General features: G+C 74.6%; 104 protein-coding genes and 1 pseudogene (2 of these 105 running past the window's edge). 48 read left to right on the top strand and 57 right to left on the bottom strand.

Annotated features, from left to right (window positions below):
* Both BLR33_RS26710 and bioD read left to right on the top strand, forming a co-directional pair.
* A protein-coding gene (locus BLR33_RS26710; RefSeq protein ID WP_093787164.1) for an adenosylmethionine--8-amino-7-oxononanoate transaminase crosses the window boundary here: on the top strand, positions 1-112 show its final stretch. The gene continues 1193 nt to the left of window position 1, outside the view; only the last 112 of its 1305 coding nucleotides appear in the window; its start codon lies off the left edge, out of view; it ends in the stop codon at positions 110-112.
* A 65-nt stretch (positions 113-177) separates the two neighbouring features.
* Positions 178-873 (top strand): annotated as a pseudogene (gene bioD / locus BLR33_RS34475) (dethiobiotin synthase); the annotation flags it as partial.
* Positions 874-1192: 319 nt separating this feature from the next.
* Here the strand turns inward: bioD and BLR33_RS26700 are convergent.
* Both BLR33_RS26700 and BLR33_RS26695 read right to left on the bottom strand, forming a co-directional pair.
* The gene (locus tag BLR33_RS26700) at positions 1193-1564 is read right to left on the bottom strand and encodes a fic family toxin-antitoxin system, toxin component (RefSeq protein ID WP_093787163.1); all 372 of its coding nucleotides are present in this window, start codon (positions 1562-1564) and stop codon (positions 1193-1195) included.
* Positions 1561-1797 carry an antitoxin gene (locus BLR33_RS26695; protein WP_093787162.1) on the bottom strand — a complete coding sequence of 79 codons (237 nt, stop codon included), beginning with the start codon at positions 1795-1797 and terminating at the stop codon, positions 1561-1563. Before BLR33_RS26695 ends, BLR33_RS26700 begins: the two co-directional genes overlap by 4 nt.
* Before the next feature lie 122 nt (positions 1798-1919).
* Between BLR33_RS26695 and BLR33_RS26690 the strand changes: the two genes are divergently transcribed.
* The 7 genes from BLR33_RS26690 (at position 1920) to BLR33_RS26660 (ending at position 9147) form a co-directional block, all read left to right on the top strand.
* Positions 1920-2342: a GNAT family N-acetyltransferase gene (locus BLR33_RS26690; RefSeq protein ID WP_093787161.1), complete on the top strand. Its 423-nt coding sequence runs from the start codon at positions 1920-1922 to the stop codon at positions 2340-2342.
* Between the two features lie 93 nt (positions 2343-2435).
* Entirely contained in the window at positions 2436-3851 is a 1416-nt protein-coding gene (locus tag BLR33_RS26685; protein WP_093787160.1) for a hemolysin family protein, read from the top strand.
* Complete coding sequence (locus BLR33_RS26680) at positions 3848-4864, top strand: hemolysin family protein (protein WP_093787159.1); 1017 nt, start codon at positions 3848-3850, stop codon at positions 4862-4864. Before BLR33_RS26685 ends, BLR33_RS26680 begins: the two co-directional genes overlap by 4 nt.
* A gap of 36 nt (positions 4865-4900) precedes the next feature.
* Positions 4901-5713: an SGNH/GDSL hydrolase family protein gene (locus tag BLR33_RS26675; protein ID WP_093787158.1), complete on the top strand. Its 813-nt coding sequence runs from the start codon at positions 4901-4903 to the stop codon at positions 5711-5713.
* 43 nt (positions 5714-5756) lie between these two features.
* Complete coding sequence (purB, locus tag BLR33_RS26670; RefSeq protein WP_093787157.1) at positions 5757-7190, top strand: adenylosuccinate lyase; 1434 nt, start codon at positions 5757-5759, stop codon at positions 7188-7190.
* A gap of 5 nt (positions 7191-7195) precedes the next feature.
* Complete coding sequence (gene mug, locus BLR33_RS26665; protein WP_176930507.1) at positions 7196-7789, top strand: G/U mismatch-specific DNA glycosylase; 594 nt, start codon at positions 7196-7198, stop codon at positions 7787-7789.
* Positions 7790-7989: 200 nt separating this feature from the next.
* Entirely contained in the window at positions 7990-9147 is a 1158-nt protein-coding gene (locus BLR33_RS26660) for an ROK family transcriptional regulator (protein WP_093787155.1), read from the top strand.
* 127 nt (positions 9148-9274) lie between these two features.
* On the opposite strand, the gene BLR33_RS26655 is transcribed toward BLR33_RS26660, so the two are convergent.
* Complete coding sequence (locus BLR33_RS26655) at positions 9275-10036, bottom strand: GntR family transcriptional regulator (RefSeq protein ID WP_093787154.1); 762 nt, start codon at positions 10034-10036, stop codon at positions 9275-9277.
* Positions 10037-10311: 275 nt separating this feature from the next.
* On the opposite strand from BLR33_RS26655, the gene BLR33_RS26650 reads away from it, so the two are divergent.
* From BLR33_RS26650 to BLR33_RS26630, 5 genes are all read left to right on the top strand, one after another.
* Complete coding sequence (locus BLR33_RS26650) at positions 10312-11064, top strand: SDR family oxidoreductase (RefSeq protein WP_093787153.1); 753 nt, start codon at positions 10312-10314, stop codon at positions 11062-11064.
* A gap of 214 nt (positions 11065-11278) precedes the next feature.
* Positions 11279-12739, top strand: a complete 1461-nt coding sequence (locus tag BLR33_RS26645; RefSeq protein WP_093787152.1) for an NCS2 family permease — start codon at positions 11279-11281, stop codon at positions 12737-12739.
* A gap of 495 nt (positions 12740-13234) precedes the next feature.
* Positions 13235-14635 carry a GNAT family N-acetyltransferase gene (locus BLR33_RS26640; RefSeq protein WP_093787151.1) on the top strand — a complete coding sequence of 467 codons (1401 nt, stop codon included), beginning with the start codon at positions 13235-13237 and terminating at the stop codon, positions 14633-14635.
* A 189-nt stretch (positions 14636-14824) separates the two neighbouring features.
* Positions 14825-16519, top strand: coding sequence for a DUF885 domain-containing protein (locus tag BLR33_RS26635; protein WP_093787150.1), 1695 nt, complete (start codon positions 14825-14827; stop codon positions 16517-16519).
* 266 nt (positions 16520-16785) lie between these two features.
* Positions 16786-17310 carry a GNAT family N-acetyltransferase gene (locus tag BLR33_RS26630; protein ID WP_093787149.1) on the top strand — a complete coding sequence of 175 codons (525 nt, stop codon included), beginning with the start codon at positions 16786-16788 and terminating at the stop codon, positions 17308-17310.
* 232 nt (positions 17311-17542) lie between these two features.
* Here BLR33_RS26630 and BLR33_RS26625 read toward each other — a convergent pair whose 3' ends face one another.
* Complete coding sequence (locus tag BLR33_RS26625; protein ID WP_093787148.1) at positions 17543-18136, bottom strand: rhodanese-like domain-containing protein; 594 nt, start codon at positions 18134-18136, stop codon at positions 17543-17545.
* A gap of 94 nt (positions 18137-18230) precedes the next feature.
* On the opposite strand from BLR33_RS26625, the gene BLR33_RS26620 reads away from it, so the two are divergent.
* Entirely contained in the window at positions 18231-18677 is a 447-nt protein-coding gene (locus BLR33_RS26620) for an Lrp/AsnC family transcriptional regulator (RefSeq protein ID WP_093787147.1), read from the top strand.
* 36 nt (positions 18678-18713) lie between these two features.
* Here BLR33_RS26620 and BLR33_RS26615 read toward each other — a convergent pair whose 3' ends face one another.
* The 3 genes from BLR33_RS26615 to BLR33_RS26605 form a co-directional block, all read right to left on the bottom strand.
* Positions 18714-22268, bottom strand: a complete 3555-nt coding sequence (locus tag BLR33_RS26615; RefSeq protein WP_093787146.1) for an AAA family ATPase — start codon at positions 22266-22268, stop codon at positions 18714-18716.
* Entirely contained in the window at positions 22268-23428 is a 1161-nt protein-coding gene (locus BLR33_RS26610; protein WP_093787145.1) for an exonuclease SbcCD subunit D, read from the bottom strand. The genes BLR33_RS26615 and BLR33_RS26610 overlap by 1 nt, the downstream gene beginning before the upstream one ends.
* Positions 23429-24212: 784 nt before the next feature.
* Positions 24213-24704, bottom strand: coding sequence for an inorganic diphosphatase (locus BLR33_RS26605; protein WP_093787144.1), 492 nt, complete (start codon positions 24702-24704; stop codon positions 24213-24215).
* Positions 24705-24942: 238 nt separating this feature from the next.
* Here BLR33_RS26605 and BLR33_RS26600 point away from each other — a divergent pair, with 238 nt between their 5' ends.
* The gene (locus tag BLR33_RS26600) at positions 24943-25506 is read left to right on the top strand and encodes a CGNR zinc finger domain-containing protein (protein ID WP_093787143.1); all 564 of its coding nucleotides are present in this window, start codon (positions 24943-24945) and stop codon (positions 25504-25506) included.
* A gap of 214 nt (positions 25507-25720) precedes the next feature.
* Here the strand turns inward: BLR33_RS26600 and BLR33_RS26595 are convergent, their stop codons facing one another.
* Positions 25721-26353: a YigZ family protein gene (locus BLR33_RS26595; protein ID WP_093787142.1), complete on the bottom strand. Its 633-nt coding sequence runs from the start codon at positions 26351-26353 to the stop codon at positions 25721-25723.
* Positions 26354-26469: 116 nt separating this feature from the next.
* On the opposite strand from BLR33_RS26595, the gene BLR33_RS26590 reads away from it, so the two are divergent.
* Entirely contained in the window at positions 26470-26874 is a 405-nt protein-coding gene (locus BLR33_RS26590; RefSeq protein WP_093787141.1) for a CoA-binding protein, read from the top strand.
* 147 nt (positions 26875-27021) lie between these two features.
* On the opposite strand, the gene BLR33_RS26585 is transcribed toward BLR33_RS26590, so the two are convergent.
* Together BLR33_RS26585 and BLR33_RS26580 are read right to left on the bottom strand one after the other, a co-directional pair.
* Positions 27022-27561, bottom strand: coding sequence for a YbaK/EbsC family protein (locus BLR33_RS26585; protein ID WP_093787140.1), 540 nt, complete (start codon positions 27559-27561; stop codon positions 27022-27024).
* Positions 27562-27697: 136 nt separating this feature from the next.
* Positions 27698-28489 (bottom strand): acyltransferase, encoded by a 792-nt coding sequence (locus tag BLR33_RS26580; RefSeq protein WP_407639727.1) that lies wholly within the window; start codon positions 28487-28489, stop codon positions 27698-27700.
* Positions 28490-28702: 213 nt separating this feature from the next.
* On the opposite strand from BLR33_RS26580, the gene BLR33_RS26575 reads away from it, so the two are divergent.
* Complete coding sequence (locus tag BLR33_RS26575; RefSeq protein WP_245771688.1) at positions 28703-29284, top strand: gamma carbonic anhydrase family protein; 582 nt, start codon at positions 28703-28705, stop codon at positions 29282-29284.
* Positions 29285-29365: 81 nt separating this feature from the next.
* Here the strand turns inward: BLR33_RS26575 and BLR33_RS26570 are convergent, their stop codons facing one another.
* Together BLR33_RS26570 and BLR33_RS26565 are read right to left on the bottom strand one after the other, a co-directional pair.
* Positions 29366-30025 carry a DedA family protein gene (locus tag BLR33_RS26570; protein WP_093787138.1) on the bottom strand — a complete coding sequence of 220 codons (660 nt, stop codon included), beginning with the start codon at positions 30023-30025 and terminating at the stop codon, positions 29366-29368.
* 182 nt (positions 30026-30207) lie between these two features.
* Positions 30208-30669: a DUF4442 domain-containing protein gene (locus BLR33_RS26565; protein ID WP_093787137.1), complete on the bottom strand. Its 462-nt coding sequence runs from the start codon at positions 30667-30669 to the stop codon at positions 30208-30210.
* Positions 30670-30741: 72 nt separating this feature from the next.
* On the opposite strand from BLR33_RS26565, the gene BLR33_RS26560 reads away from it, so the two are divergent.
* Positions 30742-31959, top strand: coding sequence for a hypothetical protein (locus BLR33_RS26560; protein ID WP_093787136.1), 1218 nt, complete (start codon positions 30742-30744; stop codon positions 31957-31959).
* Between the two features lie 66 nt (positions 31960-32025).
* Positions 32026-33363 (top strand): MFS transporter, encoded by a 1338-nt coding sequence (locus BLR33_RS26555; RefSeq protein WP_093787135.1) that lies wholly within the window; start codon positions 32026-32028, stop codon positions 33361-33363.
* Between the two features lie 8 nt (positions 33364-33371).
* Here BLR33_RS26555 and BLR33_RS26550 read toward each other — a convergent pair whose 3' ends face one another.
* Complete coding sequence (locus BLR33_RS26550; protein ID WP_093787134.1) at positions 33372-34217, bottom strand: spermidine synthase; 846 nt, start codon at positions 34215-34217, stop codon at positions 33372-33374.
* Between the two features lie 160 nt (positions 34218-34377).
* Positions 34378-35556, bottom strand: a complete 1179-nt coding sequence (gene tuf / locus BLR33_RS26545) for an elongation factor Tu (protein ID WP_093787133.1) — start codon at positions 35554-35556, stop codon at positions 34378-34380.
* 681 nt (positions 35557-36237) lie between these two features.
* Here tuf and BLR33_RS26540 point away from each other — a divergent pair.
* Entirely contained in the window at positions 36238-37191 is a 954-nt protein-coding gene (locus BLR33_RS26540; RefSeq protein WP_093787132.1) for an NAD-dependent epimerase/dehydratase family protein, read from the top strand.
* A 452-nt stretch (positions 37192-37643) separates the two neighbouring features.
* Here the strand turns inward: BLR33_RS26540 and BLR33_RS26535 are convergent, their stop codons facing one another.
* Both BLR33_RS26535 and BLR33_RS26530 read right to left on the bottom strand, forming a co-directional pair.
* A complete protein-coding gene (locus tag BLR33_RS26535) occupies positions 37644-38645 on the bottom strand; it encodes a cytochrome d ubiquinol oxidase subunit II (protein WP_093787131.1) in 1002 nt (333 codons plus the stop codon).
* Positions 38642-40060: a cytochrome ubiquinol oxidase subunit I gene (locus BLR33_RS26530; protein WP_245771679.1), complete on the bottom strand. Its 1419-nt coding sequence runs from the start codon at positions 40058-40060 to the stop codon at positions 38642-38644. The genes BLR33_RS26535 and BLR33_RS26530 overlap by 4 nt, the downstream gene beginning before the upstream one ends.
* A gap of 308 nt (positions 40061-40368) precedes the next feature.
* Here BLR33_RS26530 and BLR33_RS26525 point away from each other — a divergent pair, with 308 nt between their 5' ends.
* The 9 genes from BLR33_RS26525 to BLR33_RS26485 all read left to right on the top strand — a co-directional run bounded on the left by BLR33_RS26525 (position 40369) and on the right by BLR33_RS26485 (position 48548).
* Entirely contained in the window at positions 40369-40968 is a 600-nt protein-coding gene (locus BLR33_RS26525) for a sulfite oxidase-like oxidoreductase (RefSeq protein WP_093787129.1), read from the top strand.
* Positions 40969-40970: 2 nt separating this feature from the next.
* A complete protein-coding gene (locus BLR33_RS26520) occupies positions 40971-41693 on the top strand; it encodes a ferredoxin reductase (RefSeq protein ID WP_218136706.1) in 723 nt (240 codons plus the stop codon).
* A gap of 1 nt (position 41694) precedes the next feature.
* The gene (locus tag BLR33_RS26515; RefSeq protein ID WP_245771678.1) at positions 41695-42021 is read left to right on the top strand and encodes a DUF6510 family protein; all 327 of its coding nucleotides are present in this window, start codon (positions 41695-41697) and stop codon (positions 42019-42021) included.
* Positions 42022-42250: 229 nt separating this feature from the next.
* Complete coding sequence (locus BLR33_RS36345) at positions 42251-44512, top strand: serine/threonine-protein kinase (protein WP_322987196.1); 2262 nt, start codon at positions 42251-42253, stop codon at positions 44510-44512.
* A 26-nt stretch (positions 44513-44538) separates the two neighbouring features.
* Complete coding sequence (locus tag BLR33_RS26505; RefSeq protein WP_093787127.1) at positions 44539-45012, top strand: DinB family protein; 474 nt, start codon at positions 44539-44541, stop codon at positions 45010-45012.
* 125 nt (positions 45013-45137) lie between these two features.
* Complete coding sequence (locus BLR33_RS26500; RefSeq protein WP_176930489.1) at positions 45138-45608, top strand: hypothetical protein; 471 nt, start codon at positions 45138-45140, stop codon at positions 45606-45608.
* A 215-nt stretch (positions 45609-45823) separates the two neighbouring features.
* A complete protein-coding gene (locus tag BLR33_RS26495) occupies positions 45824-46756 on the top strand; it encodes an aldo/keto reductase (RefSeq protein WP_245771677.1) in 933 nt (310 codons plus the stop codon).
* 214 nt (positions 46757-46970) lie between these two features.
* The gene (locus tag BLR33_RS26490; protein WP_093787126.1) at positions 46971-47552 is read left to right on the top strand and encodes a hypothetical protein; all 582 of its coding nucleotides are present in this window, start codon (positions 46971-46973) and stop codon (positions 47550-47552) included.
* Positions 47553-47819: 267 nt separating this feature from the next.
* Positions 47820-48548, top strand: a complete 729-nt coding sequence (locus BLR33_RS26485; protein ID WP_093787125.1) for an SOS response-associated peptidase — start codon at positions 47820-47822, stop codon at positions 48546-48548.
* Between the two features lie 232 nt (positions 48549-48780).
* Here the strand turns inward: BLR33_RS26485 and BLR33_RS26480 are convergent, their stop codons facing one another.
* Positions 48781-49485 (bottom strand): aspartate/glutamate racemase family protein, encoded by a 705-nt coding sequence (locus BLR33_RS26480; RefSeq protein WP_407639726.1) that lies wholly within the window; start codon positions 49483-49485, stop codon positions 48781-48783.
* 180 nt (positions 49486-49665) lie between these two features.
* Between BLR33_RS26480 and BLR33_RS26475 the strand changes: the two genes are divergently transcribed.
* The 4 genes from BLR33_RS26475 (at position 49666) to BLR33_RS26460 (ending at position 53555) form a co-directional block, all read left to right on the top strand.
* The gene (locus BLR33_RS26475) at positions 49666-50163 is read left to right on the top strand and encodes a SigE family RNA polymerase sigma factor (protein ID WP_093787123.1); all 498 of its coding nucleotides are present in this window, start codon (positions 49666-49668) and stop codon (positions 50161-50163) included.
* Complete coding sequence (locus BLR33_RS26470) at positions 50156-50650, top strand: hypothetical protein (RefSeq protein WP_093787122.1); 495 nt, start codon at positions 50156-50158, stop codon at positions 50648-50650. The genes BLR33_RS26475 and BLR33_RS26470 overlap by 8 nt, the downstream gene beginning before the upstream one ends.
* Before the next feature lie 630 nt (positions 50651-51280).
* Positions 51281-52594, top strand: a complete 1314-nt coding sequence (locus tag BLR33_RS26465; protein WP_107408919.1) for a mannosyltransferase family protein — start codon at positions 51281-51283, stop codon at positions 52592-52594.
* Between the two features lie 94 nt (positions 52595-52688).
* Positions 52689-53555 carry an endo alpha-1,4 polygalactosaminidase gene (locus tag BLR33_RS26460; protein ID WP_093787121.1) on the top strand — a complete coding sequence of 289 codons (867 nt, stop codon included), beginning with the start codon at positions 52689-52691 and terminating at the stop codon, positions 53553-53555.
* Between the two features lie 84 nt (positions 53556-53639).
* Here the strand turns inward: BLR33_RS26460 and BLR33_RS26455 are convergent, their stop codons facing one another.
* Positions 53640-54452: an alpha/beta fold hydrolase gene (locus tag BLR33_RS26455; RefSeq protein ID WP_093787120.1), complete on the bottom strand. Its 813-nt coding sequence runs from the start codon at positions 54450-54452 to the stop codon at positions 53640-53642.
* A 95-nt stretch (positions 54453-54547) separates the two neighbouring features.
* On the opposite strand from BLR33_RS26455, the gene BLR33_RS26450 reads away from it, so the two are divergent.
* Positions 54548-55393, top strand: coding sequence for a helix-turn-helix domain-containing protein (locus tag BLR33_RS26450; protein WP_176930505.1), 846 nt, complete (start codon positions 54548-54550; stop codon positions 55391-55393).
* 139 nt (positions 55394-55532) lie between these two features.
* Here BLR33_RS26450 and BLR33_RS26445 read toward each other — a convergent pair whose 3' ends face one another.
* From BLR33_RS26445 to BLR33_RS26425, 5 genes are all read right to left on the bottom strand, one after another.
* Positions 55533-56402, bottom strand: a complete 870-nt coding sequence (locus BLR33_RS26445) for a DUF4184 family protein (RefSeq protein ID WP_265737050.1) — start codon at positions 56400-56402, stop codon at positions 55533-55535.
* Between the two features lie 155 nt (positions 56403-56557).
* Positions 56558-57115 (bottom strand): GNAT family N-acetyltransferase, encoded by a 558-nt coding sequence (locus tag BLR33_RS26440; RefSeq protein ID WP_093787117.1) that lies wholly within the window; start codon positions 57113-57115, stop codon positions 56558-56560.
* A 341-nt stretch (positions 57116-57456) separates the two neighbouring features.
* The gene (locus BLR33_RS26435; RefSeq protein ID WP_245771676.1) at positions 57457-57840 is read right to left on the bottom strand and encodes a hypothetical protein; all 384 of its coding nucleotides are present in this window, start codon (positions 57838-57840) and stop codon (positions 57457-57459) included.
* 644 nt (positions 57841-58484) lie between these two features.
* Entirely contained in the window at positions 58485-58937 is a 453-nt protein-coding gene (locus BLR33_RS26430; protein WP_093787116.1) for a MarR family transcriptional regulator, read from the bottom strand.
* A 419-nt stretch (positions 58938-59356) separates the two neighbouring features.
* Complete coding sequence (locus BLR33_RS26425; RefSeq protein ID WP_093787115.1) at positions 59357-59941, bottom strand: TetR family transcriptional regulator; 585 nt, start codon at positions 59939-59941, stop codon at positions 59357-59359.
* A 107-nt stretch (positions 59942-60048) separates the two neighbouring features.
* On the opposite strand from BLR33_RS26425, the gene BLR33_RS26420 reads away from it, so the two are divergent.
* The 3 genes from BLR33_RS26420 to BLR33_RS26410 all read left to right on the top strand — a co-directional run bounded on the left by BLR33_RS26420 (position 60049) and on the right by BLR33_RS26410 (position 64278).
* Positions 60049-60939: an SDR family oxidoreductase gene (locus BLR33_RS26420; RefSeq protein ID WP_093787114.1), complete on the top strand. Its 891-nt coding sequence runs from the start codon at positions 60049-60051 to the stop codon at positions 60937-60939.
* 259 nt (positions 60940-61198) lie between these two features.
* A complete protein-coding gene (locus tag BLR33_RS26415; protein ID WP_093787113.1) occupies positions 61199-63283 on the top strand; it encodes a cellulose binding domain-containing protein in 2085 nt (694 codons plus the stop codon).
* A gap of 242 nt (positions 63284-63525) precedes the next feature.
* A complete protein-coding gene (locus tag BLR33_RS26410) occupies positions 63526-64278 on the top strand; it encodes a 3-keto-5-aminohexanoate cleavage protein (RefSeq protein ID WP_093787112.1) in 753 nt (250 codons plus the stop codon).
* A 26-nt stretch (positions 64279-64304) separates the two neighbouring features.
* Here the strand turns inward: BLR33_RS26410 and BLR33_RS26405 are convergent, their stop codons facing one another.
* The 8 genes from BLR33_RS26405 to BLR33_RS26375 form a co-directional block, all read right to left on the bottom strand.
* A complete protein-coding gene (locus BLR33_RS26405) occupies positions 64305-65333 on the bottom strand; it encodes a PHP domain-containing protein (protein ID WP_093787111.1) in 1029 nt (342 codons plus the stop codon).
* A gap of 128 nt (positions 65334-65461) precedes the next feature.
* Positions 65462-66298, bottom strand: a complete 837-nt coding sequence (locus BLR33_RS26400) for a GH25 family lysozyme (RefSeq protein WP_093787110.1) — start codon at positions 66296-66298, stop codon at positions 65462-65464.
* 174 nt (positions 66299-66472) lie between these two features.
* Positions 66473-67255, bottom strand: coding sequence for a DedA family protein (locus BLR33_RS26395; RefSeq protein WP_093787109.1), 783 nt, complete (start codon positions 67253-67255; stop codon positions 66473-66475).
* Between the two features lie 16 nt (positions 67256-67271).
* A complete protein-coding gene (locus BLR33_RS35330; protein ID WP_176930485.1) occupies positions 67272-67436 on the bottom strand; it encodes a hypothetical protein in 165 nt (54 codons plus the stop codon).
* A 73-nt stretch (positions 67437-67509) separates the two neighbouring features.
* On the bottom strand, positions 67510-67866 hold the full coding sequence (locus BLR33_RS26390) for a PRC-barrel domain-containing protein (RefSeq protein WP_093787108.1): 357 nt from the start codon (positions 67864-67866) through the stop codon (positions 67510-67512).
* Positions 67867-67951: 85 nt separating this feature from the next.
* Positions 67952-69394, bottom strand: a complete 1443-nt coding sequence (gene gndA, locus BLR33_RS26385; protein ID WP_093787107.1) for an NADP-dependent phosphogluconate dehydrogenase — start codon at positions 69392-69394, stop codon at positions 67952-67954.
* Between the two features lie 202 nt (positions 69395-69596).
* A complete protein-coding gene (locus tag BLR33_RS26380) occupies positions 69597-69869 on the bottom strand; it encodes a GlsB/YeaQ/YmgE family stress response membrane protein (protein WP_093787106.1) in 273 nt (90 codons plus the stop codon).
* 163 nt (positions 69870-70032) lie between these two features.
* Positions 70033-71004: an aldo/keto reductase gene (locus tag BLR33_RS26375; protein WP_093787105.1), complete on the bottom strand. Its 972-nt coding sequence runs from the start codon at positions 71002-71004 to the stop codon at positions 70033-70035.
* A 216-nt stretch (positions 71005-71220) separates the two neighbouring features.
* On the opposite strand from BLR33_RS26375, the gene BLR33_RS26370 reads away from it, so the two are divergent.
* Complete coding sequence (locus tag BLR33_RS26370) at positions 71221-72090, top strand: aldo/keto reductase (protein ID WP_093787104.1); 870 nt, start codon at positions 71221-71223, stop codon at positions 72088-72090.
* Between the two features lie 228 nt (positions 72091-72318).
* Entirely contained in the window at positions 72319-74433 is a 2115-nt protein-coding gene (gene glgX, locus BLR33_RS26365) for a glycogen debranching protein GlgX (protein ID WP_093787103.1), read from the top strand.
* 29 nt (positions 74434-74462) lie between these two features.
* On the opposite strand, the gene BLR33_RS26360 is transcribed toward glgX, so the two are convergent.
* From BLR33_RS26360 to BLR33_RS26345, 4 genes are all read right to left on the bottom strand, one after another.
* Positions 74463-75548: an LLM class flavin-dependent oxidoreductase gene (locus BLR33_RS26360; RefSeq protein ID WP_093787102.1), complete on the bottom strand. Its 1086-nt coding sequence runs from the start codon at positions 75546-75548 to the stop codon at positions 74463-74465.
* 182 nt (positions 75549-75730) lie between these two features.
* On the bottom strand, positions 75731-77005 hold the full coding sequence (locus BLR33_RS26355) for an AI-2E family transporter (RefSeq protein ID WP_245771675.1): 1275 nt from the start codon (positions 77003-77005) through the stop codon (positions 75731-75733).
* Between the two features lie 409 nt (positions 77006-77414).
* The gene (locus BLR33_RS26350; protein ID WP_093787101.1) at positions 77415-78614 is read right to left on the bottom strand and encodes a P1 family peptidase; all 1200 of its coding nucleotides are present in this window, start codon (positions 78612-78614) and stop codon (positions 77415-77417) included.
* An 81-nt stretch (positions 78615-78695) separates the two neighbouring features.
* On the bottom strand, positions 78696-79061 hold the full coding sequence (locus tag BLR33_RS26345; protein WP_093787100.1) for a hypothetical protein: 366 nt from the start codon (positions 79059-79061) through the stop codon (positions 78696-78698).
* A 294-nt stretch (positions 79062-79355) separates the two neighbouring features.
* Here BLR33_RS26345 and BLR33_RS26340 point away from each other — a divergent pair, with 294 nt between their 5' ends.
* Genes BLR33_RS26340 through BLR33_RS26330 form a run of 3 tightly spaced genes read left to right on the top strand, consistent with a single transcriptional unit; the run spans position 79356 to position 83481 of the window.
* Positions 79356-80837: an FGGY family carbohydrate kinase gene (locus BLR33_RS26340; RefSeq protein ID WP_093787099.1), complete on the top strand. Its 1482-nt coding sequence runs from the start codon at positions 79356-79358 to the stop codon at positions 80835-80837.
* Positions 80837-82240, top strand: coding sequence for an NAD(P)/FAD-dependent oxidoreductase (locus BLR33_RS26335; RefSeq protein ID WP_093787098.1), 1404 nt, complete (start codon positions 80837-80839; stop codon positions 82238-82240). Before BLR33_RS26340 ends, BLR33_RS26335 begins: the two co-directional genes overlap by 1 nt.
* Positions 82237-83481, top strand: a complete 1245-nt coding sequence (locus BLR33_RS26330) for an NAD(P)/FAD-dependent oxidoreductase (RefSeq protein WP_093787097.1) — start codon at positions 82237-82239, stop codon at positions 83479-83481. The genes BLR33_RS26335 and BLR33_RS26330 overlap by 4 nt, the downstream gene beginning before the upstream one ends.
* 36 nt (positions 83482-83517) lie before the next feature.
* On the opposite strand, the gene BLR33_RS26325 is transcribed toward BLR33_RS26330, so the two are convergent.
* On the bottom strand, positions 83518-84315 hold the full coding sequence (locus BLR33_RS26325; protein ID WP_093787096.1) for a hypothetical protein: 798 nt from the start codon (positions 84313-84315) through the stop codon (positions 83518-83520).
* A 272-nt stretch (positions 84316-84587) separates the two neighbouring features.
* Between BLR33_RS26325 and BLR33_RS26320 the strand changes: the two genes are divergently transcribed.
* On the top strand, positions 84588-87962 hold the full coding sequence (locus tag BLR33_RS26320) for a discoidin domain-containing protein (RefSeq protein WP_218136704.1): 3375 nt from the start codon (positions 84588-84590) through the stop codon (positions 87960-87962).
* Positions 87963-88071: 109 nt separating this feature from the next.
* Here the strand turns inward: BLR33_RS26320 and BLR33_RS26315 are convergent, their stop codons facing one another.
* The 6 genes from BLR33_RS26315 to BLR33_RS26290 all read right to left on the bottom strand — a co-directional run bounded on the left by BLR33_RS26315 (position 88072) and on the right by BLR33_RS26290 (position 94812).
* Positions 88072-89127, bottom strand: a complete 1056-nt coding sequence (locus tag BLR33_RS26315; RefSeq protein ID WP_093787094.1) for an NAD(+)/NADH kinase — start codon at positions 89125-89127, stop codon at positions 88072-88074.
* 122 nt (positions 89128-89249) lie between these two features.
* Positions 89250-90164, bottom strand: coding sequence for a carbohydrate ABC transporter permease (locus BLR33_RS26310; protein ID WP_093787093.1), 915 nt, complete (start codon positions 90162-90164; stop codon positions 89250-89252).
* Positions 90161-91093, bottom strand: a complete 933-nt coding sequence (locus BLR33_RS26305; RefSeq protein ID WP_093787092.1) for a carbohydrate ABC transporter permease — start codon at positions 91091-91093, stop codon at positions 90161-90163. Before BLR33_RS26305 ends, BLR33_RS26310 begins: the two co-directional genes overlap by 4 nt.
* Positions 91090-92484: an ABC transporter substrate-binding protein gene (locus BLR33_RS26300; RefSeq protein WP_093787091.1), complete on the bottom strand. Its 1395-nt coding sequence runs from the start codon at positions 92482-92484 to the stop codon at positions 91090-91092. The genes BLR33_RS26305 and BLR33_RS26300 overlap by 4 nt, the downstream gene beginning before the upstream one ends.
* A 46-nt stretch (positions 92485-92530) precedes the next feature.
* Entirely contained in the window at positions 92531-93628 is a 1098-nt protein-coding gene (locus BLR33_RS26295; RefSeq protein ID WP_093787090.1) for an enolase C-terminal domain-like protein, read from the bottom strand.
* 302 nt (positions 93629-93930) lie between these two features.
* Complete coding sequence (locus BLR33_RS26290) at positions 93931-94812, bottom strand: FadR/GntR family transcriptional regulator (RefSeq protein WP_093787089.1); 882 nt, start codon at positions 94810-94812, stop codon at positions 93931-93933.
* Between the two features lie 308 nt (positions 94813-95120).
* Between BLR33_RS26290 and BLR33_RS26285 the strand changes: the two genes are divergently transcribed.
* The gene (locus BLR33_RS26285) at positions 95121-95444 is read left to right on the top strand and encodes an L-rhamnose mutarotase (RefSeq protein ID WP_093787088.1); all 324 of its coding nucleotides are present in this window, start codon (positions 95121-95123) and stop codon (positions 95442-95444) included.
* A gap of 95 nt (positions 95445-95539) precedes the next feature.
* Here the strand turns inward: BLR33_RS26285 and ppk2 are convergent, their stop codons facing one another.
* The 14 genes from ppk2 to BLR33_RS26210 form a co-directional block, all read right to left on the bottom strand.
* Positions 95540-96418 (bottom strand): polyphosphate kinase 2, encoded by an 879-nt coding sequence (gene ppk2, locus BLR33_RS26280; RefSeq protein WP_093787195.1) that lies wholly within the window; start codon positions 96416-96418, stop codon positions 95540-95542.
* Between the two features lie 42 nt (positions 96419-96460).
* A complete protein-coding gene (locus BLR33_RS26275; RefSeq protein WP_093787087.1) occupies positions 96461-96691 on the bottom strand; it encodes a hypothetical protein in 231 nt (76 codons plus the stop codon).
* A gap of 46 nt (positions 96692-96737) precedes the next feature.
* Positions 96738-97886 carry an inorganic phosphate transporter gene (locus BLR33_RS26270; protein ID WP_093787086.1) on the bottom strand — a complete coding sequence of 383 codons (1149 nt, stop codon included), beginning with the start codon at positions 97884-97886 and terminating at the stop codon, positions 96738-96740.
* A gap of 170 nt (positions 97887-98056) precedes the next feature.
* A complete protein-coding gene (locus tag BLR33_RS26265; protein ID WP_265737049.1) occupies positions 98057-99082 on the bottom strand; it encodes a sugar kinase in 1026 nt (341 codons plus the stop codon).
* A complete protein-coding gene (locus tag BLR33_RS26260) occupies positions 99079-99720 on the bottom strand; it encodes a bifunctional 4-hydroxy-2-oxoglutarate aldolase/2-dehydro-3-deoxy-phosphogluconate aldolase (protein WP_093787085.1) in 642 nt (213 codons plus the stop codon). The genes BLR33_RS26265 and BLR33_RS26260 overlap by 4 nt, the downstream gene beginning before the upstream one ends.
* Before the next feature lie 39 nt (positions 99721-99759).
* Entirely contained in the window at positions 99760-100821 is a 1062-nt protein-coding gene (locus BLR33_RS36340) for a hypothetical protein (RefSeq protein ID WP_245771674.1), read from the bottom strand.
* Complete coding sequence (gene dgoD, locus BLR33_RS26245; RefSeq protein ID WP_093787084.1) at positions 100815-101960, bottom strand: galactonate dehydratase; 1146 nt, start codon at positions 101958-101960, stop codon at positions 100815-100817. Before dgoD ends, BLR33_RS36340 begins: the two co-directional genes overlap by 7 nt.
* A complete protein-coding gene (locus BLR33_RS26240) occupies positions 101957-102769 on the bottom strand; it encodes a FadR/GntR family transcriptional regulator (protein ID WP_093787083.1) in 813 nt (270 codons plus the stop codon). Before BLR33_RS26240 ends, dgoD begins: the two co-directional genes overlap by 4 nt.
* Positions 102770-102812: 43 nt before the next feature.
* Positions 102813-103574 carry an SDR family NAD(P)-dependent oxidoreductase gene (locus BLR33_RS26235; protein ID WP_093787082.1) on the bottom strand — a complete coding sequence of 254 codons (762 nt, stop codon included), beginning with the start codon at positions 103572-103574 and terminating at the stop codon, positions 102813-102815.
* Positions 103575-103676: 102 nt separating this feature from the next.
* Positions 103677-105776, bottom strand: coding sequence for an alpha-galactosidase (locus tag BLR33_RS26230; protein WP_093787081.1), 2100 nt, complete (start codon positions 105774-105776; stop codon positions 103677-103679).
* On the bottom strand, positions 105773-106696 hold the full coding sequence (locus BLR33_RS26225) for a carbohydrate ABC transporter permease (protein WP_093787080.1): 924 nt from the start codon (positions 106694-106696) through the stop codon (positions 105773-105775). The genes BLR33_RS26230 and BLR33_RS26225 overlap by 4 nt, the downstream gene beginning before the upstream one ends.
* A complete protein-coding gene (locus BLR33_RS26220) occupies positions 106696-107637 on the bottom strand; it encodes a carbohydrate ABC transporter permease (RefSeq protein ID WP_093787079.1) in 942 nt (313 codons plus the stop codon). The genes BLR33_RS26225 and BLR33_RS26220 overlap by 1 nt, the downstream gene beginning before the upstream one ends.
* A gap of 1 nt (position 107638) precedes the next feature.
* Positions 107639-108943 carry an ABC transporter substrate-binding protein gene (locus tag BLR33_RS26215; protein ID WP_093787078.1) on the bottom strand — a complete coding sequence of 435 codons (1305 nt, stop codon included), beginning with the start codon at positions 108941-108943 and terminating at the stop codon, positions 107639-107641.
* A gap of 161 nt (positions 108944-109104) precedes the next feature.
* Positions 109105-111276, bottom strand: coding sequence for a glycoside hydrolase family 27 protein (locus tag BLR33_RS26210; RefSeq protein WP_093787077.1), 2172 nt, complete (start codon positions 111274-111276; stop codon positions 109105-109107).
* A 265-nt stretch (positions 111277-111541) separates the two neighbouring features.
* Here BLR33_RS26210 and BLR33_RS26205 point away from each other — a divergent pair, with 265 nt between their 5' ends.
* Together BLR33_RS26205 and BLR33_RS26200 are read left to right on the top strand one after the other, a co-directional pair.
* Entirely contained in the window at positions 111542-112846 is a 1305-nt protein-coding gene (locus BLR33_RS26205; protein ID WP_093787076.1) for a geranylgeranyl reductase family protein, read from the top strand.
* A gap of 100 nt (positions 112847-112946) precedes the next feature.
* Positions 112947-113378: a DUF3592 domain-containing protein gene (locus BLR33_RS26200; protein WP_093787075.1), complete on the top strand. Its 432-nt coding sequence runs from the start codon at positions 112947-112949 to the stop codon at positions 113376-113378.
* 29 nt (positions 113379-113407) lie between these two features.
* Here the strand turns inward: BLR33_RS26200 and BLR33_RS26195 are convergent, their stop codons facing one another.
* Complete coding sequence (locus BLR33_RS26195) at positions 113408-114349, bottom strand: LysR family transcriptional regulator (protein ID WP_093787074.1); 942 nt, start codon at positions 114347-114349, stop codon at positions 113408-113410.
* Positions 114350-115095: 746 nt separating this feature from the next.
* On the opposite strand from BLR33_RS26195, the gene BLR33_RS26190 reads away from it, so the two are divergent.
* Positions 115096-115343: the 5' portion of a YbfB/YjiJ family MFS transporter gene (locus BLR33_RS26190; protein ID WP_093787193.1), read on the top strand. The gene runs 871 nt beyond the window's last position; the window shows 248 of its 1119 coding nt (coding positions 1-248); the start codon lies at positions 115096-115098; its stop codon lies beyond the right edge, outside the window.

The raw sequence follows: 115343 nt of genomic DNA, 5'->3' as shown, positions 1-115343 counted from the left end.
GTGGCTGCGCCCGTTCCGCGACCTGGTCTACACGATGCCGCCCTACGTGACCGGTGACGAGGACGTGGCGCGTATCTGCGCCGCGATGGGAAAGGCGGCCCTGGCGGGCTGAGCCCCGCAAGGCAGGCCCGGGCGTCTCGGCGCTTCGGGGACGGACGAGGAAAGGCGCTCGACAGCATGGCGATCGTGGTGGTGACCGGAACCGGCACCGAGGTGGGCAAGACGGTGGCGACGGCGGCGGTGGCGGCCGCCTCGCTCGCGCAGGGGCTCAGCGTGGCGGTGCTCAAGCCCGCGCAGACCGGCGTGGCCGAGGGCGAGCCGGGCGACGCCGCCGAGGTGGCGCGGCTGGCGGGCGAGGTGACGGCGGTGGAGCTGGCCCGCTACCCCGAGCCCCTGGCGCCGGCCACGGCCGCCGCCCGCTCCGGGCGCCCGCCGGTGACGCCCCAGGACATCGCGGAGGCGGCCGCCAAGCTGTCCGCCGTCCACGACGTGGTCCTGGTCGAGGGCGCCGGCGGGCTGCTGGTGCGTTACGACGAGCAGGGCTCGACGCTCGCCGACGCGGCGGCCCTCATGCACGCCGGGGTGCTGCTGGTGGCCTCCCCGGCGCTGGGCACCTTGAACACCACGGCGCTGACCGCAGAGGCGATGCGCTCGCGCGGGATCACCTGCCTCGGCCTGATCCTGGGCCGCTGGTCCGGCGCCGCCGGCCTGGCCGAGCGCTGCAACCTCACCGACCTGCCGGCCGTCGCCGGGGTGCCCCTGCTCGGCGCCCTGCCCGAGGCGGCCGCGGCCCGGCCCCCGGCGGAGTTCCGCGCCCGGGCGCCGCAGTGGCTGGCCCCGCAGCTGGGCGGGGTGTGGGACGCGGCCGCCTTCGTCCGGGCGTACGGGCTGCCGGCGGACCGTGCGGCCGGCGGAGCCGCGGGCGGGCCCGGCGCCGCACCGGCGGGGGTCCCGGACGGCGTACCGGCAGGTGGTGCGGACGGCGTACCGGGGGTCGCGGACGCGGCGCCGGCAGGCGGTGCGGACGGCGCGCCGGCGGGGTTCGCGGGCGCGCCGGCCGAGGCTGCCGCGCCGGGGGTGCCCGACCTGCCGCAGGCCCCGGTCGAGCAGGCGGCGTCCGCCGTGGACGCTCCGGCCGCCGGCGACCCCGGCGTCTCCCAGCAGCCGCCCGTGGCCGGTTGAGGGCGCGGCCTCAGGCCGACCAGGCGCGCAGTTCGTCGGCGATCCGGGAGAGGTCCGCGTGGTCCTGCCGGATCAGCCGGGCCAGGTCGCGCACCTGGGCGGCCGAAGGGTTCACCTTGCAGCCGTCGGCGACCAGGTACGCGTAGGCCACGGCCGTGGCGAACAGCGCGTTGGAGCGCTCCAGCGCGGGGACGTGGAGCAGCAGTTGCAGCAGGGCGGCGGCGCGGGTGTGGGCGTCGGCGTAGACGGGCCGGCCGAAGATCTCGGCGCGGTGCCGTTCCACCGCGGCCACCAGCGCGCCCCAGTCGGTGACCTGGGGGTCGCCGGGGGTGTTGCGCTCGGCGACCATGAGCAGCCAGGCGAGGTCGATCCTCAGGGTCAACGGGCGCTCTCGCCCGGGCCGGCCGGTGTGTCGGACTCCTCGTCGAAGACCGCCTCGTACCGCTGCATGAAGTCGGCGGCGGCCTCGACGAACGCCCGCCCGTTCTCCCCCTCGTCCTGGCGGACGAGCTCTTCGATGTAGCGGTTCACGCTGATGCCGCGCTGCGAGGCGCGCTCCCGTGCGGTCTCCGCGGTGGCCTGGTCCACCCGCACGTTCAACTGGGTCTTCGCCATGACACCACGCTAGCGCTGGGGCGCTAGTAGCGGCAAGGGCGCCTGCTGCTGCCGCGCCCGCCCCCGTCTCGCTGCGCGGAATCCCGCCCGCCGCCGCGTGCCTGCCTGCTTGGCTGGCCGGTATGAGCGATCTTCGGATACGGCCCGCGGGGGCCGGCGACACTGCGGCGGTGCTGGACTTCTGGCGGGTGGCGGCGGAGGGCACGAGCATCTCCGACGACGAGGAGGGCGTGGCGGCCCTGCTCGTACGCGACCCCGAGGCGCTGCTGCTGGCCGAGCGGGACGGGCGCCTGGTCGGCTCGGTGATCGCCGGGTTCGACGGCTGGCGCTGCCACCTGTACCGGCTGGCCGTGCACCCGGACGCCAGGCGGCAGGGTGTGGCGCGGGCGCTGCTGGAGGCGGCCGAGGAGCGGTTCCTGGCGCACGGCGGGCGGCGCGCCGACGCGATGGTGCTCACCGCCAACGAGCGGGCGCAGCACGCCTGGCGGGCATCGGGGTACGCCCCGCAGGAGCAGTGGCGGCGTTGGACGAAGCCGCTGGGGTAGGCGGCTCCGCGAGGCCCGCGCGGTGACCTGGTGGAGGGTTCGTGCCGTGCGGCGCCGGTGCCCGTGACCGACGATGGGGAGCGAGGTGGTGCGATGATCGAGACGCTCCTCGTGCTGGTGGCCGTGCTGCTCTGCTTCGCCTGCGGCGTCTTCGTCGCGGCGGAGTTCTCGCTGACCACGGTGGAGCGCGGCGATCTGGAGCGGGCCGCGCGGGAGGGCGAGCGGGGGGCTCCCGCCGCCCTGTCGGCCGTGCGCTCGCTGACCGTCCAGCTCTCCGGCGCCCAGCTCGGCATCACCGTGACCGGCCTGGTCATCGGCATGCTCGCCGAGTCCTCGGTGGCCAAGCTGCTGCGCGGGCCGCTGCGGGCCGCCGGGCTGCCCGAGTCGGCGGCCTCCTCGCTGGCGCTCGTGCTGGGCACGGGGCTGTCCACGGTGGCGCTGATGGTCATCGGCGAGCTGGTGCCCAAGAACTGGGCGATCTCCCGGCCGCTGCCGGTGGCGCGGACCGTGGCGCCCGTGCAGCGCGCCTTCACCGCCGCCTTCGGCCCGCTGATCCACCACCTGAACAACACCGCCAACCGGGTGCTGCGCCGGATGGGCCTGGAGCCCGCCGAGGAGCTGGACTCCGCGCGCGGCCCGCAGGAGCTGCGCGCGCTGGCCCGCCACTCGGCCCGGGCCGGCGCCCTGGAGGCCGACACCGCCGAGCTGTTCGTGCGCACCATCGGCTTGTCGGACCTGACGGCGGAGAACGTGATGACCCCCCGGGTGCAGGTCACGGCCCTGGAGGAGCACGCCACCGCCGAGGACGTCGCGAACGCCACCCGCGCCACGGGCCTGTCCCGCTTCCCGGTCTTCCGCGACACCCTGGACGCCGTGGTCGGCACCGTCCACATCAAGGACGTCCTCGCCGTGCCCGCCGACCGGCGCGCCCGCACCCCCGTCACCGACCTGATGCGCGAGCCGTTCCTGGTGCCGCAGTCGCTGCCGGTGGACCGGCTGCTGGACCGTTTCTCCGGCCGCCGCTCGATGGCGGTGGTGATCGACGAGTACGGCGGCACCGCGGGGGTGGCGACGCTGGAGGACATCGTGGAGGAGGTGGTCGGCGAGGTCCGCGACGAGCACGACCCGCTGGAGCTGCCCGACCTGCTCTTCCTCTACGAGGACCCCGACGGCCGCCGGGTCTACGACGCGGACGGCGCGGCCCGTACCGAGGACCGGCTGGAGCGCATCGGCCTGCACGCGCCCGAGGGCCCCTACGAGACGCTGGCCGGGCTGGTCGCGCAGCGCCTGGGCCGCATCCCCCGGCGCGGCGACGTGACCGTGCTGGGCGGCTGGCGGATCGAGGTCACCGACGCCTCGGGGCACCGTGCGGCCCGGGCCCGGCTGGTCTCGCCGCCGCGCGACACCGGGTCGGTCCGGGCGCCCGACCCGGGCCCCGGCCCGCACCCGGCGCCGCCCTCGCGCGAGTCGCGGGCCGCCGCCCGGCGCAACGGCGGGAGCGGCCGGTGATCGCCGTCCAGCTGGTCGTCGGCCTGCTCACCCTGGTGGTGAACGCCTTCTTCGTGGGCGCGGAGTTCGCCCTGATCTCGGTGCGGCGCGACCAGGTCGAGCCGCGGGCCGAGAGCGGGGACCGCAGGGCGCACCGGGTGCTGTGGGGTCTGGAGCACGTCTCGGACCTGCTGGCGGGCTCGCAGCTCGGCATCACCGCCTGCACCCTGGTGCTCGGCATCGTGGCCGAGCCCGCCATCGCGCACCTGGTGGAGCCGGTGTTCAAGGCGGCGAGCGTGCCGCACGACGCCGTGCACCCGGTCTCCTTCGTGCTGTCCCTCGCGGTGGCCACCTATCTGCACATGCTCTTCGGCGAGATGGTGCCCAAGAACGTGGCGCTGGCCGGGCCGGTGCGCACCGCGCTGCTGCTGGGGCCGCCGCTGGTCGCCTTCACCCGGGCCCTGCACCCGCTGATCGTCACGGTGAACGCGCTGGCCAACGCGGGGCTGCGGCTGGTGCGGGTGGAGCCGCGCGCCGAGGTCACCTCGGTCTTCTCCGACGACCAGCTGTCCCGGATGGTGGTGGACGCCGGTGAGGCCGGGCTGCTGGACGAGCGGGCCGCCGAGCGGCTGCGCGACGCGCTGGAGCTGGGCCGCCGCCCCGTCGGCGAGCTGGTGATCGCGCCCGAGGAGGTGGTGCGGGCGCCGCTGGGCGTCACCGCCGACGGCCTGGAGGAGCTGAGCGCCCGCACCGGACTGTCCCGCTTCCCCGTCGCCGACGAGGACGGGCGCGTGCTCGGCTACCTCCACGTCAAGGACGCGCTGGACGCCGAGCCGCACGACGCGCCCCTGCCGCGCTCGGCGCTGCGCCGCATCCCGCGCCTGGGCGCGGCCACCCCGCTGGACGACGCCCTGACCGCGATGCGGGCCGCCCGCGCCCACCTGGCCGCCGTGGTGGACGACCAGGGCCGCGGGATCGGCCTGGTCACCATGGCCGACGTCCTCAAGGAGCTGGTGGGCCAGGGCCGCGGCTGAGGCCCGCACCGCCCGGTCGCATAGGATCGGCGCGCCATGCAGACGCCAGTGACCTACACCAGCTTCGCCGCCGTCGGCGACTCCTTCACCGAGGGCATGTCCGACCTGCTGCCCGACGGCTCCTACCGCGGCTGGGCCGACCTGCTGGCGGGCCGGCTCGCCGAGGACGCCCCCGGCTTTCGCTACGCCAACCTCGCCGTGCGCGGCAAGCTCATCCGGCAGATCGCCGACGAGCAGGTGGACCTCGCCGTGGCGATGCGCCCGGACCTGGTGACGCTGGTCGGCGGCCTCAACGACGTGCTGCGCCCCGGCTGCGACGTGGACGCGGTCTGCGCCGTGCTGGAGGACTGCGTGGCGCGGCTCGCCCCGGCCTGCGGGCAGCTGGTGCTCATGCGGAGCCCGGTGCGGCGCGGCCCGGTCGCCACCCGCTTCATGCCGCGGATGCTCCGGTTGTTCGACGTCGTCGAGGAGCTGGCCGCCCGGCACGGCGCCCTCGTCGTCGACCTGTTCGCCGCCGAGGTGCTCACCGACCCGCGGATGTGGGCCGAGGACCGCCTGCACCTGACCGCGGACGGCCACGGCCGGGTCGCCGAGGCGGTCTGGCAGACCCTCGGCCGGCCCGCCCGCGCCGAGTGGACGGCGCCGCTGCCGCCCGCGACGCCGCTGCCCTGGGCCGCCCGCCGCCGGGCCGACGCCTCCTTCGCCCGCCGCCATCTGCTGCCCTGGATCGGCCGCCGGCTGACCGGCCGCAGCAGCGGCGACCACCTGCCGGCCAAGCGCCCCGAGCTGCTGCCGTACCCGGTGCCCGCGGACCCGGAGCGGACCGAGGCCGCCGCCGGCCCGGTGTGAGCGCCGCCGGGGCGCCCGTGAACAGCCGGTATGCTCTCCACACGTGACAGCCAAGCCGCGCATCCCCAATGTCCTCGCCGGTCGCTACGCCTCGGCGGAGCTCGCCGCCCTGTGGTCGCCCGAGCAGAAGGTGGTGCTGGAGCGGCGGCTGTGGGTGGCCGTCATGCGCGCGCAGCGCGACCTCGGCATCGAGGTGCCCGAGCAGGCCATCGCCGACTACGAGCGGGTCCTCGACCAGGTCGACCTCGCCTCCATCGCCGAACGCGAGAAGGTCACCCGGCACGATGTGAAGGCGCGCATCGAGGAGTTCAACGCGCTGGCCGGGCACGAGCAGGTGCACAAGGGCATGACCTCGCGCGACCTGACCGAGAACGTCGAGCAGCTGCAGATCCGGCTCTCCCTTGAGCTGGCCCGCGACCGCACGGTGGCGGTGCTGGCCCGGCTCGGGCAGCTCGCCGGGCAGTACGCCGAGCTGGTCATGGCCGGCCGCTCGCACAACGTGGCCGCGCAGGCCACGACGCTGGGCAAGCGCTTCGCCACCGCCGCCGACGAGCTGCTGGTCGCCTTCGGCCGGGTCGAGGAGCTGCTCACCCGCTACCCGCTGCGTGGCATCAAGGGCCCGGTGGGCACCGCCCAGGACATGCTCGACCTGCTCGGCGGCGACACCGACCGGCTCACCGAGCTGGAGCACCGCATCGCCGACCACCTCGGCTTCTCCCGCGCCTTCACCTCCGTCGGCCAGGTCTACCCGCGCTCGCTGGACTACGAGGCGGTGACCGCGCTGGTGCAGCTGGCCGCCGCGCCCTCCTCGCTCGCGAAGACGATCCGGCTGATGGCCGGCCACGAGCTGGTGACCGAGGGCTTCAAGCCCGGCCAGGTCGGCTCGTCGGCGATGCCGCACAAGATGAACACCCGCTCCTGCGAGCGCGTCAACGGCCTGATGGTGGTGCTGCGCGGCTACGCCTCGATGACCGGCGAGCTGTCCGGCGACCAGTGGAACGAGGGCGACGTGTCCTGCTCGGTGGTGCGCCGGGTCGCGCTGCCGGACGCGTTCTTCGCCTTCGACGGCCTGCTGGAGACGTTCCTGACGGTGCTGGACGAGTTCGGCGCCTTCCCCGCGGTCGTCGCCCGCGAACTCGACCGCTACCTGCCCTTCCTCGCCACGACTAAGGTGCTCATGGGCGCGGTGCGGGCCGGGGTCGGCCGCGAGGTCGCGCACGAGGCGATCAAGGAGAACGCGGTGGCCGCCGCGCTCGCCATGCGCGAGCAGGGCACCGAGCGCAACGAGCTGCTGGACCGGCTCGCCGCCGACACCCGCATCCCGCTGGACCGCGACGACCTGGCCGCCCTCATGGCCGACCGGCTCTCCTTCACCGGCGCCGCGGCCGGGCAGGTCGCCGAGGTCGTCCGGCGGGTCGAGGAGGTCACCAAGGCGTACCCGCAGGCGGCCGCCTACCGGCCGGGGGCGATCCTCTGACGGCCCTGACCGCCGAGCAGCTCGCCGAGGCCCGCGGGCGCACGCTCCAGGACGTCATAGCCCCGGGGCTGCGGGTGCTGTTCTGCGGCATCAACCCCGGGCTGATGTCGGCATACACCGGGCACCACTTCGCACGTCCGGGCAACCGGTTCTGGCCCGCGCTGCACGCCTCGGGCTTCACCCCGCGCCGCTACTCCCCCGCCGAGCAGGAAAGCGTCCTCGCGCTCGGCTTCGGCATCACGAACGTCGCCGGGCGGGCCACCGCGCGGGCCGACGAGCTGACGGCCGAGGAACTGGTGGCCGGCGGCCTGCGGTTGGCGGCGAAGGTCGAACGCTTCGGCCCGCAGTGGCTCGCCGTGCTCGGCGTCACCGCCTACCGGACCGCCTTCGGCGAGAAGTCGGCCCAGGTGGGGCCGCAGGAGCGGGAGATCGCGGGGACGCGGGTGTGGGTGCTGCCGAGCCCGAGCGGGCTCAACGCGCACTGGCGGCCTTCGGCGCTCGCAGAGGAGTTCGCGCGGCTGCGTGCGGCGGCTTTCGGTGGTTTCGAACCGGAAGGGCGGCCTGCGTCGCCGCCGGACCTTCCGGCGGTTCCCGGCTGATCACGCGGCTCCTCCCCCGGGTCTTCGCCCGGGGACCCACCAGGGCTTCGCCCGGGAGGTGCCCGCAGTGCCCCTGAACGGCCGGCACCCTGCCGCTCGGATGAGGGCTGCTGATCGAAAGGGTGCACGGATGCACTCGCCGCGGGGGGCTCGGGCGGGTACGATCCGCGACACGATGGCACTGGCTGGGAGGACACACCTTGGGGCGCCTCACCGGCGGGGATCCGTCCCTGCTCCGGCGGATCAACTCCGCGGTCGTCCTGCACGCGTTGCGGGGGGCGCAGACACCCACGCTCACCGAGCTGGTGCACTCCACGGGGCTGTCCCGGCCGACCGTCGAGGGCGTGATCGAGGGGCTCACCGAGTCGCGGCTCGTGGTCGAGGTGGCGCCCGAGCCCGGTGACGCCCGGCGGCAGGGCCGCCCCGCCCGCAGGTTCCGCTTCCACGCCGAGGCCGGGCACCTGCTGGGCATCGAGATCGGCGCCCACCGGGTGCGGGCGGTGATCTCCGACCTCGGCGGCCAGGTGCTGGACTCCCTCGGGCTCGACGTCGCGGAGTCCGCGGGCGCCGACGACCGGATCGAGCGGGTCCGTACCGTGGTCGCCGACCTGCTGCGCAAGACCGGCGTCGCCCGCAGCACCCTGTGGGCGGTCGGCGTGGGCAGCCCCGGCATCGTGGAGGCGAACGGCGAGGTGCGCCTGGGCACGGCGCTGCCCGGCTGGACCGGGCTGCCGCTCGGCGAGCGGCTGCAGCGCTCGTTCCGATGTCCGGTCCTGGTGGAGAACGACGCGAACGTGGCCGCCGTCGCCGAGCACTGGAAGGGCGCGGCGGTCGGCACCGACGACGTGGTCTTCGTGCTGGCCGGCCTGAGCCCCGGGGCCGGCTCGCTCATCGGGGGGCGGCTGCACCGCGGCTTCGGCGGCGCCGCCGGCGAGATCGGGGCGCTGCACCTGCTGGGCCGCGGGGTCACCCCCGAGCACCTGCTCTCGACCACCGGCACGCCCCTGCACCCCCTGGACGAGCCCGCGGTGGCCCGCGTCTTCGCGCTCGCCAAGGAGGGCGACGTGCAGGCCAAGGACGCGGTGGAGCGCTTCCTGCAGCGCCTCGTGCACGACGTGGCCGCCCTCGTCCTGGCGATCGACCCCGAACTCGTCGTCATCGGCGGCTGGGCGGCCGGCCTCGACGGCGTCCTCGACCCCCTGCGCTCCGAACTCGCCCGCTACTGCCTGCGCCCCCCGAACGTCGTCCTCTCCGCGCTCGGCCAAGAGGCGATCGCCACCGGCGCGCTGCGCCTCGCCCTGGACCACGTCGAGGAACAGCTCTTCGCCATCGAGCAGACGTCCCTGTCCCGCTTGTAGGCTGCCGCGGCCGGCGGGGCTGCTGTGCCCCGCATCTGCCCCGCGCTCGGGGCGGCGGTGCGGGGGCGAAGCGCACCGCCGTGCCGATGAAGCGCGCAGTTCTCCTACCGCGTAACGGGCGTGCCGGTCAGGACGCGCGGCGCTCCGGAGCGCTGTTGTGCAGCACCTCGAGGCCCCCGGAGTCACCGAAGGTGAGCCGGCACGTGTCGGCCCGGTACGTGGCCACCGAGGCCGCCGCGACCCGGCCGGCCGCGTAGTAGCGCGTGGTGACGACGAGGACGGGCGCGCCGGGGAGCCGGTCGAGCTGCTTCGCGTCCTCCGCGCGGGCCGAGCCGAGTTCGACCGAGCGGTCCTCGCCCTCCAGCTCCAGGCGGTGCAGCTCGGCGAGGACGGCGGGCGCGTGCGTCGCGGGGGTGAGCATGCGCGACAGGTCCGGCACGGAGGCGGCCGGGACGTAGAGCAGCTCGGTGGCGACCGGCTGGCCCTGCATGACGCGCTCGCGGCGGACTGTGTGAACGGTCTCGTCGCGCGCGACACCGAGCAGGGCGGCCAGCGGCGCGGGCGGTACGGCCTCGGCGCAGCCGACGGTGCTCCAGGCGTCGCGCCCGGCACCCGGCCAGACGTTCGCCGAGGGGCCCACCGACACGCCGATCCGCGGCGGCGCCACGGTGGTGCCGACGCCCCGCCTGCGCTGCAGCCGCCCCTCGAGCTCCAGCTGCTCCAGCGCCTGGCGCAGGGTCGCGCGCGCGACGCCGAAGCGGGCCGCGAGGTCGCGTTCGTTGGGCAGGATCTCGCCGACCTCGAACTCCGAGTCGAGGGCGTCGCCGAGCACCGTCTTCAGGTGCCAGTACTTCGGCTCCTGCACTGCTTCGAGCTGCGTGGTCCCCACCCTGTCCTCGCAATCGATGTCTGCCGCGCCCACCGGTCCGCCGGTGCCGGCCTGCGCCGGCCGCCGCGCGGCTTGTTGAGCCTTGTTTCGGAACCTGTGTTTATTAAAGGTCCTTTCAGTACCAGGACGATAGAGGCGCGGCGCGAACTTGGTCAAGACCAATCGTCGAACCCGGCCATGCCCGGCGGAACCGGATTCGTACGGAGTTCATACGATGTTGACGGGGCGCCGTACCGGCGTTCGTGATCTCTGCGGTTGTTGAACAGGAGTGGCACGTGAGGGAACAGGTCACCGTCATCACCGGGGGCGGCCGCGGCATCGGCGCCGCGGTGGCCCGGCGGCTCACGGACGAGGGGCACGCGGTCGCGATCGGGTACGAGCGGGCGCGGGACGCGGCCGAGGAGGTGGCCGCCGGGATCCGCTCGGCAGGCGGCACGTGCCTGGTCCACCAGGTCGACACCAGCGACGAGGCGCAGGTGGACGCCTTCTTCGACGCCGTGCGCGAGAGGCTGGGCCAGGTGACGGGGCTGGTCAACAACGCGGGGATCACCGGGCCGTTGGGCCGCTTCACCGAGACGCCGGTGGAGGTGATCCGCCGGGTGGTGGAGGTCAACGTCACCGGTGCGCTGCTGTGCGCCCGCCGGGCGGCCCGCGCGATGTCCACCCGGCGCGGCGGCAGCGGCGGGGCGATCGTCAACATCTCCTCGGGCGCGGCCACGTTGGGCGGTCCCGGCGAGTACGTGCACTACGCGGCGAGCAAGGCCGCGGTGGACGCGATGACGGTGGGGCTGGCCAAGGAGCTCGCCGAGGAGGGCATCCGGGTCAACTCGGTGCAGCCCGGGCTGGTCCTCACCGGCATCCACGCGGCCATGGGCGATGCCGAACGGCCGTGGCGCAAGGCCGAGTCGGGCGTGCCGATGGCGCGGCCGGGGCAGCCGGAGGAGATCGCGGGGCCGGTGGCGTGGCTGCTGTCGGCGGACGCCTCGTACACCACCGGCGCGGTGCTGCGGGTGGCCGGGGGCCTGTGAACCGGGCCGTGTTCGCGCCGTAGATCTTGACCTGGGCATGGCCGAAACCCGACGGTGATACGGGGTAACGCCGGGGAAACCCGCGCGCGCCCGCGGGGCGGCACAATCCGTGTGCCCTGCTTGGGATTTCGGACCGTACCGGACCGTGCTCGACTGCGCCGCGACCGTATCGAGGCCGCGTCGGGACCGCGTCGGACAACTTCAGAGGAGCGCCATGCCCGGAACCGTCGCCGACACCGCCCCCGCCACGTCGGCCCCACCGCCTGCCGGCGGCCCGCTGGAGCGCTGGTTCCGCATAGCCGAGCGGGGGTCCACGCCGATCCGGGAGGTACGCGGCGGCCTGGCCACGTTCTTCACGATGGCGTACATCCTCGTGCTCAATCCGATCATCCTGGGCAGCGCGACGGACAAGTTCCACCACCACCTGGCGCCGGACCAACTGCTCACCGCCACCGCGCTGGTGGCCGCGGTGATGACGGCGATCATGGGGGTGGGCGGCAACCTGCCGCTGGCCATCGCCGCCGGGCTCGGGCTGAACGCGGTGGTCGCCTTCCAGCTGGCGCCGAAGATGAGCTGGCCGGACGCGATGGGCCTGGTGGTGATCGAGGGGCTGCTGATCTGCGTCCTGGTCGCCACCGGGCTGCGGCAGGCGATCATGAACGCGATCCCGCAGCCGATCAAGCAGGCAATCAGCGTGGGCATCGGCATGTTCATCGCGTTCATCGGCCTGGTCGACGCCGGCTTCGCCAGCCGCATCCCCGACGCGGCCGACACCACCACCCCGGTGCAGCTGGGCGGTTCGGGCACGCTGACCGGCTGGCCCGTGCTGGTCTTCTGCGTCGGCGTGCTGCTCACGGTGGCGCTGGTGGCCCGGCGGGTCAAGGGCGCGATCCTGATCAGCATCGTGGCGATGACGGTGCTGGCGATCGTCATCAACAAGATCGCCGACATCCCGGACGCGGCCTGGGGCCTGACCGTGCCGAAGATGCCGCACAAGGTGGTGGCGAGCCCCGACTTCGGGCTGATCGGCCACTTCAGCCTCCTCGGCGGCTTCAAGGAGGCGGGGATCGTCACCTCGGTGCTCTTCGTCTTCACCCTGGTGCTCTCGGACTTCTTCGACGCCATGGGCACGATCGTCGGCATCTCCAGCGAGGCGGGGCTGCTCGACAGCAAGGGCCGGGTGCCCAACATCGGGCGGGTGCTGTTCATCGACGGCGCCGCGGCGGTCGCGGGCGGCGCGGCCTCGTGCTCGTCCAACACCGCGTACGTGGAGTCCGCGGCCGGTGTCGGCGAGGGCGCCCGCACGGGGCTGGCCAGCGTGGTGACCGGCCTGCTCTTCGCGGTGGCGCTGTTCCTGTCGCCGCTGGCGGGCGTGGTGCCCTCGCAGGCGGCGGCGCCCGCGCTGGTCGCGGTGGGCTTCCTGCTGATGGCGCAGGTCCGCAACATCGACTGGACGCAGTACGACGTCGCGATCCCCGCGTTCCTGACCATCGCGGTGATGCCCTTCACCTACAGCATCACCAACGGGATCGGCGCGGGCTTCCTGTCCTACGTGGCGATCAAGCTGGCGCTGGGCAAGTGGCGCGACATCCACCCGCTGGTGTGGGGCGTGTCGGTCGCCTTCCTGGCCTACTTCGCCATCGACCCGATCCAGCAGGCGGCGGGCGTCAAGTAGCCCGTAGCGGCGCCGACTCGGGACACGAGGGGGCGTGTACGGCGTCTGGCACCGCCCGGCGCCCTGCCGGAGGAGGGGGGACCGGCGGGGCGCCTGGACGGCGGCGGGAGCTCCGACCGGGACGGGGGCGCCCGGTCGGAGCCGCTGGCCGGACCGGCGCTGGGCACCGGCCCGTACCCAGACAACTCCCCCCACGGCAGGGGAGTTCCCGGCCGCCGGGAAAACTTCGCCGGTCTTTTCCGTGCCTGCGCCGGGCGCCTGCGGCGGCGGGGGCAGGGCAGGGGCGAGGCTTGGCGGGCCAGCGGAGGACCCGGCGGACCAGCGGGGCTCGACGGACGGGAGGCAGGCCCGGAGGGCGCGGGAGGCGGGCTCTTGCGGGCGGGGCGGCGGACGGCAAAAAGGTTGAAAGGGTAAGTTAACCGAGGAGAACGGCCCTTTACCGCGCGGTCATGGCCTGTTCGTGATCACGCAACACGTGTCGCGCAGAGTGTGTGTATGCCGCATACGACCCCTGCCTCCGCCTCCGCACGGCGCCGCCACTGGGGCCGCGACCTCGTCGAGGTCGCCGCTGTCTTCGCCGCCATGGCCCTCGCGGACTGCGTGGCCGACCTCGTGTCCAACGGCCCGGACGGCCTGACGCTGCTGATCGCCACCACGGTCGCCCTGCTGCTGGCCGCCTGCGCCCACACCTGGTGGGTACGCCGGGGCGGCCACCACCGTCCGCAGCCGCAGCCGGCCGCCGCAGAGGCCGCCGCGGCGAGCACCGTGGCGACTCCGGACTCACTGCCCGCCGACGGCTCGGACGAGACCGCGCTGTGGCGGCTGCGCACCACCGTGCGCGACACCCCCGGCAGTCTCGGCTCGGTGTGCACGGCGCTGGCCCGCAGCCGGGTGGACGTCATCACCCTCCAGACGCACCCGCTCGCCGAGGGCACCGTGGACGAGTTCCTGCTGCGCGCCCCGGCCGCGCTCACCGCGGCCACCCTCGCGCTGACCGTCTCCGACGCGGGCGGCACCGACACCTGGCTGGAGCGCGCCGACGCCCACGACCTGGTCGACACCCCCGTGCGGATGCTCACCCTGGCCACCCGCACCGCCCTGGACCCCGCCGAACTCCCGCTCGCCCTGCGGCAGATGTTCGGCCGCTGCACCATCACCTCCACCCCCGCCGGGGCCGCCGACGAGGCCGCGGGTGCCTCCCGTGAGGGCGCCGCGCCCACCGTGATGCAGCTGCGGGACCCCGCCGGCGGCACCGTCACCGTCCGCCGCGAGCACCTGCCCTTCACCCCCACCGAGTTCGCCCGGGCCCGCGCGCTGGTCGAGCTGGACGCCCGGCTCGGCGTCCGCAGGCCGACGGCCAGGGATGTGCTGACGCTGCCCGAGGGCAACGAGATCACCGTCCGCCGGGTCGGCCCCGAGGACCGGCCCGCGGCCCTGGAGATGCACGAGCGCTGCTCCCCCGCCACGCTGGCGATGCGTTACCACGGCCCGGTCGGCGACGCCGACCGCTACCTGGGGCACCTGCTCAGCGACCGCTTCGGCCGCTCACTGGCCGCCGAGACCGCCTCGGGCCGGATCGCCGCCCTGGGCCACCTGCTGTGGGACGGCGAGGAGAGCGAGGTGGCGCTGCTCGTCGAGGACGCCTGGCAGCGCCGCGGCCTCGGCCTGCTGCTCCTGCGCAAGCTGGTCGAACTCGCGGTGGAGGCCGGCCGGGAGAGCGTCTACGCCGTCACCCGCGCGGCGAACACCGGCATGGTGGCCACGATGCGCGAGCTGGGCCTGCCGCTGGACTACCAGGTCGAGGACGGCACCCTCGTGATCACCGCGACGCTTCCCCCGGCCGGGGAGAGCGCTGCCGCCCACCTGCCCTGGACAGTCGTGCGCCGCAGCGTCTGACCGGCCACAAACAGGCCGCGGACCGGCCGTACACAGGCGGTGGGACCGGCACTCCGCCGGCACCCGACCGGCGCCTGGGCCGCAGCCGGCCCGCTGCCGCCGGTGCGATGGCCGTCGTGCGGCCCGCGGTAAGGCGTGGCGTGCAGAACGGTGGTGACGGCGGCCGCCCCGCCGTACCAAGATGTCCGTATGCCGAACACCACCAGCACCTCGCCCCTGCCCCGCGCGGTCGCCGACGCCTACGTCGACGCGCTCGTCGCCCTCGACCCGGTCACGGGCACCTACCTCGGCGTCCCGGGCAGCGCCCGCCGCCTGCCGGACTACTCGCCCGCCGGCGCGCAGGCCCTGGCCGACCTCGCGACGGACACGCTGGCGCGGCTCACCGAGGCCGAGGCCCGCCCGGGAGCCGACAGCGAGGCCGAGCGGCGCTGCGCGCGGCTGCTGCGCGAACGCCTGGAGGCCGAACTCGCGGTGCACGCCGCCGGGGAGCACCTGCGCACGGTGAGCAACATCAACTCGCCCGCGCACAGCATCCGCGAGGCGTTCACCTTGATGCCCACCGGCACCACGGCCGATTACGCTGACCTCGCGGCGCGGCTGCGGGCGGTCCCCGCGGCGATCGACAGCTACCGGCAGAGCCTGGCCGAGGGCCTGTCCCGGGGGCTGCTCGGCGGGCCCTGGCAGGTGCGCACCGTGGTGGAGCAGGTCACCGAGTGGGTCGGCGAGTCCGGCACGAAGGGCAGCTGGTTCGCGGCCCTGACCGAGGGCGGCCCGGCCGAGCTGCGCGCCGAGCTGGACGCGGCCGCCGCCGAGGCCACCGCCGCCTACGCGGCTTTCCGCGACTGGCTGCGCGACACCTACGCCCCCGCCGCCGAGGGCGCCCCCGACACGGTGGGCCGCGAGCGGTACGCGCTGTGGACCCGCTACTGGCTGGGCGCCGACCTGGACCTGGACGAGGCGTACGCGTACGGCTGGTCGGAGTTCCATCGGCTGCACGCCGAGATGGTCGCCGAGGCCGGCAAGATCCTGCCCGACACCGACCCGTGGGCGGTGCTGCGGCACCTGGAGGACCACGGCACCGTCATCGAGGGCGAGGCCGAGGTCCGCGACTGGCTGCAGGCGCTGATGGACGAGGCGATCGAGGCGCTGGACGGCACGCACTTCGACCTGGCCGAGCCGGTCCGGAAGGTGGAGGCGTGGATCGCCCCGCCCGGCGGCGCCGCAGCCCCGTACTACACCGCCCCCACCGAGGACTTCAGCCGGCCCGGGCGGACCTGGCTGCCGACGCAGGGCCGCACCAGCTTCCCCGTCTTCAACCTGGTCTCGACCTGGTACCACGAGGGCGTGCCCGGCCACCACCTCCAGCTCGCGCAGTGGGTGCACGTGGCCGCCTCCCTGTCGCGGTACCAGGCGACGGTGGGGCACGTCAGCGCCAACATCGAGGGCTGGGCCCTGTACGCGGAGCGGCTGATGGACGAGCTGGGCTTCCTCACCGACCCCGAGCGGCGCCTGGGCCACCTCGACGAGCAGATGATGCGGGCGATCCGGGTCATCATCGACATCGGCATGCACCTGGAGCTGGAGATCCCCGCGGACTCCCCGTTCCACCCGGGCGAGCGCTGGACCCCGCAGCTGGCCCACGAGTTCCTGGCCCGGCACAACGGCAGCCCCGCCGAGGTGATCGAGAGCGAGCTGATCCGCTACCTCGGCATGCCCGCGCAGGCGATCAGCTACAAGCTCGGCGAGCGCGCCTGGCTGCGCGGCCGCGCCACCGCCCGGGCCGCCCACGGCGACTCCTTCGACCTCAAGGCGTGGCACATGGCCGCGCTGTCGCTGGGCTCCCTGGGGCTGGACGACCTGGAGGCGGAGCTGTCGCGCCTTTGAGACCCTGCCCGGAGAACGGCGTCCGGTACGGCGGGACGGGACGGCCGGCCGCTGTTCCCCGGATGTTCCGCGGACCGGGGCCGCGGCCCGGTCCGGGCACTGGGCGCCGGGGTGCCGGGCGGGGGCGTAGGGTTCCGGAGGTGGGGGCCCGCGCACCCGCCCGCCCGGCGGACCGGCACCGGGCCGGGCACGGCCCGCACCGGTCGGCCGTCCCCGTGCCGGCCGCCCGTCCAGTCCCGACGAGTCCGACAAGGCGGTTCGGTCCGATGACCCTGCACGCAACCCTCGACGCCGGCCGGCTGGTGCTGACCCAGGGCAGGCTGACCCTTCGGGAGCAGCTCCCCGCGGAGTCCGCACTGCTCGCCGACGGCAAGCCGGGCGGGCTCACCTGGATCGACGGCGTGCCCGGCGACGGCACGATGAGCGCGGCCTCGATGACGGTGGCGGCGGCCGCGGCCGGGGTGTACCGGCCGGGCTGGGGCCTGTTCGCCATCCAGCGCACCCAGGACCTCACGGCGCTGGGCGGCGTCGGCTTCCACGGCCCGCCGGACCGCGGCGCCGTCGAGATCGGCTACGACCTGTGCGTGTCCGCCCGCGGCGGCGGCTGGGCGACCGACGCGGCCCGCGCGGTGTGCCAGTGGGCGCTCTCCCAGCCCGAGGTGGTCGTGGTGCTGGCCACCACCGAGCCGGGCAACGCCCCTTCCCAGGCGGTCCTGGAGCGGGTCGGCTTCGAACGGGTGGCCAACCGCGGCGACTTGTGGAGCTACGAGCTGACGACGATGCCGGTGTGAGGCTGCTTGCGGCGTGACGGTTTGGCCGGCGGCCGCTGGCCGGGGTGGGCGCCGGAAGGGATGGGCGCTGCTCGAGGTGGGCGCCGGAGGCCTGACGGTGGCGGCCGCGGGACGGGGTTCGCCGCATTGCGGCCTGACGGCGGCGCCCTCGTGCGGGTTTGGCGGGCCCGCCGGAGGGCCGTAAGAACCGTGCGAGCCGCGGGAGTTGTGACGGCGGTGGCAGCGGGGCGGCTCAGCAGCCGCAGTCGGGCGCTTCGACGGGGGCGGTGAGCGGGTCCGGGTCGCGGCGGGCCGGGCCGTCCGCGGTGTCGTAGCCGAAGCCCTCGCGGATCCAGTACTCCATGCCGCCGAGCATCTCCTTCACCCGGTGGCCGAGCCCGGCCAGCGCCAGGGCGGCGCGGGCGGCGCCGTTGCAGCCGGGACCCCAGCAGTACACGACCAGCGGGCGGACGGGGTCGAGGAGTTGGGGGGCGAGCCGGGGGATGTCCGCTGTCGGCAGGTGGAGTGCGCCGGGGATGTGGCCCTGCTCGTACGCGGCGGCGCTGCGGGAGTCCACCACCGTGAACCCGGGGTCGCCGCCGGCGGCGAGGGCGGCGGCGACGTCCGAGACGTCCGTGTGGAAGGCGAGGGAAGCCGCGAAGTAGGCGGCTGCCTGCGCGGGTTCGGCGGCGGGGACGGCCAGGACGGCGGTGGCGGCCGGAGCGGCGGCGCCCGCGGTGGGTGCGGAGGTGCCGGAGGAGGGGCCGGCGGATGAGGCTGCGGAAGCGCCCGCGGAGGTGGCGAGAGGCGCGGCGGCGGAGGCGGGGTGTGCGGCTGGTGCGGTCATGCCCGGAAATCTACGGTCGGCCCATGCCGCGCTGAAGGGAAGATCCCCGGCGGCGGAGGGCTGCGGCAGGGCATTCCCCGGAATACAGTGGGGCATGACCGCGATATCCCTGGACCCCGTCGACTGGCGGCTGCTGGAGGCCCTGCAGCGCAACGGGCGGGCCAGCTATGCCGAGTTGGCCCGGACCGTCTCCATGTCGCCGAGCGCGGTGACCGAGCGGGTGCGCCGTCTGGAGGAGGCCGGGGTGATCACGGGGTACGCGGCCGTGATCGACCACGAGCGGATCGGGCTCCCGGTGCTCGCGCTGGTACGGCTGCGCTACCCGACCGGCAACTACCGGCCCTTCCACGAGCTGCTCGCCACCACCCCCGAGGTGCTGGAGGCCCACCACGTCACCGGCGACGACTGCTTCGTGCTGAAGGTGGCCGCGCGCTCGATGCGCCACCTGGAGGAGGTGACCGGCCGCATCTCGGGCCTGGGCCCGGTCACCACGAGCGTGGTGTACTCCTCGCCGCTGGAGCGCAGGCCACTGGTGCTGTGACGGTGGCCGGGCAACAGGCGCCGGGGCGGCCGCGGCTCAACTGGTCCCGGCGGTCCCGCGCATCCGCACGGTGGAGCCGTCGCGGCCCTTGACCAGGCGCAGTTGGGCGGGGATGCGGTGTCGCAGGTCGGCCACATGGCTGACGATGCCGACCGCCCGGTCCCGCTCGCGCAGCCCGTCGAGGACGTCGAGCACCTCGTCCAGGGTCTGCTCGTCCAGGCTGCCGAAGCCCTCGTCGACGAAGAGGGTGTCCAGGCGGGTGCCGCCGGCCTCGTCGGTGACCACGTCGGCCAGGCCCAGCGCGAGGGCGAGGGAGGCGAAGAAGGTCTCGCCGCCCGACAGTGTCGCGGTGTCCCGCTCGGTGCCGGTCCAGGCGTCCACGACCATCAGGCCGAGGCCGGACTTGCCGCGCCCGCCGGTGCGGGCGTCGGTGTGCACCAGTGTGTAGCGCCCGGCGGACATCCGCTCCAGCCGTACGGCCGCCGCGGCGGCGACCTGCTCCAGCCGCGCGGCCAGGACGTAGGTCTCCAGCTCCATGCGGTACGCGTTCTCCGCCGAGGTCCCCGAGGCGAGGTCCGACAGGCGCTTGAGGCGCCGCAGCTCGTCCCGGGCGGGGGCGAGTCGGCGTACCCGCGCGGTCGCCTTGGCGCCCAGGCGGTCCAACTCGCGGCAGCGGGCGGCGGCCGCGGAAGCGGCGGCCGAGGCGTCGCGCAGCCGCCGTTCGGTCGCGGTCTGCGCCTGTTGCGCCGCCGCGAGGTCGGCCGGCGGCAGGGCGGCCGCCGCCGCGGGCTCCTCGGCGCCGAGTTCGGCCGCCACCGCGACCTCCTCCTTCGCCCAGGCGGCCACCTGCTGCTCCAGCCCGCGCAGTTCGCCCGAGGGCAGCAGCGCGGCCTCTGCCTCCTCTGGCCCGGCGAACCCGGCGGATGCCGCGGCCGCGCTCAGCGCCGCCTCGGCCTCGGCGAGCCGCACCGCGTTGTCGGCCTGCTCGCGGACCGCCTCGACGGCCCGCTCCAGCAGGGCGATCCGCGCGGCGAGCCGGCCGCGGCGGGCCTGCGCGCTCGGGTGCCCGGCCCGGGCCCTGGCCACTTCTTCGGTCAACTGCGCGTACTGGGAGTCCAGTTCCTCCCGCCGCGAGGTACGGGCAGCGGCGCGGCTGCGCGCCTGCTCGCGCTGCGCGCTGCGGCGGTCGCGCTCCTCCTCCGCCCGGGCCAGCGCCCGGCGGGCCTCTGGCACGTCCGCGGCGGCGCGCTCGGCCTCGGCGTGCCGGGCGGCGGACTCCCGGGCAGCTTCGGCCAGTTCGCGCCGGGGGGCCTCGCCCGCGCGGGCGAGAGCGCCCTCGTGGGCCGCGGCGAGGCGGGACGCCTCCTCGCAGGCCTCGTCATGGACCGCCTGCGCCCGCTGGTAGACGGCCAGGGCCATCTCCTCGTCCGCACGCGTCACGTGCTGTCCCGCGGGATGGGCGGGCGCCGGGTGCTCCTCGGCGCCGCAGACCCGGCACGGCGAGCCGTCGACGAGTTCGGCGGCCAACTCGGCGGCGATGCCCGAGATCCGGGCCTCCCTGGCGTCGAGCCATGCCTGGCGGGCGTCCTGGGCCCGGTCCTTCGCCGCGCGCGCGGCCTCCTCGGCCCGCGCCAACCGCTCGGCCAGGTCGTCCCGTTCGGCCGCCGCGACGCTGCGGGCACGCGCGACCTCGGCCTCGGCACCGAGTGCGGCGGCCCGGGCGGCGGCCTCCGCACCGGCGTCCAGCCGCTCCTGGAGCCGGGCCCGTTCCCGCGGCCAGCGCTCCAGCCACGCCTGTGCCTCGCGTACGGCGCCCTCGTCGTCGTGCGCGTCCCGCTCCACTTCGCGCCGCCGGCGGCCCACCTCGGCCAGCCGCGCCTCGGCCTCCTCCGCGGCGGCGAGCCCGCCCAGCTCCTCCCGCACCTCGGCCACCCGCCGCGCGAGACGGCCGGCCAGGGCGGAGGCTTCGTCGGTGGCGGACGCGTCGGACGAGGAACCGGACACGCCGGTGCTGCCGCTGCCGCTTCCCGGCCGGTCGGCCGCCGCCTGTGCGTCCGCTGCCGCAGCACCACCCGACGCATCGGCGTCCTCGACCGACCGCGGGGTCCGACCCGTCCAGTCGGCCGACCCCTCGCTGGCCTGGCCCGCGTCCTCACCGCGGGCATCGACACCCTCGCCCGTATCCCCCGCAGCGAAACTCCTGGGCTGATCGGGCAACGTCCCCGCGTCCGTGGGACGTCCGGCGACATGGTCCGGTTCGTCGGCGCCCTCGCCCGTATCCCCGGCAGGGGCTTCCGCGGCCCGGTCCCCCAACGTGCCTGCCCGCGAGGGGCGTTCGGTCGCTGGGCCCCATCCGTCGGCGTCCTGCGCGGAGATGCCCGCCCGCGCGGTCGACGCCCGCTCCTTCGCCGCCCGTTCGGCGGCCTGGAGCGGCACCTGCGGGCCGCCGGCGTCCATCGCTGCGGGTTGCTGCGTTTCCGCTCGGGCCTGCGGCACCGTCGCGGCGGGTGGCGGGAGTTCGCCCGCGGAGTCCAGTGCGCGGGTCGCGGCGGACCGCGCCGCCAGGGAGTCCGCGTGCTGGGCTGCCGCCTTGTCGCGCAGGCTGAGGGCGGGCTCCACGGTCAGGGCGCGGTGGGCGCTGTCGAGGCGGGCCCGGGCGGCGGTGCGCGCGGGCTCTTCGAGAGCCAGGGCGGCTGCGCGGCGTTCGGCCTCGCGGTGGCGCCTTTGCAGCGCGTCCAGGTCGCGGGCGGCCTCGGCGGCGCGGCTCGCGGCGCGGTGGTCCTTCTCGGCGGCGGCGAGGGCGGCCCGGGCGATGGTGTCGCGCTCGCGGGCGTCCACCCGCAGCAGTGCCGCCTCCGTCAACAGGGCCTCGGCGAGGTCGTCTTCGGCCCCGCCGGCCCCTGTCCGGCCTGAAGCGTCCCCCGTCTCGCCCGCTGCCTGCCGCATGCGGGCGGCCAGTTGGCGCAGCTCCTCGTCCCCGGCGTCGAGCGCGCGCTGCGCCTCCTGCCGGCGATCGCGCAGCCAATGCTCGACGGCCCGGAAGCGCCGGGTGTCGAACAACCGCCCCAGCAGCGCGGCCCGCTCCACCGCGCTCGCCCGCAGGAAGGTCGCGAACTCGCCCTGCGGCAGCAGCACCACCTGGCAGAACTGCTCGCAGCTCATCCCGAGCAGCTGCCGGATCTCCTCGCCGATCTCCTGGTGCGACTTCGACAGCCCCTGCCAGCGGCCGCCGGTGTGCTCGCGCAGCAGCGTGACCGCCTTGTCGGTCGTCGTGCCGGTGCCGCGCCTCTTTGCCCGCAGCTGCTCGGGACGCCGGGTGATCTCCAATCGCCGCCCGCCCACGGTGAGTTCGAGGACGACCTCGGTGGGCGTGCCGGAGGCGGCGTGGTCGCTGCGCAGCCGGGTGGCGGGCCGGGCGCCGGGCACCTGGCCGTACAGGGCGTAGCAGACCGCGTCCAGGACGGAGGTCTTGCCGGCGCCGGTGGGGCCGTGCAGCAGAAACAGTCCTGCCGCCGAGAGCTCGTCGAAGTCGACGCGCTGGGTGCCGGCGAAAGGGCCGAAGGCAGTGATATCGAGGCGGTGCAGGCGCATCAGTCGCGTTCCGTCCCGGCGGCGTCGGCCCGTACGGCGTCGAACGCCTCCCGCAGGACCTCGCGTTCGGCGGGGTCCGGGGCGCTGCCGCGCACGTGGGCGACGAAGTCCTCGGCGATCTGCAGGTCGCTGCGCCCGCGCAACCGCTCGGCGTAGGAGGCGTGCTGCTCCTCGCCACCGCGCTCGGGGACGAAGGCCAGAGCGAGGACGTGCGGGAAGCGCTTGACGAGCGCGGCCATCGGCTCGTGCGGGCGCACCGCGTCGGTCAGCGTCGCCTCGATCCAGGCGTCGGTGTGCCGCTCCAGCGCGGGGTCGGCCAGCAGGTCGGCCAAGTGGCCGCGCAGCCGGGCGAGTCGGCGCGGCACCGGCGTGTCGACGCGTTCGGCGGCCACCTCCCCGCCGTCGCGGAGGTCGACCAGCCACATGCTCTTGCGGTGGTGCTCCTCGGAGAAGGAGTAGGCCAGCGGCGAGCCGGAGTAGCGGACCCGCTCGCTGATCGTCTGGCAGCCGTGCAGGTGGCCGAGGGCCGCGTAGTCCACGCCGTCGAAGATCTCGGCCGGCACGGCCTCCACCCCGCCCGCGGTGATGTCGCGCTCGCTGTCGCACGCGGCGGCGCCGGTGACGAAGGCGTGCGCGAGGACGACCGCCCGGGTCCCCGCGGGACGTGTGGCGAGGTCGGCCCGCACGCGCTGCATGGCAGCGCCGAGCACGGCGGTGTGGTCGGCCCGCGGGGCGGCGAACTCCTCGCGGACCAGGGCGGGTTCGAGGTAGGGCAGGCCGTAGACGGCGATGTCGCCGTACTCGTCGGCGAGCAGCACGGGCCGGTCGCAGCGGGCGGGGTCGGTACGCAGGTGGATGCCCGCGCGGCCCATCAGCCGGGCGCCCACGCCCAGTCGCCGGGCCGAGTCGTGGTTGCCGGAGATCATCACGGCGGGCACGCCGAGGTCGGCGAGGCGGTGCAGCGCGTCGTCGAAGACCTCCACGGCGGTCAGCGGTGGCACGGCCCGGTCGTAAACGTCCCCGGCGACGAGGACGGCGTCCACGTCGCGGTCCCGCACGGTCTGCACGAGGTGGTCCACGAACGCCCGTTGGGCGTCCAGCATGCTCACCCGGTGGAAGGACCGGCCCAGGTGCCAGTCCGACGTGTGCAGAAACCTCACCCGATCACTCCCGCCCGCGGCGCGCGTCCCTTCGACGCGGCCCGTCCGCGTCTCCGGTCCGCCGGGACCGGTCCCAACCCCGCCGCCCGCCGCCCCCGTGGCGGCCGTGTGCGGCGCTGAGGATTCTAGAGGGCGCGTGATCGAGGCTCGGGAGCGGGACGTGCCCGGGCGCGTCCCGGCCCGTACCGGCGCAGGTCCGCCAACGGCCCGGGCGCCGGGTCCGCGACCGCCACGGGCCGCGCGGACAGCCGCACGCGTGCGGGCCTGCACGTGCAAGGAGCCGGCCGCGTGCCGCCGCGCCGACCCGCGCGTACGCCCGGGGCCGCGTTCGGGAGGAGGGCCCGCGACCGCAACGGGCCCGGCGGGCAGTTGCACGTATGCCGGCCTCACGCGTACGAAGCCAACGCTCGCCCACGCGTACTCCCGAGGCCGCTTTCGGGCGGCGGACCCGCGACCGCCACACGCCCGGCGGGCAGCTCCGGCACACGGGCGTGCACGCGTACGAAGCCGACGATGGCCGCTGCGCCAGCCCGCCCGTATGCCCGGGGCCGCGTTCGAGCGGACGGAGAGGTGTTCATCGCGTGACGGCGTACAACCGGCACACGCGGGCTCGCGGCGGCGGCCGGCTGGATGCCGCGCTCGTCCGTTCGGCTCGGCCAACGCGCCCTGTGGGCACCCGGACGGTCGTCCCCGCGTACGCCGTTGCCACCGACTGCGGCAGCAGGCGCGACATCGCCGCTTGCCCGCCTGGCCGGTGCGCCTCACCGGCCAGGCCCGCACGCGGTCAAGGCCCTTCGGCGCGGGCCGCGCGCTGCCGCGACGCCTCGATCTCGGCGGAGGCGGCCGCGCGGTCCGCCCAGTGGGAGCCCTCCACCGAACCGCCGGGTTCGAGCTCCTTGTAGACCTCGAAGAAGTGGGCGATCTCCCGCCGTTGGAACTCCGGTACGTCGCCGATGTCCTGGAGCGCGGCGTACCGCGGGTCTCGGGCGGGCACGCACAGCACCTGCTCCTCGGTGCCCTTCTCGTCGCGCAGCACGTACAGCCCGATCGCGCGGCACTCGACCACGCAGCCGGGGAACGTCGGGTCGCGCAGGACCACCAGCGCGCCCAGTGGCTCGCCGCCGCGGCCGCGGGTGCCCTCGACGTAGCCGTGGTCGGCGGGGTAGCGGGTGGCGGTGAACAGCGTGCGGTCCAGCCGGATGCGGTGCCGCCGGTGGTCCATCGCGTACTTGTTCCGCGAGCCCCGCGGGATCACCACGGTCACGTCGAACGCCATGGCTGCTCTCCTCTGGTGCCGGGCCCGCGCGGTGGCGGAAGCGGTACGGGCGCCGGCCGGCGGGGCACGGGCGGGGCGGTGCTCGGGGGCGTCGGACGGTCCGCGGAAACGGTTCCTCCCACCCGGGGTCCGCCGCGCGCGAGGGCACGCGCACGGCCCCAGTGTGCCGCCGGATCCGCGTCCGGCGTCGTATGACACGCCCTGGCGCGCCGCCCGCATCACCTGTCAGGATGGTGACGTGACCTCCGACCACGTCTTCGTCTGCGGCAGCCCCGCGCTCGACTTCTGCGCCACGCTGCGGGCCCGGCGCACGTCGGCCTTCGAGACGCTCACCGCGCCGGACCGGCTCGACGCCTGGTACCGCGAGGCCGGCGTCGCCGACGAGGTCGCTCTCGCGACGGCGGCCGACGTCGAGCAGGCCAAGGAGGTGCGCGAGGCGGTGTACGGACTGGTCACCGCCCGGCGCAAGGGCGAGCCCTACGAGGAGGTGGCCCTGGCCACCGTCAACGCGGCTGCCCGCAGGCCCGCGGCGGCGCCCCAGCTCACGGCATCGGGCCGCTGGACGCGGGCGACGCAGGCCGAGGCGCTGTCCTCGGTGGCGCGCGCGGCCGTCGAACTGCTGGCCGGCCCCGATGTTCCGCTGCTCAAGGAGTGCGGCAACCCGGAGTGCACCCGCGTCTACGTCGACCGCTCACACGGCATGCGGCGGCAGTGGTGCGGCATGGAGTCGTGCGGCAACCGCATCAAGGCGGCCGCGTACCGGGCGCGCCGGCGGAGCGCGCAGGCGCCTGCGGCGGGCTGAGGGGGCGGCGCGTACCTGGTCGCCGGCGGCCGGCCGCCGGGCAGGGGCCCACGGAGGTACGTGGCCCGGTCCCGAAAGGTCCGTGGACCGGGGGGCGACTCGGGCGAAGTCCCGGGCGGGCGTGGGGCGTTGAACGGCCGGGCAACGCCGTTCGGCGTTCGCCGGGAAGGCGTGTGGCGGCCGGACTCGGAGCGCGGGCGCAGGGGCGGCCCGGTCAGGGTGCCAGCGTGACGTACGCGGTGCCCTCCACCGCGCAGGCCGCGCCACCCGCCGTGATGTCGGCGAGCCAGCCGCGGAAGGCGGCCACCTCGGGCTCGGGGACGCCGAGGTGGAAGGTGACGTCGGCGCCGTAGGAGACCTCGCGGACGGCGTGCCCGGCGGCGCGGATCTCGTTCTCCAGCCGGCCCGCCCGCTGGTGGTCGGCGGTCACGGTGAGCAGCGCGAGGCGACGGCGCTCCACGGTGCCGATCGCGTCGAGCGCGGCCGAGACTGCGCCGCCGTAGGCCCGGGCGAGGCCGCCGGCGCCGAGCTGGACGCCGCCGTAGTAGCGGGTGACGACCGCGACGGTGTCGCGGACCTCCCGGCCGAGCAGCACCTGGAGCATGGGGGTTCCCGCGGTGCCGCCGGGCTCGCCGTCGTCGCTCGCCCGGTGCAGGCGGCCCTGGGGCCCGATCACGTAGGCGAAGCAGTTGTGCGTGGCGGCAGCGTGCTCCTTGCGCACGGCCCGCACGACCTCCTGCGCGGCCTCCTCGCTGTCCGCGGGCGCGAGCGTGCACAGGAAACGCGAGCGCTTGACCTCGCTCTCGTACACCCCGCCCCGCGCCACCGTCCGATACCGATCTTCCACCCGTTCAGCCTAGTAGCTGCGGGAATCGTGAGGGGCGGTCACGCGTTGTGAGGAGAGGACCTGAGCGGAAGGCGCCGCGGAGGGCGGCCCGCGGGGCGGATGGGTTGGAGGCAGTGGTGTACGGGGACGCGGAGACGGTACGGAAGATCCTGACCGGCACGGGTGACACCTGGGCGGTGGTCGGGTTGTCGAACAACACCTCGCGGGCGGCATACGGGGTGGCGGCGGTGCTGCAGCGGTTCGGCAAGCGCGTGGTGCCGGTGCACCCGAAGGCCGAGACGGTGCACGGCGAGCAGGGGTACGCCTCCCTGGCCGACATACCCTTCCCGGTCGACGTGGTGGACGTCTTCGTCAACTCCGCTCTGGCGGGCGACGTGGCGGACGAGGCGGTGGCGGTCGGCGCGAAGGCGGTGTGGTTCCAGCTCGGCGTCATCGACGAGGAGGCGTACGCGCGTACCCGCGCGGCGGGTCTGGACATGGTGATGGACCGCTGCCCCGCGATCGAGATACCCCAGCTGTAAGCGGCACGCTGCGGGCCGGGCCGTCTCGGGGGCGCATGGTTCGGCTGTGCGGTTGCGTGTTGCCGTAGGTGACGGGGGCTGGGCAAGGGTCACCAGTCGCTCCAGGACGCGGGGCGCCGGAGCCGGGCGTGCGCCCGCGCGTCCGCCCTACGCGACCGGAGTGGCCAGGCCCTCCAGGACGACGGCGCCGGGCAGGGCGGCCAGCACCTTGCCGGGCACGATGAGCTTGCCGCGGCGGGCTCCGCTGCCGACCACGAGGTAGGGCGCTTCGGCGACGGCGGAGTCGACCAGCAGCGGCCAGCCCGCGGGCAGACCGACGGGGGTGATGCCGCCGTACTCCATGCCGGTCTCGCTCACCGCCGTCTCCATGGGGGCGAAGGACGCCTTGCGCACGCCGAGGTGGCGCCGCACGGTCCCGTTGACGTCGAGCCGGGTGGTGGCCAGCACCAGGCAGGCGGCCAGGGTGACGTCGGAGCCGCGCTTGCCCGCGACCACGACGCAGTTCGCCGAGGCGTCCTTCAGGTCCTCTCCGTAGGTGGCCACGAAGTCCGCGGTGTCGGCCTTGGCCGGGTCGGTGTCCACGTGGATCATCTCCGCGGTGACCGCGGCGGCGACCGGCGCGGGCAGCAGGCCGAGCCGTTCGGTGGCGGGCTGGGCGTCCTCGAAGGTACCAATGGGTGCGCGCATGGCCGCAAACTACCAAACCGCGCGGGAAGGGTTCGGCAGCGTCCGAAGTGCGGCCGGGAGCGGGGGGTTGGGTGGGGTCAGGACTCGCGCTGCGGGTGCCCCGCGGTCAGTTGTCCAGGCTCGGGCACTCGCGTGCTCAGGTGCCGGCGGGTTCGCCGATGCCGTCGTCGTGGGGGTGGTCCTGGGTGAGGACGGCGAGGTCCAGCAGTTGCTCGGGCGGCACCTGTTCGGGCGGTGCGGCGGGGCCGGAGGTGCGCAGGGGTGGCTGCCAGCCGGTCTCGGGCGACCAGCGCCGTACGATCCGGGCGGGGGCTCCGGCGACGACGGCGTGGTCGGGGATGGTGCCGCGGACGACGGCGCCGGCGGCCACGACGACGTTGCGACCGAGGCGGGCGCCGGGCAGCACCACGCTGTTCACACCGAGCCAGCTGCCGGTGCCGATGTGCACCGGCGCGGAGTTGGGCCACTGCTCGCCGATGGCGCGGCCGGTGTCGTGGTAGGAGTGGTTGGTGCTGGTGATGTAGACGTTGGGGGCGCAGTAGACCTTGTCCTCGATGGTGATCGGGGCGAGGGCGACGACATGGCTGTCCCGGCCGAGGACGACGCCGTCGCCGATGCGGATCACCGGGTCGGGGCCGTAGTCGAGGTCGCAGGGGGCGAGGCCGACCGTCAGGGTGACCTGCTCGCCGATGATGCAGCAGGCGCCGAGGTGGATCCAGTGCTCGCCGAAGACGGTGCCCTGCGGGAAGGCGAGCCGGGTGCCCTCGCCGATCCGGCCGAACCGCAGCCGGCCCGGACGCTCGGCGCTGACCGCGCCCGCCCGCTGCACCCGCCGCCAGCCGGCCTGGACGGCGCGGGTGGTTGCGCGCCGGCGCCAGGCCGCGGCTTCGCGCATCGCGGAGGAGAACACGTTCTCGTTTCTGGCCACGAAGCCACGGTATACGGTGCGGTGCGGCAGCGGTGTACCGGCGCAAGGCGGCGAAGGGTGGCGGGCATGACCGGGAACCAGGACCGGCCGGGCACGGGACAGGGCGCGGAACCGCCCACGGACCCGAGTCCCCCATCCGGGCCGGCCATCGGTACGGAGCCTGGCGTCGTACCCGGATCGGCCGCCGGTACGGGCCCGGGCGCAGCCCGAGCGCTGATCGCGGGCGTCGGAGGGCGGCAGCCGCGGGTTACGGACTCTGCTTACACCGCGCCCACCTCGGTGGTGCTGGGGGACGTGGTGATGGGGCCGCGGTCGAGCCTGTGGTACCACGCGGTGCTGCGCGGGGACTGCGAGTCGATCAGCATCGGCGAGGGCTCCAATGTGCAGGACAACTGCAGCGTGCACGCGGACCTGGGGTTCCCGGTGCGGGTCGGGGCGAACGTCACCGTGGGGCACAACGCGGTGCTGCACGGCTGCGTGATCGAGGACGACGTGCTGGTGGGCATGGGCGCCACGGTGCTCAACGGGGCGCGGATCGGGACCGGTTCGCTGGTGGCGGCCGCGTCGCTCGTCCCGCAAGGGATGGTGGTGCCGCCGCACTCGCTGGTGGCGGGGGTGCCGGCCAAGGTGCGCCGGGAGTTGACGGAGGAGGAGCGCGCGGGGATCAGGCGCAACGCCGAGCACTACGTGACATTGATCGACGTGCACCGCGAGGTGCTGCCCGGGCGTGAGGCCGCGCAAGGCGGTGAGAGCGCGGAGGGCGCTATGGGTGCGCCGGGAGCGCGGGGGCGGTAGGGCACCGGAAAGACCGCAGGCCCGTGGGACCCGTGGGAGCGGCGGCGGGTGGGGCGCGCCCGGTCCCGCCGGGCGTGCGTGCTACTCCCCGGCGGGGGCGGTCGCGACCTCGCGGTCCGCCTCCTCGGCGGCGAGTTGGGCCTGCACCTTGGCGGCGCGGCGCCGTACGTAGAGGAAGGAGCCCAGGCCGACGAGGACCGCGATGGCGAGGCCGATGTAGCCGAACCGCTTGAGCCAGGGCTCGGCGACGACACCCACGTAGTAGATGATCGCGGTGATGCCGCCGGCCCAGACCAGGCCGCCGAGCGCGTTGGCGATCAGGAAGCGCGGGTAGGGCATCTTCAGCACACCGGCCAGCGGGCCGGCGAAGATCCGCAGCAGGGCGACGAAGCGGCCGAAGAAGACCGCCCACATGCCCCAGCGGTCGAAGGAGCGTTCGGCGGTGGCGATGTGGCCGGGTGAGAAGTGGCTCGGGAAGCGCCGGCCGAGCCAGTCGAGCAGGGGTCTGCCGCCCTTGTGCCCGATGGCGTAGCCGATCGAGTCGCCGGCGACGGCGCCCACCACCGCGCTGGCGCCGACCAGCCACGGGTTGACGTGCCCCTGGGAGGAGAGCAGCGCCGCGGTCATCAGGACGATCTCGCCGGGCAGCGGAATGCCCAGGCTCTCCACGCCGACCACCAGACCCACCATCAGGTAGACCGCGACCGGTGGGATGCCGTCGAGCCAGTCCTGCACGTGCACTGCCGGCCCCTCCCCGTGAGGACGAACGAACGTGCGCCCGACAGCGCACTATGGGAAGCCTAACCGACAGCGACGGGAAACCCGCGCGCCCGAGAACCGGGACAGGCGCGGGCCAACACCTCACCCATTCCCATCACTTCACTACAAGAGGTGCATATCGGGCGAATCGCCGCGAAGCCCGGTCACCGGTTGGGACGCAGGGTCCAGATCACCGTCATCCGCCCGGTCTCGGCGCCGTCCGCCCGCACCGTGCTGACCTCGACGGGGAACTCCGGCCGCTGCCCCGCGTCGAGTTCGGCGAGGACGTCGGCGATCGGGCGGCCGAGCGTCGCAGTGGAGACCAGGTCGCCGCGGGCGATCTTGGCGAAGGTCACCTCGGCCCGCACCGGCAGCGGCACCGCGCGCTCCATCTGGTCGCCGAAGGCGGCCAGGACGACCGCGCCGGAGGCGGACTCGGCGAGGGTGAAGATGGCGCCGGCGTGCGGCCCGCCGACGTGGTTGCGGTACTCCGGCTGGTCGGGCAGCGAGAGGACCGCCCGCTCGGGGCCGACCTCGAGGTAGGAGAGGTTGAGCGTGCGGACCATCGGCACGGTGGAGCGCAGGAGTTCGGCGATGGACGCGGTGGCAGCCTGGGTGTCGGACATGGCCAGAGGTTACCAGCCAGTAGCCCGATCCGGCGTGGAACCGCCCGGGCCGCTCCCCTAGTGTTTCCAGCCATGTGGCCAGGAGACCAGCAATCCGGGGGACAGCAGTATCCGCAGGGCAATCCCCCACAGCCCCCGCAGTACCCGCAGCAGCCCTCTCAGCCGGGCCCGCAGCAACCTCAGCAGCAACCCCCTCAGCAGCCCCAGCAGCCCGGCCCGTACGGGCAGCCGCCCAACCCGTACGCCCAACCCGGCTACCAGCAGCCCGCCTACCCGCAGCAGCCGCAGCAGCCCGGGGGGCAGCCCCAGTCCCCGCAGTCGCCGTACCAGCAGCCCGCCCAGCCCTACGGCGCACCCGCCTCGCCCTACGCGCAGCCCGGCTACCCGCAGCAGGGCGCCGCTCCCGGCTACCCCGGCCCCCAGCAGTACGGCGTGCCCGGCGGCCCGCCGCCGGGCAAGGACGGCCGCCGCAAGCTGACCATCGGCATCGCCGTCACCGCCGCCATCGCCGTGGTGGCCGCGATCGCGGTGGGCGCGGTCTACGTGGCCGGCGGCGGCAAGAAGGACGACGCGAAGGGGAAGACGACGCCCACCGCCACCGCTCCGAAGTCCCCCACGGCCACCGCCACCCCCAGCACCGGCGACACCGGCGCCACCGCGCCCGACGACGGCGACAACCCGCGCGGCGCACCCGGCTCGCTGGACGTCAAGCCGGTCATCCCCGGCTGGCAGGTGGTCCGCCGCGGCGAGCGCAACGTCGCCTTCGACGTCCCGCCGGACTGGACGGTGGACAAGGAGGGCGAGTCGATCGGCTTCACCGACAAGAGCGGCAAGCCCGAGGTCGTCATGGGCGCCCCTGCGTACTACAAGCACGAGTGGTGCGACCCGGGCAACGGCAGCACCGCGGACCGCGCCGCCGTGGGCACCAAGGGCGGCACCGGCGCCAAGAGCCTGCGCCAGGCGGCCGAGAACGAGGCCGAGGCGTGGGCGTACTGGGGCTACCAGGACAACGGCAAGGGCACGTTCTCCAAGGCCCAGGACAGCAAGGCGTTCCACAACAGCCACGGCATCACCGGCTGGCAGGCCCAGGCCACCGCCACCCATCTGCCGAAGTCCAACAAGTGCTCCCCGCCCAGCGGCATCGCCTACACCGTCGCCTGGGAGGACCCGGCGCAGAAGACGCCCACCCCCGTGGTGTGGGTGCTCTACGCCGACACCGGCGTCCCCGACCAGCTCGCGCAGTCGATCGTGGACAAGATCAAGAGCTCGATCCGGCCGCTGAAGCAGTAGGGGCCCACCGGCGGGCGGGCGGAAAACCGCTGGCGCGGGCGGGGCGGTTCGGGGATAGTCCCCCGGGTGACCGGCACCGCCCCCCGCCCGCGCCCCTGCCCTCCCCCGCGTGGCAGGTTCGGCCTGCCCCACCCACCGCCGTGGGCCGGCCGGGACTTCCGGCTGCTGGTCGGCGCCTCCTTCGTCGCCAACCTGGGCAACTCCGGGGCGACCATCGCCGCCGCCTACGCGGTGATCGTGCAGGGCGGCAGCGCCACGGACGTCGGCCTGGTGATCGCCGCGCGCACGCTCGCACTGGTGGTGTTCCTGCTGGTGGGCGGCGCGGTCGCCGACCGGTTGCCGCGCCAGCGGGTGATGGTGGGCGCGAACCTGCTCAACGCCGTCTCGCAGGGCTTCTTCGCGCTCCTGGTGATCGGCGGCTCGCCGCCGCTGTGGTCGATGGCGGCGCTCGCGGCTGTGGGCGGCACCGGCCAGGCGTTCTTCTCGCCGGCCTCCGAGGGCATGGTGCTCGCCACCGTCGACCGGCGGCACGCCGGCCAGGCATTCTCCGTCTACCGGCTGTCGATGAACGGCGCGAGCATCCTGGGCGCGGCGATCGGCGGCGCGCTGGTGGCCGCGCTCGGGCCCGGCTGGGTATTGGCGGTGGACGCCGCGGGCTTCGCCGTCGCCGCCGCGATGCGCTCGCGGCTGCGGACCCCGCAGGCGGAGCGGCCCGCGAAGTCCGGCGGGATCGGGCGCGACCTGCGCGAGGGCTGGCAGGAGTTCGTCTCGCGGCCCTGGCTGTGGGGCATCGTGGTGCAGTTCGGCGTGGTCAACGCGATGGTGACGGCAACGGAATCCGTGTACGGGCCGCTGGTCGCCCGCGAGCACATGGGCGGCGCGGGCCCGTGGGGCCTGGCGGTGGCGGCGGGTGGCTTCGGCACGCTGTGCGGCGGGCTGCTGATGGTCCGCTGGCGGCCGCGGCGGATGCTGCTCGCCGGCACGCTCGGCGTCTTCCCGATGGCCCTTCCCGCGATCTGCCTCGCCCTGGCCGTGCCCGTGTGGGTGCTCGCCCCCGCGATGTGCGCCACCGGTGTCGCGATCGAGGTGTTCGCGGTGGGCTGGATGCTCGCCCTGCACCAGGAGATCCCCGAGGACCGCATGTCGCGCGTGTCGGCGTACGACTGGCTCGGCTCGGTCTCCCTGACCCCGGTGGCCACCGCGCTGGCCGGTCCCGCGGCCCTGGCCTTCGGCCGTACGCAGGCGATGTGGGGCTCGGCGGTGCTGATCCTCCTGCTGACCGGGGCGGTGCTCCTCCTGCCCGACGTGCGCAGCCTGGAGCGGCGCGTCCACGGCCCCGACACGCCGCAGGCCGCCGTCGCCGAGCAGGAGGGCGCGCCCGGCGGCCTGGCGACCACGCCGTAGCCCCGCGGTCAGCCGACGGTGAAGGCCCCGTCCGGGGGCGGCGGCGAGTCGGCGGCTGCGGCATCGCGCACGGCGGTGCCCTTGAAGGTACGGACGGCCTCGGCGGTGCCGAGGACGCGGGCCGGGAACGGGTCGCCCGCGCACAGCCGGGCGATGCGGTCCAGCGGCAGCTCGCGGCGGGCGGCGGCCACGACGGTGTTGCCGTAGCGGCGGCCGCGCAGCACGGCGGGCTCGGCGAGGACGGCAAGCTGTGCGTCCGGCCCGAAGGCGGCACGCATGGCGGCGAGTTGGGAGCCGAGGAAGGCGAAGGGGGCGGCGTCGGCGAGGTTCGCCACGTACAGGCCGTCCGGGCGCAGCAGCCGGGCGACGGCGTCGGCGAACTCCACGGAGGTGAAGCGGGCGGGCACCCGCGAGCCGCCGAAGACATCGGCGACGACGACGTCCGCGCTCGCCGCGGGCCGCTCCTCCACCCAGGCGCGGGCATCGGCGAGGTGCGTGCGCACGCCGTCCTCCGCGACGGGCAGCCGTTCGGCCACGAGCGCGGCCAGGCCCCGGTCGGCCTCCACGACGTCCTGCCGCGAGCCGGGCAGCGTCCGCGCGAAGCGCCGCGGCAGCGTCAGCGCGCCTCCCCCGAGGTGCACCAGGTCGCCCGGCGTGTCGCGCACGGCCTCCACGACGTAGGCGACACGCCGTACGTACTCGAACTCCAGGTGCTCGACGTCCCCCAGGTCCACGTACGACTGCGGCGCCCCGTCCACGGTGAGCAGCCACGCGTCCTCGCGATCGAGGTCGGGCAGCAGCTTCGCCACTCCGAGGTCCACGCTCCGCGTGAGGGGTACGGCTTCCTTTTCCACGCCCCCATTCTCCTCCGCCCAGCCGCCCCACCCGCTGCCACCGCAACCGGTGAGCGCGACACGCGGTTCCCCGCGCCCCATTCAATGCTCGCCCTGCGCGCAAAGGGCAAGATTTCCGGGGCGCGGGAACCCCAACGGCGAGTCGCCGTACTCCTCGGTCCTAGCGGACCGAGCGGACGGTACCGGCCCCCACGGTCCGCCCACCCTCACGGATCGCGAAGCCCAGCCCCGGCTCGAGGGGCAGCGGACGCGCGAGGGTGACCGCGAGGTCCACCGTGTCGCCCGGCAGGGCCATCGCGACTGCGCCGAGGTCCACGTCGCCGACGACATCCGCCGTGCGGATGTAGAACTGCGGCCGGTAGCCGGTGGCGATCGGCGTGTGCCGGCCCCCTTCGGCCGCGGGCACCAGGTACACGCGGGCGGTGAAGCCCGCGTGCGCGCTGATGCTGCCCGGCGCCGCGACGATGTCGCCGCGCCGGACCTGCCCGCGCTGCACCCCGCGCAGCAGCAGCGCCACGTTGTCCCCGGCCTGCGCGAACTCCATCGGCTTGCCGAAGGTCTCCAGACCGGTGACGACGCTCGCCAGCTGCTCCCCCTCCCCGCGGTGCACCTCGACGGAGGCGCCCGGCCGCACCGTGCCGCGCTCGACGGCGCCGGTGACGACGGTGCCGCGCCCGGTGATGGTGAGCACGTTCTCCACCGACAGCAGGAAGGGCGCGTCCACGTACCGCTCGGGCACCGGCACGTAGGTGTCGACGGCGTCGAGCAGCGCCTCGATCGCGGCCGTCCAGCGGGGGTCGCCCTCCAGGGCGCGCAGCCCGGAGACGCGTACCACCGGCAGGACGTCGCCGTCGAAGCCGTGGGCGGTGAGCAGTTCGCGCACCTCCAGCTCCACCAGGTCGGTCAGCTCCTCGTCCCCCGCGTCGGCCTTGTTGAGCGCCACCACGATGTGCCGCACGCCGACCTGACGGGCCAGCAGCACGTGCTCGGCGGTCTGCGGCATCACGCCGTCGAGCGCGGAGACCACCAGGATCGCGCCGTCCAGCTGGGCGGCACCGGTGATCATGTTCTTCACGTAGTCGGCGTGACCGGGCATGTCCACGTGCGCGTAGTGCCGGGTGTCGGTCTCGTACTCGACGTGCGCGATGGTGATGGTGATCCCGCGGCGCAGCTCCTCGGGGGCCCGGTCGATGCGGTCGAAGGGGACGAAGGAGCCGGTGCCGCGGTCGGCGAGGACCTTGGTGATGGCGGCGGTCAGCGTGGTCTTGCCGTGGTCGACGTGGCCCATCGTGCCGATGTTGAGGTGCGGCTTGCTGCGGATGTAGGCCTGCTTGGACATGTTCTTCCTCGACGTTCCGTGTCCGGGCGCCCGGGTGGTGCCGGGTGCGCCGTGACCGGTCGAAGGCGCGGTGCGCCTCGCGGACCCCGTGGGCCGGCCGACCCTCCCCCTATCGGGTCCGCCGGACATGCGCTCCGGGGAGGGTCAGCGTCGTGCGCCGTCGAGGACTGCGGCAGCCGGGGTGATCCGGGCAGCCCTCACCGCGGCCGCTGCGGCGGCTGCTGCGTGAAGGTCCCTCCGGGTCATGCGGAGATCATCGCTCCCCCGCCGCCCTCCCGTCGAAGGGTTTTCGGCCCCCGCCCCGCCCTCACGCTCGCCGGCCGCCGCCCGGTGGCCGGCAGCGACGGGACGGCGACTCGGACGGCGAGCAGCCGTCCTCGCTGGGGCCTGTCTGACAAATAGCGGCGTCCGCCCGAAAGGGCGGGGCGGCGGGGTCTGGTGCTTCCCCTTGCCTTCGGCCGGGGGTGCCCCCAATCGGAAGGCGGAGGGTGGGGGTACCTCCCGGGCCGCAAGGCCCAGGGGGAGAGAGCGCTGGGGGTACCTCCCTGGCCGCAGGCTCAGGGGGAGGGCTGCGCCGACGACCGACAACGCAGCTGGGGGTCCCCCCGCCGAAGGCAGGGGGCGCGTGCCAGACCCCGCCGCCCAGGCGGGATTTGTCAGACAGGCCCTAGCCTCTGGTGCATGCGAATCCTGGTACTGGGCGGGACCGCCTTCGTGGGGCGGGCGATCGTGGCCGACGCGCTGGAGAACGGCATGGAGGTGACGCTGTTCGGACGCGGCAGGACCGGCCGCGAGCTGTTCCCGGGGGTCGAGCGGCTGATCGGGGACCGGGACACGGGCGACTACTCCGCGCTGCGCGGCCGCAGTTGGGACGCCGTCGTGGACGTGAGCGGCTACCGTCCGCGCGAGGTGGGGCAGGCGATGGACGCGGTGGAGGGCCGCGTCGGCCGCTACCTGTTCGTGTCCAGCCACGCGGTGTACGTGCAGGAGGGCGTCGGTCCCGGCGCCGACGAGGACACCCCGCGCCGCCCGCCCGTACGGGACGCGCAGGTGCTGGACAACAGCACCTACGGCCCTTCGAAGGTGGCGTGCGAGGACGACGTCGTCGCACGCTACGGCGAGCGGGCGACGCTGGTGCGCCCCGGCAAGGTCGTGGGGCCGTACGACCCCGGCGAGAACCTGACGTACTGGGTGCGCAGGGCCGCGCGCGGCGGTCGGGTGGCCGTACCGGGCGATCCCGCCCAGCCCCTGCAGGTGGTGGACGCGCGCGATCTGGCCCGCCTGGTGGTGCGGTTGCTCGCGGACGGCCGCGGCGGCGCCTTCCACGCGGTGGGCCCGGCGGAGCCGACGACGCTGGGCGGGCTGATCGAGACGTGCGCGCGGGTCGCGGGCTCGACGGTGGAACTCGTCCCCGTGCCGATCGACTCCGTCGGACCGATGTTCCCGCTCGTACGGTCGAACTGGCTGACGCAGCAGCGCAGTCCGGCCCGTGCCCGGGCGGCGGGGATGCCCGCGACCCCCTTGGAGAAGACCGTCGCCGACGTCCTCGCCTGGGACCGCGACCGCGGCCGCCCGCCCCTGCAGGAGCCCCTGTCCGCCCAGGCCGAACAGGACCTCCTCGCCCTGCACGCATAAGCCCACCCCCCAACAGGGGCGCGGGGAACCGCGCGGGAAGGAACCACCGTCCTTACGACGGCATCGGACCCCGTTGGGCAGACGGGAACCCGAAAGGGGCGCTGGGGGTACCTCCCAGGCGAAGCACTGGGGGAGGAACCGCGCGACCAGCCGGGCACCGGCCTGCGGACGGCAACGGCGCGGTCGGGGCAGACGCTGCCCCGAAGGGGCGCGGGGAACTGCGCGGGAAGGAACCACCGTCCTTACGACGGCATCGGATCCCGTGGGGCAGACGAGAACCCGAATGGGGCGCGGGGAACGGCTCCCCCAGAGGGGGAACCCCCACTAACCGCCCACCGTGCGGCTGTCGGCGACGAGACGGGAACCCCAACGGCGAGAAGCCGCCCCCGTACCGCCCGCCGTGCGGCACTCGGCGACGGGACAGGAACCCCGACGGCGAGTTGCCGCCCCGCTCAATGACCACCCGGCTCCGGCTCCGGGCCGCCCCGGTCGAAGATGCGGAACAGCGTCACGAGCGAGGGCACGATCAGTACGGCCGCCGCGCAGGCCACTCCCACCAGGACCCAGAGGGTGGGCCGCGGGGCCACCGCCTCGGACAGGCGCAGGTGGGTGCCCAGGAGGTAGGGGTACTGGGCCACGCCCCAGCCGACCACGACGGCGGCCACCGCTGCCGCGGCCGTCGCGCGCAGGCCCCGCACCGTGTCCGTGAGCAGCAGGGCGACACCGGCCAGCCCGCACAGCCCGGCGACGATGAGCGCGGGCAGCCCGCGGTGGCTGAGCTGGTGGAAGAGCCGGTGGGCGTCGGAGTGCAGCACGAAGACGCCCGCGAGCGTGACGAGCCCGGTCACGGCCGCCGCCACCAGCGCCCTGCGGCGGTAGTAGTGGCGCATCGCGGCGTCGGCCCCGGCCGCCGCGGTGAGATAGACGGCGGCGAGGTAGGCGCAGACCACGACGGCGAGGATGCCGCCGAGGACGGAGGTCGGGTTGTTCCAGCTGCTGACGGCGTTGCCGTTGCCGCCGGTCGGCACCCGCCCTGAGGCGATCCCGCCGGCGACGGCCCCGAAGCAGTACGGGGTGAGCACGGAGGACGTGGCGAACGCGACGCCGTAGAGCCGCTGTTCGGGGGTGCGCAGGGACGCCTTGCGGAAGGCGAAGCCGCTGCCGCGCACCACGATGCCGAAGACGGCCAGGCCCAGCGGGAAGTAGAGCGTGGTGGTGATGGCGGCGAAGGCGGTGGGGAATCCGGACCACAGGAAGACCAGGCAGTAGATCAGCCACGTGTGGTTGGCCTCCCAGACCGGGCCGACCGAGATGTCGATCAGGTGCCGGGCGGCGCGGCCGCGCGCGGCACCGCCCGCGGTGAGGTCCCACAGGCCCGCGCCGAAGTCGGCGCCGCCGAGCACCGCGTAGCAGACGACGCCGGCGAACATCAGGGCGGCGATGGCGGCGGTCACCGGCGCGGCTCCGCTGCCGGGCTGTCGTCCAGCGGTTCGCGCGGCCCGTAGGGGACGCCGACGGTGTCGCCGCCCTCGGTGTGCCAGCGCCGTTTCATGTTGCGCAGCACCAGCGCGGCGCCGAGTGCGACGGCGAGGTAGATCGCCAGGGCCCCGGCGAAGAAGGGCCACAGGTTGCCGTGGGTGGCGACCGCGTCGCGGGTGAGCAGCAGCCCGACGACGGTGAAGGGCTGGCGGCCGACCTCGGTGACGACCCAGCCGCACTCCAGCGAGACCACGGCCACGATGCCGCTGACGGCCGTGCACCACAGGAAGGCGCGGTTGGTGGGGACTTCGCGCCGCCGCCGGTAGAGCCAGGCGAACCACACGGCGAGGGCGAGCATGGCGAAGGCGGTGCCGACCATGATGTCGAAGGCGAGGTGGACGACGCTGACCTCGGAGTCGGTGGGCCGCTGGGCCGGCGGAATCTCGTTCAGGCCGCGGATGCGGGTGGAGGGGCTGAATCCGGCGAGCAGCGAGGCGCCGGAGGGGATGCCGAGGCCGCCGCGGACCTGGCCGTCCTTGAGGATGCCGAGCAGCGTCTCGGGGACGTGGGTGTCGGTGTGCGGCACCATCTCGATGGTGGCGAACTTCCGTGGCTCCTCGTGGAAGAGGTAGCGCGCGATGAAGTCGCCCATGACGATCTGCAGCGGGATGGTCGCGCCCGCGACGCCGAAGCCGATGAGGAAGCCCTTGCGGTGGTAGCCGTCGGTGCGCCGCCGCAGCAGGCCGCGGGCGTAGACGCCGGCGACGGTGAAGCCGGCCACGATGTACGCGGCCAGGAACATGTGCACGAACTCGTACCAGAAGGCGCCGTTGAAGAACACGCCCGCCGGGCGCACGGTCGCGACCGACCCGTCCCGCAGGGTGATGCCGCCGGGCTTGTTCATCCAGCTGTTGGCGGCGATCACCGAGGCCGAGCCGCCGATCCCGGACAGCGCGACCGGCACGCCGGACCAGAAGTGCGCCCACGGCCGCATCCTGTCCCAGCCGTAGATGTAGATCGACACGAAGATCGCCTCGAGGAAGAAGAAGATGCCCTCGATGGCGAAGGGGAAGCCGAAGGCGGCGCCGAAGCGGCCCATCAGGTGCGGCCACAGGATGCCCAGTTCGAAGGTGAGCACGGTGCCGGAGACGGCGCCGACGGCGAACAGCACGGCGGCGACCTTGGACCAGCGGCGGGCCAGCAGCATCGCCTCCTGGTCGCCGTGGCGCAGGCCGCGGTAGTTGGCGACGAGCATCAGCGTGGTCAGGGCGACCCCGAAGGGCACCAGCACGATGTGGAAGCCCAGTGTGAAGGCCATCTGCTCGCGCGCGGGCAGCAGTTGCGACGGGTCGCCCGCCTCGGCGAGCGGCACCAGGAGGCGGGTGGGCACGGACGGCATTCCAGCATCGTGGGCGCCCGCGGCCCGCCCGGCCCCGGGGACGCCCCGAAGGCGGCGCCCCTTCACCCGTACGCAGCAGCGCCCGCCTGCGGGGACAGCGGGAGGGCCCGGCGAGCGCCCGGTGGAGGCGTGCGCGGCCGCCTGCCCTCCCGACGTCGGGACGTACCCCCGAGGGGTATGGCCACCAGCGGCCGCACACCTTTCCCTCGCGTTTGCGACCACCCCTGTGCGGGGCCGGCGGGGGGCCACTAGGCTCGCAAGGGTCCGCCGCAGCCGACCCCAGAAGGGCGGGACCCGACGTGGCCGTCATCTCGCGCGGTTTCCACGGCAGGCGGCCGGAGCCCGGCCGTACGCTGCCGCCCGGCCAGTACGAGACACGTGACTTCCCCGTGCTCTCGGCCGGCCCCACCCCCAGGGTCGACCGCGACCGCTGGCAGTTCACGATCACCACCGAGACCGGCGCCCGGCACGCCTGGAGCTGGCCCGACCTGATGGCGCTGCCCTCGGAATCCCCCACCGTGGACCTGCACTGCGTGACCAAGTGGTCGAAGTTCGGCACCACATGGGGCGGGGTCAGCCTGGACACCCTGCTCGCGGACGTCGAGACCGAGGCCGGCTACGCGCTCGTCGACTCCTACGGCGGCTACACCACCAACCTGCCACTGGCCGACCTGCGCGGCGGGCGGGCCTGGATCGCCCACACCTACGACGGGGCCGACCTCGCGCCCGAGCACGGCGGCCCCGCCCGGCTGCTGGTGCCGCACCTCTACCTGTGGAAGTCGGCGAAGTGGGTGCGCGGCATCCGCCTGCTCACCCGCGACGAGCCCGGCTTCTGGGAGAGCGCGGGCTACCACTCCTACGGCGACCCGTGGCGCGAGCAGCGCTACCAGGGCGACTGACGATGCCGCGCTGGCTGACCGCGGCCCTGCTGGAGCGGCGCGAGGAGACGGCCACCGCGTCCACCCTGGTGCTGGACGTGCCGGGCTGGCCGGGGCACCTGCCGGGCCAGCACGTGGACGTGCGGCTCACCGCGGAGGACGGCTACAGCACCCAGCGCAGCTACTCGCTGGCGGCGGCCCCGGACGGCGACCGGCTGGAGCTGACCGTGCAGCGGGTACCCGACGGCGAGGTCTCCCCGTATCTGACCGGGGAGTTCTCGGTCGGCGACCTGGTCGAGGTGCGCGGACCGGTGGGCGGCTGGTTCGTCTGGCGGCCGGACGAGCAGAAGGAGCCGGTACTGCTGGTGGCCGGCGGCTCCGGGATCGTGCCGCTCATGGCGATGGTCCGGGTCCGCGCGGCGGCCGGCAGCCGGGTGCCCTTCCGGCTGGTGGCCTCCGTACGCGGCCCCGCCGACCGGCTCTACGGCGCCGAACTCGACCGTGGCTCCCCCGGCCTGGACACCACCTGGATCCACACCCGCACCGCGCCGCCCGGCGTGGTGCGCGCGCCCGGCCGGCTCACCGCGCAGGACCTCGCCGACTGGGGCTGGCCGGCCGACTTCGAGCCGACCGTCTACGTGTGCGGGCCCACCGGCTTCGTCGAGACCGCGGCGGGCCTGCTCGTGGCGCTCGGCCACCACCCGGCCCGTATCCGCACCGAACGCTTCGGACCGAGCGGAGGCTGACATGCACGACACCGACCGCGCAGCGACGGGCACCGCCCCGCCGCAGGACGCGCCCGGCGGCGCCACCGACTTCCTGGACGGCAACGCGCTGGCCGGCGTGCTCGCCGAACTCTTCGCGGTGGACGTCACCACCGCCACCTCCCGCTGCGCGCACTGCGGCAGCAGCGGCCACCTGGCCGCCCTGCGGGTCTACGGCAGGGCGCCGGGCCTGGTCGCGCGCTGCCCGCACTGCTCCGAGGTCGTCCTGCGGCTGGTGCGCACCCCGCAGGACATGTGGCTCGACATGCGGGGCTGCACCGCGCTCGCGGTGCCGATGGCCCCGGCCTGAGCCCTCGGGCGCGGCACTTCGGCACAGCTTCGCCACAAGCCGCGGGCGGCCCGCCGCGGGAGTTGACGTCACGCCGGGCGCCATGGGTTGATACCGCCTGACCGGGTACAACGACCGTGCGGGCACCGGCCGTTGGGGCGGCCGGCCGGTGGGCGGCAGGGGCGGCGTCCGGTCGAGGCGAGCGGCACGAGCGACGTGTGCGGCCCGGGGGCCGTACGGGGACGGGGGCATGGGCGTGGACGCTCTGGTGGCAGGCGATCCGGCGGCGGTGGGGCGGTACCGGCTGCTCGGGCGGCTCGGCGCCGGCGGCATGGGCACGGTCTACCTCGGGCGCTCCCCGGGCGGGCGGCTGGTGGCCGTCAAGTGCGTGCACCCGCACCTGGCCCGCGAGCCGGAGTACCGGCAGCGCTTCGCCCGCGAGTCGGCGGCCGCGCTGCGGGTCGGCGGCTTCCACACCGCGCAGGTCGTCGACACCGACCCGTACGCCGACCCGCCGTGGCTCGTCACCGCCTACATCCCCGGCCCCTCGCTCGAGCAGGCCGTGGCCGAGCACGGCCCACTGCCCGAGACGTCGCTGCGCCGGATCGGCGCCGGGCTCGCCGAGGCGCTGCAGGCGATCCACGGCGTCGGCCTGGTGCACCGCGATCTGAAGCCCTCGAACGTGCTGCTGGCCGACGACGGCCCGCGCGTCATCGACTTCGGCATCGCCCGCGGCTCGGACGACACGGTGCTCACCCGGCCGCACGTCGTCGTCGGCACCCCCGGCTTCATGGCGCCCGAGCAGATCTCCGGCGGCCCGGTCGGGCCCGCGTGCGACGTCTTCAGCCTCGGCCGGGTGCTGTGCGACGCGGCGGGCGCCGCCCCGTACGGGACGGGCGCGCCGGCTGTCGTGCTCTACCGGGTCGTGCACGAGGAGCCTGACCTGAGCGGGGTGCCGCGGGGGCTGCGCGCGGTGCTGCGGGCCTGCCTGGCGGCCGACCCGGCGGACCGGCCCACGCCCGCCGACCTGGTGCGGGACTTCGACCCGGGCCCGCAGGCCGCGGACGAGCCGTGGCTGCCACCTTCCCACCGGCACCGGCCCGAACCGCCGGTGCCGCCCGCGGCCGCCGCCGGTCAGGACGGACCCGCCGGGCCGAACGAGCAGAGGACGCGGAACGCACCCGCGGGACCGGACGGGCTCCGCGACGGGGCTGCGGGCGAGGACGTGCGGGACGCCGCCGAGATCGCCGCGGCCGCGCGGGACCGGCACGCCGGACCGGACGACCCCCGCGACGGGCTCCGCCACGAAGCTCACGAAGCCGCGGCCGGGGACGTACGGGACGCCGCCGAGATCGCCGCGGCCGAGCAGGCCGCTGTTGCGGCCCGCACCTCCGGGCAAGGCGGGGCAGGTGAGCCCGCCGATGCGGCCCAGGAGGACCCGGAACGCCCGCAGGCCCGGCAGGCACCCGGGCAGGACGCCGGCCGGGCGGGCCGGCAGGCATCCGGGCGGGCGGCCCGGCCGGTCCAGGACGGCTCCGTCACCGCGCTCGCGCAAGACGCCCCCGCCGCGCCGCCGGCCGTGGCCGCGCCGGAGGAACACGGCCCGGCCGCCGACCGGTTCGGCCAGGACCCTTCCACCGCCGCCCCCGCGCCCACCAGCTTCTTCGGCCCCGCCCCGCCCCCGTTCGAGGGCGCCGGGACGGTCAAGGCGGTCAAGCCCCGCCGCAAGGGCCGCCGGGCGCTGGTGGTCGCGCTCGCCGTGCTCGTTGTCGCCGGTGTCGGCACCGCGGTGCCCCTCCTGCTCGCCCACGACGACGCCACGGGCGCGGCCCCCGACTGCCTGGCGAAGAACACCATCGGCAAGGACGATCCCGTGGGGAACGACGGCACGCAGGACGGCAAGCTGCCCGCGGTGCTGCCCGCCGACACCCCGCACCCGCCGGCGCCGACCACCCCCGTGGACAAGCAGACCTACCTGAAGGGCGAGCGCGTCACCCTGCGCTGGAAGGCCGCGGGCAAGGTCTCGCGGATCTCGCTCAATCACGACGACAAGGGCTGGAAGGAGTACGGCTGGCAGGCCACGCAGTCGTGCAGCTTCGTGCCCGCCGAGACCGGCAGCTACCAGTGGGAGGTCTCCACGGCCGCCGCGAAGTCCGGTGCGGTGGGCAGCGCCTGGAGCCAAGCCCGCTACCTGTCGGTGCTCACCTCAGCCGACGCCCCCAACCCGGTGGGCGCCCTCGCCGACCCGCCCGACTCCCTGTCGCCTGCCGACCTGGCGCACGTGCCGCTGGGCAAGCCGGTCACGCTCACCTGGACCACGCCCGCCGCGCAGTCCGACGTGGTGATCCAGTCGCCGGACGGCAAGTGGTCGATCAAACCCTGGCAGAGCGGCCGCAGTTACACCTTCACGCCGAACCAGCGCGGCCACTACGTCTGGTCGGTCTTCGCCGCCGCCAAGCAAGGCGACCGCCCGGGCGCGTCCGGCCAGCAGCGCTACCTCGTGGTCGACTGACCCCGGCACGGGCCCACACTGGGGCCATGGCACTTCCCGCGACAGCCGAGCGCGACGACCTGCTCGCCCTCTTCGACCACGTCTGGCAGCGCTTCACCGCGCGAATGAACGGGCTCGGGGACGAGGAGTGGGCCTGGCAGCCCGGCCCGGACGCGCGCCTGACGCTGCGCTGGCGGCTCGCCCACATCGCCGCCCTGCTCGCCGAGGACCGCAACGGCCCCTGGCTCGGTCTCGATCCGGGCGGCCGGCCCGCGCCCGCGCCAGGCCCACCCGAGGCGGGAGCCGCGGGGGCCCTGGCCACGGCAGGCGGGGCCTTCGCCCACTGGCGCACCCTGCTCGCCGCGACCGGCGACGCCGCCCTGGCCGCTCCGGTGGGCGCGCCCGCCGGCCGCTACGGAGACGCGACCCGCCGCTCGTTCGCCCTGCACATCGCCGACGAGCTGATCCACCACACCGCGGAGGCGGCGCTGCTGCGCGACCTGTACGGGGCCTGCGGCTGACGGCCGGACGGGGTGCGGCGCGCCGCGTTGCCGGCCGGGTCCGCGGATCCGGCGGCGGGCCTGCGTAGGCTCGCGCGTACGGGCGGCCGCGGGACCGGGGGCCGCGGAAGGCAGGGAGGACGGGCATGGGCCGGGTGCTGGGCGGTTTGCTGAAGGGCGCGGCGGCCGGTGCCGCGGGCGCGACGGCGCTCGACACGGTGAGCTACCTGGACATGGTGCTGCGGGGCCGGGCCGCGAGCACGACGCCGCAGGCCACGGTGGAGGCGCTGTCGGCAGCCGTGCACGTGCCCGTGCCCGGCGACGGCGAGCAGCGCGAGCACCGCGTCACCGCGCTCGGCGCCCTGAGCGGCATCGCCGCGGGCGTCGGCATGGGCGCCCTGCTGGGCGCGGCCCGGGCGGCGGGCTTCCGCCCCGGTACGGCCGCCACCTACGCCGCTGCCGGCGTGCTCGCGCTGATCGGCACGAACGGCCCGATGACCGTGCTGAAGGTGACCGACCCGCGCACCTGGTCCCGTACGGACTGGGTCGCGGACATCGTGCCGCACCTGGCGTACGCGGGTGTCGCCACGGCCGTCCTCGACCGGCTGGAGCCGTGAGCCGGCAGGTGTGCTAGTCTGCCTGCCAGTTGAAGCCTTCCGGCGCGGACCCCCGTGACCCGGAAGGTTTTTTTGCGTGCCCGGGATCGTAGGGTCCCAAGGGCGCCCGGGGCGGCCGCCGTCGGCAGGCCCCGCTCCCGGCCCGCCCGCGCACGCGCCCACTTCGCTCCTTGCCTTCGCTTCCTTTTTCCTTCTCTTTCCTTCGAGGAGACCGTGTGCTCGACGACGTACCGCAGGACATAGCGCACAACCGCCCGGCCCCCACCGCCGCCGCATCGGGTACATGGACGCTCGGCGACCTCCCCGTCCACCGGCTGGGGTTCGGGGCGATGCGGCTGACCGGCCGGGTCGCTTTCTCGTCGGGCGTGCCGCGCGACCGCCGAACCTCGCTGCGGGTGCTGCGGCAGGCCGTCGAGTCGGGCGTGAACCACATCGACACCGCCTCGTTCTACTTCTCCGCGCTGCGCTCGGCCAACGAGCTGATCAACAGCGCCCTCGCGCCCTATCCGGAGGGCCTGGTGATCGCCACGAAGGTCGGCCCGTGGCGTGATCCCTCCGGCGAGTGGTCCTGGGCGACCCCGGGGCAGCTGCGCGGCCAGGTCGAGGAGAACCTGCGGCAGCTCGGCCGCGACCACCTGGACCTGGTGAACCTGCGGGTGCGCGGCCGCGACTCGCTCGCGGAGCGGTTCGGCGCGCTCGCCGAGCTGCGCGCGGCCGGGCTGATCCGGCACCTGGGCGTCTCCAACGTGACGGCCGAGCAGCTCGCCGAGGCGCGCGAGGTCGCCCCCGTGGTGTGCGTGCAGAACCGCTACAGCCTCCAGGGCGGCAGCCCGGACGCCGACGGGCTGCTGCGGGCCTGCGGGGCCGCCGGGATCGCCTTCGTCCCCTTCTTCGCCATCGCGGGCGAGGGCCGCGAGCAGGGCGCGGCCGCGTCCGGGGAGCCGGCCGAGGTGCTGGCGGTGGCCCGCGCCCACGACGCCACCCCGGCCCAGGTCCGCCTCGCCTGGACCCTCGCCCAGGGCCCGCACGTCCTGGCCATCCCGGGCACCGGTGACCCCGCCCACCTGGCCGAGAACGTGGCGGCGGGGGCGCTGCGGCTGACCCCGCAGGAGCTCGAACTGCTGGACGGCCTGCACCGGGCCGGCTGAGCCGGGCGCGGGTCCGGCCCCGGGGCCGGACGGCCCCGCGGGCAACCTGCGACCTGGGCCGCCTCCGTACGCCGGGGCCCGCACGCCCGCTCCCTGCCCCCGCTCCCTACGGCCCCACGGCCCGCTCCGTCGGCGTACCGGCGGGCGGGGCGGGGCGCGGGGCCGTAAGGTGCGGGGACGGGGGGACGACGGGGACGCGGGCGGAAGGACGGGCGTGGGGTTCTCGGGAGAGCTGGTCTTCGGGCGCAGCGGTCAGGAGCTGCTGGACGCGCCGGTGTTCGGCACGCTGCCGCAGGAGGTCAGGGACGCGGCTGTGGCCTGGCGGGTGCGGCCGGGCGGGTGGCGGACGCTGGCGTTCGGCCACGGCCTGTGGGACGACCCGGACGCGGTGCTGGCCGGGCTGGTGGAGTGGACGGCGGCCCCGGCGTGCCTGGCGACCGTCTTCGACAGCCAGGTGGCCGTCGTGAAGGGCCTGGTACCCGGCGGCCCGGACTGGCAGGCGTACCTCAATCAGGACGCCGCGGCGCGCCTGTGGGTCGAGGAGCCCGACGACGTCGCCGACGGCGCCGCGTGGACCTCCACCCCCGAGTTCGCCGAGGCGGTCGTCCACGCGCGCGCCGAGATCGACACGGCCGTCCCCGCGGCGGCCGAGGCGGCGCTCGCCTGGGCGAAGGCGGCGGGCCTGTCCCCGGAGCCGGACCCCGCCCCGGTCGAGCACGTCCTGCGCACGACCGGCGCCCCGGCCGAAGCACTCTTCACCACCCTCCTGGACACCCTCGGCTTCCCGCAGGGCTGAGGCCTGTCCGACAAATCCCGTCTGGTCGGCAGGGGACCCCCAGCCGCGTTGTCGGTCGTCGGCGACGCTCGGCCGACGAACCCGGGTACGGCCTTGCGCCCGGGGCGCGCTGCCGCGCGTCCGTGGCGCTCGGGCGCCGTCCTCCGCCCGCCCGGGCCGCGGGCGGCGCTGAGCGGCCGGGCCCTGGCGCGGTTGCCGGTCACGCGGGCCGGCGGGCCCGGGTGACGCCCTCCACGATGGAGCCCCGGCTGTGGCAGGGTGGAAAGCATGTGCGGACGCTACGTCTCCACCCGCAGTCCCAAGGAACTCGGCGACCTCTTCCACGTCACCAGCGCGCCCGAGGCCGACGAGGTGCTCGAGCCGAGCTGGAACGTGGCGCCGACCGACGGCGTGTGGGCGGTGCTCGAGCGGGCCGACCGCGGGACCGGCGAGGTGCTGCGGCGGCTGCGGCCGATGCGCTGGGGGCTGGTGCCGTCGTGGGCCAAGAGCCCGGACACCGGCGCCAGGATGATCAACGCGCGGATGGAGACCGTGCACGAGAAGCCCGCCTACCGCCGGGCCTTCGCCAAGCGTCGCTGCCTGTTGCCGGCCGACGGCTTCTACGAGTGGCAGGCCGTCCCGGCGACCGCCGACCGCAAGGCGTACAAGCAGCCTTACTACATCGCGCCCGAGGACGGCACCGTGATGGCCCTCGCCGGGCTGTACGAGTTCTGGCGGGACCCGCAGGTGCCGGACGGCGAGCCCGGCGGGTGGCTGACCAGCTGCACCATCATCACCACCGAGGCCACCGACGCCGCGGGCCGCGTCCACCCGCGCATGCCGCTCGCGGTGCGGCCGGACGACTACGACGAATGGCTCGACCCGGCGCGGGAACACCCTGCAGAGCTGCGCCGCCTGCTGCGCTCCCCCGCCGACGGCCACCTCGCCGCCCGCGCGGTCGTCCCCGCGGTCAACAGCGTCCGCAACAACGGCCCGCACCTGCTGGACCCGGCGTAGGACGCACCCTGAACGGCGTTGCCGGCGGACCCTGCCTCCGAGCGGGGGCATGGCCGGTTCGCGGGCGCTCTCGGTCCCGGCCGGGCAGGCGCGCTACGACGACGAATGACGACGAACCCCGCCCCGCCATCTCCGGGCACCCTCGCCACCGGTCATAAGGGGACCCCCGACGCGGCCGCCCCGCAGGGGAACGTCCCACGCTTTCGCGGACAGCCCCGGCCGGCAGGGCCCGTCAGGCGCCCGGCAGCGCCCGAAGCGCTGTGCTCCGCCCGTACCGGAGGTCCTGGCGACCCGCGGCCACCGCAGCCGTCAGGCCCAGGGCCGGGCTCGACAGGACCGGCAGGGGGGTCGTGGCCAGAGCGGCTGCCTGAGCCATCGACGCCTGGGCCAGGACGACGACCTCGGCGTCGCGCACGGCGTCCACGGCCTTCGCCACCGCCGCGAGGTAGGCGTCCTGCTCGCCCGCCTCGAACAGGGCCCACGCCCCCTCGGCGACGAAGTCCGCCACCTCCACCTGGCGCCCGGCCCGTGCCGCCTCCTCGGCGATCAGTTCCCGCGTGGGGCCCAGCGTGTCGGCCAGGGCCGCGACCAGGGCGATCCGCACGGCCTGGTGCCCGGCCCGCGGCGGCACGGCGACGGCGGCCGCGGCCATGGGCCGGTCCACCCGCAGGACGGGGATGCCGGCGGCCGCGGCCCGCGCCTCGGCGAGGCCGCCGATCGTGGAGCAGGTGCACAGCACCGCATCGGCGCCCGCGGCCACCGCTTCGGCTAGGGCGCGGTCCAGCGCGTCCCGCACGGAGGCGACCCCCTGTGCCCGCGCCTGCGCCAGCAGCGGCTCGGCCACGACGTGGCGCAGCGGCAGCCCGGGGTGGTCGCGGTCCCGCAGCGCGTCGAAGGCGGCCACGTGCGCGGGCGAGGTGTGGAGCAGCGTCAGCACGGGCCCCATCGTAGGCGGCGGCCCAGGGCGGGGGCCCGCGCACCGCGTGTGCTTCGCTTCCCCGGACGGCCCGCAGACGGGGCCGTGACCCACGTCACAGCGAAAGTGCGCGGGGGATGTCGACCGGGAGGCCCGCGGCCGGCGTATGCGCGGTGAGACCAGGGAGATCGGGAGCGCAGGGTGACCGCCGAGGAGTTCGAGGAGTTCTACGCGCAGACGGTCGCACGGCTGACGGGCCAGCTGTACGTGATGCTCGGCGATCGGCAGGAGGCGCAGGACGTGGTGCAGGAGGCGTTCGTCAGGGGCTGGAGCCGGCGGCACCGGCTGCACCGCGACGGCGGGCCCGAGGCGTGGATCAGGACGGTCGCGTGGCGGCTGGCGGTGAGCCGGTGGCGCAGCGCGCGCCGGACGGCCGACGCCTGGCGCCGCAGCGGCCCGCCGCCGGCCGCCGAGGAGCCCGGGCCTGACTCCCTCGCGCTGGTCGAGGCGCTGCGCGGGCTCCCGCCCCGGCAGCGGCGGGTCCTGACCCTGCACTACGTGTGCGACCTGAGCGTCGAGCAGATCGCCGCCGAGACGGAGTCGAGCCCCAGCACGGTCAAGACCCATCTCGCGCGCGGGCGCACCGCGCTCGCGCGCACCCTGCCCGATCCGCGGCACGAGGAGGCGTCCGGTGTCTGAGCAGAACGCGGGGCCCGGCGGGCCGGACGACCTGCTGCGCGCCTTGTTCAAGGAGGCGGCGGACGTGGGCCGGGCCCAGGCCAGGCCCGCCCCGGCGGCCGCGATCAGGGCGCGCGGCACGGCCCGGCGCCGGGCGCGGCTGGCGGTGTGCGCGGCGGCGGTGTGCGTCGTCGCGTCCGGTTCGCTGGCGGCGGTGGGCGCGCTGACCGCCCAGGGGGCGGACGGTCCGGCCGTGCCGGGCGGCAACCCTCCGCGGTCCACGGCGAGTTCGGTCCCCACCGGGCGATCCTCCGCGACGGCGCCGCCTTCGGCGTCCACGACCCGCGACGGCACCGCGCCCACGACGTCGGGCGCGCCCGCGGGCAGCTCCGGACCCTCCAACGGCCCCGGCCGTACGACGGCGCCGCCGACCGGAGCGGCCTCCACCCTCGGCGAGGGCGGCGACACCACGAGCACCTCGCCGGGCCTGCCGACGACGGCACCATGAACGGCCCGTCCCCGTAGGGGCGTTCGGGACCTGTCTCGGCGTGGCCTCGTATGCGCATCAGCCGAGCGGGCCGCCGGGCCGCCCAGTCAACCGAGCACCCGGCGCTCGTACGGGCCGGACCCGTAGGGCAGTTGGACTACGGCCGGTAGAACTCGCCCCCGGCGTGGCCCCGCGTTCGGCCCCGCCGACCGGGCCACCCGGCCACCCGGCCACCCAAGCACCGACGCTCGTACGGCTCGGGGCCCGCAGGGCAGTTGGACCATCGCCCGACGAACTGCCCCGACATGGCGTCGCGTTCGCGCCTGCCGATCACGCCACCCGGTCACCCAAGCGCCCGAGCACCCGGTTCACCCAACGCTCGTACCCACCTGACCCGTAGGGCCGTCGCCCAGGAACCCTCCCGACTCACAGCCGCGTTGGAGCTGCCCGCCGAACCTCCGAGCCGCCACCCCGCCCCCGAACGAACCGCCCCACCAAGGCCGCCCGCCGTAGAAGTTCCCGCAACCCGGGTCCCGGGGCACGGCCCGCCTCCGGACCACCGGACATCACCCCCACACCCGCCCAACCCGCCCACCGGTGCGCCACCGGTCGGTCCCGTACGCCCTGACGCACCCGAAAGGCCGTCCCGCCATGCCCTCTGTCCCACCCGCGCCGCTGCGGCCGGCCGCCACGAGCCGTCCCCGGCACGGCAGTTCGGAGGCGGTGCCCAGCCGGAGCCCGCAGGGGCCGCACGCCCCCGCCCGCCACTTCACCCGCCGCCTGACCGACCGCCTCGCCCACCGTCTCCTCCCCGCCGACCGCGAGGTGCTGTGGCTCTACGCGGCCACCCGTCTGGGGCTGTGGGTGTGCGCCTACTGCGCGCGCTGGCTGTTCCCCGCCGACGGCTCGGCCCGGCACCCGGCTCCGGTGCTCTCCTCCTGGCAGCAGTGGGACTGGTCCTACTACCTGCGCATAGCCAGGGACGGCTACTTCCCCGCCGGCGCCCCGCAGCCGGGCACGACCGGCTGGGACAACCGCGAGGCGTTCTTCCCGGGCTTCCCCCTGGTGCTGCGGGCCGCGCACACCGTCGTACGGGACTGGACCGCGGCCGGGCTGCTCGTCTCCTTCGCGGCCGGCGCGGTCGCGGTGCTCGCCCTCGCCCGGATCGCCCGGCTGGACCTGCCCGGCGTGGACGACGGGCGCCGCACGGTACGGCTGTTCCTGCTCTCGCCGTGCGCGCTCTTCCTCGCCGTCGGCTACACCGAGGCGCTGTTCCTCGCGCTGGCGCTGCCCGCCTGGCTCGCCGCCCGCCGCGCCAACTGGCCACTGGCCGGGCTGCTTTCCTGCCTCGCCTGCGCGGTGCGGATCAGCGGCGTCTTCCTGGTGGCAGCGATGTGCGTGCAGTTCCTGTGCGACCACCCCGCACGCAGAGCACGGGAGTCGGGGCACTCGACGGCCGCATGGGTGCTGCGCGCCCTGCCCTGGCTCGCGCTGCCCGCCCTGTCCCCATTGGCGTACGCGGCCTACCTGCACGCGCACACCGGCGACTGGTGGGCCTGGAAGCACGCCGAGAACCGCGGCTGGTACCGGGACTTCACCCCGCCGTGGACCGCCTGGCACCACACCTGGACGGCCGCCTTCGGGCACACCCAGGCGGCGCCCTACGCGGTGGAGTTCCAGTTCGAGTTGCTCGCCGCGGTGGTCGGACTCGCCCTGGTGGCGCTGCTGTTGGTCCGCCGCCGCTGGCCGGAGGCGGTCTATGCCGCGCTCGGCCTGGGCTCGCTGTGCGTCTCGTACTGGTACATGTCCATCCCCCGGGCCACCCTGCTCTGGTGGCCGCTGTGGACGGCGCTCGCCGCGGCCACCGCCCGCAGGCCGCGCCTGGAGACCCTGTACCTGTGCGCGGCCGCGCCGCTGTCGACGGTGCTCGCCCTCGCGTTCCTCACCGGCCGCTGGGCCGGCTGACACCCGGTACGCTCCCGGCGAGGGGGCGCCGCCGCGGTGGCCCCGCGGCCGATGGGACGGTATGGAACGGCAACCTGGGCGGCACCGCGCGCGCATGGCGGCGGTGGGGGCGCTGGCGGCCACCGCGCTGGTGGTGCTGACGGGGTGCGGTGGCAGCGGCTCCGGCACCGGTGACGAGGGGGCCGCCTCGCCGACCCGCAGTTCCGGCCCGCCCGCGCACAGCCCCGGTCCGGCGATCACCCCGCTGCCCACCACGGGTGCGGTGGACTACCAGTTGGGCGGGGCGTACCCGCCGCCCAAGGGCGTCACCGTGGTCGAACGCGACGCCGGGGACCGGCCCGCGCCGCACACGTACTCCATCTGCTACGTCAACGGCTTCCAGACGCAGCCCGACCAGGCCGCCCGCTGGTCAGGGCCGCGGGCGGAGCTGCTGCTGCGTGGCAGCGACGGGCGGCCGGTCTCCGATCCCGACTGGCCGGGCGAGCACATCCTGGACCCGACGACCCCGGCCAAGCGGGCGGGCATCCTCGCCGTCCTGGCACCGGTCATCCGCTCGTGCGCCACAAAGGGCTTCCAGGCCGTCGAGATCGACAACCTCGACACCTTCACCCGCTTCCACCGCATCCCCGAGTCCGCCACCGAGGCCCTGGCCCGCGCCTACGTGCGCACCGCGCACGCCGCCGGCCTCGCCATCGCCCAGAAGAACGCGGCCGAGTCCTCGCGTACGGCCCGCAGTTGGGGCTTCGACTTCGCGGTGGCCGAGGAGTGCCACGTCTACGACGAGTGCGGCGCGTACACCGCGGTCTACGGCAAGCGCGTCATCGAGGTCGAGTACACCGACAACCTCCGCACCCCGTTCGCCTCGCTGTGCCGCGCCGGGAACCGCCCCCCGCTCCTGGTCCTCCGCGACCGCGACCTGACAACCCCCGCCTCCCCCCACTACAGGGACCGCACCTGCTGACCCTGTTCAGGGTCCCCACGCTCAACCGCGGCCGTCCACAGCAGCTTTGCCCTCAGGCAACCGTCAAGGGCGCCCCTGGGCAGGTCATGGGCGGCCGTAGCCCGTTTCCAGTTGCGTTTCGAGATCTCCCGGTGCGAAGGCCGTGATGGCCTCCACAAGGTCGGCCGGGGCTTCCAGCGGGATCAGGTGCCCGGTGTGCGGGATCACCACGAAGTCGGCCCGGGAGAGGTAGGGCAGCAGGTTGTCGCGGAGCACGTCGATGGGTTCGACCTGATCCTTCTCTCCGGCCACGACGAGGGCGGGAACGCTGATCATGCGCGTGTGCTCGGTGATGTCCTGCGCGATACCGCGAAGCGGCCACTCGGTGCGGGCGGCCTCGGTGACGCTCCGCGCGTCGGTCACGATCTGCGCCTTGACCGGTGCGGGCAGCTCGGTGGCGGTGAGGACGTGGTCCCGTGCCCCGGCGACGGACTCGGCGGAGTCATAGGCGTGCGACAGGGCTTCCTGGTACTCGGGGGTGATCTGTGCGGCCGGCTTCGCCGGGCCGGAGCCGACGAGGACGATGCCGCGCAGGCCGGCAGGACGAACGGCCGCGACCAGCTGTGCGACCTTGCCCCCCATCGAATGTCCCACCAGGACGTAGTCGGTGACCCCCGCGTCGGCGAGCACGGCGAGAGTGTCGTCGGCGAGCTGACCGAGCGTGTAGGGGCCGGGCAGAGCGCTCGACCGGCTCCACCCACGGAAGTCGACCGTGAGCACGTCACGGTCCACGAGGCGGTCGACCACGAGGTCCCAGGTGCGGGCGGAACCGCCCCAGTGATGCAGGAACACCAGGGTCGGTCCGGTCCCCGGCCTATGGTCGTAAACGGGCAGTAGCGTCTGCTGCGACATGCTCATGATGGCTCTTCTCCCATCGGTGTTCTGAGCGATTGCCCAGTGAGTCCATTGAAAGTCCCGCATCCGGACGAGCCATCGGCGTGACTGGTCGGCCGATGGTGAAAAATGGACACGTGAGCGTGATTCGTCAGATGACCTACCAGCCTGCGGGGCACCGCGCCGCCGCGGTCGAGACCATGACGTTCGACCGCCTTCGCGAGCTGAACGACGGCGGCACCCAGCGCGCCGACTTCCACGTCCTCGCCGTCATCGACACCGGGCTGGGCTCGGTCACGGTGGACTTCGTCCGCCACCCGCTCATGGAGCGGTCCGCGGTGTGGATTCCCCCCGGAGCGGTACACCGGTGGGACGACATCGGTGATGTGGCGGGGCACCTCGTGCTGTTCGTGCCGACAGCGCCGGTCACCCACGCCACCCGGCAGCTCGTCGCCTCGCCCGACCCGGCCGCGCACTGGAGGATCCCCGACGCCGACTGGCTGTTCGTCGACACCGCGCGCAGCCATCTCCTCCTCGAATCATCCGCCCCACCCGAGGACTTCTCCGCGGAACTGCCCGAAATCCTGCTTTCCGCGCTCATCGCACGGCTGCGGCCGCCGCACGCCGAAGCACCGCTCGCCCATCCGGTGTTCCGGTTGTTCCGCTCCAGCGTCGAGACGCATTTCCGTCATCACCATGACGCCGGCTACTACGCCCGTGCGCTGGGATACGCGCCCCGCACCCTCTCGCGAGCGGTGCAGCAGGCCACAGGCCGCACGGCAAAGGCATACATCGTCGACCGGATCGTCCTGGAGGCCAAACGGCTCCTCGCGCACGACCGTCTCACCGCAGCGCGCTGCGCCACCGCGCTCGGCTTTCCCGACGCGTCCAACTTCTCGGTGTTCTTCGCCAAGGCGACAGGCATGCGCCCAGGGGCATGGAAGGCGACGGCAGCCATCGAGTGAGGCATCACACGATGGCCCCGGCGCGGGCACGATGCGGTCGGCCCGGAGGGACGAGCGCCGACGCACTGTCCGGGCCTCCGCACCGCACGGGCGCAGCCCACCTCCGTTGCTGCGCGGGCGCTTTGGGCCCGCACGGTGGTCAACGAGGTGGTTTCGCGCGGCGGGTGGCCAGGGTGGACAGGGCGAGGCCGAGGGCGGCGCCGGTGCCGCCACCGAAGGACAGCGGGGGAATCAGGTCGCCGAGGCGGGCCGAACGAAGGGACCCGGCGTCACCGAGGGCGATGCGCTGGGCCGCTCCGGCGAGCGTGGCACCGGCGACGAGCACCGCGACGGCGGTCCTGGCACGGGCCGACAGGCGCGGGCGGGCGGACACGGACGCAGGGGCCGCGGTCGTGAGGGGCGTAGGAGGAGCGGTGGGAGCGGTGTCGGCGACCGGCTCGGCAACCGGCCGCGGTGCCGCCGTACGGCGCAGCGTGCGTGGCAGGTGCCAGGCGAGCGCGGCCAGTCCGGCGGCCGAAAAGCCGTACTGCAGAAGGGAGTACACCGGCTGCCCGTGGACCGTGCGGTCGAGCACGGGGAGCAGCCGTACGCCGATCCGCCCGCCGTGCGTGAAGGCGTCCCAGCCCACGTGCGTGGCGGCACCGATCGCCGCGGACAGTGCGAACCAGGCCGCGCCCGGGACGTCGAGGGGACGGCCGGAGGGCGCGGTGGCCGCGTCGGCGGCGTCGGCCCAGCGCGCGGGCAGCAGTTCGACGAGGGGTTCGCGCAGTACGGCCTGCCAGCCGGCCACGAGCGCGGCGGCAAGAGCGACGTCCACGGTGGGCACGGCCCAGACCCGATGGGTGAGCGCGCCGTAGCCATAGCTGCCGCGCAGCAGCGAGTCGGCGAAGAAGGGCACGTCGGGCGCGAGCGAGCCGGCCACCAGGGCGGAGGCCACGAGCCGCCCGCGCCCCCGCCCGTCCCTGAGCAGGGGCAATACAGCGGCAGGGTGGCTGAACGTGAACGGCACGCCCCCATCCTCCCCACGAGCCCCCCACCCCGCCACCGCAACCCTTCGCACCGGCCCGTCCGACTCGGGCGGTAGGCACCGGCTGGGCGATCCGGTCCACGGGAGCGGCGGCACCCGCTTCGAAGGGGTGCCACCCACCGTTCCGAAGGGAGTGCTCACGCGCCGGCGGGTGGCCGGTACTCCTCCCGCGCCAGGCGGTAGATCACGTTGTGGCGGACGGGGCTGTTCTCGGGGACGGTGAGGTCCTCGAAGTCGTCGGCCGGGGTGCGGGTCATGCCGAGGCGGCGCATCACGGCCTGGGAGCGGTGATTGCCGCGAGTGGTGACGGCGAGGATCTCGGGAAGCGCGAGCTGCTGGAAACCGCAGGCGAGGACGGCGTCACCGGCTTCGGTGGCGTAGCCGTGGCCCCAGGCATGACGGGCGAGGCGCCAGCCGGCCTCGACACCGGTCGCGGGCGTGTCGTCGTCCACCGGGTCGAGCCCGGCGAAGCCGATGAACTCCCCCGTGGCGGCGACCTCGAGCGCCCACCAGCCCCAGCAGCGCGCCTCCAGGTCCGCCTGGAACCGCCGAACGGAGGCCGCGCTCTCCTCCCGGGTGAGGGTGCCGGGAAAGTGGGCCCGCACCTCCGGGTCGGCATTCATCGCGGCCCAGGGAACGAGATCGGCCTCCCGCCAGGGCCGAAGCACCAGACGTGACGTGCGCAGTTCGGTCATCCGCGCAGGCTAGCCCAGCCCGGGTGCCCACCCGCGAACGATTTTCCCCGCCCACCCGCACCAGCCCGCGACCACGAGGGTGACCAAGTACCAAGCGAGGTCCCCTCGTACGCGCCACCCCACCGTCCTCCACGCACCCCCACCCCGGCCCGTGCCCCCGTCGCGGCAAAGGGCCGAGGCGCTCGATCACCGCCCACGACCCGAGCGGCCACCACTACCCGGAGTCTCATGCCGAGGCATCCAGATGAGCACCCACAGTCCGGGCGGGCTGAAAATCTGCCCTTAAGCTGAACACTTCGGTACACGAGGGGCGGCCCGACCAGCAACGGCGACAAACGGCGTCACCACAGGCCCAGGAAACTCCGGACGTCGTCATAGCCGTCGAGAGCCCGACCGTCCACGTCCGTAGGGTCCGCCTCGGCCCGCACCGCCAGCGACTGCGCCAGCACGAGGGCTTCGTCGCTGAGTCGCCCAAAGCGTCGAGCGGCGTGTCCCAGGCATAGACCCGCCAGCCCGAGCAGCGGACTCCCCGGCACCGCCCGCGTCCCGATCTGCACGCACCAGTGCTCGACGAACTCCGCGTCGTCATCGTTCAAGGCGGTCCCGACCAGGACCCTCGCCGCCTCGCCCTCCGCCGAGCGGTCGTCCAGGGCCCGCTCCATCGTCTCAACCACCACCTCGTGAGGCAGAGCAGTGGGGTTCTCGAAGCTCAGATGCGAGTGCACCCCACGAGACTATGCGGCCCGCGCCCCACAGCGACCTGTCGTCGTCCCCTGGGCAGGACCGGGCGAACGTTGCCTGAATCGGCACCGGCGCGGAAGCTACCGGGTCGGCGCGCGCGATCAAGGCCGCCGCCGCCGTGCGGAGGCTTGCGCGGAGGTGCCGAACTGGTGCGCAGGGTTCGGGCCGCTGCCCGGACCGAGCTTTCGGGGGCTTTTCGCGTGGGGGCTGATCGTTTGGGCCGATTGCTCCCGCACAAGGTCTGCGGGGGGCTTACTACGGGGATGCGTATGGGGCGGATGGCTTGCGGGAGCCCGCCGGATCGGGGCGTGCGGTTCGGGACTTCGGCCTGCTTGTGGGATGTGCGGGGGCATCTCGGCCCAACCGCTCCACTCCGGTCGCCTCAGGCCAGCCCGTCAGTGCGGCCCCTTAGCGCGGCGCAGTCGCCCGTTGCACGCGCAGCCGCCCGGCCGGAAGCACCCCTCCGCCGCCGCCCGGTCCGCAAACCTCGCCGACGACGGCCTCCCCCGCCCGCAGGGCGGGAATGCCCCCTTGCCAGCCCTGAGCCACAGGCTCAGCACCCAACCCCCGCCCAAGGGGGCCCCGGCCCCGACACCCCCAACACCCCAAAGCCGAGCGCCGCGGCGTCTCACGGCCCCGTCAGCCGTTCCAGCAACACCATCGCCTCGATGATCAACCGCCGCTCGTCCTCCGTGAAGCGCTCGTCCAACTCGCGGGTGAGCCATTCGGAGCGGGCCTGGCGGACGCCCTCCAGGCGCTGGTGGCCCGCCTCGGTGAGGGAGATCAACTGGCGGCGGCCGTCGCCGGGATCAGGGGTGCGCTGGATGAGGCCGTGCTCGTCCAGGACGGCGAGGGTCGCGGCCATCGACTGCGGGCGCACGCCCTCCGCCGCGGCGAGCGCGCTGGTGGAGATGCCGTCCGCCGCCTTGCTCAGCCGGCTCAGCGCGGAGGTCTGCGAAGGCGTCAGGTCCCACGTCTCGGCCACCTCGCGCAGCCGCCGGCGCAGCCGGCTGACCACCACGCGCAGGTCACTGGCCGCGCGTACGGCGGACTCGGCCACCGCGTCGGTACGGTTCTCCATGAACCAACCATACGACCCGCAGCCCAACCTGTCCAGGTGAACCTGAACAGTTTCACCTGTTCAGTTGACGCCGCCGCGGTCACCCCGTAGGCACCCGCCACGGGAGCACCCCACCGCAACGGTTCGAGAGCCCCCGCCACAAGGACCCCCTCAAGGGCCCAAGGCCCCCAGCGGACCTCGAAGACTCAGGCCTTCCCACTCGCGAAGACCCAAGCGCCCCGGCTCAGCCGACGGCTCAGAACACCCCCGCACCCCACGCACTCACGCACCCCGGCGTGCCCCAACGGCCCCACCACCCCGGGCGCACCCCGAGCACGCAGGCCGCCGAGGCACCTGAGGACCCTAGCCCCGCGGCGCATCCCTCGGGGCCCCGTAGCCGACAGCTCAGCCACCCCCGCACCCCGAGTGCCCCCGAGCACTCACCCCGCCGGCACACCCCCGCCGACCGCCACCTCGCGCAGCTCCGCGAACGTCTCCGCGATCATGTCCGGCAGCTCCCGCGTCTCCCCATCGGCCCCCACCCACCGCTCGAAGGCGACGTGGAAGACGCCCAGCGCCACCTCGGCGCTGAGCCGCGCGGCACGCGGCCCGACCCCCCGCGCCTCGAGCGCCTCCACCGTCCCCGCGACCAGCTTCGACCGCTTGACCAGCTCGCGCTCGCGCAGCTCGGCATGGGCAGCGACCACCTTCTGCCGGGCGAGCACCCCCTCGCGCCGCTCCTGCATCGGCCTGGCGACGGCACCCAGCGCCTCGGCGACCGCGCCCAGCGGCAGCGACTCCTGCGGCGCCCGCGCGATCACCTCGGCGAGCTGCCCGACCATGCCGTCCGACCCGGTGAACAGCACCTCGCGCTTGTCCGGGAAGTGCCGGAAGAAGGTGCGCTCGGTGAGCCCGGCCCGCCGGGCGATCTCGGCCACCGTCGTCTGCTCGAAGCCGCGCTCCGCGTACAGCTCCAGCGCGGCCAGAAACAGCCTCTCGCGCGCGTTCGGCTCCCATCGACCCATGACGCGATGGTACGCGATGTCAGTGACTGCCGTCATAAGTGCTAGGCTGACGACAGTCACTGACATCGACGGGTGCCCGGCCTGCGGCCGCCCCTTGGAGGTCCCCCATGCGTGTCTTCGTCACCGGCGCTTCCGGCTTCATCGGTTCCGCCGTCGTCCCCGAACTGCTCGGCGCCGGCCACGAGGTGCTCGGCCTCGCCCGCTCCGACGCCTCCGCCCGCACCCTGGAGCAGGCAGGTGCCGCCGTCCAGCGCGGCGACCTGGAGGATCTGGACAGCCTGCGGGCCGGCGCCGCCGCGTCGGACGGCGTGGTCCACCTCGCCTTCATCCACGACTTCACCCAGTACACGCGCTCCACGGAGGTGGACCAGCGCGCGATCGAGGCGATGGGCGCCGAGCTGAAGGGCTCCGGGCGGCCGCTGGTGATCGCCTCGGGGACTCCGGTCGGCTTCGGACGGCCGGGCACCGAGAAGGACCGGCCCGCTCCCGGCAGCCCGCGCAGCGCGAGCGCGCAGACCACCCTGGACCTCGCCGAGCAGGGCGTGCGCTCGGTGGTGCTGCGGCTCTCGCCCTCCGTCCACGACCTGGACCGGGCCGGTTTCGCCACCTCCCTGGTGGAGACCGCCCGCGCCAAGGGCGTGTCCGCCTACGTCGGCGACGGCGCCAACCGCTGGAACGCCGTCCACCGCCTCGACGCCGCCCGGCTGTTCCGGCTCGCGGTCGAGAACGCGCCGGCCGGCTCGGTGCTGCACGGTGTCGGCGAGGAGGGCGTGCGGCTGCGCGACATCGCCCAGGTGATCGCCGACGGCCTGGGCGTCCCGACCACCTCCATCAGCGCCGAGGACGCCGCGGGGCACTTCGGCTTCCTCGGCCCCTTCGCCGCGCTGGACATCCCGGCCTCCAACGACCTCACCCGTGAGCTGATGTCCTGGCAGCCCACCGGCCCGACGCTCCTGGAAGACCTCGCCCAGGGCAGCCACTTCGCCCCGAAGGGCTGACGCGCGCGCCCAACGGCCCCTTCCGCACAGGGAATTCGACACGGGGAGCGCCCCACGAACCGCCGGCGCTCCCCGCTCCCCCGCAACCCCGCCCGGCCACCCCGTACCGCGCCATTGACAGCGGCGCCGCCCCGGCCAACTATGGGAGCGCTCCCACAACGCGCGCCCGGCCCCCACGCCGTGCCCGCGCGCCGGGCAGCCGCACCTGCGACGAACCACGCACGCCCCCCACGTCCCGCCTGACGAAGGTGAGAACCCCGTGCTCGTCCACAGACACCCCGCCGCCGGGTCCTGGCGGCGCCGCCTGGCCGCGGCCGCCGCGGCCGCCGCCCTCGGCGCCGCCCTGCTGGCCGGCGGCGGCACCGCGGCGGCAGACGACCCCGGCAGCGCCCCGGTCGCCGTGACCGTCGACGCCGACGAGGGCTTCGGCACCATCCCCGGCACCGCCTACGGCCTCAACAGCGCGGTGTGGGACGCCCAGATGAACGTCCCGCAGGTCCAGGACCTGCTGCAGGACGCCCACATCGGGATGCTGCGCTACCCCGGCGGCAGCTACGGCGACATGTACCACTGGCAGGACAACACCGCGCCCGGCGGCTACGTGGCGCCCGGCACGGACTTCGACTCCTTCATGGGCACCGTCGCCAAGACCGGCGCGCAGCCGATCCTCATCGCCAACTACGGCTCCGGCACCCCGCAGGAGGCCGCGGACTGGGTCCGCTACGCCAACGTCACCAAGGGCTACGGTGCCAAGTTCTGGGAGATCGGCAACGAGATCTACGGCAACGGCCACTACGGCTCCGGCTGGGAGACCGACACCCACGCCGACACCTCGCCCACCGCCTACGCGCAGAACCTGGCGCAGTACGCCTCGGCGATGAAGGCCGTGGACCCGTCGGTGAAGATCGGCGCGGTGCTGACGCTGCCCGGCAACTGGCCGGACGGCGTGATGGCCGCGGGCGAGAGCGCCGACTGGAACCACACGGTGATCCCGCTGATCGCCGGCAAGGCGGACTTCGTGATCGTGCACTGGTACCCCGGCGGCTCCGACGCGGCCGGCATGCTCGGCGAGCCCTCCCAGCTCACCGGCGAACTCGACCAGCTCAAGGACCAGTTGGTGCGCGGTGGCGCCGGCGACCTGCCGATCGCGCTCACCGAGGTGAACTCCAATGTCGATGAGGACACCCAACCCGACGCCCTGTTCGGCGCCGACACCTACCTGACCGCCCTGCAGAGCGGGGTGTTCACCGTGGACTGGTGGGACACCCACAACGGCCCGCAGGCGATCAGCACCGCCCCCGACGGGGCCACCGACTACCAGGACTACGGCATCCTCTCCAGCGGCACCTGCGTGGGCCAGGTCTGCGAGCCGCCGCTCAACACGCCCTTCCCGACCTACTACGCCATCAAAATGCTCAGCGAACTCGGCCGCCCGGGCGACCAGTTGGTGGGCGCCGGCACCTCCAGCGCGCTGGTCGCCGCCCACGCGGTGCACCGGGCGGACGGTGACCTGAGCGTCATGCTCATCAACAAGGACCCCGCGCACGCGGCCCAGGTCGCCCTGCACCTCGACGGGTTCACCCCCTCCGGCGCGGCCGCGACCGTGGCCTCCTACCTGGACCGGGCGACCTCCGTCACCACCTCCACCACCGACGCCTCGCTGCCGCAGACCCTGCCGCCGTACTCCATCACCACGCTCACCCTGCACCCGGCGGCCGGCAGCACCTCGCCGCTCACGGCCCCCGGGGCGCCGCACGTCACCGCGGCCGACGACACCAGCGCGACGGTGGCCTTCACGCCCTCCTCCGGCGGCAGCGTGGACCGCTACGAGGTGTACCGGCAGAACGGTACGAGCAGCGAGCTGCTCGGCAGCTCCACCGGCGGCCCCGTCACCGTGCACAACCTGACCCCGGGCACCACCGCCACCTGGAACGTGCTGGCCCGCGACTCCGCCGGCCGCCTGTCACGGCCCTCGGCTCCGGTGACCGTCCGCACCGGCACCCCCGCCAACTCCACCTGCCGGGTCTCCTACCGGCTCACCGCCGGCTGGGGCAACGGCTTCAACGCCGACGTGAACGTCACCAACACCGGGCCGGCCCCGATCACCGGCTGGACGCTCGCCTTCTCCTTCCCGCCCGGCACCGACGAGTCCGTCACCGGCTTCTGGAACGCCCAACTCGCCCAGAGCGGCCGCACGGTGACGGCCACCCCGGTGGACTGGAACGGCACTTTGGCGGCCAACGGCGGCAACTCCGCGGACTTCGGCTTCACCGGCGCCAACTCCGGTGCCTATCCCCCGCCGACGGTCTTCACCCTGAACGGCACGGTCTGCACGACGACCTGACCCCGCGCGGACCGTGCGCACCAGGCGGGCCCGGCCGCTCCCCCATTCGGCCGGGCCCGCCGCCCACTCTGCCCGCTGAGCCCGCTGTGCCCGTCCGCCACCTGTCCCCGACGCCCCACGCCGCGCCACCCCGTCCGCCACCACCCGCCACTGGCAGCGCTCTTGGCGCCCCGCTCCGACACGCGGGCGCCGCAGCGCCGCGGCTGATCGGGACGCCCGGTCCCGGCTGGGATGATCACGCCATGCTCCAGGTATGCCTCAACGGCACGAGAGAACGACGCGAGTGCGAGCTGCTGCCGGTGACCCCTCGGCAGCTCGGTGACGCGGCCGCCGAAGCAGTGGTCGCGGGAGCGCGCTCGATCCACATCCACCCCAGGGACGAGCAGGGCGCGCAGACCATGGCTCCTGTGCACGTGGACGCCGCCGTGGCCGCGGTACGGGCCTCCGCGCCGGGCGTCCCGATCGGGGTGACCACCGGGGAGTGGACGGAGCCGGATCCGCAGCGCCGGGCCGCGCTGGTGCGCTCCTGGTCGGTGCTGCCCGACCACGCCTCGGTCAACTGGCACGAGGAGGGCGCCGAGATCGTGGCGGCCGCGCTGCTGGAGACCGGGATCGGCGTCGAGGCCGGCGTCTTCTCGGGCACGCCGGCCGCCGCCCGGCTGCGCGCCTGGCCGCACACGCACCGGCTGCTGCGGGTGCTCGCCGAGGTGACCGACACCGCCGCCGAGAGCGCGCCCGCGACCGCGGCCGCCCTGCTCGACGAGCTGGCCGCGCTGGACGACCTGGGGGCCGCGGCCCGCGGCCCGGTGCTGCTGCACGGCGAGGACGGCGGCGCCTGGCCGGTGCTGCGGCTGGCCGCCGGGCGCGGCCTGGACACCAGGATCGGCCTGGAGGACACCCTGCTGCTCCCCGACGGCACCCCGGCCGAGGACAACACCGCGCTGGTGCAGGCCGCCGCGATCCTGCTCAAGGAGTCGGCGCCGGGCCGCCGTTGATGCCCCCTTGAAGCGGCCGCAGCCGGTCACGGCCGGGGCGGCCGCCTCGTCGCCGTCCACTCCAGCAGCTGCGGTGCGCTCCAGGTGGTGACGATCCGCTCGGCGCCGATGCCGGCCTCCTGCGCGCGGGCGCAGCCGTGCCGCTGCCAGTCGAGCTGGCCGGGGGCGTGGGCGTCGCTGTCGATGGCGAACAGGGTGCCCAGGTCGCGGGCGAGGGCGAGCAGGTCGCGGGGCGGGTCGAGCCGGTGCGGGCTGCTGTTGATCTCCACGGCGGTGCCGGCCGCGGCGCAGGCGGCGAAGACCTCCTCGGCGTCGAAGGCCGACTGCGGGCGGGACTTGGGGCCGATCAGCCGGTTGGTGCAGTGGCCGAGCACGTCCACCAGGGGGTTGCTCGCGGCCGCCACCAGTCGGCGGGTGAACTGCGGCCCCGGCATGCGCAGTTCGGAGTGCGCGGAGGCGACGACGAGGTCCAGCCGGTCCAGCAGGTCGGGCCGCTGGTCCAGGGTGCCGTCGGCGAGGATGTCGCACTCGATGCCGGTGAGCAGCCGGAAGGGGGCCAGCTGCTCGTTGAGCGCGGCGACGGTGTCGAGCTGGCGCAGCAGCCGCTCGGCGGTCAGGCCGCGGGCGACCTTCAGCCGGGGGCTGTGGTCGGTGAGGACGATCCAGGCGTGGCCGAGGTCGCGGGCGGTGCGGGCCATGGCCTCGATGGGGCTGCCGCCGTCGGACCAGTCGGAGTGCACGTGGCAGTCGCCGCGCAGCGCGGCCCGCAGCTCGTCGCCGAGGCCGGGCGGCGCGGCGCCGGGCTGCTCGCGCTCCAGCTCGGCGAGGTAGCCGGGGGTGCCGCCGGCCAGTGCTTCCGCGACGACCTGCGCGGTGGTCCTGCCGATCCCCTTCAGGTCGGTGAGCCGGCCCTGGCCGGACAGGCGGGCGACCTCCTCGCGCGGGTGCGCGGACAGCACGTCGGCGGCGTTGCGGAAGGCCCTGACGCGGTAGGTGGGCGCCAGGGCGCGCTCCAGCAGGAAGGCGATGCGGTCCAATGCCTCGACGGGCTCCATGCCGGTGGGCGTTCCCGCTCGCCGGGCCGGCTAACGGGCGGTACGGCGGCGTCACCCGCTCGGCCGCCGCACCGGCCGCGGCCGGGCCGGGTGCGGACGCGGAGGTGCCGGGAGCCCGCGGGGCGGGATCAGACGTCCGGGACGTGCAGGGCGTCCCACGTCTCCTTGCCCGGCGGCCACTTCAGGGCGGCGCCGGACCAGCCCTTGTGGTGCTCGCTGTTGTACTTGCGCTGCCATGCCTCGTAGGAGGCGATGTCGCCGGAGCCGATGACGTCCTTGTTCTTCGTCGACTCGTAGCGGTCGCAGCCGACGGCGACCAGCCGCGCGTGCATGGCGGCCACGACCGGTGACTTGCGGCCGACGGTGAACCAGGAGGCGCCGGGGAAGGGCGCGTAGGCCGGTGGCGCGGCCGAGCTCTTCGCGGCCCAGGCCTTCAAGGCGGCCGCGGAGGCGAAGTTGGCGACGTTGCGGTCGGTGCCGCCGGCCGAGCTGTACTGGTGGATGGTCCAGGGGTGCTCGACGGCGGGGTGGCCGGCCGCGGAGTCGGGGTCCGCTATCCACAGCCCGTCGCCGCAGAAGCTCGTGGTGTCGCGGTGCAGCCAGAAGCTCTTGTTGCAGTAGAGCAGCACGCGGTGGCCGCCGGCCGCGGACTGGACGTGCTTGATCCAGGCGTCCTTGTCGGCGTTGCTGACACCGGAGTCCTCCCAGTCCAGGGCGAGCAGGTCGCCGGCGGCGGGAGCGGCGTGCTTGAGGAAGTAGGCGGCCTGGTCGGTCATGCTGCCGGGCTTGGCGTAGTGGTAGTGGCCGACGACCAGGCCGGCGGCGCGGGCGTGCGCGACCTGGTCCTTGTGCTTGGGGTTGATGTAGCCGGTGCCCTCGGTGGCCTTGACCACCACGAAGCCCAGGCCGGCCGTGTCGTAGGTGGTGGACTGGAACGAGGCGACGTCGATGCCCTTGACGGTCACGGGCCTCCCCCTTTCGTACGGTTCGCCGGCGCGGTGCGCCTACGTACGGCTTGCTCGCCAAGGGCGGCCGGCGAACCGCCCGACCGGGGATTGTTGCCGTTTCCCCACACGATGTGCGAGCCGGTTCGCACGGAAGGGTGACGGCCGGGGCGCGCGGACGGCCGGCCGCGGGGCTCAGCCGGGCGGTACGTAGCGGTGGCTGCCGGAGCCACCGCCGTCCTTCGGCGCCGCGTCCGGCTCGCCGGCCCCGCCGCCCGCTGTGCCCGGTGCGTCCGGCGCGGCACCGGGGCCGTCCTCGGTCCCGGCGTCCCGGGTGCCGCCGTTCCCCGGGCTCTCCGGCTCGGCCTCCGCCGCCGCCTCCCGGCGCCGCCTGCGCACGTGCCACACCACGAACGCGGCCACGACCACCACCGCGACGACCACCGCCACCGCCGTGCCGGCCGTGCGCTCCACCCGCTGGTAGGCGTCGCCCGCGTAGTAGCCGAGCAGGGTGAAACCGACGCCCCACACCAGGCCGCCGGCGGCATTGAAAAGCAAAAACACCCGGTAGGGCATGCGGGACATGCCGGCCAGGGCGGGCATCAGGGCGCGGAAGAAGGCGATGAAACGGCCGAGGAAGACCGCGGCGGGGCCGCGCCTGCGGATCAGGTCCTGGGCGCGGCCGATGCGCTCGCCGTGGCCGCGCAGCGCCCTGGTGTGCAGGATGCGCGGGCCGAAGCGGCGCCCCACCTCGTAGCCGACGCTGTCGCCGAGCACAGCGGCGAACACCACGACCGCGCACAGCACGGCGACGTCCACCCGGCCGCGGCTGGCCACCACCCCGCCCAGCACCACCGCGGTCTCGCCGGGCAGCACGAAGCCGAAGAACAGCGCGTCCTCGCAGAAGACGAGCGCGGCCACCACGGCGTAGACGGCGACACCCGAGGAACGCGAGAGCCAGTCGGTGATGGTGTGCACGAGGCCGCCGGCGCCTTCAGCGCACCGGCCGCGGCCGGTGCCGCAGCCGCCACACGCCGTAGGCCAGGTCGGCGACGAAGACGACGCAGCCGATCGCGAGCAGCCAGCTCAGCCCGCTGGCGACGGCGCCGATCAGGCCGAGCACGATCGCCACGATGATCAGCAGCAGGAACAGGCTCATCGGCGCTTGTCCTTTCCTGTCCGTCCTGTTCGTCCAGTCCGTCCTGTCGGGATCCCGTCCCGTCCGTCCGGCATCAGCGCCGGGCGAGCTGCCGTCCGCCCTTGGGGCCGGGCTCGTACGGGAGCCCGTAGTACCGGAAGACCGCCTCCTCGTCCTCGACCGGCAGGACGTCGTCCGTCCCGATCGAGGGGGCCGACCGTACGTGCTCCTTCCGGTACGGCACCCGTACGTAGCCCGGTCCGGCGACCGCCTCCGCGACGGGGACGAACACCAGCCGGTGGCGTGTGGGCAGTCCCGTGCGGACCGTTGCCATGGCGGGCAGGTCCGTCGCGGTGTCCACGTACACCGCCTCCAGGGCACCGATTCTGCGGCCTTCCTCGTCGACCACGTCATGGGCGCGCCACTCGCGCAGATCAGCGGGCTCGATCATGCCCCACCAGCCTTTCCGCCGTCGGCACCCGCGGTGCCCCTGTGCGGGTACGTCTGCCCGTTCCCGACCGGGGCACTCCCCGCGGTCACCCCGCGTCCACCTCGCGGCGGTCGCCGCCCCACAGCGTGTGGAAGACGCCGTCGCGGTCGGCCCTGCGGTAGGTGTGGGCGCCGAAGAAGTCGCGCTGGGCCTGGGTGAGGGCGGCCGGCAGCCGCTCGGCGCGCAGCGCGTCGTAGTAGGCGAGCGCGGCGGAGAAGCCGGGCGCCGGCACCCCGCCCGCGGCAGCCGCGGCGACCACGGCCCGCCAGTCGTCCTGGGCGGCGCCGATCTCCTCGGCGAAGTGCCGGTCGGACAGCAGGCTCGGCAGGTCGGGCCTGGCCCGGTAGGCGGCGGTGATCCGGTCCAGGAAGGCGGCCCGGATGATGCAGCCGTTGCGCCAGATCGCCGCGACCCGGCCGAGGTCGACACCCCAGTCGTAGGTGTCGGAGCCGGCCTGGATCTGGTGGAAGCCCTGGGTGTAGGAGACGATCTTCGAGGCGTACAGCGCCTGCTCGACCTTGTCGGCGAAGGCCGCCGCCTCCGCGCCGTGCAGTGCCTTGGCCCGCGGCCCGGGCAGGCCGTGCGCGGCGTCGCGCAGGTCGCGGTGGCCGGACAGGGAGCGGGCGAAGACCGCCTCGGCGATGCCGGAGACGGGCACCCCGAGGTCGAGGGCGATCTGCACCGTCCAGCGGCCGGTGCCCTTCTGCTCGGCCTGGTCCAGGACGATGTCGACGAAGGGGCGCCCGGTGGCGTCGTCGTCGTGGGCGAGGACCTCGGCGGTGATCTCGATCAGGTACGAGTCGAGTCGGCCGGTGTTCCAGGTGTGGAAGATCTCGGCGATCTGCGCGGGGCTGTAGCCGCCCACCGACCGCAGCAGGTCGTACGCCTCGGCGATCAGCTGCATGTCGGCGTACTCGATGCCGTTGTGCACCATCTTCACGTAGTGGCCGGCGCCGTCGGGGCCCATGTGGGCGGTGCAGGGGCTGCCGTCCTGGGCCTTGGCGGAGATCTTCTCCAGCATCGGCCCGAGCGACTGCCAGGACTCCGCGGAGCCGCCGGGCATGATCGAGGGCCCGTTGAGCGCGCCCTCCTCGCCGCCGGAGATGCCGGTGCCGACGAAATGGATGCCCTGCTCGCGCAGTTCGCGCTCGCGGCGGCGGGTGTCCTCGAAGTGGGCATTGCCGCCGTCGATGATGACGTCGCCCTCCTCCAGCAGCGGTGCGAACTGCCGGATGACCGCGTCGGTGGGCTCGCCCGCCTTCACCATGACCATCAGCCGCCGGGGCCGCTCCAGGGCGGCGACGAAGTCCTCGGGCGACTCGGTGGCCACGAAGGAGCCCTCGTCGCCGTGGTCGGCGACGAGGGCCCTGGTGCGGGCTGCGGTGCGGTTGTGGAGGGCGACGGTGTAGCCGTTGCGGGCGAAGTTGCGGGCCAGGTTGCTGCCCATGACGGCCAGGCCCGTGACACCGATGTCTGCTTTTCCACTCATCTGCTGCTCCCGTGCTGCCGCTGCTGGTGCCGCTGCTCATGCCACTGGTGATGCCGCTGCAGGCGCCCCGGGGCGGGCCCGCGGCACTTCGGCCAGTGTGTCGCGGACGGCGCGGGCGGGGCCCGTGCTGGGCGGCCGTTCGGGTCAGGCGGGTGCCGCCCGTACCGCACGCGCCGGGGCGTGCGGCACCGGCGGCCCGCCGTCAGCGCCGGGCACGGGTGTCCCCGAAGAGCAGGCGGAACAGGATGAGCAGCACCAGGGACCCGCCGATCGCCGCCAGCCAGGTGTGGCCGTCGAAGAAGTGGTGCGGGACCGGCTTGTCCAGCAGCTTCGCCGACAGCCAGCCGCCGACGAACGCCCCTACGATGCCGATGATCGTGGTGCCGACCAGGCCGCCCGGGTCACGCCCGGGCAGGATGAGCTTGGCGGCCGCGCCGGCAAGCAGTCCGAGAACGATCCATCCGATGATTCCCATGTCCGTGCCCCTTCCCGGCAACGGGCCACGCAAGCCCGCCTGTTGCACGGCTGTGGCGAAGCCGTCGCGGGAGTGGCACGGGACCGGCCGGGGGAAAGGCGGCGGGCCCGGCCGCCGGGGCGGACCGGGCCCCCCGACTGCCGGACCGTGCCTGCCGGGCGGCCTACTTGAAGCCGGCCACCGCGTGCGGGACGTAGGGCTCCTCCAGCAGCGCGACCTCCTCGTCGCTGAGCTCCACCTCCAAGGAGGCGACCGCGTCGTCCAGGTGCCGGGCCTTGGTGACGCCGACGATGGGCGCGGTGACCACCGGGTTGCGGTTCATCCAGGCGAGCGCGACCTGGGCGGCGGGGATGCCGCGCTGCTCGGCGACCTGGGCCACGCGCTCGACGATGACCTTGTCGTCGGGCTGGTAGAGGGTGCGGCCGAACTCGTCGGTCTCGGTGCGGGCCGTGGTCTCGTCCCAGGGGCGGGTCAGGCGGCCGCGGGCGAGCGGGCTCCACGGGATCACGCCGATGCCCTGGTCCGCGCAGAGCGGCAGCATCTCGCGCTCCTCCTCGCGGTAGAGCAGGTTGTAGTGGTTCTGCATGGACACGAAGCGGGTCCACCCGTGCAGGTCCGCGGTGTACAGGGCCTGGGCGAACTGCCAGGCGTACATCGAGGAGGCGCCGATGTAGCGGGCCTTGCCGGCCTTCACCACGTCGTGCAGGGCCTCCAGGGTCTCCTCGATCGGCGTCTCGTAGTCCCAGCGGTGGATCTGGTAGAGGTCGACGTAGTCGGTGCCCAGCCGGCTGAGGCTGTGGTCGATCTCGGTCATGATCGCCCGGCGGGACAGGCCGCCGCCGTTGGCCCCGGGCCGCATCCGGCCGTGCACCTTGGTGGCGATGACGACCTCGTCGCGGGTGGAGAAGTCGCGCAGCGCCCGGCCGACGATCTCCTCGCTGCTGCCGGCCGAGTAGACGTTGGCGGTGTCGAAGAAGTTCACACCGGCGTCCAGCGCCCGCTTGATGAGCGCGCGGCTGGCATCCTCGTCCAGCGTCCACTCGTGGTTGCCCCGGCCGGGCTCGCCGAAGCTCATGCAGCCCAGGCTGAGGGCGGACACTTCCAGACCGGTCGATCCCAGTCGCGTGTAGCGCATCCGGGTCGCCTCCTCGGGTTCGGTTCTTCTCGCGGAACGAAGAACGGCGATGATCATCGTGCTCGGTGGGCACCCGGTCCGGTGCGGGGGGAGACGCGCACGTGTGCCATACACGCACAGCGCACGCACAGGGGAATAGCCGACGCCGGGTACACGGTTGTGGCCGGTGTGCGGCCATGTGAACCGGACGTACAGTTTACCGAAGGAGTATCCATCGTGACCACGGACACCCGGCCCGCAAAGGCTTCCGGCACCTTCGCGCTCGGCGGTGAACTGCCGGTGACCAGGCTCGGATTCGGCTCGATGCAGCTGACCGGCCCCGGCGTCTGGGGCGACCCGGAGGACCCCGACGAGGCGGTGCGCGTACTGCGCCGGGCCGTCGAACTGGGCGTGAACTTCATCGACACCGCCGACTCCTACGGGCCGATCGTCGCCGAGCAGCTGATCCGCAAGGCGCTGCACCCGTACCCGGACGACCTGGTGATCGCCACCAAGGCGGGCCTGTCCCGCTCCGGCCCGGGCGACTGGCGCGCGCTGGGGCGCCCGGAGTACCTGCGGCAGCAGGCCGAGATGAGCCTGCGCCACCTGGGCCTGGAGCGTATCCCGCTCTTCCAGCTGCACCGGGTGGACCCGAAGGTGCCGCTGGCGGAGCAGGTGGGCGAGCTGAAGCTGCTGCAGGACGAGGGCAAGATCGCCCACATCGGCCTGTCCGAGGTGGACGTGGACCAGCTGGAGCAGGCGCGGGCGATCGCCGAGATCGTCTCCGTGCAGAACCTCTACAACCTCGCCGACCGCCGCGCCGAGGCGCTGCTGGAGCACAGCGAGGCCGCGGGCATCGCCTTCATCCCGTGGTTCCCGCTCGCGACCGGCGAGCTGGCCCGCGAGGGCGGCCCGCTGGACGCCCTCGCCAAGCGGCACGGGGTGAGCCCGTCGCAGCTGGCGCTGGCCTGGCTGCTGCGCCGCTCGCCGGTGATGCTGCCGATCCCCGGCACCTCCTCGGTCGCCCATCTGGAGGACAACACCGCGGCGGCCCTCATCGACCTCACCGGCGAGGAGTTCGAGGAGCTGTCCGCGGCGGCAGCCTGAGGCCCCGACGCGGTCGCGGCCGGCGCCGGAAACGGTCGGAAGCAGCCGTCCGGCGGCCGCGGTACGGTCCTCGGACGGTCCGCTCGGGGCAGCCGCAGCTCCCGCACCGACATCCCGAGGGCATCCCCCGGGCCCGGCCCCGCGCGGCCGGGCCCGGGGCGCGCGGCACCCATTCGACCCGCGCGTTTGCGCGGCGGGTTCGCGGGGAGCCGCTATAGCGTGCGAGACGTGCAGAAATGGACCGGACATCCCTTTCCCCTCGGAGCGACGTTCGACGGCTCCGGCACCAACTTCGCGGTCTTCTCGGAGGTGGCAGAGAAGGTAGAGCTGTGCCTGCTGGGCGAGGACCGGCGTGAGACCCGGGTGCAGCTGACCGAGATCGACGGCTTCATCCGGCACGCGTACCTGCCGGGCATCGGGCCGGGCCAGCGGTACGGCTTCCGGGTGCACGGGCCCTACGACCCGGCCCGCGGCCACCGCTGCAACCCCGCCAAGCTGCTGCTCGACCCCTACGCCAAGGCCGTGGAGGGCCAGGCCGACGGCCATCCCTCGCTGCTCGGCTACGACCCCGCCGACCCGGACCGCCCGAGCACCGAGGACAGCGCGCCGCACGCGATGCTCTCGGTGGTCGCCGACCCCTACTTCGACTGGGGCGACGACCGCCCCCTCAAGCGCCCGTACCACGAGTCGGTGATGTACGAGGCGCACGTGCGCGGCCTGACCCGGCGCCACCCGGCGCTGCCGCCGGAACTGCGCGGCACCTACGCGGGCCTGGCCCACCCGGCGGTGGTCGAGCACCTGACCCGGCTCGGGGTGACCGCGGTGGAGCTGATGCCGGTGCACCAGTTCGTGCAGGACGGGCACCTGCTCGACCGCGGCCTGAGCAACTACTGGGGCTACAACACCATCGGCTTCTTCGCGCCCCACAACGGCTATTCGGCCGCGGGCGGCCGCGGCGGGCAGGTCGCGGAGTTCAAGTCGATGGTCAAGGCGCTGCACGAGGCCGGCATCGAGGTGATCCTCGACGTGGTCTACAACCACACCGCCGAGGGCAACCACATGGGGCCCACCCTCTCCTTCCGCGGCATCGACAACGCCTCCTACTACCGGCTGGTCGACAACGACCCGGCCTCGTACTTCGACACCACCGGCACCGGCAACTCGCTGCTGATGCGGCACCCGCACGTGCTCCAGCTGATCATGGACAGCCTGCGCTACTGGGTCACCGAGATGCACGTGGACGGCTTCCGCTTCGACCTGGCGGCCACGCTCGCCCGGCAGTTCCACGAGGTGGACCGGCTCTCGGCGTTCTTCGACCTGGTGCAGCAGGACCCGGTGGTCTCGCGGGTGAAGCTGATCGCCGAACCGTGGGACGTCGGTGACGGCGGCTACCAGGTGGGCAACTTCCCGCCGCTGTGGAGCGAGTGGAACGGCCGCTACCGCGACACCGTCCGCGACTTCTGGCGGTCCCGCGACGGGGTGCTGCCGGAGCTGGCCACCCGGCTGACCGGCTCCTCGGACCTGTACGCCTTCGAGCACCGCCGCCCGCGCGCCGGCGTCAACTTCGTGACGGCGCACGACGGTTTCACCCTGCGCGACCTGGTCTCCTACAACGACAAGCACAACGAGGCCAACGGCGAGGGCAATCGGGACGGCGAGAGCGACAACCGGTCCTGGAACTGCGGCGTGGAGGGCCCGACCGACGACCGCGCGGTGCTCGCGCTGCGGGCCCGCCAGCAACGCAACCTGCTGACCACGCTGCTGGTCTCGCAGGGCGTGCCGATGCTCAGCCACGGCGACGAGTTCGGCCGCACCCAGCGCGGCAACAACAACGCCTACTGCCAGGACAGCGAACTGTCCTGGGTGGACTGGGAGCTGGCCGAGGAGCAGCGCGACCTGCTGGACTTCACCCGGCAGCTGATCGCGCTGCGCCGGGCGCACCCGATCTTCCGCCGCCGCCGCTTCTTCCGCGGCGGGCGGTCGGCCGACGGCGGGCCCGGCGACCTGACCTGGCTGCGCCCGGACGGCCGGGAGATGTCGCAGAGCGACTGGTCCCGCGCCGACGCCCACGCCCTCGCGGTCCACCTCAACGGCGAGGCGATCTCCGAACCGGACGCGCACGGCGAGGCGATCGTCGACGACTCCTTCCTGCTGCTGCTCAACGCCCACTGGGAGCACGTGGTCTTCCGGCTGCCGCCGGTGGAGTACGGCGCCTCCTGGTCGGTGCTGGTGGACACCGCGGAGCCGCGGCGGGCCGCCGAGCCGGAGCCGCCCGGCCACACCTCGGGCGAGGCCGTGAAGCTGGAGGCCCGCTCGGCGCTGCTGCTGATCCGGGTGCGCTGAGCCCTCGCCGCGATCGGCCCTGCGCCCGGTCAGAAGACCGGGCGCAGGGCCGATCGGCGCAGCAGCGGCAGGAGTTCGCCGCCGATGCGGACGGCCTCGGACCGGTAGGGGGTGTCGGAGAGCACGAAGTGGGTGACGCCCAGGCGGCGGTAGGCGTCCAGCGCGGCGGCCACCTCGGCGGCCGAGCCGACCAGCCAGGTGGTGGCCGCGCCGCCGCCGCCGAAGCGGCCGGGGGTGGTGTAGAGGCAGGAGTCCAGCACCTCACCGCGCTCGGCGAGGTCGAGCAGGCGCTGCTGGCCGACGGCCTGGCGCTGGGCGCGCACCCAGGCGACCTCACCGGCGTCCTCGGCCATCCGCGCGACCTTCTCCTCCGCCGCCTGCCACGCCTGCGCGCTGGTGTCGCGCACCACGGTGGTGATCCGCAGGCCGAACTCCAGCGGTCGGTGGGCGCGTTGCACCCGCTCGCTCAACTGCCGCAGCCGCTCGACGCGTTCGGCGATCCCCTCCAACGGCTCGCCCCAGAACAGCTGCACGTCGGCCTCGGCCGCCGCGACCTCCTCGGCGGCCGCGGAGGCACCGCCGAAGTACAGCGGGGGGTGCGGGCGTTCGGCGGTGGCGTACGGCTTCGGCGCGAGGACGGAGCCGGTGACCCGGAAGTGCTCGCCGGCGAAGGTGACCTCCTCCTCGGTCCACAGCCGCCGCACCAGGTGCAGGAACTCCCGGGTGCGGGCGTAGCGTCGGGCGGGCTCGGTGGTGGAGTCGCCGTAGGCGGCGGGGTCGTCCAGGCCGCTGACGATGTTGACCAGCACCCGGCCCCGGCTGAGCTGGTCCAAAGTGGCGGCCGCGGCGGCGAATTGGGCGGGCTGCCAGTAGCCGGGCCGCACCGCGACCAGTGGTTTGAACGTGGTCGTGCGGGCCGCGAGCGCGGTGGCCACCGTGAAGGTGTCGGGCCGCCCCCAGCCGGTGCCGATCAGGGCGCCGTCCCAGCCGTGCTCCTCGGCGGTGCGGGCGAGGTCGGTGGAGTGCTCGATGGACCCCCAGCCGGACGTCGTGTCGTCGCCGCGGTGGCCGGGTTCGACGGTGTTGGGGACGTACCAGAGGTACTGCGGGCTCATGGGCCATCCGATCGCTGCGGGAACGAGGGGCGCGGGACCGTCCGGTCAACAGCGCGCGCTCGACACCCGCAGCAGGTCGACGCAGCGCTCACGGGTGAGCAGCGGGACCTCGGGCATGGCACCGAGTCTCGGCGCCGTGCGGCCCGTTGTCAACGAGGCCCCGCCCCCGCCCCGCGCCCGCCTCACCCGGCGTCGATGCGCGGGAAGACGTACTCCTCCAGCACGATGCCGACCGCGACCGCGGCCGGGATCGCCACCAGGCCGCCGACGATGCCGAGCAGGCTGCCACCGGCGAGCACGGCCACGACCGTGACCACCGGGTGCACGTCGACCGCGAACTTCATCGCCCGCGGCATGATCAGGTAGTCCTCGGCGAGGCGGAAGCCGACGTAGAACAGCGCGGTGGCGACCGCGACGGGCAGCGACACCGACAGGGCGACCAGGCTCACCGCCACTCCCCCGACGGTGGAGCCGACCACCGGGACCATGTCCATCAGCGCGACGAAGAAGCCGAGCGCCGACGGGTAGGGCACGCCCCAGGCCGCGCACCAGGCGAAGGTGGCCGCGCCGGCGACGGCGGAGGTGGCGACGTTGCCGAGCATGAACCGCCCCACCCGGACCAGGATCTCCTCGCAGACGGCCTCCGCGTGGGGCCGCCGGGTGCCGGGCACGAAGCGGTAGCAGAACCGCTTGATCGCCGGCAGCGCCAGCATCACGTAGAGGGTGACGGTGACGACGATGACGGCCGAGGTGAGCGCGGAGAGCACCAGCTGCCCGGCGCCGAGGACGCCGCCGGCCAGCTCGGAGCCGCCGCCGGAGCCGAGTTGGGCCTGCGCCTTCTCGATGACGTGGTAGTGGTCCTCCAGCCGGCCGAGCGTGGAGTGGTGGTCGCGCAGCTGCTCGCGCCAGCGCGGCACGTCGGCGGTGAGGGCCGTCACCGCGGCGCTCACCGGCGGGATGACCAGGGCGACGAACCCGGCGAGCAGCCCCGTGAAGCCCGCCGCCACCACGAGCACCGACCAGCCCCGCCGCAGCCCCCGCCGGCACAGCCACCCCACCACGGGCTCCAGGCCGACCGCGATGAACGCCGACACCAGCAGCAGCGTCAGCAGCTCGCTCAGCCGCAGCACGGTCCGCACCAGCAGCCAAGCGGCCAGCGCCCCCGCGGCGAGCGCGAAGCCGGTGGCGAACCACGAACGCCGCAGCGCGGGCAGCGCGGCGAGGGTGTGCAGGGTCCGCCGCCGAGCAGCGGGCGGGCCGGACCCGGCGTCCGCCCGGCCGCCGGTGCCGGGCGCCGTGCCGGGCGCGGGGGGCCGACCCGGCGCGGGCGTGCCGCCCGTACCGGGTGCCGGGTGCGGCCCGGGAGCCGGGCCGGGCCGTGCCGCCGGACCTCGTCCCGGTCGTCCGCCCGGGCCCATGCCCGCGTCGAACGGCGAGTCGATCGGCAGGTCGGTCATGGGGCTCCCTGGCGGCAGTGGGTGCGCGGTCGGCGCGGTGGCGGTCCACCCCGTCCAACGGCGCCGCTGCCGCCGCGTCACCTTCTGCCCCCTGGTCGGCGTAGCAGCGTGCCCGCGGACGCCCGCCCGGACGCAGTAGCGGTACGGCCGCCGGCCGCGGTGGCCGGCCGTGCTCCGACGGGCGAGCCGCGTTCCGACGGCGCCCGGCCGGGCGCGGGCCGTCCGGGTGGTCCGGTCAGGCGGTACTCGTCGCGGTCGCCGGGGAAGTCCCCGCACCGACATCACTCACGACGGCGCCTCAGCTGGCCACCGGCCCTCCGGGCACGTCCAGGCCGTACGCGTCGCGGTAGCAGGAGAAGCCCCGCCCCGGAGCGCGCAGGCGCCCCCCGACATCGCTCGCGACCGCGCCTCAGCCGGCCACCGATCCTCCGGGCAGGTCCAGGCCGTACGCGTCGCGGTAGCAGGGGAAGTCGCCGCCCGGGGTCCGTACGGTGCGGGCGGCGAGCATGGCGTGCAGGATCGCGCGGGTGAGGGTGTCGGCGCCCGCGGCGAGCACCGCGTCCAGGGCGCCCGCGGTGCGGTGGACGGCGAAGACGGGATCGGCGTCGGCCTCGGCGTGGGCGGGCAGCAGCGGGCGGCGGCCGGTGGCCATGGCGAAGACGGTGTCGCCGTCGGAGAGCAGGTGGACCGGGCGCAGGGCACGGGCCATGCCGTCGTGGGCGGTGCCGGCGAGCTTGTGCGCCTGGGCACGGGTGAGGCCGGCATCGGTGGCGACGACGGCGAGCGTGGTGTGGAAGGGCGCCGCCCCGGCTGCCGCGGCCAGCCGCTGCGCGCCGCGGCGTACAGCGTCGGCGGGCAGCGGCGAGCCGTCGAGCCCGAACTCGCCCGCCCATCCGGGGCGGGCGCCCCACAGCGCCCCGGTGGCGGGATCGACCGCGGAGCCGGAGGCGTTGACGGCCACCAGCGCGGCCACCGTCACCCCCGTGCCGAGCACTGTGCTCGCCGTGCCGATCCCGCCCTTGAGGCCGCCCGCGACCGCCCCCGTGCCGGCACCGACGCAGCCCTGCTCGACGGAGCCGCCCGGCGCGCTCGCGGCGGCCGCCGCCACGGCCCGGTGGCCCAGCTCGTGGTCGGGCCGGGCGTGCCAGTCGCCGCCGCGGCCGAGGTCGAACAGCGCGGCGGCCGGCACCACGGGCACCACCCGGCCGGGCCCGCCGACCCGGAAGCCCCGGCCCTGCTCCTCCAGCCACGCCACCACACCCGAGGCCGCGTCGAGCCCGAAGGCGCTGCCGCCGGTCAGGACGACGGCCTCCACCCGCTCCACGAGCGTGCGCGGGTCGAGCGCGTCGGTCTCCCGGGTGCCGGGGCCGCCGCCGCGCACGTCGACCGCGGTCACCGCGCCGCCCTCGGGGGCGAGCACGACGGTGGTCCCGGTCAGGGCGCCGCCACCGGTGCGGGTGGCGTGGCCGACCCGCAGCCCTTCGACGTCGGTCAGCGCGTTCGCCGGCCCGGTGCGCACCCGGTCCGCAGAGGGCTGCGGGCCCAGTTCCGGCTGCTGTTCCGGCTGCTGTTCCGACCGCTGTTGCGGCCCCTGTTCCGCCCCGGCCATCGACCGCCTCCTCGACTCGCACCCGCCACCGGACCCGACCTCGCACGTTCTCGCACGTCCTCCCCCGTCCTCCCCGGACTTTCACACCACCCTCGCACCCGCCCTGCGCGTGGGCACCGCGTGGGCCCGCAGCACCGCCTCCAGCGCGGACGGGTCGTCCGGGGTGATGAACGGCCGGACCCTGCGGCCCACGTCGAGGACGAAGCCCTCGCTCTTGCCCATCCGGCCGGGGTCCAGGCTCGCCCACAGCCGCGGGTTGGCGGTGCCCCAGATGCGGGCCGCGCCGGTGAGCGGGCCGACCGGGACGCGGAGCGCAAAGCGGATCGCGGTGTAGGGGATCGTCTTGGCGCCCCACGGGAAGTAGTAGCCGCGGATGCGCACCGCGTCGGCGGTGCAGGAGATCCAGCGGTCGCGGTAGCCGTCCGCGGCGCCCTGTGTGTCCGTCATGCCGTCGAGTCTGCCCCCGTCCGTGCGGCCGGGCGCCTGCCGGGACGCGGCCGGGGTGAGGGTCGGGGACGATGAGGAGCAGGGGACGGCGTGCGTGCCGCGCAGGGGCGGCGCACCTGTCCTCCGAGGTCACGCGCGCCTCGCGCGCCCCCCGCGCGCCCCCCTTGCCGACGCGCCGCGGCATCCGCGGGATCGCCGCGCACGACCCGGCGATCACCCTATTCTCGTGCCCAGCCCGCCTCCGCCCCCGGACATCGGACTCTCGTCAGGAACCCACCCTCGAAAGGCACGACAGTGACGACGATCCTCGCCATCGACCAGGGCACCTCCTCGACCAAGGCGGTCGTGCACGACGAGGAGGAGGGCGTCGTCGCGGTGGCCGACGAGCCGGTCCGCCCGGCGTACCTCGACGGCGGCCGGGTCGAGCAGGACCCCGAGGAGCTGCTGCGCTCGGTGCTGGAGGCCGGCCGGCGCGCGGTGGCGTCGGCGGGCCGCGCGATCGACGCGGTCACGCTGGCCAATCAGGGCGAGACCGTGCTCGCCTGGGACCCGGCCACCGGGCGCCCGCTCACCCGCGCGCTGGTCTGGCAGGACAGCCGCGCCTCGGTGGTCTGCGACGAGCTGGCCGAGCACCGGGACAAGGTCGCCCACCGCACCGGCCTGGTGCTCGACCCGTACTTCTCGGCGCCGAAGATGGCGTGGATACGGCGGGTGTGGACGGGCGAGGGCGTGGTGAGCACCATCGACTCCTGGCTGCTGCACCGGCTGACGGGCGAGTTCGTCACCGACGCGGCGACCGCGGGGCGCTCGCTGCTCACCGACATCGACACCGCGGCCTGGGACCCGGAGATGCTGGAGCTGTTCGGGCTGGGCGGCGAGCGGCTGCCGCGGATGGCCGACTGCGACGAGATCGTCGGCACCACGACCGCGTTCGGCGCCGAGGTGCCGGTCGGCGGGCTGGTGGTGGACCAGCAGGCCGCGCTGCTGGCGCAGGGCTGCCTGCAGCCGGGCGAGGCGAAGTGCACCTACGGCACGGGGGCCTTCCTGCTCGCCAACACCGGTGGGGCGCCGGTGCGTTCGGCGGCGGGCCTGACGGCCTCGGTGGCCTGGCGGGTGCGCGGCCGCACCACGTACTGCCTGGACGGGCAGGTCTACACCGCGGCGTCCGCGGTGCGCTGGCTGCAGGAGCTGGGTTTCGTGGACTCCGCGGCCGACCTGGACCGGGTGGCGGCCGAGGACTGCGCCGAGGTGCTGTGCGTACCGGCCTTCGCCGGGCTCGCCGCCCCCTGGTGGCGCGCGGAGGCGACCGCCTCGCTGACCGGCATGACGCTGGCCACCCGCCCCGGGCACGTGGTCCTCGCGGTGCTCCAGGGGATCGCGGCCCAGGTGTGCGGGCTGAGCGACCTGGTCGAGGAAGGGCTTGGCAGCGGATCGCGCCGGCTGCGGGTGGACGGCGGGCTGACCCGCAGCCGCGCGCTCCTGCAGGCGCAGGCCGACCTGCTGCAGGCACCGGTGGAGGTCTACCCCTTCCCGCACGCCACCGCCCTGGGCGCGGCCGCCTTCGCCCGGCTCGCGCTGGACCCCGCGCGGGAGCTGGCCGACGTGCTGCCCGCCTGGCGGCCGCAGACCGTGCTGGAGCCGCGCTGGTCTGCCGACCGGGCGGCGGAGTTCCTGGCCCGCTGGCGGGCCACCGCGGAGGCGGTGCTCGCGGTGGGTGCGGCAGGCGCGCCGGACGCGGCGGGCGCCGAGACCGCCGAGCCGGTGGGCGCGCGCTGATGCCCGGAGCGGACGGGACCGTCTGGGACGTCGCGGTGATCGGCGCCGGCATCGTCGGCGCCGCCATCGCCCGCGAACTGTCGGGGTTCGGCCTGACGGTGGCGCTGCTGGAGGCCCGCGACGACGTCGGCGACGGCACGAGCAAGGCCAACACCGCGATCCTGCACACCGGTTTCGACGCGAAGCCGGGCACCCTGGAGTCGCGGCTGGTCCGCGAGGGCCACCGCCTGCTCGGCTCCTACGCACGGGCGGCGGGCATCCCCGTGGAGCGCACCGGCGCCCTGATGGTCGCCTGGACGCCCGAGGATCTGGCGGCGCTGCCCGCGCTGCGCGAGAAGGCCGAGGCCAACGGCTACGACCGGTGCGAGCTGGTCGGCCCGCAGGAGGTCTACCGCCAGGTGCCCGCCCTGGGCGAAGGGGCGCTCGGCGGGATGACGGTGCCGGACGAGTCGATCACCTGCACCTGGACCGTCAACCTCGCGCTGGCCACCGACGCGCGGCAGCGCGGCGCCCGAGTGCTGCTGCGGCACGCGGTGACCGCGGTGGGCACCGCGGGCGACGGCACCACGACCCTGCACACCACCGGCGGCCTGGTGCGCTGCCGCTGGACGGTCAACGCGGCCGGACTCGGCGCCGACACCGTCGACCGGCTCTTCGGCCACGACCGCTTCACCATCACCCCGCGCCGCGGTGAGCTGCTCGTCTTCGACAAGCTCGCCCGGCCGCTGGCCGACCGCATCGTGCTGCCGGTGCCGGGCAAGACGGGCAAGGGCGTGCTGATCTCCCCGACCGTCTACGGCAATGTGATGCTCGGGCCCACCGCCGAGGACTTCACCGACCGCCGGGCGACCGGCACGTCGGAGAGCGGCTTCGCCTTCCTGCGGGACAAGGGCGAACGGCTGATGCCCTCGCTCATGCGCGAGGAGGTCACCGCGAGCTACGCGGGGCTGCGCGCGGCCACCGGGCGCGAGGACTACCTCGTCGCGGCCGAGCCCGACCAGCGCTACGTCCTGGTCGGCGGCATCCGCTCCACCGGCCTGTCGGCGGGGATGGCGATCGCCGAGCACGTCCGCTCGCTGCTCGCCGACTGCGGGCTCGCCCTCACCCCGCGCACGGACCTGCCCGCGCCGCCGCGCATGCCGAACCTCGGCGAGGCGTTCCGGCGCCCGTACCAGGACGCCGAGTTGATCGCGGCCGACCCCGAGTACGGTCGGGTGGTGTGCTTCTGCGAGCGGGTCACCGCGGGCGAGATACGTGACGCCTGCACCTCGGCGCTGCCGCCGGCCGGTCCCGAGGGGCTGCGGCGCAGGACGCGGGCGATGAACGGCCGCTGCCAGGGCTTCTCCTGCGCGGCCGCCGTCACCGACCTGATGGAGCGTCACCTTCCGGCGGGCGCCCGGTGACCGCGCAGGTGCTCACCCCCGACGCCGTGGTCGTCGGCGCCGGGCCCGCGGGGCTGACGGCGGCGGCCGTCCTCGCCCGGCGCGGCGCCCGCGTACTGGTGCTGGACCGCGAGGACACCCCCGGCGGCATCCCCCGGCACAGCGACCACACCGGCTACGGCCTGCGCGACCTGCGCCGCCTCGTCTCCGGCCCCGCCTACGCCGCACGCCTCGCGGAGACCGCCCGGCAGGCGGGCGCCGACATCCGCACCCGGGCCATGGTGACCCACTGGACGGGCGAGCGCTCCCTGGCGGTCACCACCCCCGGCGGGCTGCTCGACGTCCGGGCCGAGGCCGTGCTGCTGGCCACGGGCGCGCGCGAACGCCCCCGCCCGGCCCGGATGATCCCCGGCGACCGCCCCCAAGGCGTCTACACCACCGGCCAGTTGCAGACCCTCGTGCACGGCGGCCACCGCGAGGTGGGCAGCCGGGCCGTCGTGGTGGGCGCGGAGGCGGTGAGCTGGTCGGCGGTGCTCACGCTGCGCGCGGCCGGCTGCCGCACCACCTTGATGACCACCCGGCACGCGCGCCCGGAGGCGTATGCGGCCTTCACCGTGCCCGGCCGTACCGTCCTCGGGGTTCCCATCGCCACGGGCACCCGGGTCACGCGTATCAGCGGCCGCGGGCGGGTGGAGTCCGTGGAGATCGAGCAGATCGCCACGGGGCGACGGCGCACCGTCGCGTGCGACACGGTCGTGCTGACCGGGGACTGGGTGCCCGACCACGAACTGGCCCGCACCGCCGGCCTCGTGATGGACCCGGGCACCCTCGGCCCCGTCGTGGACACCGCGCTGCGCACGAGCGCGCCCGGCGTCTTCGCGGCGGGCAACCTCCTGCACCCGGTGGACACCGCCGAGGCCGCCGCGCTCGACGGCGCCCACGCCGCGGAACGCATCGCCCGCCGGCTGGCGTCCCCCGAGACCCCCGCCCCGGGCGTCCCCCTGCTCGCCGAGCCCCCCTTCCGCTGGGTCGCCCCCCAGCTCCTGCGCCCCGGCGACCCCGCTCCGCCCCGCGGCCGCCTCCTCCTGTGGCCCGAGACCCATGTCCCCTTCCCCCGCCTGACGGCCCGCCAGGACGACCGCACTCTGCTGCGCCGCCGCCTCCCCTGGCCCGCCGCCCCCGGCCGCGTCCTGCGCCTCCCCTGGCCCCCCGCCCTCCCCCTGGACCCCAAGGCCGGCCCGGTGACCATCGGCCTGGCCTGAGCCCAATCTCACGGGGCCGCCAGTGCGGTGCCGGGCTCAGAGGTCGAGGACCGGCCGGGTGGAGCAGTCCCCCCACATGTCCTCGCCGTCGGGCCCGTACACGAAGTCGGCCATGCCGGGGTTGCGGTTGGCGGTGGCCAGCGGAAGCCACGCGAGCAGGGTGCCATAGCCGCCGCAGACCGACTCGCCGCCGTCCCCGCCGTGGACCGCCCCGGTGTCACCGGTCAGCTCGGCGCTGTAGGTGTCGTGGGCGATGCGCAGGCCGAAGGCGTTGGCCCGGCGGTGCGGGCCGGTACGGTCCCCGTACGGTATGCGGTCCAGCGGGCAGTCGTTCCCCCACCGGAAGAGGGTGCCCGCGCCGGCGCCGCAGGCGTGCTCCCACTCGTCGGCCGTCGGCATCCGCAGGCCCTGGGCGGCCAGGGCGGCGGGCATGTCGGCGGGTGCCTCCGTCAGCTTCTCGTCCGCCACGGCCATCAGTACGGTCCTCAGTTCGGCGCTGCGCCAGGGGCTGAGCACGCGCGCGAGGTGCTCGCGCAGGTCGGCTCCGTACCCGAAGCCCTGCGCCGTGCTCTCCGTGTAGTCGGCGGCCTGGTCGGGAGCCGGCTCGAAGCCCTCCAGGTCGAACCCGACCTGCACGGCCCCGCCCGGGACGAGCGCGAACTCCCGCCCGCCGCGGGCCACCCGCACCCGGTAGAGCCGGCCGCCGCGGTGCTCCCCCTCCTCCACCGCGACCACTTCCCCCTCGGCCTCACGCGCGACATCGCGTGCGATCCGCCGCACGTCGCCCCCGTCGAAGCCCCGCCACTGCTCCAGCGTGAGATCACCAAGCCCCATGCCCGCAGTCTGCCACCGCCCACCGACACCGCCGGCGCGCCGCCCGAAGCGCCGTACGGCGGGGGCCGCAGGCCCAACAGCCGGGGCCGGCCCGCCGGGAGGAGCCGCGCACGGTTTGCCGAGGCTTGACCCGCGCGGGTTGACGGGTGGCGGCTGCCGGGCGGTACTCTCCGGGGCGGAGAGCGCTCTCCCGCGTGGTCCTCCCCCACCCCCCACCGTGAGAGTGAGCGATGTCTGTCAGTTATCGGGTGACGGCACGTCATCCGCGAAGAATGCCCTCGGCCTGGCTCGCCGCCGCGGCCGTGCTGGCCCTGCTCGCCGCCCTGTTCGGCAGCAGCGGCAACGCGCACGCGGCCGGGGCCACCCTGCTCTCGCAGGGCAAGCCCGCCACCGCCTCCTCCACCGAGAACGCCGGCACCCCGGCCTCCGCGGCCGTGGACGGCGACACGGGGACCCGCTGGTCCTCGGCCGCCGCCGACCCCCAGTGGCTCCAAGTGGACCTCGGCGCGAACGCCACCGTCACCCAGGTCGTCCTGCAGTGGGAGACCGCCTACGCCAAGGCGTTCCAGATCCAGGTCTCCTCCGACGGCTCCACCTGGACGCCCGCCTACTCCACCACCACCGGCACCGGCGGCACCCAGACGCTCGCCGTAAACGCTTCCGGCCGCTACATCAGGATGTACGGCACCGTCCGCGCCACCGGATACGGCTACTCCCTGTGGGAGTTCCAGGTCTACGGCACCCTGGACGGCGGCACCGGCGCCGCCTGCGGCAGCGCGAACGCCGCCCTCGACCAGCCCGCGACCGCCTCCTCCACCGAGAACGCCGGCACCCCCGCCTCGGCCGCCGTGGACGGCGACGCCGGCACCCGCTGGTCCTCGGCCGCCGCCGACCCCCAGTGGCTCCAGGTGGACCTCGGCTCCAGCGTGACGATCTGCCAGGTCGTCCTGCAGTGGGAGACCGCCTACGGCACGGCCTTCCAGATCCAGGTCTCCGCCAACGGCTCGACATGGTCGCCGATCTACTCCACGACGACCGGCACCGGCGGCACCCAGACCCTCACCGTCTCCGGCACCGGCCGCTACATCCGCATGTACGGCACCGCCCGCGCCACCGGATACGGCTACTCGCTCTGGGAGTTCGCCGTGCACACCGGCGGCAGCGGCGGCACCGGCCCCGGCGACGGCTGCGGCACCACCAACGCCGCCCTCGGCCACCCGGCCACCGCGTCCTCGGTGCAGGACGGGGACCAGGGCTACGCGGCCCCCTACGGCGTGGACGGCAGCACCGTCACCCGCTGGTCCAGCGACTACTCCGACCCGCAGTGGTACGAGGTGGACCTCGGCGCGAGCCTGCCGGTCTGCAAGGTCGTCCTGGACTGGGAGAACGCCTACGCCTCCGCGTTCCAGATCCAGCTGTCGGCCGACGGCACCAACTGGAGCAGCGTCTACTCCACGACGACCGGCACCGGCGGCACCCAGACCCTCACCGTCTCCGGCACCGGCCGCTACATCCGCATGTACGGCACCGCCCGGGCCACCGGGTACGGCTACGCCCTGTGGGAGTTCCAGGTCTACACGGTCGGCGACGTCACCGGCACCATCCCGCCGCCGGTCACGCACCCCGCGCCCGGCTCGTGCCCGTGGGTGAACACCCCCGGCACCGCCACCGCCACCCGGGTCGCCCAGCTGATGGGCCAGATGTCGCTGCAGCAGAAGGTGAACCTGCTGCACGGCACCGACGAGCCGGACTACATCGGCAAGATCCTCGGCGACCCCTCGCTGTGCATCCCCGACCTCACCTTCGAGGACGGCCCGGCCGGTGTCGGCGACGGGCTCGGCGGCGTCACCCAGATGCCCTCCGGCCTGGTCTCGGCCGCGACCTTCGACACCGACTACGAGCACCAGTACGGCGACGCGGTCGGCCAGGAGTTCGCCGGCAAGGGCGTGGACGTGGCGCTCGGCCCGACGGTGAACATCGTCCGTGACCCGCGCTGGGGCCGCTCCTACGAGACCTTCGGCGAGGACCCGTACCTGTCGGGGCAGATGGGCGCCGCCGACATCGAGGGCATCCAGGACCAGGGCGTGATGGCCGAGGTCAAGCACGCGGCCGCGTACAACATCGAGCAGCCGGCCGGCACCGTGCAGGTGGACGCCCGCACGCTGCAGGAGATCTACCTGCCGGCCTTCCAGACCGCCATCCAGCAGGGCGGGGCGGCCGCGGTGATGTGCGCGTACAGCAACGTCAACAACGAGCCCTCCTGCCAGAACCCGGACATCCTCAACAAGGGCCTGTACCAGCAGGCCGGGTTCACCGGCTTCGTCACCTCCGACTGGGGCGCGATCCACTCCACGGTGGAGTCGGCCAACGCCGGCCTGACGGTGGAGATGCCGGGCGGCTACTACTACGCCGACTACCTGATCCAGGCGGTCCAGGACGGCCAGGTCACCCAGGCCACGCTGGACACGATGGTCTCGCGGGTGCTCACCCAGATGTTCCGCTTCGGGCTGTTCGACAAGGCGCCCTCCGGCTCCACCTCGGCGATCGTCACCACCCCTGCGCACGCGCAGGTCGCGCTGCGGGGCGACGAGGAGGGCACGGTGCTGCTGAAGAACAACGGGCTGCTGCCGCTGAACGCCTCCCAGCTGTCCTCGGTCGCGGTGATCGGCCAGGACGCCGGCCCCGGCGCGCAGACCATCGGCGGCGGCAGCGGCACCGTCACCAGCCCCGGCACGTACACCCCGATCATCGGCATCCAGGACCGGCTGGCCGGCACGAACACCAAGGTGACCTACAACGACGGCACCGACACCGGCTCGGCGGCCGCGCTGGCCGGCTCCTCGGACGTCGCGGTGGTCTTCGCCAGTGACAACTACGGCCACGAGGAGGCGGACAACACCTCGCTGAACCTGCCGGGCAACCAGGACGCCCTGATCGAGGCGGTCGCGGCGGCCAACCCGCACACGATCGTCGTGCTCAACGACAACTCGGCGATCCTCATGCCGTGGCTCAACCAGGTGGCGGGCGTCTTCGAGGGCTTCTACGACGGGCAGGTGTGGGGCCAGGCCATCGCGGCCCTGCTGTTCGGCGACGCCAACCCCTCGGGCCACCTGCCCGTGACGTTCCCGACCTCGCTGTCGCAGGTGCCGGCGAGCACCACCGCCCAGTGGCCGGGCCAGAACGGCACCGTGCAGTACAGCGAGGGCCTCGATGTGGGATACCGGTGGTACGACGCGAAGAACGTCGCGCCGCTCTTCCCCTTCGGCTACGGCCTGTCCTACACCACCTTCTCCTTCTCCAACCTCCATGTCGGCGCGATGAGCGGCAACCAGGCCACCGTCACCGCGACCGTCACCAACACCGGCAGCAGAGCAGGCGCGGAGGTCGCCCAGCTCTACGTCGGCGACCCGGGCGCGGCGGGTGAGCCGCCCCACCAGCTGAAGGGGTTCCAGCGCATCTCGCTGGCCCCGGGCGCCTCGGGCACGGTCACCTTCACGCTCACCCCGCGTGACCTGGCCGCCTGGGACACCGGCGCCGGCAAGTGGACGGCGGCTGCCGGGGGTTACCAGATCCTCGTCGGCGACTCCTCCCGCAACCTGCCGCTGTCGGGCACGCTCACCCTGGCGACGTCCATGACCGCGCACTGAAGGGCCGCGCACTGAGGTCCGCGAGATCCCGGGCCGCGCCGCTCCCCTGACGGGGCGGCGCGGCCCGGCCGCTTGTCCGGCGCCCGAGGGCGAACGGATCAGGGCGCGCTCACGGCGCGGGCGGCGGGAGCCTCAGCTCGGCCATGTCGGCCGGGACCTCCGGGGTGGGGGCCGGGAAGAGCGGCGGGGCCACCCCGTCGGCCTCGGTGGCGGGCGCGTCGGCGAGCCGGAAGCGCTCGCGCAGCCGCTGGTAGAAGTCGGTGCCGCCGAGCCGGACGAGGCGCACCGGGCGGCCGGAGGGGTAGACGCCGATCCAGTCGCCGGGGTCCAGCACCCCGCGCACCTCGCCGTCGATACTGACGGCGACCTGCCCGGAGTGCGGCAGGATGCGGGCGGCCACGGGCTCGTCGCGGGCGGCGACGACGCTGCGGTTGAAGGACATGTGCGGGGCGACGGGCGTGAAGACCAGGCCCTGCACGCCGGGCGACAGGACGGGGCCGCCGGCGGCGAAGCTGTAGGCGGTGGAGCCGGTGGGCGTCGCCACGATCGCGGCGTCCGCGGAGTACGAGGCGAGCAGGTGGCCCGCGACGTAGACGGCGACGGCGATCTGCCGGTCCCGCGACAGCTTCTCCAGCACGACGTCGTTGAGGGCGTTCACGTCCATGGCCACGCCCCAGCCGGGCTCGCCGGGCAGCCGCTCGGGCGGGGGCAGCCGCGGGCCGCGCCCGTAGCGCAGCATGAGGGCGTCGACCTCCTCGGGGACGGCCAGCGGGCGCGAGGTGCGCAGGGTGAGTGTCATCCGCTCCTCCTCGCCCGCGCGGTCCTCGTGGACGGCGTCGAGGGCGGCGAGCACCTGGTCCACCGGGACCTCGGTGAGGAAGCCGACGCGGCCGAGGTCGACGCCGAGCACCCGCGCGCCGTCCTTGGCGGCGATCCGCGCGCCGCGCAGGAAGGTGCCGTCGCCGCCGAGGGTGACGATGACGTCGGGGTGGCCGGCGGCCGCGGCCTCCTTGCTGCCGCCCTGGCGGGTGCGGCCCCCGCGCCACACGTCGATGGCGGTGCAGGGGATGCCGTGTTCGGCGCACCAGCCGCGTACCGCCTCGGCGGCCTCGACGGCGGGGGGCCGCCCCTCGTGCACCACGACGCCGAGCCTGCTGACGGGCATGGCGGCCCCTTCCTTCCGCGGCGGCGCCCGCGGCACCCTTCGGCCGCACCGCCCAGGAGACCTCTACCGCATCCGCGCCCGGCCCGCGACCCGCCCCGCGGCAGTTCCGGTGCCCGGACCGCTCACTCCTTGGTGGCTCCGGCGAGCATCCCGGAGACCAGGGTGCGCTGGGAGAAGAGGAAGAGCACCAGCACCGGCAGGATCGCAACGATGATCGCCAGCGCCAGTTCGGGGATGGTGATGTTCAGTCCGGCGCCGGCCACCGGGTTGAACGACGGGGTGGAGGTGAGCAGTTGGTTCAGGCCCACCTGGATCGGGAACTGGTCGCTGTTGGGCAGCACCAGGTAGGGCAGGAAGAAGTTGTTCCAGTTGCCGACGAAGCTGAAGAAGGCGACCAGGCCGATCACCGGTTTGGCCAGCGGCAGCGCGATCCGGGTGAAGAGCTGCCACTGCGAGCAGCCGTCCATGCGGGCGGCGGCGAGCAGGTCGCGCGGCAGGCTGGTGGCGAAGTAGATGTAGACCAGGTACACGCCGAACGGGTAGAAGGAGAACGGCAGGATCACCGACCAGACGGTGCCGATCAGGTGGAAGCGGTTGAGCTCCAGGAAGATCGGCAGCACCAGCGTCGCGGACGGCATGATCATGGTGACCAGGGTGATCACCAGCAGCGTCTTGCGGCCGCGGAAGCGGGTCAGGGCCAGCGCGTAGCCGGCCGGCACGCTGGTGAGCAGGGTCAGCACCAGCGAACCCAGCGAGTACACCGCGGAGTTGCGCAGCCACACCAGCAGCGCGTGGTCCTGGAAGTCGTACAGGTGCCGCCAGGCCCGGCCGACCTGGTGCAGCGACCCGAAGGAGAGCGGGTTGTCGTGCACGATCTGGTCGGCGGTCTTGGTGGGCGCGAGCAGCAGCCACACCACGGGCAGCACGAAGAACACCAGCAGCACGGCCAGCAGGACGCCGACGACCAGCGCCGAGACGGCCCGGGACGGGGTGGCGCGCCGGGCGGCGGCGCGCGGGGCGGGAGCGAGGGGTGTCATGTCTCATCCAACGTGAACATGTTCGAGCGGGCGACGAGCAGGCCGGCGCAGATCAGGCCGAGCGCCAGCAGGAAGACCGAGATGGCGGCGGCGCCGTTGAAGTCGCCCTGCTGGAAGGCGTAGACGTAGGCCAGCTGGTTGGGCGACCAGGCGGGGCTCACCCGGCCCAGGCTCGCGGTCTGCAGCAGTTGCGGCTCGACGAACAGCTGGGTGCCGCCGGCGAACGCGAGGATGGTCATGTAGGCGATCCACTGCCGGATCATCGGGATCTGGATGTGCCAGGCGGTGCGCCAGGGCCCGGCGCCGTCCATCCGGGCGGCCTCGATGACCTCGTCGGGGATGTTGTTCAGCGCCCCGTACATCACCACCATCCAGCCGCCGGCGCCGGTCCAGAAGGCGATCAGCATGAAGATCACCGGCAGGTTGCCGGGCGCGAGCACGGCGGCGAAGGTGTGCAGGCCGAGCCGGTCCAGCAGCCAGGAGACCGGGCTGACGTCCGGGTCGAGCATGAACAGCCAGACCAGCACGCTCGCCACGCCGGCCAGGGCGCCGGGGATGTAGTAGAGGAAGCGCAGCAGCGCGGACAGGCCCGGCCGGACCCGGCTGCGCAGCAGGACGGCGGCGAGCACGGTGAGCACGACCAGCGTGACCAGCCACAGCACCAGGTAGAGCAGCACATGGCTGAAGGCGGGCCCGAACCGGTAGTCGCGGACCACCTTGGTGAACTGGTTGAACCCGGTGAACTGCCCGGCGGAGTTGGTGAAGGCCAGGTAGAAGGCGTAGCAGGTGGGGAAGACGCCGAAGGCGAGCAGCAGCACCGCGTATCCGGCGACGAAGAACCAGCCGGCGGACCCGCGGCCCCACCGCCGCGGCCGGGAGCCGCGGCGGGGGGCGGAGGCGGTGACCTGCCGGGTTGCCAGCAGGGTCATTGGTTGGTCACCTGGTATCCGTCGGCCTTGGCCTCGTTGCTGATGGCGCTCTGCCAGGCGGGCAGGGTCGCGGTGAGGGACTTGCCCGCGGTCAGCGCCGGCAGCACCACGCTGGACCAGGCGGTGGCGTCGGAGAACTTCGTGTTCGACCAGCCGGTCCACACCTCGTCGGCCGCCTGCCGGAAGGGGCCGCTGACGTCGGTGGCGAAGTAGTCGCGGTTGGCGGGGTTGGCCAGCCACGCGGTGGCCGCCGGGCCGTAGGCGGGGTAGGTGGGCGCGGCGGCCTGGTTGGCGTCGGAGGTGGTCAGCCAGGTGGCCAGGTCGGTGGACGCCTTGAGGTTCGTGCTGTGCGAGGAGACCATCCACACGCCGCCGCCGACGTTGCCGGTGCTGGCCGTGCTCTCACCGGGCCAGGTGAGCGGGGCGGCCGCCGCCATCTGCTTGGCGGGGGTGTGGAAGGCGCTCTTGAACAGGTACTGGCCGTACCAGGACGGGCCGTTGGCCATCAGCACCTTGGAGCCGCTGTCCTTGGCGAAGCCCTGGCTGAAGAAGCCCTGGGTGGTGACCGCCTTGGCGGAGATCAGCTTGTCCAGCAGTGTGGACATCCGGGTGCAGTTCGGGTCCTTCAGCGCCACCCGCAGGGTGTTCGGCTTGACCAGGTCGAACGCCGGGCACTGGCTGGACCAGAAGTAGGACTCCTGGGAGTTGGTGTCGCCGACCGAGCCGACCAGGTAGCCGGGGTGCTCCTTGGCGACCTTCTCGCCCAGCGCCTCGTACTCGGGCCAGGTGGTGGGGACCTTGTAGCCCCAGCGGTCCATGAGCGTCTTGTTGTACCAGAGGACGACCTGGGCGATGTCGTTGCGCAGGCAGTAGGTGTGCCCGTTGAACTGGCAGGGGGTCAGCGAGCCCTTGGCGAAGTTGTTCAGGGTGCTCGCCGGGACCAGGTTCTCGTCCAGCGGGGCGGCGAAGGGCACCGCGCCGGGCTTGGTGGGCGCCGAGGCCCAGGTGACGTCGGTGGGGGTGCCGAAGACGACGTCGGGCCAGCCGCTGCCGGTGCGGTCGAAGAGCTGCACCTTGGTCTGCAGGTAGGTGGAGCCGTCGGCGCCGCCGTCGTAGGTGACGATCTTCATCTTCACGTCGGGGTGCGACTTCTGGTACGCCTGCACGGCCGGCAGCCGGGTGGAGTCGGCCCAGACGGTGATCTGTGAGCCGGGCTTCTGCTTGACCGGCGTGAACGCCGCGTGCCCGGACGCGGCCTTGCCGGAGCCGCTGTTGGTGTCGGCGCTGGCGCAGCCGGTGAGCACGGTGGCCACCGCGGCGGCCAGCACGCCGGCGGCGGCCTGGACGGCTCTGCGCCGCAGGGTGGTTCTCGGAGATCCGGACGACCTCATGGTGGTGCCTTTCTCGGTACGGGGCTCGGTGCGGGAGTGCGGGGGTTCAGCGGGGTTGCTCGACGAAGCGCTCGAGTGCCGCCGGGTAGCCGAAGTCGAGCGGGAGGGCGATGCCGGGGCCGGTCGGGGCCCGGACCAGGCCCCGGTCGTCCACGTGCCGCTCGCGGACGACCGTGGTGGCCGTCACCAGCGACTCGTAGTAGGTGGTGTTGGAGATCGCCATGCACAGGTGGTGGTTGGGGATGTCCGAGCCGTGCACTTCGGCGCGCAGCCGGTAGGCGTCGGCCAGGTGTGCGGTGCGCATGGCGCCGGTGATGCCGCCGCGCAGGGTGGTGCCGGCCCGGACCCCGAAGGTGGCGGCGCCGGCCCGGATGAAGTCGGCGGAGTTCATGTGCGCGCCGTCGGAGGTCTCGGCCACCAGCAGCGGTACGTCGACGCGTTCGGCCAGCTGCCGGTAGGCGCTGACGCTGAACTCCCGCATCGGCTCCTCGTACCAGAGGTAGTCCGCCTCGGCGAGCGCGCGGCCGAGCAGGATCGCGTCGGGCAGGTCGAAGCCGGCCGACCCGTCGTACATCAGCGGCACATCGGGGCCGACGTGGGCGCGCAGCGCCTGGCACAGGGCCGCGTCGCGGCGGGCGTCGCCCCAGGCGTGCAGCTTGATGCCGTGGTAGCCCAGCGCCAGGCACTGGTCGGCGACGTCGAGGAACTCCTCGGTGGTGGCGAAGGTGGAGGTGGATGCGTAGGCGGGGATGGCCTCGCGGAAGCCGCCGAGCAGCTGCCAGACCGGCACCCCGCTCGCGCGGGCGGCCAGGTCCCACAGGGCGGTGTCGATCAGGCCGAGCGTGGGCAACGGCAGTTCGTGGATGCGGTCCAGCTCCCACACCCGGTGCCAGAGCCACTCGCGGCGCAGTGGGTCGGCGCCGAGCAGCTCCTCGCGGAAGACCCGGTCGACCAGCTCCCGCAAGGTGACGGCCGCGCCCGGGCGGGCGAAGAGGGCCACGCCCTCGGCGCCCTCGTCGGTGCCTATGTGCAGGACGGCGCCGTCGCCCACCGGAGCGCTTCCGCTCAGGCCGTGCCTCCAGTGGAAGGGCGGGTCGGCCGCCGGCACGTCGATCCGGTGGACCTCGACATGAGTGATCTTCATCGTGGCTTTCTGTCTGTGTGGGCGGGCCGCCGGCCGCGGCCCCGGGGGCAGTCCTTGCCGCGGGCCGCGGACGGGCGCGGCGGGCTGCCGTGCGCCGGGGATTCGCGGTGGTGCGAGCCGGGTCGTGAAGGGAGCGCTAAGGGCGCACGAAGGGTTGCACGAAGGGTGCGAAACGCACGAAAGGGACGCTGAGGGTGCGCGCGAGGGCGCGCGGGACCGCACGGCGGGCGCGCGGTGCACGGGTGGCGGTGAGGGGGGGCGGCGGCCCGGTCAGGGAGGGCCGCCGCCGGCCGGGACGGGGACTAGGAGACCGAGGTCTCCGGGGGCGGCGGGGCCGCCTGGCCGGCCGCCGCGGGCCGCGGCGGGGCGGTGCGGCGGGCCCTGGCCGCGGGCTGCTGCGGCAGGTCGGTCCCGCCGGGGCGGCCGGCCAGCGTGAACAGCCGGTCGCGGATCTTGCGTTCGAACTGGTGCTGCGTGGTGGCGATGTGATCGGCCATCAGCTCGGCCGCCCGCTCGGGCTCGCCGGAGGCGATGGCCTGGGCGATGGCGATGTGCTGGTGGCCGGCGACCTCCAGCGAGCCGGGCACGTCGCCGTGGAAGAGCAGCACGTCCGACTGTGCAGCTAAACGCCGCACATTGCCGACGCTGGCCCGCAGGAAGACGTTGTGCGCGGCCAGGCCGACCGCGTCGTGGAAGTCGGCGTCGGCGCGGGCGAAGGCGTCGGTGTCGGCGGCCCGGCCGCGCTCCAGCGAGGCGTCGGCGTGCTCCCGGATGGCGCGCACCTCGATCGGGTTGGCCTGGGTGGCGGCCCGGCGGGCCGTCTCCGACTCGATCAGCGTGCGGTAGTCCAGCAGCATCAGGACGTGCTCCATGCTGGTGGGCTGGAAGTGCGCCAGCTGGTCGTCGACGAGGCCGCCGGGCGACTCGGCGACGAAGATGCCGGCGCCGCGCCTGACCTTCAACCGCCCTATGGCGGCCAGCACCTTGACCGCTTCCCGGGTGACGTTGCGCGTCGCGCCCAGGATCTCGGCCAGACCCTGCTCGGTGGGCAGCCGGTCGCCCGGCCGCAGCCCCTGGTCGGCGATGTAGCTGAGCACCTGCTCGGCGACCAGCTCGTATCCCGGCCGGTAGCGGCCCGTCCCCTCCCCGCCGTCTTCGGTCGGGGCCCTGCGCTCTGCTGCCACGGCACGGCTCCTCGTTCGTCACGTGCATTGTCCCGGTCGGCGCCCCTGGTGGCCAATCAGTGGCTCCCAAGTGTCCGACAGCCCCGATGAATCAGGTTCATCGAGCGCCGTCACTATGACATCCGCGTGACGCGAAGGGAAGACCTCGGATGACTCCACCCGGAAATCGCACCAGGAAAACGGTCATATCCTGGCGAAACAACCCCACTTCGGCCGCACGATTGCATGCGAAGGATCAGATGCATAGGGTCCTGCCCTACCGATGAAGCAGATCCGTCACACGGATCGACGCGAAGAGGGGCGGCGCAATGGAGCGCTATGCGGCGGTGATCCGGCTGCGTCCGGAGAAGGAGGCGGAGTACCGCAGGCTGCACGCGGACGCCTGGCCCGGGGTGCTGGCCGCCCTGAAGCGGGCGCACATCGGCAACTACTCCATCTTCCTGCGCGACGGGCTGCTGTTCAGCTACCTGGAGTACGGCGGCACCGACTACGCGGCCGACACCGCCGCCATCGCCGAGGACCCCGTCACCAGGGACTGGTGGGCGCTGACCGACCCGTGCCAGCAGCCCCTGGAGAGCGCGGCCGAGGGTGAGTGGTGGGCGCCCGCCGAGGAGGTGTTCCACCTCGACTGACCCCGGCCGGCCCGACGGACGGTGGACCGACCCCGGCTGAGCCCGACCGGCCGGGGACCGGCCCCGGCCTGACAGGGACCGGCCCGAGCGGCGGTTCAGGGGCGCAGCAGGGAGCGGGCCGCCGCGTCCTCGCCGGCCTCCAGCAGGTTCGCCGCCGCGCCGACGATGAGCGGGTCCGGGGTGCCCACGATCTCGTCGTCGCGGTCGGTGTAGGGGAAGCGGGCCAGCACACTGCGCATGGCCTCCACCCGGGCCCGCTTCTTGTCGTTGGACTTCACCACCGTCCAGGGCGCGTACGCGGTGTCGGTCTCGTGGAACATCGCCACCTTCGCCTCGGTGTACCGGTCCCACCGGTCCAGCGAGGCGAGGTCCATGGGGCTGAGCTTCCACTGCCGCACCGGGTCGACCTGGCGGATGGTGAAGCGGGTGCGCTGCTCGTTGCGGGACACCGAGAACCAGAACTTCACCAGATGGATGCCCTCGTCCACCAGCATCCGCTCGAAGGCGGGCGCCTGCCGCATGAAGCGGTGGTACTCCTCGTCGGTGCAGAAGCCCATCACCCGCTCCACACCGGCCCGGTTGTACCAGGACCGGTCGAACATCACGATCTCCCCGGCCGTCGGCAGGTGCGCCACGTAGCGCTGGAAGTACCACTGGCCGCTCTCGCGCTCGGTCGGCTTCTCCAGGGCGACCACCCGGGCGCCGCGCGGGTTGAGGTGCTCCACGAAGCGCTTGATCGTGCCGCCCTTGCCGGCCGCGTCCCGCCCCTCGAAGACGATCACTATCCGCTGCCCGGTCTCCTTCACCCAGCGCTGCAGCTTCAGCAGCTCGATCTGCTGCAGCCGCTTGTGCCGCTCGTACTCCGGCCGCTCCATGCGGGTGTCGTACGGGTAGTTCTCCCGCCAGGTGTCCACCACCGTGCCGTCCGGGCGGATCAGCACCGGGTCGTCGGTGTCGGTGTAGTCGACGGTCATCCCGGCCAGCAGGGTGGGCTCATCCACCGCGGTCACCTCCGGCTAGTGGAACTGGGGAATGATCAGGTACAGCCCGTAGAGGACGGCGCAGGCGCACACGGTGAAGCAGACGCCCGCCACCTGGCCCTGCGCGCTGCCGGTGGCCCCGTGCGCGCGCGCCTCCTGCCGGGCGGCCAGCGCCCGCACCCCCAGGGCGAAGACGACCACCACCCCGACGGTGGCGCCGAAGGAGACCAGCGCGACCTGTCCCAGCGATCCCCACTTCACGTCCATGGTTGTGCTCCCCTCTCCTGCTTGTCCTGCTCGCCCGACCGGCCGCTCACACGCCCGCCTTGGCGTTCGCGACCTGGCGGACCGGGACGGTGCTGGCGTCGTTCACGTTCCCGGCGTCCACCGGGCTGCGGCGGGACAGCACCACGATGACCGCGGCCACGGCGGCCGCCGCGAGCGCGATCAGCACCGTCCCGAGGGTGCCGCCGTGCACCACCACGCTGGCGGCGACCGCGCCGACGGCGGCGGCCGCGGGCAGCGTCACCAGCCAGGCCAGCGCCATCTGCCCGGCGGTGCCCCAGCGCACCTCGGCGAGCCTGCGGCCGACGCCCGCGCCCAGGATGCCGCCGGAGCACACCTGCGTGGTGGACAGCGCGAAGCCCATGTTCGCGGAGGTCAGGATGACCGCGGTGGAGGCGGACTCCGCCGCGAAGCCCTGCGGGGACTGGATGTCCACGATGCCCTTGCCCATCGTGCGGATGATCCGCCAGCCGCCGATGTAGGTGCCGGTGGCGATGGCCAGGCCGGCGGTGAGGATGACCCACACCGGCGGCCCCGAGCCGGGGGCGAGGGCCCCGCAGGAGATCAGGGCGAGGGTGATGACGCCCATGGTCTTCTGCGCGTCGTTGGTGCCGTGGGCAAGCGAGACCAGGGACGCCGAGGCGATCTGGCCGGTGCGGAAGCCCTTGGCGACGGTGTCGCCGTCCGACCGCCGCGTGAGCCGGTAGGTGAAGTACGTGGCGGCGAGCGCGGCGACACCGGCGACGACCGGCGAGGCCACGGCGGGGATGAGGATCTTGTCGAGCACCTCATTGAAGTGCACGCCCTTGCGTCCCGCCCCCACCCACACCGCGCCGATCAGCCCGCCGAAGAGCGCGTGCGAGGAACTGGACGGCAACCCCAGCAGCCACGTGACGAGATTCCAGACGATAGCGCCGATCAGTCCGGCGAAGATCATGCCCGGGGTGACCAGGTTGTCGGCCACGATCCCGCCCGAGATCGTCCTGGCGACCTCCGTGGAGAGGAACGCGCCGGCCAGGTTGAGCACCCCGCTGATCGCGACCGCCACCTTCGGCCGCAGCGCCCCCGTGGCGATCGAGGTCGCCATGGCGTTCGCGGTGTCGTGGAAGCCGTTGGTGAAGTCGAACGCGAGGGCGGTGACGATGACCATGCTCACGAGGAAGGTGATGTGGTCCATGTCACCAGGAGAGCATTGCTCGGCGTACACAGCGAAACGTACGTGTGAAGGGCCCGTACGTCGCGGCGGCCGTTTTCCCTTCCGCACAGGGGTGACGGATGGGGCGCAGGTGGCGAAAGGGCCCGCAACTCGGGCGCGTGCGGGCGGCCTCGGGGCTCCCGCGGGGGCCCTCAGGCGTCCTGGCGGGCCGGCGGAACCGGCGCTGCCGACCGTGCCAGCGGTGCCCTCGGGGTCGGCCCGGCCGCGGGGGCGAGCGCCCGCCACTCTGCCTCGCTCGCGTCCAGCAGCGCGGCCAGCCGGTCCGGCGGCGGCAGCGGGCCGTGGTCGGCGCCGACGCGCAGCGCCGCGCCCGCCGTGAGGTGGCCCAGCCGCAGCGCGCGCTCGGTGGACCCGCCGCGGTGCAGGGCGGCCAGGAAGCCCGCGGCGAAGGCGTCGCCCGCGCCGACGGGCTCGACCACCTCGACCGCGGGCGCGGGCACCGTACGGGCGGCGGCTCCGTCGTACGCGGTGGCGGCGCGCGGCCCGTCCTTGACCACCAGGCGCCGCGGCCCGGGCAGCAGGGCCCGTACGGCGGCCGGGTCGGCGACCGCCGGGCCCCACAGCGCCTGCGCCTCGTCCAGCCCGACGAAGACCAGGTCGGCCCGGTCGGCCAGGCCGCGCAGCACGGCCGCGGCCTCCTCGCGGCCGCCCGGCCACAGCGCGGGCCGGTGGTTGACGTCGAAGCTCACCGGCACCGGCCCGTCCAGCGCGGCCTCCACCAGGGCCCGGCAGGAGGCCGAGAGCGCCGCCGTGATCCCGGTCAGGTGCAGCAGGGACGCCTCGCGGACGGCGGGCGCGGCCAGCAGGTCGGGGCCGAGCGCGGCGGCGGCCGAGCCGGCCCGGTAGTAGCGCACCCGGGTCCCGGCGGCGCCGGGGTCCTTCAGCAGCAGCCCGGTGGGCCGCGCGGGGTCGGTGCGCACGCCGCTGACGTCCACCCCGCAGGCGGCGACCTCGGCGGTGATCCGCTCGCCGAAGGGATCGGCGCCCACCGCGGACACCCAGCGCACGGGCACGCCGTGGTCGGCGAGGTACATCGCGGTGTTGGACTCGGCCCCGGCCACGGTGACCGCGAGGGTGCCGGCCGTGGCCAGCGGCCCGACCGGCTCGGGCACCAGCGCGGCCATGGTCTCCCCCACGCACACGACGGGCCCGCTCACCGGGACGGCTCCGCGGTCTGCGCGACAGCGGCGAGGAAGTCGCGGGCCCGGCCGCGCAGGGCGGTGAGGTCGCCGCCGGCGGGGGCGTCGCCGAGCAGCGGGCTGCCGACGCCGACCGCGGTGGCGCCGGCGGCGAGATAGGCGCGGGCGGCCTCGGCGTCGACCCCGCCGACGGGCACGAAGGGCACGTCGGGGAAGGGGGCGCGCAGGGCGCGCAGGTAGCCGGGGCCGCCGGCCTGGGCGGCGGGGAAGATCTTGCAGGCGGCCGCGCCCATGCGGCGGGCGGTGAGCACGTCGGTGGGCGTCATCACCCCGGCGAGGACGGGCAGGCCCAGCTCGATCGAGGCCGACACCCCCTCGGCGAGGCCCGGCGTGACACTGAAGCGGGCGCCCGCGCGCCGGGCGTCGTGGGCGTCCTGCGCGGTCAGGACGGTGCCGGCGCCGAGCGCGGCCTCGTCGCCGAGCGCCTTGCGGGCGGCGGCGATGGCATCGAGGGCGCCGGTGCCGCTGAGGGATATCTCGATGAGGGCGACGCCCTCCTCGACCAGGGCGGTCACGGAGCGTACGGCGGCGTCGGGGTCGTCGCCGCGCACGATGGCGACGAGCCGGTGGGTGCGCAGGGCCGCGAGCAGATCCACGGTTCGGGTGTCCTTACGTCGGGGGCGGGTGGGACGGCGTCAGCCGGCGGTGACGGTCAGGCGCCAGCGGACCTCGCCGCTCGCGGGGACCCGGGCGGCCTCGTCCGGCCCGGCCGCGGCGAGGTCGAAGACGCGGCCGAGCATCGGCTCCACGCCGATCGAGCGGTAGGGGGCGCCCTCGGGGAAGCCGCCGAGGTTGCGCCACAGGGCGACCGAGACCGGCTGGCCCGCGTCGGCCTCCAGCGCGAACCGCAGGATCCGCCCGCCGTCGTGGACACCGACCGCGGCGGCCCGGACGATGGCGCCGAGGGCCGTCCCGTCGTCGGGCCCGAGCCGGTCGAAGGGCACGGTGCCGGAGCCTCCGGCGGGCGGGGTGCGGCCAGCGAGCGGGCCCGCGAACAACCCACCGGTCGGGCCGCCCACCTGCGCGTCGGACCGGCCGGCGAGCGTTCCGGACGGGGCGCGGGACGGGCCGGCGGGCCCGCTGCTCGGGGCGTCGCCGGGCAGGGTGCCGGGGCGGCCCAGGAGCGGGTCGGCGAGCAACCCGCCGGACGGGCTGCCCGCCTGGGTGCCGGGCCCGCTGAAAGGCGGGGTGCTTCCGGGCCGCGGGGCCGGTGCCGGCGGCGCGTCGGGCCAGGTGAAGGGCGTCCACGCGTTGCCGCCGTCCGCGTAGAGGCGGGCGGGCGCCGCATCGGGGAGGTCGAGGCGGGCGGCCGGCGAGAGGTCGAGCAGGGCGTGGGCGGCCCATACGAAGCGGTGGCCGGGTGCGGCGGACAGGCGGTAGTCGGCCTCGGCGCGGTCGGGCAGGTGGCGGATGCGGCGGGCGAACCGGAAGCATGGGCAGTCGGCGACCCACCACTCGCCCTCCTGCCGCCAGGGCCGCGTCCAGGCGTCGCCGTGGTCGGGCCGCCCGCGGACGGTGGGCACGCACTCCTCCAGGCCGCCCGCGTCGGCGAAGGCGTCGCCGGGGACCACCCCGGCGCGGCGCGGCTCCTCGCGGTGCCAGAGCCACTCGCGCCCGGCGGCGTGCAGCGAGGTCCACCGCCCGCCGCGGGCGGGGTCGGCGGTGATCCGCGGGGCGGCCGCGGCGGGCGTCACCACTCGGCGAACGACCCGTCGGCGTGCCGCCAGACCGGGTTGCGCCAGGCGTGCCCGGCGCGGTCGGCGGCGCGTACGGCGGCCTCGTCCACGGTGATGCCGAGGCCGGGCAGCGTGGTGCGCACCGCGTGGCCGTCCACGAAGCGGAAGGGCTCGGTGTCCACCAGGTAGGAGAGCAGGTCGGCCTCCTTGTTGTAGTGGATGCCCAGGCTCTGCTCCTGGATGAGGAAGTTCGGCGTGCAGAAGGCCACTTGCAGGCTCGCGGCCAGCGAGATCGGGCCGAGCGGGCAGTGCGGGGCGAGTTGGGCGCCGAAGGTCTCGGCGAGGGCGGCGATCCGCGTCACCTCGGTGATGCCGCCGGCGTGCGAGAGGTCGGGCTGGGCGACGGCGATGCCGGCCTGCAGCACGGGCAGGAACTCGCCGCGCCCGTAGAGGCGTTCGCCGGTGGCCAGCGGCACCGAGGTGGCGGCGGCGAGCGGGGCGAGCAGGTGGCTCTGGTCGGGCAGCACCGGCTCCTCCACGAAGAGCGGGTGCAGCGGGGCTATCTCGTGCAGCACCCGGCGGGCGCCGGCCGGGGTGAAGCGGCCGTGGAAGTCGACGGCGACGTCGCGTTCGGGGCCCAGCGCCTCGCGGGCGGCGGCGACCCGGCGGACCACCTCGGCGGTGCCGGCGGCGCTGGGCACCGGGTCGGTGCGGCCGGAGCCGTTCATCTTCACGGCGGTGAAGCCGGCCTCGATCTGGGCGGCGACCTGCTCGCCGATCTGCGCGGGCTCGTCGCCGCCGACCCAGGCGTAGACCCGGACCCGGTCGCGCACCGGGCCGCCGAGCAGGCTGTGCACGGGGGCGCCGTACGCCTTGCCGGCGATGTCCCACAGGGCGTGGTCGAGGCCGGCCACGGCGCTGGAGAGCACCGGGCCGCCGCGGTAGAAGCCGCCCTTGGTGAGCACCTGCCAGTGGTCCTGGATGCGCAACGGGTCCTGGCCGACGAGCTGTTCGGCGAGCACCTCGACGGCCGCGCGCACCACCTCGGCGCGGCCCTCGACCACCGGCTCGCCCCAGCCGACCAGGCCCTCGTCGGTCTCGATCCGGCAGAACAGCCAGCGCGGCGGCACCAGGAAGGTCTCGACCCTGACGATCTTCACTTGGTGTCCTCCGTGGGGGCTTCGGCTCCGGTTTCGGGTTCGGTCTCACGTGCAGCGGCGGTGCCGGCGGCGGGCCCCGCGCCCGCACCGGGCCCGGTGTCGGCGCCGTGCACCAGGTCCAGGTCGCGCACGGCCTGTTCGAGCAGGGCGCGCATGGCCTGCTCCGCGGCCTCGGGGTCCTTGGCGCGCACGGCGTCCAGGACGGCGCGGTGGCTGGGCACGGGGTCGCGGCCGTGCGGGGAGGAGTGCACGATCTCGTCGCGGTGCGCCAGGCCCGACTCGATCACCATCTCCATGCGTTCGAGCAGTTCGTTGTGGGTGGCCGCGAGCAGGGCCCGGTGGAAGCCGAGGTCGGCCTGGACGGCGTGGGCGGGGCCCGCGTCGGACTCGGCCATGGCGTCCAGGGCGGCCTCCAGCGCGGCCAGGTCGGGCTCGGTGCGGCGCAGCGCGGCCAGGCGCACCGCGGCGGGCTCGATGATGGCGCGGACCTCGCCGAGGTTGCGCAGCAGGGCGGTGTCGGCGCCGGCGCTGGTGCCCGCGGCGAACTGCCAGCGCAGCATGTCGGCGTCGAGCAGGTTCCAGTCGGCACGGGCGCGGACGAAGGTGCCGCGCTTCTGCCGGGCGTCGACCATGCCCTTGGCCGCGAGCACCTTCAGCGACTCGCGCAGCGCGGTGAGGCTGACGTCGAGTTCGGCCTGCAGCGCGGGCAGGTCGAGGGTGGCGCCTTCGGGGATCTCGCCGCTGAGCACCCGGCGCGCGAGGGTCTCCACGGTCTGGCCGTGCACTCCGCGGCGCGCGTATGGCGTCATGTGGTTCTGCCTTTCTGCGAAGGTCGTTCGGGTCCTGCGGCGGTCATGCGGATGCCTTCACCACGCTCCAGCCGCCGTCGACGAGGAGGCTGGCGCCGGTGACGTAGGAGGCTTCGGGTGCGGCGAGGAAGGCGATGGCCGCGGCGGCCTCCTCGGGTCTGCCGAACCGCTTGGCGGCGGTCTCGGCGACGCTGCGCTCGCGGTCCTCGGGCCCGACCCGGTCCCAGGCGGCGGTGAGGATCGGCCCGGGCAGCACCGCGTTGACCCGCACCTGCGGCCCGTACTCCACGGCCAGCTGCCCGGTCAGCGACAGCAGGGCGCCCTTGCTGGCGGCGTAGGCGGGGTGGCCGGGGATGCCCTTGTGGGCGTGGACGGAGGAGGTGAGCACGACGGCGCCGGAGGTCGCCCGCAGGTCGGGCAGGAGCGCCTTGACGCCGAGGAAGGCGCCGGTGAGGTTCACCGCGATCTGCCGCTCCCAGGAGGCCAGCGTCATCTCGTGGGCGGGGGTGACGTCCACGGTGTAGGCGTTGGAGACCAGGACGTTCACCGGCCCGAAGCCGGCCGCGGCGGCGGCGATGTCCTGCCACCCCTGCGGCGAGGAGACGTCGGCGGTGGCGAACGCGGCCCGGCCACCGTCCTTGCGGATGCCCGCGGCGACCTCCTCGCCGGCCGGCGCGGCGATGTCGGCGAGGACGACGGCGGCGCCTTCGCCGGCGAGTCTGCGCGCGGTGGCGGCCCCGATGCCGGAGGCCGCCCCGGTCACCACGGCGACCTGGCCGGCGAAGCGGGGGGTGGGTGCGTTCATGGGGCGGGTCGACTCCTCGGGGGTGGCGGTGGCCCGGCCGGTGCTGCGGCCGGCTCTCTGACCGGTTCTGGTGACTTTAGTGAGGTGGTGCGGGGCCGCTGCTCATAGCCTGACCAGCACGACGAGTTCCGCGTCGTGGGTGGCGCTCCATGGCAGCGGCAGCCCGGCGTGCAGCAGGTGGGCGCCGCTGTAGCGGGTGCCGGTGTCCTGGTCGGCGTAGACGGCGGCGGGGTCCAGGCCGCGCAGCCGCAGCCTCGCGGGGCGGCCGGGGACCAGGGGCGCGCCGTCGAGCCGGCCGGTGCTCCAGGCGGCGACGACGACCCGCCCGCCGGGCTCCTCGTACTGCACGCCGCAGGTGGCGTCGGCGGGGCTGCCGAGCAGGCGGGCCTCGCCGTGATGGACGACGTCGCGGACGTCCTTGTAGCGCGCCACCCATGAGGCGGCCTCGGCCCGCCGGGCGGCGTCCCAGCGGCGGATGTCGGCGCCGATGCCGAGCACGCCGGCACTGGCGAGCACGAAGCGGAAGGCGAGCGAGCGCGGCCGCGGGTCGAAGACGCCGGGCGCGTCTGTGACCCAGGAGCTCATGGTGTGGGGCGCGTGGGCGTGCAGGTAGCCGTACTGGATGGCGAGGCGGTCCAGCGGCGCGGTGTTGTCACTGGGCCACACCACGTCGGTACGGGCCAGGGTGGTGTGCTCGACGCGGGCGCCGCCGCCGGCGCAGCCCTCCACGGTGACGTGCGGGTGGCGGGTCCGCAGGTGGTCCAGGACCCGCAGGTAGCCGGCCGCGTGGGCGGCGTCGAGGTCGAGGGCGCCGGGTTCGGTGGCGCCGGGGCGGCCGCGCTCGGTGGGCGGGCGGTTCATGTCCCACTTGAGGTAGGAGATGTCGTGGGCGGTCAGCAGCCGGTCGAGGGTGGCGAGCACGAAGTCCTGGACGTCCGCCCGGCCGAGGTCGAGCAGCAGTTGCTCGCGGACGAGCGTGGCGGGGCGGCCGTCGATCCGGTAGACCCACTCGGGGTGCTCGGCGTGGAGCGCGGAGGCGGGGCTCACGGCCTCGGGCTCCACCCACAGGCCGAAGTCCATGCCGAGCGCCTTGATCCGGGCGATGAAGGCGTCGAAGCCGTCGGGGAAGGCGGCGGGGTCCGCCGTCCAGTCGCCGAGGCCGCCCTTCTCGTCGCCGCGCCCGGTGAACCAGCCGTCGTCCACCACGAACAGCTCCACGCCCAACTCGGCCGCGATTTCGGCGAGTTCGAGCTGCGCTGCGGCGTCGACGTCGAAGCCGGTGGCCTCCCAGGAGTTGTAGAGCACCTTGCGCGGCCGGTGCAGCCGCTCGCCGGCGAGGTGCCGCTCGTAGCGGTGCCACACGCGGGAGAGGCCGTCGAGCCCCTCGGGGCTGAAGGCGCAGGCGAGTTCGGGGGTGCGCAGTTCGGCGCCGGGGGCGAGGGCGACGGCGCCCTCGTGGGGCACCCGGCCGGCCCGCACCCGCAGGCCGCCGCCGGGTTCGGCGTCGGCGGTGAGGTGCCAACTGCCGGGCCACTGCAGGGCGACGCCCCAGGTCGCGGTGGCGGGCCCGTCCGCTTCCGCGGCGTCCTGGAGGGCGAGCCAGGGGGCGTAGGCGTGGCCGGGCACGCCCTGGGTGGAGCCCATCTCGAAGCGGCCGCGGGCCAGTTCGAGGGTGGTGCGGGTGAACTCCTGCGCCCACTGGCCGGTCAGGTAGGTCAGGCGGGCGGCGCCGGTGACGGGCACGTTGACGGCGGCGGAGTCCAGCTGTTCCAGGTGGAGTTCCTCGGCGCCGGTGTTCGCCAGCACCGTCCACCGCAGCAGGACGTCGGTGCCGGGCACCACCCGGTAGTGCAGGGTGGCGCGCAGGCCGGTGACCGGGTCGGCGAACTCCAGCTCCAGGGCTGCCTCTTCGTCCTGCCGGGCGCCGGCGAACTCCCACCAGGTGCCGCGCTCCCCGCCGGGGCGGCGGACGGTGAGGTCCGCGCCGGTGAACGGCCGCAGCCCGTAGGGGATGTACTCGGCCGGTGCCGCGTCGGCGGGGGTGAGGAAGTGGGTGTGCTGGTCGCCCGGCAGGGGCGAGGGGCCGGTCTCGACGCCGTGCGGGCCCCAGGCCGCCGTCTCCGCCCAGCGGCCGCCCGGTTCGAGGCGGACGGCGTAGACGGTGTGCGCGGTGCGCAGCAACCAGCGGTCGTGCGGGCTCACTTGACGGCTCCGAGATTGAGTCCCGCCACGAAGTGGCGCTGGAAGCGGAGGAAGACGATGACGGTGGGGGCGGCGGCGATCACCGAGCCGGCCGCGATGACGTTCCACTGCGAGACGTACTGGCCCTGCAGGCCCAGCAGGGAGGCGGTGATGGGCATCTTGCTGCCGGTGCGCAGCACGGTGATCGCCCACAGCAGGTCGTTGAAGATCCAGGTGAAGGAGAGCGCGGTGAGCGCGGCCAGCGCGGGGCGGGCCAGCGGCAGGATGATGCGGGTGTAGATCTGCCAGGGCCCGGCGCCGTCGATCACGGCCGCCTGCTGGATCTCGGGCGGGATGGCGCGCATGAAGCCGTGCAGCACGAAGACGTAGAAGCCGACGCCGAAGCCGATCTGCACGCCGATCAGTGCGTACAGCGAGTCGTAGATGCCGAGCTTCTCGCTGAGCTTGGAGACCGGGATGAGCAGGATCTGCGGGGGCAGCAGGTTGCCGCTGAGCATGAGCAGCAGCAGGGCGCGGCGCAGCGGCACGTCGTAGCGGCTGAGCGCGAAGGCGGCCATGGAGGCGAGCAGCAGCGACAGCAGCACGGTGGGGATGGTGACGACGAGGCTGTTGATCAGCGCCTGCTGCTGCCCGCCGTCGGTCCACGCCTGGCGGAAGCCGCCGAGGGTGAAGGAGTGCGGCATGCTGCCCAGGCCGTGGGCGGCGATGTCGTCGAAGGAACGGGTGGCGGTGACCAGGACGACGGCGATCGGCACCAGCCAGAGCAGCGAGATCAGCCCGGCGCTGCCGTGGAAGGCCACCGTGCCCCACATCCGGCGGCGCCGGGCGTGGGCGGAGGCGTCGGCGGTGCGGGCCTTGAGCCCGGCCGGGGAGCCGGCGGGGCTGCCGGTGGGCGTGCCCGCGGGTGTGGTCGCGGCCATCAGTCGGCCTCCTTGAACGCGCGCACCAGGTAGGAGGCGATGACGCCGAAGGCGAGCACGAAGATGACGACGGCGAGCGCGGAGCCGTAGCCCAGGCGCAGCGACTGGAAGGCGGTGGAGTACATGTAGGTGCTCAGCAGCTCCGAGGAGTGGTAGGGCCCGCCGCGGGTGAGCGCCCACACGACGTCGAAGGAGCGCAGCGAGTCGATGATGATCACCGAGAGCACCACGGCGTTGACGCTGGACAGCTGCGGCAGGGTGATGTGCCGGAACTGCTGCCAGCGGGTGGCGCCGTCCACCTTCGCGGCCTCGTACAGGGCCGGGTCGATGCCTTTCAGGCCGGCGAGGTAGAGCACCATGACGTAGCCGATCTGGCGCCACAGGGCGGGGACGATCACCGCGTACAGGGCGGTGTCCTGGTCGGCGAGCCACGGGTGGGTGAGGCCGCCCAGGCCCAGGGCGGACATGGTCTTGTCGACGAGTCCGTCCGGCTGGTACATCGCCTGCCAGACCAGGGCGGTCGCGGTGAGCGAGAAGACCACCGGCAGGAAGAGCGCGGCCCGGTAGACGCCGACGCCGCGGCGCTCCTGCTGGAGCAGCAGGGCCGCGCCCAGGCCGAGGATCGCCGACAGGCCGCCGAAGAGCGCGAGCCAGAGCACGGTGTCGAGCAGCGCGGTGTGGAAGACGGAGTCGTGCACCATCTCGCGGTAGTTGGCCAGGCCCACGTACTGCGGCGGTGAGATGCCGTCCCATTTGGTCAGCGACAGCCAGAAGCCCTGCAGGGCCGGCCAGAACACCCAGAAGCCCTCGACGAGCAGCGGGACCAGCACGAAGGCGAGCACCACCGGGGGGACGCGGGTGGCCCGTCCGCGCCGCCCCCGGACCGGTCCGGGGGCGGCGCCGGCCGCGCGGTCGCGGTCGGTCGCGGTCAGCACCGCCATGTCACTGGCTCCAGATCTTCTGTGCGTCGCGCTGCCAGTTCGAGAGGATCGAGGTGATCTCCTTGGGCTTGGCGAGGAACTTCGTCAGCGCGGTGTCGGCGGTGGGCTGCAGGGCGTCGCTGGAGTCGCGGTTGAAGAACTGCGTGACGTCGGCGGCGCTCTCGATCATCGCCCGGCCCTTCTTGACCAGCGGCGTGCCGGAGTCCTTGGCGGTGGGGTTGGTCGGGATGGAGGTGCCCGAGGAGCCCTTGAGGTAGATCTCCTGCGCCTCGGCGGTGGCCAGGTAGCGCATCAGCTCCTTGACCTCGGCCTGGTGGTGGGTGTGGGCGCTGGCGAAGTACCCGTCGGTGGGACCCTCCTCGACCAGCGGCATCGCCGGGTCGATCACCGGGAACCGGAAGAAGTCGAGGTCGCCGAGCTGGTCCTTGGGGGCGGCGTCGGCGAAGAAGGTGCCGATCAGCATCATGCCGGTGCGGTTGTTGAGCAGCGCGGTGGTGGCGTCCTGGAAGGACAGGGCGGTGCCGTTGGGGTCGAAGTAGGGCAGCGCCTCGGACCAGGTGTCGAAGACCTTGTGCACCTGCGGGTCGGTGAAGCTGTGCTTCCCGGCGAGCAGGTCGCGGTGGTACTGGGCGCCGTTGATGCGGATGTCGAAGTAGTCGAACCACGCGGAGGCGACCCAGGCGGTGTCGGCGCCGGCGCCCAGCCCGATCGGGGCCACGCCCTTGGTCTTGAGCTTCCGGCACAGCGCGAGGAACTCGTCCCAGGTCTTGGGCTCCTGCACGTCCCACTTGGCGAAGTTGGACTTCTTGTAGAAGACGCCCCACCAGTAGTAGCTGGCCGGCACGAAGACCTTGCGGCCCTTGTCGTCGGTGCAGAGCTTCTTCAACGCGTCGGAGTAGCCGGACAGTTCGGGCTTGGTCCAGATGTCGTCGACGTCGAGCAGCAGGTTCTTGTCGGAGTAGGCGTTGGCGACCGAGCCGGGGTACCAGGTGAGCAGGTCCGGCGGGTTGGCCGAGGTGAGGTAGGTCGGCAGCTGGGTGCGGAAGGTCTCCGAGGCCACCGTGTTGAGGCTGGCCTTGGCGCCGCCGCGCTTGTCGAAGGCGGCGACCAGGTCCTCCATCGCCTTCTTGGCCTGCGGTGAGGAGAGGTTGGACTGCAGGCTGACCGTGCCGCCCTTGGACTGGGCGGTGCTGCCGCCGCCGGAGCCGGAGGCGACGCATCCGCTCATCAGCGAGGCGGCGCCGACGGCTCCGAGGGCGCCGGCTCCGGCGAGGAAGCGGCGACGGCTGGTTGGTGAGGTGTTCATGGGACTCCTTCTGCGCCCACGGAAGAGGGCCCCGCCCCCTGACGGCGGGGCGCCCGTTCGGCTCGTACAGAGTGGCGTGACGCCGGAGCGACGTCAAGATTAATTCGTAATTTACTGACTAACGGTTTTACGGCCGGTCGGGCGGGCCGCACCGCACGGCCTCACAGGGCGCTCTGGCGCACCCGTCCGGCCACTCCGCGGGCGATCACCAGCACGGTGCCGCCGGGGCCCGCGGTGGCGCCGAGCGACCCGTCGAAGGCGTTGCTCGCGTAGTCCTGCTGCGGGTACCAGCCGCCCCAACTGCCGCTCGCCGCGTCGTAGTCGCGCCGCCAGAGGGTGTAGTCCGAGGCGCGGGCGAGCAGGTGGACCGAGGTGCCGGAGGCGACCAGGGTGGGGCTGCCGCTGACGGTGCCGCCGAGCGAGGTCCACGCCGACCAGGTGCCGTCCGCGGCGCGCTCGCGGGTCCAGACCGCGTCGTCGGCGGTGCGCACCGCGAGGTGGGTGCGGCCCGCGGAGTCCACGGCGGCGGACGGGCGGCCGCGCAGCGCGACCCCGTCGGGCGCCCCCGCGCTGTCCCAACTCCCCTGCGCGCTGCGGCTGTCCACGGCGCCGTCGGTGCCGGTGGCGTACAGCGTCCAGTCGCCGGGGCCGTTCCACGCCACGGTGGGGGCGTCGGCGATGCTGCCGCCGAGGTCCTGCCAGCCGCCCCAGTGGCCGTGCTGCAGGGTGCGGCGGTAGGCGTGGCCGTCCAGGCCGCGGACGAAGACGTCGATCCGGCCGCCGGCCGAACCGTAGGCCGCGGGCTGGCCGGTGAAGGCGCCGTGGGTGGGGCCGCCGAGGTCGGTGGTGCGGCCCGTCCACTGCCCGCCGGCGCCGGTCCGTGTGCCGGTCTGCACCTGCAGCGAGCCGCCCGGCCCCCGGGTGAAGGCGGTCAGCGCGCTGCCGTCGGCGACGATCGCGGGGTCGGCGCTGGAGGTGGTGCGGCCGAGCAGGGTGCCGGGGGCGTCGTCGGTGCCGGTCAGCGACAGCATCGCGGTGCCGTGCGCGGGCACGGTGACGGTGTAGGAGCCGGTGTGGGTGCCGCGGTCCGCGCGGGCCCGCAGGTCGCGCACGGCGACCTTGCCGGTGAGCCCGGCCTGCGCGAAGGTGACGGTGCGCTGCGCGGGCTGGTCGGAGCGGTTGAGCAGCACCACCGCGCGCCGGCCGCTGCCGGCGAGCACCTTGCTGTAGGTGTCGCCGGTGGCGTCGGTGGCGATCCGCACCCCCTGGATGCCCAGCGGGTCCTGGTCGACGGCGATGATCTCGGGGTTCTCCAGGGTGGCGAGCATCGCCTGCGACAGGGTGCGCGGGTCGGAGCCGATCACCAGCGGGGAGGCCATCTCGGCCCACATCACCAGCTGCGTGGTGGACTCCTCCTGGCTCAGCTCGTAGCCGCCGCCGGCCAGCGGCCGCATCGGGATGAGGTAGTCCGGGTCGTTCCAGTGGCCGGGCGACTGGGCCTCGGGGTGCCAGGCGTTGGCGTCCATGTTGCGCAGCACGTCGGGGAACTCCCCCGCGGTGGGAGTGCCCCAGGCGATGTCGGTGCCGGTGCGCCAGGAGTCGGCGGTGGTGGGGCCGTAGACGTAGGTGTTGTGGGCGTCCTGGTCCGGGTCGTGCGGCAGGCCCCAGTCGTCGGTGAGCGGGTTGCACAGGTTGAGCAGCATGGGGCGGCCGGACGCGGCGACCGCGGCGGCGAACTCCTGGTAGGCCGGGCCCGGGTGGAGCTTCTCGCCGATGCCGCACAGGAAGTCGACCTTGATCGCGTCCACCTTCCAGCGCGCGAACAGGTCGGCGTCCTGCTGGTAGTGGCCGCGGCTGCCCAGGCCGCAGCTGGCCGGGTCGTAGTCCCCGGCGTCGGTGTAGATGCCGGCCCGCAGGCCGCGCGCGTGCAGGTAGTCCACCAGGGCCGGGATGCCGTGCGGGAAGCGCTCGGGGTTGGCCTGCAGATTGCCCTGGGCGTCGCGCGGGGTGTCGGCCTGCCAGCCGCCGTCGAGCCACACGATGTCGTAGCCGCTGTCGCGCAGGCCGCTGCTGACCAGGTAGTCCGCGACGCTCTTCACCTGGTCCTCGGTGGGCGCGCCCAGGCCGTAGTAGGTGTTCCAGCCCATGTACGGGGTGGGGTCGAGGGTCGCGGCCCGGCCGGCGAAAGTGCCGGCCGCGGCGGGTGCGCCGGGCCCGGCCGCGGGGACCGCGGCGACGGCGGCGGCCGGCAGCGCGGTGGCCACCAGCGCGGCGAGCGCGGCCACCGTGCCGGCCCGCCGGACCTGCGTCTTCCGTGAACGGAGCGAAGTCACGTGTCTCTCCGGTGAGTTCGGGGATGTCCTGGCGCGGACCCGCCCATGACCGGGCGCCGCGCCTCGCGGAAGAACTGTGGAGGCGGCCCCGCACCCTGTCAACGAATATTCCTAATAAACTAAAATTCGATCCGTCAGGGGGCGGCTGGGGCAGGCCGCGTGGTGTGGTGCCGGCGGGGCGGGGGAAGGTAGTGACGGGCCGGCCGGCACCGCGCTGCGCGGACCGCGGGCCCTTCGGGTACGGGGCGGAGCGAGGAGGCAGAGCGTGGCCGACGCTGGACGGGAGCCGCCGACGGCGCAGGACGACGCCGAGGTGCGTGAGGACGCGCAGGTGATCGTGGTCGGCGCCGGTCCGGCCGGGTCGGCGACCGCGCTGCACCTGGCCAGGGCCGGGGTGGACGTACTGCTGCTGGAGAAGGGCGGCTTCCCGCGCGAGAAGGTGTGCGGCGACGGGCTCACCCCGCGCGGGGTGCACCAACTGGTGCGGATGGGCGTGGACATCGACGCTCCCGGCTGGCACCGCACCCGCGGCATGCGCTGGGTGCGCGAGGGCCGCGAGGTGCTCATCGACTGGCCCGCGCTCGGCCGCTACCCCGACTTCGGCCTCACCCGCAGCCGTTACGACTTCGACGAGATCCTCGCCCGGCATGCCGTCAAGGCCGGGGCGCGGCTGCGGACGGGGGTGCGGGCGACGGCGCCGCTGCTGGACCGGGCCGGGCGGATCACGGGCGTGCACGCGGCCGCCGGGCCCGAGGCGCGGCCCGCGCTCTACCGGGCGCCGGTGGTCGTCGCGGCCGAGGGCGCCTCGGCGCGCACGGCGCTGGCGATGGGCCTGGAGCGCGACACGCGCGCACCGATGGCGACCGCCGTCCGCCGCTATTACCGCAGCCCCCGCGCCGACGACCCCTACCTGGAGCTGTGGGCCGACCTGCGCTGCTCGCGCACCGGACGCCACCTGCCCGGCTACGGCTGGATCTTCCCGCTGGGCGACGGGCGGGTCAACGTCGGGCTCGGCGGAATGCCGCACCGCAAGCACGGGGCGGTGGACCTGCGGGCGAGCATGGACCTGTGGCTGGAGCGGCTGCCGGCGGACTGGGGCGTGTCCGAGGAGAGCGCGCAGTCGCCGCTGCGCGGTGCCGCCCTGCCGATGGGCTTCAACCGCCGCCCCCAGTACGGGCGGGGGCTGCTGCTGGTGGGCGACAGCGCGGGCATGATCAGCCCGTGGAGCGGCGAGGGCATCGCGCAGGCGCTGGAGGCGGGCGAGGTCGCGGCCGAGACGGTCGCCCAGGCGCTCACCCGGCCCGAGGGCGCCCGCCGCGAGCACGCCCTGCACCGCTACCCCGCCGAACTCCAGCGCGTCTGGGGCCGCTACTACCGCCTGGGCAACCTCGCCGCCCGGCAGGTCTTCGGCCGCATCGGCTACGGCCCGCTCCTGCACGACCGGGTGATGGACAGCCCCGTCCTCCTCGCCACGATGGCCCGCCTCCTCACCCAACTCACCGACACCCCGGCCCAGGACCGCATCGACACGGTCCTGAACACGCTGATCCGCCTCACCCCGGCACGCTGACCCACCCGCCCCCGCGCCCGCCGGCGTCGTGACGGCGACGGCAGCGCGGGGGCGGGTCAGGGTCGGATCGGACACGGCCGGTCTCGGTGGGAGGGCTTCGATGCAGGGGATGTTCGCGGTGGTGGCCGTGGTGGTGGCCGCTGCGGCCGTCGCCATGGGCGTGCAATCGGCGCGACGGCGACGGGAGATGGAGCAGGCATGGGCGGGTCTGACGGCGCAGGGACGGTGCGTGGGCGTCCGGACCACCCGCGACCGGGACGCGTCGGATTCCGGCTTCGGCGGCGTCACCCGGCACTTCCAGTACGAGTTCACCACCGCGGACGGCCGCGTCGTGCGCTTCGAGGAGCTCGGCCCGCTCGGCACCGCCGAGGGCGACACCGTCACCGTGCGCTACTCCCCCGTCCGGCCCGAGCGGGCCACCGCGTTCCCACCGCGGGACCGGGCCCGGGGCACCGCCGGCCGCGCGGCGACCTTCGGGGTGCTGGCGCTGGTGGCCGCGGCGGCCGCCGTCCTCGCCGTGGTCGCGGGCTGACCCGGGGGCCGCGCCCGTCCGGACAGGCTTCAGCTGACGGACGTGAGCACCGCGCGGTGGGGGTCGTCGGCCGGGAGCCAGAAGGGGGCCGGCGGCGGGGTGGGCCAGGCGTGGGCGCGGGAGAGCGCGAGGAAGGCGGCGGTCGCGGTGCGCACGGCCGGGCGGTCGTCGTCGGCGCGGTGCAGGAGGGACCAGGTCCACACCGGGGTCGGCGCCGCGATCGGGCGGCGGGCCAGCGTGGGCGGCATGACCGCGAGATGGCGCTTGGGCGAGCCGAGGACGGGCCCGCCGAGCTGGCGCACGTGGCCGTAGAACGCCTCGCCGGTGACCCCGCCGTCGTCGATCCGGGCGAGCGCGGCCCCGGTGTCGGCCGCGAACTCCGCGGCGAAGGCGTTCCACGAGGACCACGCCCACTCGTCGGTGTCGACCAGCACCGTCAGGCCCGCCGCGGGCACCGCCTCGCCCGAACCCGCCCCCGGCGCGCAGGCGGTGAGCGCCTCGGCCCGTACCAGGTGCGCGGCCAGCCCGCGGCGGGCGGCACCGGCGGCCGGCAGCCAGGCCAGCGCGAGGTCGAGGCTGCCCTCCGCGACCCGGTCGGCCTGCACGTGCGAGGGCAGCACCCACTCGTCGATCCGCAGCGGCACCCCGAGGCCCGACCCGGCTTCCTGCGGCAGCCAGCTGACGTACCCGAGCCGCAGCGGGGCCGCCTCGGCGGCGGTCCGCCGGACCCGGCGGCGCGCGTCGTCGGCGAGGGCGAGCATCCGCCGCGCGTCCTCCAGCAGCGCCTCGCCGGCCGCGGTCAGCTGCACGGTGCGCCGGTCCCGTACGAACAGCTGGGCGCCCAGGTCCCGTTCGAGGGCGATGATCTGCTGCGAGAGCGCGGGCCCGGAGATGTGCACGCGCATCGCCGCCCGCCCGAAGTGCAGCTCCTGGGCGACGGCGACGAAGTACCGCAACTGCCGTAGTTCCACGCCACGAGCGTAGGGCCTGCCGGGTGGATCTCCGCGGCGTCACAGCGCCGGACGGCGTTCCCCTGTCCCGGACGGGCGCACCGGGCATTGCCGCCGGCCGACGTGCCTTCAGGCGGCACGCCGTACCACGCGCGCGGGTCACGGCTCGGCGGGGTGGAGCCGCGGCGGCCGGCGGCGAGGTGCGAACCCCCGGGCGGGGCAGCGTCCTCGCGTCGGGGACGGCGGACGGTACTGCTTCGAGCCCGGCGTCATGGCGGCCGGCGGGCAAGCGCCTCGGTGACCGGCGATCCGGAGGACGCGCGGCGCTTCGGCACCCTGCGCGCCCGGCCCCACGAGTGCGTCACCCCAGCGCCCTGCGCGCCCTGCCCGACGAGTGCGTCGCCCTAGGCGCCCTGCGCGCCCGGCCCCCGGTGCGTGCGTCACCCCACACGCCGCGGGCGCTCGACAGCTCTCGCCTGCGGTGGGAAGTCCGGCCTACCAGAGGTCGGGATCTTGTCGTGGACGCGTACGGCGGAGACCGGTTCGCTGGAGGGCGGAGCGGTACGGGCCGGGCCCGTGCGGTGCGGACCGGGAGCCCGGGACGCCCACCGCTCCCCCGGCGCGGCCACCGCCCGGCCGGGCACACAGCCGAACACGCGACGCACGGGACCGCCATGACCGCAGCCGACCTCCTCAGCCGCCCCGCCGCGGGCATCACCTCGGCCCGGGCCCACGTCGTCCAAGGGGCGTGCGCGCTCGCCGCGGGCATGGGCGTCGGGCGGTTCGTCTACACGCCGATCCTGCCGTTGATGACCGCGCAGGCCGGGCTGACCGCCTCGGCGGGCGCGGACCTCGCCACGGCGAACTACGTGGGGAACCTCGCCGGCGCCCTCCTCGGCATGTTCGCCCCGCGCTGGGGCCGCTCCCGGGCGGTCCACCGCGGCGCCCTGGTGCTGCTGACGGCGAGCCTGGCCGCCATGCCGGCCACCCACTCCGTCGCCGCGTGGTTCGTGCT

Origin of the sequence: Actinacidiphila guanduensis (assembly GCF_900103985.1) — a bacterium.
In the GTDB taxonomy this organism is placed as follows: Bacteria; Actinomycetota; Actinomycetes; order Streptomycetales; family Streptomycetaceae; genus Actinacidiphila; species Actinacidiphila guanduensis.
The sequence above is the reverse complement of the archived record's forward strand: the minus strand, read 5'-3'. Positions and strand labels throughout refer to the sequence as shown.

Coding starts and splice junctions, on each gene's coding strand:
- BLR33_RS26440 (WP_093787117.1), bottom strand. CDS start 57,115: ATGACCGAACTGCGCACGTCACGTCTGGTGCTTCGGCCCTGGCGGGAG.
- BLR33_RS26360 (WP_093787102.1), bottom strand. CDS start 75,548: ATGAGCCCGCAGTACCTCTGGTACGTCCCCAACACCGTCGAACCCGGC.
- BLR33_RS26645 (WP_093787152.1), top strand. CDS start 11,279: ATGCCCGGAACCGTCGCCGACACCGCCCCCGCCACGTCGGCCCCACCG.
- BLR33_RS26455 (WP_093787120.1), bottom strand. CDS start 54,452: ATGAGCATGTCGCAGCAGACGCTACTGCCCGTTTACGACCATAGGCCG.
- BLR33_RS26275 (WP_093787087.1), bottom strand. CDS start 96,691: ATGGACGTGAAGTGGGGATCGCTGGGACAGGTCGCGCTGGTCTCCTTC.
- BLR33_RS26220 (WP_093787079.1), bottom strand. CDS start 107,637: ATGGCGGTGCTGACCGCGACCGACCGCGACCGCGCGGCCGGCGCCGCC.
- BLR33_RS26625 (WP_093787148.1), bottom strand. CDS start 18,136: ATGACCGCACCAGCCGCACACCCCGCCTCCGCCGCCGCGCCTCTCGCC.
- BLR33_RS26325 (WP_093787096.1), bottom strand. CDS start 84,315: ATGGGGCTTGGTGATCTCACGCTGGAGCAGTGGCGGGGCTTCGACGGG.
- BLR33_RS26390 (WP_093787108.1), bottom strand. CDS start 67,866: ATGATCGAGCCCGCTGATCTGCGCGAGTGGCGCGCCCATGACGTGGTC.
- BLR33_RS26410 (WP_093787112.1), top strand. CDS start 63,526: ATGCTCCAGGTATGCCTCAACGGCACGAGAGAACGACGCGAGTGCGAG.
- BLR33_RS26295 (WP_093787090.1), bottom strand. CDS start 93,628: ATGAAGATCACTCATGTCGAGGTCCACCGGATCGACGTGCCGGCGGCC.
- BLR33_RS26465 (WP_107408919.1), top strand. CDS start 51,281: ATGCCCTCTGTCCCACCCGCGCCGCTGCGGCCGGCCGCCACGAGCCGT.
- BLR33_RS36345 (WP_322987196.1), top strand. CDS start 42,251: ATGGGCGTGGACGCTCTGGTGGCAGGCGATCCGGCGGCGGTGGGGCGG.
- BLR33_RS26420 (WP_093787114.1), top strand. CDS start 60,049: ATGCGTGTCTTCGTCACCGGCGCTTCCGGCTTCATCGGTTCCGCCGTC.
- BLR33_RS26215 (WP_093787078.1), bottom strand. CDS start 108,943: ATGAACACCTCACCAACCAGCCGTCGCCGCTTCCTCGCCGGAGCCGGC.
- BLR33_RS26355 (WP_245771675.1), bottom strand. CDS start 77,005: ATGACCGACCTGCCGATCGACTCGCCGTTCGACGCGGGCATGGGCCCG.
- BLR33_RS26605 (WP_093787144.1), bottom strand. CDS start 24,704: ATGGCGTTCGACGTGACCGTGGTGATCCCGCGGGGCTCGCGGAACAAG.
- BLR33_RS26225 (WP_093787080.1), bottom strand. CDS start 106,696: ATGGCCGCGACCACACCCGCGGGCACGCCCACCGGCAGCCCCGCCGGC.
- BLR33_RS26375 (WP_093787105.1), bottom strand. CDS start 71,004: ATGCGCTACACGCGACTGGGATCGACCGGTCTGGAAGTGTCCGCCCTC.
- gndA (WP_093787107.1), bottom strand. CDS start 69,394: ATGAGTGGAAAAGCAGACATCGGTGTCACGGGCCTGGCCGTCATGGGC.
- BLR33_RS26640 (WP_093787151.1), top strand. CDS start 13,235: ATGCCGCATACGACCCCTGCCTCCGCCTCCGCACGGCGCCGCCACTGG.
- BLR33_RS26540 (WP_093787132.1), top strand. CDS start 36,238: ATGCGAATCCTGGTACTGGGCGGGACCGCCTTCGTGGGGCGGGCGATC.
- BLR33_RS26560 (WP_093787136.1), top strand. CDS start 30,742: ATGTGGCCAGGAGACCAGCAATCCGGGGGACAGCAGTATCCGCAGGGC.
- BLR33_RS26690 (WP_093787161.1), top strand. CDS start 1,920: ATGAGCGATCTTCGGATACGGCCCGCGGGGGCCGGCGACACTGCGGCG.
- BLR33_RS26305 (WP_093787092.1), bottom strand. CDS start 91,093: ATGACCCTGCTGGCAACCCGGCAGGTCACCGCCTCCGCCCCCCGCCGC.
- BLR33_RS35330 (WP_176930485.1), bottom strand. CDS start 67,436: ATGAGCCTGTTCCTGCTGCTGATCATCGTGGCGATCGTGCTCGGCCTG.
- BLR33_RS26505 (WP_093787127.1), top strand. CDS start 44,539: ATGGCACTTCCCGCGACAGCCGAGCGCGACGACCTGCTCGCCCTCTTC.
- tuf (WP_093787133.1), bottom strand. CDS start 35,556: ATGTCCAAGCAGGCCTACATCCGCAGCAAGCCGCACCTCAACATCGGC.
- BLR33_RS26450 (WP_176930505.1), top strand. CDS start 54,548: ATGGTGAAAAATGGACACGTGAGCGTGATTCGTCAGATGACCTACCAG.
- BLR33_RS26350 (WP_093787101.1), bottom strand. CDS start 78,614: ATGGCCGGGGCGGAACAGGGGCCGCAACAGCGGTCGGAACAGCAGCCG.
- BLR33_RS26500 (WP_176930489.1), top strand. CDS start 45,138: ATGGGCCGGGTGCTGGGCGGTTTGCTGAAGGGCGCGGCGGCCGGTGCC.
- BLR33_RS26635 (WP_093787150.1), top strand. CDS start 14,825: ATGCCGAACACCACCAGCACCTCGCCCCTGCCCCGCGCGGTCGCCGAC.
- BLR33_RS26240 (WP_093787083.1), bottom strand. CDS start 102,769: ATGACGCCATACGCGCGCCGCGGAGTGCACGGCCAGACCGTGGAGACC.
- BLR33_RS26675 (WP_093787158.1), top strand. CDS start 4,901: ATGCAGACGCCAGTGACCTACACCAGCTTCGCCGCCGTCGGCGACTCC.
- BLR33_RS26630 (WP_093787149.1), top strand. CDS start 16,786: ATGACCCTGCACGCAACCCTCGACGCCGGCCGGCTGGTGCTGACCCAG.
- BLR33_RS26585 (WP_093787140.1), bottom strand. CDS start 27,561: ATGCGCGCACCCATTGGTACCTTCGAGGACGCCCAGCCCGCCACCGAA.
- BLR33_RS26200 (WP_093787075.1), top strand. CDS start 112,947: ATGCAGGGGATGTTCGCGGTGGTGGCCGTGGTGGTGGCCGCTGCGGCC.
- BLR33_RS26565 (WP_093787137.1), bottom strand. CDS start 30,669: ATGTCCGACACCCAGGCTGCCACCGCGTCCATCGCCGAACTCCTGCGC.
- BLR33_RS26405 (WP_093787111.1), bottom strand. CDS start 65,333: ATGGAGCCCGTCGAGGCATTGGACCGCATCGCCTTCCTGCTGGAGCGC.
- BLR33_RS26695 (WP_093787162.1), bottom strand. CDS start 1,797: ATGGCGAAGACCCAGTTGAACGTGCGGGTGGACCAGGCCACCGCGGAG.
- BLR33_RS26515 (WP_245771678.1), top strand. CDS start 41,695: ATGCACGACACCGACCGCGCAGCGACGGGCACCGCCCCGCCGCAGGAC.
- BLR33_RS26285 (WP_093787088.1), top strand. CDS start 95,121: ATGGAGCGCTATGCGGCGGTGATCCGGCTGCGTCCGGAGAAGGAGGCG.
- BLR33_RS26335 (WP_093787098.1), top strand. CDS start 80,837: ATGCCCGGAGCGGACGGGACCGTCTGGGACGTCGCGGTGATCGGCGCC.
- BLR33_RS26615 (WP_093787146.1), bottom strand. CDS start 22,268: ATGCGCCTGCACCGCCTCGATATCACTGCCTTCGGCCCTTTCGCCGGC.
- BLR33_RS26620 (WP_093787147.1), top strand. CDS start 18,231: ATGACCGCGATATCCCTGGACCCCGTCGACTGGCGGCTGCTGGAGGCC.
- BLR33_RS26320 (WP_218136704.1), top strand. CDS start 84,588: ATGCCCTCGGCCTGGCTCGCCGCCGCGGCCGTGCTGGCCCTGCTCGCC.
- BLR33_RS26380 (WP_093787106.1), bottom strand. CDS start 69,869: ATGGGAATCATCGGATGGATCGTTCTCGGACTGCTTGCCGGCGCGGCC.
- BLR33_RS26235 (WP_093787082.1), bottom strand. CDS start 103,574: ATGAACGCACCCACCCCCCGCTTCGCCGGCCAGGTCGCCGTGGTGACC.
- BLR33_RS26685 (WP_093787160.1), top strand. CDS start 2,436: ATGATCGAGACGCTCCTCGTGCTGGTGGCCGTGCTGCTCTGCTTCGCC.
- ppk2 (WP_093787195.1), bottom strand. CDS start 96,418: ATGACCGTCGACTACACCGACACCGACGACCCGGTGCTGATCCGCCCG.
- BLR33_RS26270 (WP_093787086.1), bottom strand. CDS start 97,886: ATGGACCACATCACCTTCCTCGTGAGCATGGTCATCGTCACCGCCCTC.
- BLR33_RS26430 (WP_093787116.1), bottom strand. CDS start 58,937: ATGGAGAACCGTACCGACGCGGTGGCCGAGTCCGCCGTACGCGCGGCC.
- BLR33_RS26300 (WP_093787091.1), bottom strand. CDS start 92,484: ATGAGGTCGTCCGGATCTCCGAGAACCACCCTGCGGCGCAGAGCCGTC.
- BLR33_RS26460 (WP_093787121.1), top strand. CDS start 52,689: ATGGCGGCGGTGGGGGCGCTGGCGGCCACCGCGCTGGTGGTGCTGACG.
- BLR33_RS26425 (WP_093787115.1), bottom strand. CDS start 59,941: ATGGGTCGATGGGAGCCGAACGCGCGCGAGAGGCTGTTTCTGGCCGCG.
- BLR33_RS26315 (WP_093787094.1), bottom strand. CDS start 89,127: ATGCCCGTCAGCAGGCTCGGCGTCGTGGTGCACGAGGGGCGGCCCCCC.
- BLR33_RS26310 (WP_093787093.1), bottom strand. CDS start 90,164: ATGACACCCCTCGCTCCCGCCCCGCGCGCCGCCGCCCGGCGCGCCACC.
- BLR33_RS26520 (WP_218136706.1), top strand. CDS start 40,971: ATGCCGCGCTGGCTGACCGCGGCCCTGCTGGAGCGGCGCGAGGAGACG.
- BLR33_RS26485 (WP_093787125.1), top strand. CDS start 47,820: ATGTGCGGACGCTACGTCTCCACCCGCAGTCCCAAGGAACTCGGCGAC.
- BLR33_RS26345 (WP_093787100.1), bottom strand. CDS start 79,061: ATGACGGACACACAGGGCGCCGCGGACGGCTACCGCGACCGCTGGATC.